General features: G+C 54.6%; 110 protein-coding genes and 1 pseudogene (2 of these 111 running past the window's edge). 42 read left to right on the top strand and 69 right to left on the bottom strand.

What is annotated here, in order from left to right; translation table 11 throughout:
- From G7G_RS24605 to G7G_RS22625, 5 genes are all read right to left on the bottom strand, one after another.
- On the bottom strand, positions 1-1,656 hold the 5' portion of the coding sequence (locus G7G_RS24605; protein WP_010437421.1) for a bifunctional 3-(3-hydroxy-phenyl)propionate/3-hydroxycinnamic acid hydroxylase. Its footprint begins 792 nt before the window's first position; the window shows 1,656 of its 2,448 coding nt (coding positions 1-1,656); it begins with the start codon at positions 1,654-1,656; its stop codon lies off the left edge, out of view.
- A gap of 3 nt (positions 1,657-1,659) precedes the next feature.
- Positions 1,660-2,628 (bottom strand): VOC family protein, encoded by a 969-nt coding sequence (locus G7G_RS0100920; RefSeq protein WP_010437420.1) that lies wholly within the window; start codon positions 2,626-2,628, stop codon positions 1,660-1,662.
- A gap of 696 nt (positions 2,629-3,324) precedes the next feature.
- The gene (locus tag G7G_RS0100915) at positions 3,325-4,350 is read right to left on the bottom strand and encodes an adenylate/guanylate cyclase domain-containing protein (protein ID WP_010437418.1); all 1,026 of its coding nucleotides are present in this window, start codon (positions 4,348-4,350) and stop codon (positions 3,325-3,327) included.
- The gene (locus G7G_RS0100910) at positions 4,343-4,684 is read right to left on the bottom strand and encodes an Hpt domain-containing protein (RefSeq protein WP_010437415.1); all 342 of its coding nucleotides are present in this window, start codon (positions 4,682-4,684) and stop codon (positions 4,343-4,345) included. Before G7G_RS0100910 ends, G7G_RS0100915 begins: the two co-directional genes overlap by 8 nt.
- A gap of 3 nt (positions 4,685-4,687) precedes the next feature.
- The gene (locus G7G_RS22625; RefSeq protein WP_139056582.1) at positions 4,688-11,677 is read right to left on the bottom strand and encodes a GAF domain-containing protein; all 6,990 of its coding nucleotides are present in this window, start codon (positions 11,675-11,677) and stop codon (positions 4,688-4,690) included.
- Between the two features lie 769 nt (positions 11,678-12,446).
- Between G7G_RS22625 and G7G_RS23615 the strand changes: the two genes are divergently transcribed.
- The 10 genes from G7G_RS23615 (at position 12,447) to G7G_RS24945 (ending at position 25,335) form a co-directional block, all read left to right on the top strand.
- Positions 12,447-15,647 (top strand): endonuclease/exonuclease/phosphatase family protein, encoded by a 3,201-nt coding sequence (locus G7G_RS23615; protein WP_010437411.1) that lies wholly within the window; start codon positions 12,447-12,449, stop codon positions 15,645-15,647.
- Between the two features lie 952 nt (positions 15,648-16,599).
- On the top strand, positions 16,600-17,682 hold the full coding sequence (locus G7G_RS0100885; RefSeq protein WP_010437407.1) for an MHYT domain-containing protein: 1,083 nt from the start codon (positions 16,600-16,602) through the stop codon (positions 17,680-17,682).
- A gap of 139 nt (positions 17,683-17,821) precedes the next feature.
- On the top strand, positions 17,822-18,655 hold the full coding sequence (locus tag G7G_RS0100880; RefSeq protein WP_010437405.1) for an FAD binding domain-containing protein: 834 nt from the start codon (positions 17,822-17,824) through the stop codon (positions 18,653-18,655).
- A 12-nt stretch (positions 18,656-18,667) separates the two neighbouring features.
- Complete coding sequence (locus G7G_RS0100875) at positions 18,668-19,162, top strand: (2Fe-2S)-binding protein (protein WP_010437402.1); 495 nt, start codon at positions 18,668-18,670, stop codon at positions 19,160-19,162.
- Positions 19,159-21,576 (top strand): aerobic carbon-monoxide dehydrogenase large subunit, encoded by a 2,418-nt coding sequence (locus tag G7G_RS0100870; RefSeq protein WP_010437398.1) that lies wholly within the window; start codon positions 19,159-19,161, stop codon positions 21,574-21,576. The genes G7G_RS0100875 and G7G_RS0100870 overlap by 4 nt, the downstream gene beginning before the upstream one ends.
- A 53-nt stretch (positions 21,577-21,629) precedes the next feature.
- On the top strand, positions 21,630-22,496 hold the full coding sequence (locus tag G7G_RS0100865) for an AAA family ATPase (RefSeq protein ID WP_010437395.1): 867 nt from the start codon (positions 21,630-21,632) through the stop codon (positions 22,494-22,496).
- 47 nt (positions 22,497-22,543) lie between these two features.
- Positions 22,544-23,683, top strand: coding sequence for a vWA domain-containing protein (locus tag G7G_RS0100860; protein ID WP_238528747.1), 1,140 nt, complete (start codon positions 22,544-22,546; stop codon positions 23,681-23,683).
- A 12-nt stretch (positions 23,684-23,695) separates the two neighbouring features.
- On the top strand, positions 23,696-24,508 hold the full coding sequence (locus G7G_RS0100855; RefSeq protein ID WP_010437390.1) for an XdhC family protein: 813 nt from the start codon (positions 23,696-23,698) through the stop codon (positions 24,506-24,508).
- Between the two features lie 106 nt (positions 24,509-24,614).
- Positions 24,615-25,067 carry an SRPBCC family protein gene (locus tag G7G_RS0100850; protein ID WP_010437389.1) on the top strand — a complete coding sequence of 151 codons (453 nt, stop codon included), beginning with the start codon at positions 24,615-24,617 and terminating at the stop codon, positions 25,065-25,067.
- Positions 25,068-25,182: 115 nt separating this feature from the next.
- Positions 25,183-25,335, top strand: coding sequence for a hypothetical protein (locus tag G7G_RS24945; RefSeq protein WP_010437388.1), 153 nt, complete (start codon positions 25,183-25,185; stop codon positions 25,333-25,335).
- 707 nt (positions 25,336-26,042) lie between these two features.
- Here G7G_RS24945 and G7G_RS0100840 read toward each other — a convergent pair.
- Positions 26,043-26,537, bottom strand: a complete 495-nt coding sequence (locus G7G_RS0100840) for a hypothetical protein (protein ID WP_010437387.1) — start codon at positions 26,535-26,537, stop codon at positions 26,043-26,045.
- Between the two features lie 81 nt (positions 26,538-26,618).
- On the opposite strand from G7G_RS0100840, the gene G7G_RS0100835 reads away from it, so the two are divergent.
- The gene (locus G7G_RS0100835) at positions 26,619-27,569 is read left to right on the top strand and encodes a helix-turn-helix transcriptional regulator (protein WP_010437386.1); all 951 of its coding nucleotides are present in this window, start codon (positions 26,619-26,621) and stop codon (positions 27,567-27,569) included.
- A 762-nt stretch (positions 27,570-28,331) separates the two neighbouring features.
- Here the strand turns inward: G7G_RS0100835 and G7G_RS0100830 are convergent.
- From G7G_RS0100830 to G7G_RS0100785, 10 genes are read right to left on the bottom strand one after another with little or no spacing between them, the layout of a single operon-like run.
- Complete coding sequence (locus tag G7G_RS0100830) at positions 28,332-29,459, bottom strand: cytochrome-c peroxidase (RefSeq protein ID WP_029621588.1); 1,128 nt, start codon at positions 29,457-29,459, stop codon at positions 28,332-28,334.
- The gene (locus tag G7G_RS0100825) at positions 29,456-29,833 is read right to left on the bottom strand and encodes a hypothetical protein (protein WP_010437383.1); all 378 of its coding nucleotides are present in this window, start codon (positions 29,831-29,833) and stop codon (positions 29,456-29,458) included. The genes G7G_RS0100830 and G7G_RS0100825 overlap by 4 nt, the downstream gene beginning before the upstream one ends.
- Entirely contained in the window at positions 29,830-30,636 is an 807-nt protein-coding gene (locus G7G_RS0100820; RefSeq protein ID WP_010437381.1) for an amidohydrolase family protein, read from the bottom strand. The genes G7G_RS0100825 and G7G_RS0100820 overlap by 4 nt, the downstream gene beginning before the upstream one ends.
- 21 nt (positions 30,637-30,657) lie before the next feature.
- Positions 30,658-31,524, bottom strand: a complete 867-nt coding sequence (locus G7G_RS0100815; RefSeq protein WP_010437379.1) for a dioxygenase family protein — start codon at positions 31,522-31,524, stop codon at positions 30,658-30,660.
- 10 nt (positions 31,525-31,534) lie between these two features.
- Positions 31,535-32,839 (bottom strand): TRAP transporter large permease, encoded by a 1,305-nt coding sequence (locus G7G_RS0100810; RefSeq protein WP_010437378.1) that lies wholly within the window; start codon positions 32,837-32,839, stop codon positions 31,535-31,537.
- Complete coding sequence (locus G7G_RS0100805; protein WP_010437376.1) at positions 32,836-33,387, bottom strand: TRAP transporter small permease subunit; 552 nt, start codon at positions 33,385-33,387, stop codon at positions 32,836-32,838. The genes G7G_RS0100810 and G7G_RS0100805 overlap by 4 nt, the downstream gene beginning before the upstream one ends.
- Positions 33,388-33,418: 31 nt before the next feature.
- The gene (locus tag G7G_RS0100800) at positions 33,419-34,492 is read right to left on the bottom strand and encodes a C4-dicarboxylate TRAP transporter substrate-binding protein (RefSeq protein ID WP_010437374.1); all 1,074 of its coding nucleotides are present in this window, start codon (positions 34,490-34,492) and stop codon (positions 33,419-33,421) included.
- A 33-nt stretch (positions 34,493-34,525) separates the two neighbouring features.
- On the bottom strand, positions 34,526-34,981 hold the full coding sequence (locus G7G_RS0100795; protein WP_010437372.1) for an OsmC family protein: 456 nt from the start codon (positions 34,979-34,981) through the stop codon (positions 34,526-34,528).
- An 18-nt stretch (positions 34,982-34,999) separates the two neighbouring features.
- A complete protein-coding gene (locus tag G7G_RS0100790; RefSeq protein ID WP_010437370.1) occupies positions 35,000-35,665 on the bottom strand; it encodes a malonic semialdehyde reductase in 666 nt (221 codons plus the stop codon).
- Positions 35,662-36,546, bottom strand: a complete 885-nt coding sequence (locus G7G_RS0100785; protein WP_010437368.1) for a fumarylacetoacetate hydrolase family protein — start codon at positions 36,544-36,546, stop codon at positions 35,662-35,664. Before G7G_RS0100785 ends, G7G_RS0100790 begins: the two co-directional genes overlap by 4 nt.
- An 84-nt stretch (positions 36,547-36,630) precedes the next feature.
- Here G7G_RS0100785 and G7G_RS0100780 point away from each other — a divergent pair, with 84 nt between their 5' ends.
- From G7G_RS0100780 to yghX, 5 genes are all read left to right on the top strand, one after another.
- Positions 36,631-37,017 carry a YciI family protein gene (locus G7G_RS0100780; RefSeq protein WP_010437367.1) on the top strand — a complete coding sequence of 129 codons (387 nt, stop codon included), beginning with the start codon at positions 36,631-36,633 and terminating at the stop codon, positions 37,015-37,017.
- A 51-nt stretch (positions 37,018-37,068) separates the two neighbouring features.
- Positions 37,069-37,725: a GntR family transcriptional regulator gene (locus tag G7G_RS0100775; protein ID WP_238528745.1), complete on the top strand. Its 657-nt coding sequence runs from the start codon at positions 37,069-37,071 to the stop codon at positions 37,723-37,725.
- Between the two features lies 1 nt (position 37,726).
- Positions 37,727-39,025: a malonyl-CoA decarboxylase gene (locus tag G7G_RS0100770; RefSeq protein WP_010437363.1), complete on the top strand. Its 1,299-nt coding sequence runs from the start codon at positions 37,727-37,729 to the stop codon at positions 39,023-39,025.
- Positions 39,022-40,545 carry a malonate--CoA ligase gene (locus tag G7G_RS0100765; protein ID WP_010437362.1) on the top strand — a complete coding sequence of 508 codons (1,524 nt, stop codon included), beginning with the start codon at positions 39,022-39,024 and terminating at the stop codon, positions 40,543-40,545. The genes G7G_RS0100770 and G7G_RS0100765 overlap by 4 nt, the downstream gene beginning before the upstream one ends.
- 89 nt (positions 40,546-40,634) lie before the next feature.
- Complete coding sequence (gene yghX, locus G7G_RS0100760; RefSeq protein WP_010437361.1) at positions 40,635-41,522, top strand: YghX family hydrolase; 888 nt, start codon at positions 40,635-40,637, stop codon at positions 41,520-41,522.
- A gap of 349 nt (positions 41,523-41,871) precedes the next feature.
- Here the strand turns inward: yghX and G7G_RS0100750 are convergent, their stop codons facing one another.
- Positions 41,872-42,774 (bottom strand): LysR family transcriptional regulator, encoded by a 903-nt coding sequence (locus G7G_RS0100750; RefSeq protein WP_010437358.1) that lies wholly within the window; start codon positions 42,772-42,774, stop codon positions 41,872-41,874.
- Between the two features lie 106 nt (positions 42,775-42,880).
- Between G7G_RS0100750 and G7G_RS0100745 the strand changes: the two genes are divergently transcribed.
- From G7G_RS0100745 to G7G_RS24595, 4 genes are all read left to right on the top strand, one after another.
- Positions 42,881-43,504, top strand: coding sequence for a glutathione S-transferase family protein (locus G7G_RS0100745; protein ID WP_010437356.1), 624 nt, complete (start codon positions 42,881-42,883; stop codon positions 43,502-43,504).
- Between the two features lie 12 nt (positions 43,505-43,516).
- Positions 43,517-43,993, top strand: a complete 477-nt coding sequence (locus tag G7G_RS0100740; protein WP_010437354.1) for a nuclear transport factor 2 family protein — start codon at positions 43,517-43,519, stop codon at positions 43,991-43,993.
- Positions 43,994-44,019: 26 nt separating this feature from the next.
- The gene (locus G7G_RS0100735; RefSeq protein ID WP_120981194.1) at positions 44,020-45,993 is read left to right on the top strand and encodes a pyridoxamine 5'-phosphate oxidase family protein; all 1,974 of its coding nucleotides are present in this window, start codon (positions 44,020-44,022) and stop codon (positions 45,991-45,993) included.
- Between the two features lie 395 nt (positions 45,994-46,388).
- Positions 46,389-46,706 (top strand): hypothetical protein, encoded by a 318-nt coding sequence (locus tag G7G_RS24595; RefSeq protein WP_238528744.1) that lies wholly within the window; start codon positions 46,389-46,391, stop codon positions 46,704-46,706.
- Positions 46,707-46,925: 219 nt separating this feature from the next.
- On the opposite strand, the gene cueR is transcribed toward G7G_RS24595, so the two are convergent.
- A complete protein-coding gene (cueR, locus tag G7G_RS0100725; RefSeq protein WP_010437349.1) occupies positions 46,926-47,312 on the bottom strand; it encodes a Cu(I)-responsive transcriptional regulator in 387 nt (128 codons plus the stop codon).
- 15 nt (positions 47,313-47,327) lie between these two features.
- Positions 47,328-49,838 carry a heavy metal translocating P-type ATPase gene (locus tag G7G_RS0100720; RefSeq protein WP_010437347.1) on the bottom strand — a complete coding sequence of 837 codons (2,511 nt, stop codon included), beginning with the start codon at positions 49,836-49,838 and terminating at the stop codon, positions 47,328-47,330.
- A 173-nt stretch (positions 49,839-50,011) separates the two neighbouring features.
- Here G7G_RS0100720 and G7G_RS0100715 point away from each other — a divergent pair, with 173 nt between their 5' ends.
- Positions 50,012-50,209 (top strand): heavy-metal-associated domain-containing protein, encoded by a 198-nt coding sequence (locus G7G_RS0100715; protein WP_010437345.1) that lies wholly within the window; start codon positions 50,012-50,014, stop codon positions 50,207-50,209.
- Between the two features lie 37 nt (positions 50,210-50,246).
- On the opposite strand, the gene G7G_RS0100710 is transcribed toward G7G_RS0100715, so the two are convergent.
- The 8 genes from G7G_RS0100710 to G7G_RS0100675 form a co-directional block, all read right to left on the bottom strand.
- The gene (locus G7G_RS0100710; protein WP_037320501.1) at positions 50,247-50,975 is read right to left on the bottom strand and encodes a DsbA family protein; all 729 of its coding nucleotides are present in this window, start codon (positions 50,973-50,975) and stop codon (positions 50,247-50,249) included.
- Position 50,976: 1 nt separating this feature from the next.
- A complete protein-coding gene (locus G7G_RS0100705) occupies positions 50,977-51,450 on the bottom strand; it encodes a c-type cytochrome (protein ID WP_010437341.1) in 474 nt (157 codons plus the stop codon).
- Positions 51,450-52,820: a multicopper oxidase family protein gene (locus tag G7G_RS0100700; RefSeq protein WP_010437339.1), complete on the bottom strand. Its 1,371-nt coding sequence runs from the start codon at positions 52,818-52,820 to the stop codon at positions 51,450-51,452. Before G7G_RS0100700 ends, G7G_RS0100705 begins: the two co-directional genes overlap by 1 nt.
- 39 nt (positions 52,821-52,859) lie before the next feature.
- Positions 52,860-53,759: a c-type cytochrome gene (locus tag G7G_RS0100695; protein WP_029621585.1), complete on the bottom strand. Its 900-nt coding sequence runs from the start codon at positions 53,757-53,759 to the stop codon at positions 52,860-52,862.
- Positions 53,760-53,768: 9 nt separating this feature from the next.
- Positions 53,769-54,338 (bottom strand): c-type cytochrome, encoded by a 570-nt coding sequence (locus tag G7G_RS0100690; RefSeq protein ID WP_010437331.1) that lies wholly within the window; start codon positions 54,336-54,338, stop codon positions 53,769-53,771.
- 60 nt (positions 54,339-54,398) lie between these two features.
- Positions 54,399-54,581: a hypothetical protein gene (locus G7G_RS24170; RefSeq protein ID WP_139056581.1), complete on the bottom strand. Its 183-nt coding sequence runs from the start codon at positions 54,579-54,581 to the stop codon at positions 54,399-54,401.
- A 153-nt stretch (positions 54,582-54,734) separates the two neighbouring features.
- On the bottom strand, positions 54,735-55,184 hold the full coding sequence (locus G7G_RS0100680) for a c-type cytochrome (RefSeq protein ID WP_010437327.1): 450 nt from the start codon (positions 55,182-55,184) through the stop codon (positions 54,735-54,737).
- A 69-nt stretch (positions 55,185-55,253) separates the two neighbouring features.
- A complete protein-coding gene (locus tag G7G_RS0100675; protein WP_010437326.1) occupies positions 55,254-55,844 on the bottom strand; it encodes a L,D-transpeptidase in 591 nt (196 codons plus the stop codon).
- Positions 55,845-56,196: 352 nt separating this feature from the next.
- Here G7G_RS0100675 and G7G_RS0100670 point away from each other — a divergent pair, with 352 nt between their 5' ends.
- Positions 56,197-56,469 carry a hypothetical protein gene (locus G7G_RS0100670; protein WP_010437324.1) on the top strand — a complete coding sequence of 91 codons (273 nt, stop codon included), beginning with the start codon at positions 56,197-56,199 and terminating at the stop codon, positions 56,467-56,469.
- 10 nt (positions 56,470-56,479) lie between these two features.
- On the opposite strand, the gene G7G_RS0100665 is transcribed toward G7G_RS0100670, so the two are convergent.
- From G7G_RS0100665 to G7G_RS0100650, 3 genes and pseudogenes are all read right to left on the bottom strand, one after another.
- Positions 56,480-57,139, bottom strand: a complete 660-nt coding sequence (locus G7G_RS0100665; RefSeq protein WP_029621582.1) for a L,D-transpeptidase — start codon at positions 57,137-57,139, stop codon at positions 56,480-56,482.
- A gap of 202 nt (positions 57,140-57,341) precedes the next feature.
- Positions 57,342-57,953: pseudogene (locus G7G_RS22615) on the bottom strand (IS5 family transposase); the annotation flags it as partial.
- A 281-nt stretch (positions 57,954-58,234) separates the two neighbouring features.
- Positions 58,235-58,723, bottom strand: coding sequence for a MarR family winged helix-turn-helix transcriptional regulator (locus G7G_RS0100650; protein WP_010437320.1), 489 nt, complete (start codon positions 58,721-58,723; stop codon positions 58,235-58,237).
- A gap of 103 nt (positions 58,724-58,826) precedes the next feature.
- On the opposite strand from G7G_RS0100650, the gene G7G_RS0100645 reads away from it, so the two are divergent.
- The 3 genes from G7G_RS0100645 to G7G_RS0100635 all read left to right on the top strand — a co-directional run bounded on the left by G7G_RS0100645 (position 58,827) and on the right by G7G_RS0100635 (position 59,953).
- Entirely contained in the window at positions 58,827-59,195 is a 369-nt protein-coding gene (locus G7G_RS0100645; RefSeq protein WP_010437318.1) for an antibiotic biosynthesis monooxygenase family protein, read from the top strand.
- 37 nt (positions 59,196-59,232) lie between these two features.
- Positions 59,233-59,676 (top strand): hypothetical protein, encoded by a 444-nt coding sequence (locus G7G_RS0100640; protein WP_010437316.1) that lies wholly within the window; start codon positions 59,233-59,235, stop codon positions 59,674-59,676.
- A 67-nt stretch (positions 59,677-59,743) separates the two neighbouring features.
- Entirely contained in the window at positions 59,744-59,953 is a 210-nt protein-coding gene (locus G7G_RS0100635; RefSeq protein ID WP_010437313.1) for a DUF1127 domain-containing protein, read from the top strand.
- A gap of 303 nt (positions 59,954-60,256) precedes the next feature.
- Here G7G_RS0100635 and G7G_RS0100630 read toward each other — a convergent pair whose 3' ends face one another.
- The 14 genes from G7G_RS0100630 to G7G_RS0100560 all read right to left on the bottom strand — a co-directional run bounded on the left by G7G_RS0100630 (position 60,257) and on the right by G7G_RS0100560 (position 73,607).
- Positions 60,257-62,053: an IlvD/Edd family dehydratase gene (locus tag G7G_RS0100630; protein ID WP_010437312.1), complete on the bottom strand. Its 1,797-nt coding sequence runs from the start codon at positions 62,051-62,053 to the stop codon at positions 60,257-60,259.
- A gap of 163 nt (positions 62,054-62,216) precedes the next feature.
- A complete protein-coding gene (locus tag G7G_RS0100625; protein WP_010437308.1) occupies positions 62,217-62,984 on the bottom strand; it encodes an HpcH/HpaI aldolase family protein in 768 nt (255 codons plus the stop codon).
- 49 nt (positions 62,985-63,033) lie between these two features.
- Positions 63,034-63,834, bottom strand: a complete 801-nt coding sequence (locus G7G_RS0100620) for an NAD-dependent epimerase/dehydratase family protein (protein ID WP_010437306.1) — start codon at positions 63,832-63,834, stop codon at positions 63,034-63,036.
- Between the two features lie 30 nt (positions 63,835-63,864).
- On the bottom strand, positions 63,865-64,734 hold the full coding sequence (locus tag G7G_RS0100615; RefSeq protein WP_010437304.1) for an amidohydrolase family protein: 870 nt from the start codon (positions 64,732-64,734) through the stop codon (positions 63,865-63,867).
- A complete protein-coding gene (locus G7G_RS0100610) occupies positions 64,731-65,870 on the bottom strand; it encodes a mandelate racemase/muconate lactonizing enzyme family protein (RefSeq protein ID WP_010437300.1) in 1,140 nt (379 codons plus the stop codon). Before G7G_RS0100610 ends, G7G_RS0100615 begins: the two co-directional genes overlap by 4 nt.
- Complete coding sequence (gene eda, locus G7G_RS0100605; protein ID WP_010437297.1) at positions 65,867-66,520, bottom strand: bifunctional 4-hydroxy-2-oxoglutarate aldolase/2-dehydro-3-deoxy-phosphogluconate aldolase; 654 nt, start codon at positions 66,518-66,520, stop codon at positions 65,867-65,869. The genes G7G_RS0100610 and eda overlap by 4 nt, the downstream gene beginning before the upstream one ends.
- A gap of 322 nt (positions 66,521-66,842) precedes the next feature.
- Positions 66,843-67,586, bottom strand: a complete 744-nt coding sequence (locus G7G_RS0100595) for a ribonuclease activity regulator RraA (protein ID WP_010437293.1) — start codon at positions 67,584-67,586, stop codon at positions 66,843-66,845.
- A 16-nt stretch (positions 67,587-67,602) separates the two neighbouring features.
- Positions 67,603-68,526 (bottom strand): sugar kinase, encoded by a 924-nt coding sequence (locus tag G7G_RS22610; RefSeq protein WP_010437292.1) that lies wholly within the window; start codon positions 68,524-68,526, stop codon positions 67,603-67,605.
- Between the two features lie 72 nt (positions 68,527-68,598).
- Positions 68,599-69,342, bottom strand: a complete 744-nt coding sequence (locus tag G7G_RS0100585) for an SDR family NAD(P)-dependent oxidoreductase (RefSeq protein ID WP_010437290.1) — start codon at positions 69,340-69,342, stop codon at positions 68,599-68,601.
- A 54-nt stretch (positions 69,343-69,396) separates the two neighbouring features.
- Positions 69,397-70,269, bottom strand: coding sequence for an NAD(P)-dependent oxidoreductase (locus tag G7G_RS0100580; RefSeq protein WP_010437289.1), 873 nt, complete (start codon positions 70,267-70,269; stop codon positions 69,397-69,399).
- Between the two features lie 10 nt (positions 70,270-70,279).
- A complete protein-coding gene (locus G7G_RS0100575; protein WP_010437288.1) occupies positions 70,280-70,714 on the bottom strand; it encodes a GlcG/HbpS family heme-binding protein in 435 nt (144 codons plus the stop codon).
- A gap of 19 nt (positions 70,715-70,733) precedes the next feature.
- Entirely contained in the window at positions 70,734-72,020 is a 1,287-nt protein-coding gene (locus tag G7G_RS0100570) for a TRAP transporter large permease (protein ID WP_010437285.1), read from the bottom strand.
- Between the two features lie 2 nt (positions 72,021-72,022).
- Positions 72,023-72,556 carry a TRAP transporter small permease gene (locus tag G7G_RS22605; RefSeq protein ID WP_010437284.1) on the bottom strand — a complete coding sequence of 178 codons (534 nt, stop codon included), beginning with the start codon at positions 72,554-72,556 and terminating at the stop codon, positions 72,023-72,025.
- A gap of 76 nt (positions 72,557-72,632) precedes the next feature.
- The gene (locus G7G_RS0100560) at positions 72,633-73,607 is read right to left on the bottom strand and encodes a TRAP transporter substrate-binding protein (RefSeq protein WP_010437283.1); all 975 of its coding nucleotides are present in this window, start codon (positions 73,605-73,607) and stop codon (positions 72,633-72,635) included.
- Positions 73,608-73,929: 322 nt separating this feature from the next.
- Here G7G_RS0100560 and G7G_RS0100555 point away from each other — a divergent pair, with 322 nt between their 5' ends.
- Positions 73,930-74,598 carry a GntR family transcriptional regulator gene (locus G7G_RS0100555; RefSeq protein WP_010437282.1) on the top strand — a complete coding sequence of 223 codons (669 nt, stop codon included), beginning with the start codon at positions 73,930-73,932 and terminating at the stop codon, positions 74,596-74,598.
- A 24-nt stretch (positions 74,599-74,622) separates the two neighbouring features.
- On the opposite strand, the gene G7G_RS0100550 is transcribed toward G7G_RS0100555, so the two are convergent.
- Positions 74,623-75,141, bottom strand: a complete 519-nt coding sequence (locus tag G7G_RS0100550; RefSeq protein WP_010437281.1) for a redoxin domain-containing protein — start codon at positions 75,139-75,141, stop codon at positions 74,623-74,625.
- Between the two features lie 151 nt (positions 75,142-75,292).
- Here G7G_RS0100550 and G7G_RS0100545 point away from each other — a divergent pair, with 151 nt between their 5' ends.
- On the top strand, positions 75,293-76,645 hold the full coding sequence (locus G7G_RS0100545) for a serine hydrolase domain-containing protein (protein ID WP_010437279.1): 1,353 nt from the start codon (positions 75,293-75,295) through the stop codon (positions 76,643-76,645).
- Positions 76,646-76,951: 306 nt separating this feature from the next.
- Here the strand turns inward: G7G_RS0100545 and G7G_RS0100535 are convergent, their stop codons facing one another.
- On the bottom strand, positions 76,952-77,521 hold the full coding sequence (locus G7G_RS0100535) for a TetR/AcrR family transcriptional regulator (RefSeq protein ID WP_010437277.1): 570 nt from the start codon (positions 77,519-77,521) through the stop codon (positions 76,952-76,954).
- 125 nt (positions 77,522-77,646) lie between these two features.
- Between G7G_RS0100535 and gntH the strand changes: the two genes are divergently transcribed.
- The 4 genes from gntH (at position 77,647) to G7G_RS23610 (ending at position 83,070) form a co-directional block, all read left to right on the top strand.
- Positions 77,647-78,840 (top strand): guanitoxin biosynthesis MBL fold metallo-hydrolase GntH, encoded by a 1,194-nt coding sequence (gntH, locus tag G7G_RS0100530; RefSeq protein WP_010437275.1) that lies wholly within the window; start codon positions 77,647-77,649, stop codon positions 78,838-78,840.
- A 227-nt stretch (positions 78,841-79,067) separates the two neighbouring features.
- Entirely contained in the window at positions 79,068-79,901 is an 834-nt protein-coding gene (locus tag G7G_RS0100525; protein ID WP_010437273.1) for a hypothetical protein, read from the top strand.
- Between the two features lie 93 nt (positions 79,902-79,994).
- The gene (locus tag G7G_RS0100520) at positions 79,995-81,794 is read left to right on the top strand and encodes a hypothetical protein (RefSeq protein ID WP_010437271.1); all 1,800 of its coding nucleotides are present in this window, start codon (positions 79,995-79,997) and stop codon (positions 81,792-81,794) included.
- A gap of 160 nt (positions 81,795-81,954) precedes the next feature.
- A complete protein-coding gene (locus G7G_RS23610) occupies positions 81,955-83,070 on the top strand; it encodes a HupE/UreJ family protein (protein ID WP_158005264.1) in 1,116 nt (371 codons plus the stop codon).
- A gap of 651 nt (positions 83,071-83,721) precedes the next feature.
- Here the strand turns inward: G7G_RS23610 and G7G_RS0100510 are convergent.
- Positions 83,722-84,393 carry a GntR family transcriptional regulator gene (locus G7G_RS0100510; RefSeq protein ID WP_010437267.1) on the bottom strand — a complete coding sequence of 224 codons (672 nt, stop codon included), beginning with the start codon at positions 84,391-84,393 and terminating at the stop codon, positions 83,722-83,724.
- A gap of 117 nt (positions 84,394-84,510) precedes the next feature.
- Between G7G_RS0100510 and G7G_RS0100505 the strand changes: the two genes are divergently transcribed.
- From G7G_RS0100505 to G7G_RS0100490, 4 genes are all read left to right on the top strand, one after another.
- Entirely contained in the window at positions 84,511-85,509 is a 999-nt protein-coding gene (locus G7G_RS0100505) for a TRAP transporter substrate-binding protein (protein ID WP_010437266.1), read from the top strand.
- A 78-nt stretch (positions 85,510-85,587) separates the two neighbouring features.
- Positions 85,588-86,073: a TRAP transporter small permease gene (locus G7G_RS0100500; protein WP_010437264.1), complete on the top strand. Its 486-nt coding sequence runs from the start codon at positions 85,588-85,590 to the stop codon at positions 86,071-86,073.
- A gap of 10 nt (positions 86,074-86,083) precedes the next feature.
- Entirely contained in the window at positions 86,084-87,367 is a 1,284-nt protein-coding gene (locus tag G7G_RS0100495; RefSeq protein WP_010437263.1) for a TRAP transporter large permease, read from the top strand.
- A gap of 45 nt (positions 87,368-87,412) precedes the next feature.
- Positions 87,413-88,558 carry an alpha-hydroxy acid oxidase gene (locus tag G7G_RS0100490; protein ID WP_010437262.1) on the top strand — a complete coding sequence of 382 codons (1,146 nt, stop codon included), beginning with the start codon at positions 87,413-87,415 and terminating at the stop codon, positions 88,556-88,558.
- Between the two features lie 24 nt (positions 88,559-88,582).
- Here G7G_RS0100490 and G7G_RS0100485 read toward each other — a convergent pair whose 3' ends face one another.
- The 13 genes from G7G_RS0100485 to G7G_RS0100425 all read right to left on the bottom strand — a co-directional run bounded on the left by G7G_RS0100485 (position 88,583) and on the right by G7G_RS0100425 (position 99,296).
- Positions 88,583-88,996, bottom strand: coding sequence for a methylglyoxal synthase (locus tag G7G_RS0100485; RefSeq protein ID WP_010437261.1), 414 nt, complete (start codon positions 88,994-88,996; stop codon positions 88,583-88,585).
- The gene (locus G7G_RS0100480) at positions 88,977-89,495 is read right to left on the bottom strand and encodes a 2,4'-dihydroxyacetophenone dioxygenase family protein (protein WP_010437260.1); all 519 of its coding nucleotides are present in this window, start codon (positions 89,493-89,495) and stop codon (positions 88,977-88,979) included. The genes G7G_RS0100485 and G7G_RS0100480 overlap by 20 nt, the downstream gene beginning before the upstream one ends.
- Positions 89,496-89,504: 9 nt before the next feature.
- Positions 89,505-90,206 carry an SDR family NAD(P)-dependent oxidoreductase gene (locus G7G_RS0100475; RefSeq protein WP_010437259.1) on the bottom strand — a complete coding sequence of 234 codons (702 nt, stop codon included), beginning with the start codon at positions 90,204-90,206 and terminating at the stop codon, positions 89,505-89,507.
- Positions 90,203-90,829 (bottom strand): 2-dehydro-3-deoxy-6-phosphogalactonate aldolase, encoded by a 627-nt coding sequence (locus tag G7G_RS0100470; RefSeq protein WP_010437258.1) that lies wholly within the window; start codon positions 90,827-90,829, stop codon positions 90,203-90,205. Before G7G_RS0100470 ends, G7G_RS0100475 begins: the two co-directional genes overlap by 4 nt.
- The gene (locus G7G_RS0100465; protein ID WP_010437257.1) at positions 90,826-91,746 is read right to left on the bottom strand and encodes a 2-dehydro-3-deoxygalactonokinase; all 921 of its coding nucleotides are present in this window, start codon (positions 91,744-91,746) and stop codon (positions 90,826-90,828) included. The genes G7G_RS0100470 and G7G_RS0100465 overlap by 4 nt, the downstream gene beginning before the upstream one ends.
- Positions 91,727-92,416, bottom strand: coding sequence for an RraA family protein (locus tag G7G_RS0100460; protein ID WP_010437256.1), 690 nt, complete (start codon positions 92,414-92,416; stop codon positions 91,727-91,729). Before G7G_RS0100460 ends, G7G_RS0100465 begins: the two co-directional genes overlap by 20 nt.
- A gap of 12 nt (positions 92,417-92,428) precedes the next feature.
- A complete protein-coding gene (locus G7G_RS0100455; protein WP_010437255.1) occupies positions 92,429-93,460 on the bottom strand; it encodes a C-terminal binding protein in 1,032 nt (343 codons plus the stop codon).
- Positions 93,453-93,947, bottom strand: coding sequence for a lactoylglutathione lyase family protein (locus tag G7G_RS0100450; protein WP_010437254.1), 495 nt, complete (start codon positions 93,945-93,947; stop codon positions 93,453-93,455). Before G7G_RS0100450 ends, G7G_RS0100455 begins: the two co-directional genes overlap by 8 nt.
- A gap of 22 nt (positions 93,948-93,969) precedes the next feature.
- Positions 93,970-94,758, bottom strand: coding sequence for an SDR family NAD(P)-dependent oxidoreductase (locus G7G_RS0100445; RefSeq protein WP_010437253.1), 789 nt, complete (start codon positions 94,756-94,758; stop codon positions 93,970-93,972).
- Between the two features lies 1 nt (position 94,759).
- On the bottom strand, positions 94,760-95,761 hold the full coding sequence (locus G7G_RS22595) for an ABC transporter permease (protein WP_010437252.1): 1,002 nt from the start codon (positions 95,759-95,761) through the stop codon (positions 94,760-94,762).
- Positions 95,758-97,281: a sugar ABC transporter ATP-binding protein gene (locus G7G_RS0100435; RefSeq protein WP_010437251.1), complete on the bottom strand. Its 1,524-nt coding sequence runs from the start codon at positions 97,279-97,281 to the stop codon at positions 95,758-95,760. The genes G7G_RS22595 and G7G_RS0100435 overlap by 4 nt, the downstream gene beginning before the upstream one ends.
- A gap of 84 nt (positions 97,282-97,365) precedes the next feature.
- Complete coding sequence (locus tag G7G_RS0100430) at positions 97,366-98,400, bottom strand: sugar ABC transporter substrate-binding protein (RefSeq protein WP_010437249.1); 1,035 nt, start codon at positions 98,398-98,400, stop codon at positions 97,366-97,368.
- Positions 98,401-98,426: 26 nt separating this feature from the next.
- A complete protein-coding gene (locus tag G7G_RS0100425) occupies positions 98,427-99,296 on the bottom strand; it encodes an SMP-30/gluconolactonase/LRE family protein (RefSeq protein WP_010437247.1) in 870 nt (289 codons plus the stop codon).
- 106 nt (positions 99,297-99,402) lie between these two features.
- Here G7G_RS0100425 and G7G_RS0100420 point away from each other — a divergent pair, with 106 nt between their 5' ends.
- From G7G_RS0100420 to G7G_RS0100395, 6 genes are all read left to right on the top strand, one after another.
- Positions 99,403-100,074, top strand: coding sequence for a GntR family transcriptional regulator (locus tag G7G_RS0100420; protein WP_010437239.1), 672 nt, complete (start codon positions 99,403-99,405; stop codon positions 100,072-100,074).
- A gap of 135 nt (positions 100,075-100,209) precedes the next feature.
- The gene (locus G7G_RS0100415; RefSeq protein ID WP_010437238.1) at positions 100,210-101,775 is read left to right on the top strand and encodes a sugar ABC transporter ATP-binding protein; all 1,566 of its coding nucleotides are present in this window, start codon (positions 100,210-100,212) and stop codon (positions 101,773-101,775) included.
- Positions 101,776-101,777: 2 nt separating this feature from the next.
- On the top strand, positions 101,778-102,764 hold the full coding sequence (locus G7G_RS0100410; RefSeq protein WP_174818509.1) for an ABC transporter permease: 987 nt from the start codon (positions 101,778-101,780) through the stop codon (positions 102,762-102,764).
- Positions 102,765-102,820: 56 nt separating this feature from the next.
- Complete coding sequence (locus tag G7G_RS0100405; RefSeq protein WP_010437236.1) at positions 102,821-103,816, top strand: substrate-binding domain-containing protein; 996 nt, start codon at positions 102,821-102,823, stop codon at positions 103,814-103,816.
- A gap of 52 nt (positions 103,817-103,868) precedes the next feature.
- The gene (locus G7G_RS0100400; RefSeq protein WP_010437234.1) at positions 103,869-104,771 is read left to right on the top strand and encodes a hypothetical protein; all 903 of its coding nucleotides are present in this window, start codon (positions 103,869-103,871) and stop codon (positions 104,769-104,771) included.
- A complete protein-coding gene (locus G7G_RS0100395) occupies positions 104,759-105,568 on the top strand; it encodes an NAD-dependent epimerase/dehydratase family protein (RefSeq protein WP_010437225.1) in 810 nt (269 codons plus the stop codon). Before G7G_RS0100400 ends, G7G_RS0100395 begins: the two co-directional genes overlap by 13 nt.
- A 255-nt stretch (positions 105,569-105,823) precedes the next feature.
- Here G7G_RS0100395 and G7G_RS0100390 read toward each other — a convergent pair whose 3' ends face one another.
- Genes G7G_RS0100390 through G7G_RS0100370 form a run of 5 tightly spaced genes read right to left on the bottom strand, consistent with a single transcriptional unit; the run spans position 105,824 to position 110,800 of the window.
- A complete protein-coding gene (locus tag G7G_RS0100390) occupies positions 105,824-107,107 on the bottom strand; it encodes a TRAP transporter large permease (protein ID WP_202945027.1) in 1,284 nt (427 codons plus the stop codon).
- Positions 107,107-107,637, bottom strand: coding sequence for a TRAP transporter small permease (locus G7G_RS0100385; RefSeq protein WP_037320495.1), 531 nt, complete (start codon positions 107,635-107,637; stop codon positions 107,107-107,109). Before G7G_RS0100385 ends, G7G_RS0100390 begins: the two co-directional genes overlap by 1 nt.
- Position 107,638: 1 nt before the next feature.
- On the bottom strand, positions 107,639-108,637 hold the full coding sequence (gene dctP, locus G7G_RS0100380) for a TRAP transporter substrate-binding protein DctP (RefSeq protein WP_010437215.1): 999 nt from the start codon (positions 108,635-108,637) through the stop codon (positions 107,639-107,641).
- 28 nt (positions 108,638-108,665) lie between these two features.
- The gene (locus tag G7G_RS0100375; RefSeq protein WP_010437214.1) at positions 108,666-109,610 is read right to left on the bottom strand and encodes a hydroxymethylglutaryl-CoA lyase; all 945 of its coding nucleotides are present in this window, start codon (positions 109,608-109,610) and stop codon (positions 108,666-108,668) included.
- Positions 109,607-110,800 carry a CaiB/BaiF CoA transferase family protein gene (locus tag G7G_RS0100370; RefSeq protein ID WP_010437213.1) on the bottom strand — a complete coding sequence of 398 codons (1,194 nt, stop codon included), beginning with the start codon at positions 110,798-110,800 and terminating at the stop codon, positions 109,607-109,609. The genes G7G_RS0100375 and G7G_RS0100370 overlap by 4 nt, the downstream gene beginning before the upstream one ends.
- Before the next feature lie 98 nt (positions 110,801-110,898).
- On the opposite strand from G7G_RS0100370, the gene G7G_RS0100365 reads away from it, so the two are divergent.
- The gene (locus G7G_RS0100365; RefSeq protein ID WP_010437212.1) at positions 110,899-111,822 is read left to right on the top strand and encodes a LysR family transcriptional regulator; all 924 of its coding nucleotides are present in this window, start codon (positions 110,899-110,901) and stop codon (positions 111,820-111,822) included.
- Between the two features lie 165 nt (positions 111,823-111,987).
- On the opposite strand, the gene G7G_RS0100360 is transcribed toward G7G_RS0100365, so the two are convergent.
- The 4 genes in view from G7G_RS0100360 to G7G_RS0100345 are tightly spaced (at most 15 nt apart) and all read right to left on the bottom strand, a layout consistent with a single transcriptional unit that may run on beyond the window.
- Positions 111,988-112,899, bottom strand: coding sequence for a LysR family transcriptional regulator (locus G7G_RS0100360; RefSeq protein WP_010437211.1), 912 nt, complete (start codon positions 112,897-112,899; stop codon positions 111,988-111,990).
- A gap of 15 nt (positions 112,900-112,914) precedes the next feature.
- Positions 112,915-113,520: a 3-isopropylmalate dehydratase small subunit gene (gene leuD / locus G7G_RS0100355; RefSeq protein WP_010437210.1), complete on the bottom strand. Its 606-nt coding sequence runs from the start codon at positions 113,518-113,520 to the stop codon at positions 112,915-112,917.
- 1 nt (position 113,521) lies between these two features.
- Complete coding sequence (leuC, locus tag G7G_RS0100350) at positions 113,522-114,916, bottom strand: 3-isopropylmalate dehydratase large subunit (protein ID WP_010437196.1); 1,395 nt, start codon at positions 114,914-114,916, stop codon at positions 113,522-113,524.
- Positions 114,913-115,343, bottom strand: partial view of an alpha/beta fold hydrolase gene (locus G7G_RS0100345; protein WP_010437194.1) — the end only. It continues 475 nt past the right edge of the window; 431 of the gene's 906 nt are visible here — the last part of the coding sequence; its start codon lies off the right edge, out of view; the stop codon is at positions 114,913-114,915. Before G7G_RS0100345 ends, leuC begins: the two co-directional genes overlap by 4 nt.

Below are 115,343 nucleotides of genomic sequence, written 5' to 3'. Positions count from 1 at the left end.
AGTCTCGATCTCATTTTGTTCGACCAACTCCGAGATCTTTTTCAGCGCGCTGGCTGAACTTTCCCAGGTTTCGATCGCTTGCTGCAACGTTTGCGCAACTGATGCCGCAGATGCCATTCTGGTCAGGTCTTTTGACACGACGACAAGTGATCCATCACGACCACTGGATTTAAGTGATGCCAGTTTCATATCTATCTTTCTTTTTTTCGGCTTAAATAGGGACAGGGCTTGTTCTGGAAGTTCCAGAAGGGTTTCCGCGACAGCCGCGACGTACCGGTCGGGTCGCACCCAGACGGCATTTGTTCCAATATCGGTCAGCACGGCGTCCAGCTGGGGATGATCGCGCGCATTCAGTGCGACAGCATCATCGCTGCATTCCGGCAATGAGGCGCGGCTGACAAGAAGGTGCTTGTGTCCAACAGCATCGTCCAGCCTCTGTCCGTCGGTATCAAGATGCACTTGGGGAAAGGGACGCCCGACATAAGGGTTGTTTGTCTGCACCTGCATCAGTGCGCTCTGACCAAGCTTGGGCGCAATAGATCGCATGGCACCTGAACGCGAACCGTCCGCAAGTTTCAAGGCACTTTCCCGATCAAGCGAGTTGATCAGGCCGCCCAGACGAACCGCAGTTTCAATATAGCTGTGTGCGTGGGGCTGTCGTTCATCCTGATAGCTGTCAAAGAGCATCTCTTCATCGCCGCCATTGAGTGCTTTGACGAGCTTCCATGCCAAATTCGCGGCGTCTCGAATGCCGGTGCACATTCCTTGGCCCATGAAGGGTGGCGTCAGGTGGGCGGCATCTCCGGCAATCACAACCGGTCCCTTTCGCCAGATTTTCGCGACCTGTGAACGGAACGTATAGACAGCACTGCGCTCAATCTCGGCATCGTCAGGCGTAATCCACCGTGATAGCAGATCCCAGAGACGCGAATGTTCCATTATTTCGGCGTCGGTTTCACCGTCCAAAACCATGATTTCCCAGCGGCGGCGAATACCGGGGGCCCGGCAATAAGTCATCGGTCGGTCCGGGTTGCAGAATTGAATGGAATGATCGCCAAGCTCTGGCATTGGACGTTTGAGACGCAAATCGACGACCAGCCAGCGTTCTTCAAACCCCAGATCTTCCATTTCGCCGCCGATCCAGCGGCGCACGGACGAATTGGCCCCGTCGCAGCCAACAACGTATCGAGCTTCAAAGGTGGACTTGCAGTCGTTTGTCTTATCCAGTGCGGTTAACTCTACGCCATTCCCTGTGGGTTCAAGATTTATTACGTTGTGAAGTTCCAGCGTGGTGGCCCTCGGGGAACGCGCCAGTTCGGCTCTCAACAGCGTTTCGAGATCAGGCTGATGCAACCTGTAGCTTGCGTGCCACCCATGTTTGGTAACGCTCTGTGGTCTTGGCCAGTCCAGCAGCAACTCATTGTTTTCATCGACGAACTTCATGCCCGGGTTGATGTGCACCAGCTTATAAAGCGCGTCAGCTATCCCGACGGTTTGGAAAACGCGCATCACTTCGTCATCGAAGTGCACGGCGCGGGGCAGATGGTACATCTGGGCCTCGCGGTCCAGAACCACAACCGAAACACCGCTTTTGGTCAGGAGGTTGGCAAGTGTCGCTCCGGTAGGACCGAACCCGATAATCGCAACGTCATACATCGTTCAGACCTCGGGGACTTGTCCGTAGAGCCACGGGCAATTCACAACGCTAGGTGCCCGGTGCCCCGCGGCTGCGGTTGCCAATCGCTTATCCCGAAAGGCGGCGCGCTCCTGTTCGTTCAGGTACAGCCGTTCGTGGCCCCAAAAGCTGGGCCCGACATTTGTTTCACATGCTTCCCAGGTGGATGGGTCGATGATCCTCCCGCCCCAACCGCTTTCCACGAAAAAGCCCGACGGCGTATGGGCATAAAAGCTTGTCATGTAATCATTTGTGTGCCGCCCCAATGTATAGGCGATTTCGGCAAGACCATTCTGAGCCAGATCATACCCCTGACCCACGTCGTCTAGATTGTCGTATTCCACCATGAAGTGATGAAACCCCGCCTGCCCCGACCCGACGATTGCAAAACTATGATGCCGGCCGTTGACATGAAAGAAATAGAGAGGAATGGGCCGCAACCCATAATCGCTTAAATGAAAGCCAAGTACGTCGCGGTAAAAAGGTACAAGCGCTTCGGCGTTGGACACGTGCAAAACAGCGTGCCCCATGCCATATGGGCCGGTCTTGAATCCCTCGATAGGTCGACCCGGGATAAAGGGATCGGTTGTTTTCTCCGGCTTCCAGACGAACTCAAGCCGATTCCCGGCAGGATCGACACATGTAATGATTTCAGCCACATAGCGGCGATCGGCCAGTCCGCGATCCCCCGGGGTCACATTGTGTCCCGCCGCCTCCAGTTTAGTGGCAAGCCTTTCCAGGTCAGACTTCTCGCCAACCTCCCATCCGATGTAGGCCAGGGTATCGCCGGGCTCGTCTGATATGATCAACCGCTGGTGCTGATCATCCATCCGAAACGCCGTATTGCGACCCCCGCGATCCAAAACCTGCATGCCCAGCATATTGCCAGCGAACTGCCGCCAATCGTCTGACTTGTTGGAACGAATACCGATGTAGCTTAGCGCGGTGATCATACTAATCTTCTCCCGAAGATATTGCTTCCCCAATTCATGGTAATAAGCATGCCACAAAATACTTTTGTCCATCAGGCGGACAAGAGGGACAGCAACGTTCTACCTAGCTGGCTCCATTAGTTTGGATGCTCGTTTTAGACTACCAATAAATTACAGCTCAGGAGAGGCAAACCGTGCTCTGACGTAGTGGAGTATGGCTCTTCTAACTTGGAGCGAATATCGCTGACGGCCACTGCAATTAGAGATGGATAATTAATTTTCCCGCCGCCCAAAAAAGTTCGAACGCCTTCGGCGATGAAGTTCCCTTCATTTCACCCGAAGCATACGGCAGCTTTGTCCCGTGCCTCTCCCATTCACGGACCTCGAGATTTCGCTATCGCGGCGAATGGCCGCAAAGCGGCCTGCGACCCCAGAAATTTAGGCGAGTGGCGAATGTCTCTTTTGGGCCGCTCCTCATCGGTTCAAGACGGCCCGAACGGCAGGATGCCGCGGTCGCTCCGATGGCGGCATAGAGCCCACTTTGGCCGATGCTGCGCGATGCCCCAATTGCAGCAATACGCAGAAAGCGGACTTTGCAAAGTTTGACAATATCTAGTCTCCAATCAATGAGCCACATATGAAAATCATCGGGCGAAAAGCAAAGCCACAAGCGCAACTACACCCGGTGTAGATGCGCTTGCCAGGTTGCATGAATGGTCATAGCGCATGGATATCGAACGGATCGGAGAAACCCTTGATCATTGTTCTACCAAATGTCTCCAACACATTTGCCCCTTCCAACAGATCGAAGGTTTCTTGATCAATCAATATACGGCTTCCGGTTTTCTGAGTTTCTGCCTCGAGGCGAGCAGCAAGGTTTACGGTCGATCCTATGCAAGTATACGTCGCTCGATTGTCCGTACCGGCATAGCCGGCGACGACTTCGCCAGTCGCTATTCCGACGCCGATTTTCAGGTCACTTTTCGCTTCTGAGCGCCTTTCAAGATTTAACATCTCGATCATGTTGTGCATTTCATGCCCTGCCGCCACTGCACTTTGCGCAGTATTGGGCAGTGGTTGCGGAACTCCAAAAAGAGCCATCAAACCGTCACCCAGCATCAGGCTGACAATTCCGCCATTGCTGGAAACAGCCTCGAACATCAACGTGTAGAACGTGTTGAGCAGGTCAATTGTTTCCTCTGGTGCGAGATTTTCAGACAAGGTCGTGAAACCGCGAATGTCACAGAAGAGGACCGAAGCATTGGCACGCTTGCCACCTATCGCAAAGCCAGACTCTTGCAGGTCTTGTGCAACCTCCGTTGTTGCAAAGCGCTCTAGCAGACGTTTCTGCTCGTCCCTGAGTCTTTTCTTTTCAAGGCCGCTGGAGACGCGCGCACCAAGAAGTGTCTTATTGACCGGTTTTGGCAGGTAGTCTTCCGCACCCAATTCGATACAGCGCACGACATTGTCGAGCCCCTCAACAGATGACGTCACGATCACCGGCAAATCACGCAGGTCGGTGTCTGATTTGATGGCTTCGAGAACCTGAAAGCCGTCCATTTCAGGCATTTCGATATCCAGCAGAAGCAAATCAAACGGCTGGTTAGACAACATCTCCATTGCGACCCGGCCGTTTTCCGCGACCGATGCCTGGTGACCCAAAAGCTCTACGCTGCGCGACAAAAGCAAGCGGTTCACCTTGTTGTCATCAACGATGAGCAAATGACCCGGGGCGTCAGACATCAATCAGGCTCCGTAAAGCAGCTGCAGCAATGGTAAGGTCGGTTTCCAGCGCCGTCGCGTCTGTAAGGTCCCCGGCTTCAGGCAGCTCTCCGAGCTCGATTTTCCTGGCCCGTTCGGCGAGAGCAATCGCCCCAAAGGTATTGGCATTCGACTTAATGGAGTGCGCAGCACGGCGGTATCGGTCGGCATCAGCCGCGACCGCAGCCGCTTTCAACTCGTCAATCATGCCAGGCGCTTCGTCGAGAAAGGTGTTCACAAGCTCGGCTGCAAAATCTTCGCCTGTAGCGTCTTTAAGCTCCATGAAGATTTCATGATCAATCGGGCTGTCTGTCATGGATCACCTTCTTATTCTGGGGGAATTTAACAGGGCTTCAATTAGGACCGATACGCGGATCGGTTTAGTGATGTAGTCGTCCATCCCTGCTTTCAGGCACATCTCACGGTCGCCCTGCATGGCGTTCGCGGTCATCGCGACTATACGAGGACGACTGCCATCCGGATGCGCTTTATTGATACGACGAGATGCTTCAAGCCCGTCCATCTCGGGCATTTGCACATCCATGAAAACGACATCATATGTTTGCCGGTTGACGCTTTCGACCGCTTCAACACCATTGCTGGCCAAATCAGCGCGATAGCCCATCTGTTCCAGCAGTCGCAGCGCAAGTTTCTGGTTCACCAAATTATCCTCAGCCAGCAAAATCCGCAGTGGATGTCGTGTGGCCATATCCGGATCTGTTTGTGGTTTGCCCTGAGGTTTGGACGGCTCTACGCGCACCTTTTCAGTCGCGAACAATGTGACCAGGGTATCGAACAGGTGGGATTGGCGCAGAGGTTTGGCAAGGTTGGCGGTGAAGAGCCCATCCTCAAGGTCTATATCGCGCGGGCCAAGTGAACTGAAAAGGATGAGTGGCAAGCCCGGTTTCTTGGCGCGAACCCTTTTTGCGAGCTCTTCTCCATTCATGTCAGGCATATGCATGTCGAGAATGGCCAAATCGAACTCGACGCCTTCTTCAAGTATGCTCAGCGCCTCTGACGGAGATCCATACGTCGTTGTCTGCGTGCCCCATTTCTCGGTTTGCAGAGAAAGGATTTTACGATTGGTGGCATTGTCATCCACCATCAAAATTCGCTTGCCTTCGAGTTCAGGCTGAACACCAACAAGACTGCGAGAAGACGATTTAACTGGCTTTGCAGGTTTGGCCTGGATCTTGAAAACAAAGGTGGAACCGCTCCCCTCGCCATCGCTTTCAGCCCACATGGTCCCGCCCATGAGTTCTGCTAGGCGTTTCGAGATCGCAAGACCCAGACCAGTGCCGCCATATTTTCTGGTCGTTGAACTATCTGCCTGACTGAAAGACTGAAATAATCGGCTCATGCCCTTTTGGGATAGGCCGATTCCAGTGTCTCGGACTTTGAACGTTAGTTCGAGCGATCCCTTTACCTTGGCGGATTGTTCAACAGACAGAACCACTTCGCCGCTTTCGGTGAACTTCACTGCGTTAGAAAGCAGGTTCAGCAGAATTTGCCGCAATCTGGTCAGATCCGCACTAATCGCCAGTGGTAGCGCGTCATCGAATTCATAGGCTAAATCGAGTTGTTTCTCAGCGGCTTTGCCGCTGACTAAGTCGAGAGCGCTTTCTATGCATTCGCGCAGGTCGAACGGATGATTTTCGATATCCATCTGCCCGGCTTCAATTTTCGAGAAGTCAAGGATCTCGTTGATGATACCCAACAGCGCGTCACCACTATCGCGGATGGTGTTTGCATAGTCGCTTTGCTCTGCATCCAACTCTGTGTCCATCAACAGGCCGCTCATCCCGATCACCGCGTTCATGGGCGTGCGAATCTCATGTGACATGGTGGCCAGGAATGCGCTTTTTGCTTCGTTGGCAGTTTCAGCAGCCTCGCGCGCTTCTTCAGCTTCGCGGAAAAGGCGTACGTTCTCGATCGCAATAACAGATTGATCGGCAAAGGACTCGGCCATTGCAATATCGTCATCCGAGAAGGGTGTTTTTGATTTTCTGATGAAATAGAGGCCGCCCAGACATTTGCCTCCGCGCATCAATGGCACGCCAAGGAAAGCTTCAAACCCGCTTTCTTCGTGAAGCTTCTTTGCCAACCGCGGCAAGTCACCCGACGACAAGTCATGCACATGCATGGTTTTTCCAGACAGCAATACCGACGACAGAAAATTGTCTTGCGTATCCAGCGGGTGCCGAGTTCTTCCGAAATCACGTATCAGCCCGTTGGGCGAGGCCAAAGCCACTTGCCACCAGAAACTCTCATCCGACAACGCCGCACCGGCCATGTCGCACGAAACGAGCCGTGTCGCGGAATCTACGATCACCTCAAAAACAGGCGTTGTATCCGTGGGCGATTGGCTGATCACCCGCAATACATCAGCACTCGCAGTCTGCCGGGCCAAGGAAGACTGAGTTTCATTGAACAGGCGTACATTTTCCAGCGCGATTATGGCCTGAGCGGCAAATGACTCGGCAATGGACACTTCGTCTTTGGTAAAAACCTTGGACGTCTTTCGAATAAAGACCAAGTTGCCGAAACAGTCTTTTCCACGCATCAAGGGCACCATCAAAAACGATTTAAAGCCCTTCTCGCGAAATATCTTCTTGTCGCGCCGCGGTAGTTCATCGTAGCGCCAATTTGGCATGTGTAGCGTCTTGCCGCTTTTGATTGCCCAGGACGGCAGGTTGTCTTCGGGGTCAATCGGAAGCCGATCCGTCCACTCGACTTTTTCCACACCTTCTGGCGTTGCGACAGCAACCTGCCAAATTTCGGTTTTGTTGGCTTGAATAGCAATTGCCAGGTCGCAATCTATCAGCGTCGTCGCCAGTCCAACAATCTTCTCGAACACGGGTTTGGTATCGGTTGGGGATTCAGAAATTACCCGCAGCACATCTGCACTGGCGGTTTGGCGGGCAAGCGCGGTTTGCGTGTCATCAAAAAGCTGCGAGTTCTGAATAGCGATGATTGCCTGTGACGCAAATGTCTCCATCTGCTTGATTTGCTTCTCGTCGAAAGCCGCAGTTATTCGGCTGCCCATGCTGATGACACCGATTGTGACACCATCGCGGATCAGTGGCACGGAAAGGACGGATCGATAGCCCTCGAGATTGGATTTGAGCAGCGGATCGTAATTAGGGTCAGCTTGCGTATCTTCAACATAGTCGGCCCGTTCATGCAGAAGCGCACGTGCCGTGGCCGATGTTTCCCCGGGCTCAAAAGGATGCGCCTTTAAAAAATCCGCGAATTTGCCCGACAAATTGTGCCCGGCAAAATAATGGTACTTCCCATCTTCGGGTGCCTTAAGCGCCACGAAGGCATCCTGCAGGCGACAAATGCGAGACGAAACGGCCAGCAACGCCTCCAGTACAGGCTCCAATGCATCAGGAGATCGGGAAATAACTTCGAGCACCTCGCTTGTGGCTTTCTGGTACTCTAAGGATTCCTCAACTTCCTCAGTTCGGGCTGTCACCTCGTCGAAAAGGTGCGCATTTCCAAGCGCAATCACCGCTTGCGAGGCGAACGTTTCAACTAAAGCTATCTGCTTGTCCGAGAACGCCCCAATTTTCGAATGAGCAAGTGAAATCACGCCGAGCGTGACCCCATCCTTTACCAGTGGGACCCCTAAAGCCGAACGAAATCCGGCACCCAGTGCTTCTTCTTTCCAAGCATAGTCCGGGTCGTGCTCAAAATCTTCAATATACACCGTTTTGCCTGTCAGCGCGGCGCGACCCGTGGTCGTACCCTTGTCTGGAACAAGCACCTGACGGGTTATGACGTCGTAATGAGCTGCGGCGGAATTATGGGTCGCAGCAATGTCGTATACTCCGGTTTCTTCATTCAGTAGTGCGACGTAAGACGCCTCGGGTTTGCAGATGCGAACCGCCACTTGCAAAATAGCTTTGAGTACGGGATCGAGTTCATTTGGTGAGCGCGAGATCACTCCCAGCACTTCAGACGTGGCTGTTTGATAGTCGAGCGCTTCTTCAACTTCTGCTGTACGGGCCTGCACTTCTTTGAACAACCGGGTGTTGTTGATGGCGATCACAGCCTGGGAGGCGAATGTCTCTAACAGGTTGACCTGTTTTTCGCTAAACGCCCCGGGCTTCCGGTGCGCCATGACGATAACACCAACGGTCACGCCTTCGCTGACTAAGGGGACGCCGAGGGTGGTAAGGTAATCACCGATCTCCGCCGCCACCTTCCATGTGTAAGATGGATCCTTACTTGTATCTTTTATGTAAACAGTCTTGCCGTGAAGGGCCGTGCGGCCGATGCACGAGCCTTCCTCTGGGGCAATTGGGTTGTCTGACAAATAGTCAAGAAACGCATCACTCACGTTGTGGGACATGGCCACACGGTACAACCCATCGTCAGCATCCCGCATTGCAAAGAATGCATATTCTGGGTCGCAGATGCGTGAGGAAACTTCCAGGATTGCATCTAGCACCCGTGGAAGATCGTTAGGCGAACGAGAGATGACATCTAAAACCTCTGACGTGGCAGTCTGGTATTCTAGTGACTGCACGACCTCGGCAGTGCGTTCTTCCACTTCCCGGAACAGGTTGGCATTTGTAATGGCGATAATCGCTTGGTCGGCGAAGGTTTCTAACAACTGAATCTGCTTGGTGGAAAATCCCAAAACCTCGGTTGACCCGACCGAAATTACACCCACAACCTCGCCATTTTTGACCAACGGGACCCCGAGCACGGACCGATATTCCCCGACGCCGCTATCCTCCATCCAAGTATAAGACGTCTCGGTTTCGACATCTTCGATATAGATGGTGCGTTTCGACAGTATGGCACGCCCGCTTACACCGCTTTCATCAGGCGAAATAGGATGCGCTTTGACATATTCCGCAAAGGTCGTGTCCTGCGTAAGTATTGCAAGAACATGAAAAAGCTGATCGTCGGGGTTCAACATTGCAACATAGGCATCCTGCAATTCGCAGATGCGCGACGCTTCTTTGAGGATGGCATCGAGAACAGGCGCCAACTCATTTGGTGACGCCGAAATAACCCGCAGCACTTCGGATGTAGAGGTCTGGTATTCCAAAGCCTGCGTAACTTCCGCTGTGCGATCCTGAACTTCGCGAAACTGTCGGACGTTTTCCATTGCGATAACGGCTTGAGCCGCGAAGGTTTGGACCAGTGCCACGTCGTCGTCTGAGAATGGCGCAACTTCACGGCGATAGAGTACGATCACCCCTAGACCGGTGCCATCCTTCATCAACGGAACCGCCAGAACCGAGCGGGCTCCTTCAATCTCAACCATCTGAACCCGTTTCGGGTCACGATCCCTGAGGTAAAGGGGATCGTCCGCGATATCGTCCTGGCGAATGACCTCGCCATCAATCATTGGTTTGATCGCAATCAATTCAGTGCGTGTAAGTGGCTCCATAAAATTTTTGAGCGCTTCGTCAAAATCGATTCTCGCACCAATATTGGCTGGGATCGTTGCGATCTCGCGTTCGTGATCAGCGATACACAAGAAGGCGAGTGGCGCTTTGCACAGACGGCTGGAGTTTTCGAGAATGCTTTGGAAAACCGGCCTTTCGTCGTCGCGGCTACGGCTTATGACTTCGAGGATTTCTCGCGATGCTTTTTCGCGCTCAAGTCGTTCCTGAACCTCTCGAAATTGGCGCGTATTTTCTATCGCTATGACTGCGTGTTTGGCGAACTCTTCAATGAATTGCACGTCGGGATCAGAAAACGGACGGACTTCGCGGCGGCTGACTGCGATCGCACCAATCGCCTGTTCCCCCTGCATCAATGGCACAACAACCCGTGACCTGATGCCTTCGACCTCAACCATTGTAACAGCAGTAGGATCACCCGAGCGGTAGAACTCAGTGTCGGCGATGTCCTCGACGCGTACAACCTTGCAATTTCGTATCGCCGCCGCCGCCGTGACTGAACCATCAAGAGGCCACTCTTCTCCCAATTCGACGTCGGTTCTATCGTGCCCCCATGCACCGGCCAATTGAATATGGGTTCCTGCAGCGTTGACCAAAACCAGTGCCGCCTGATCCGCGTCACAGATTTCCGTGGCCTGCTGCAGCACCGCTTCAAAGACGCGCGCATCGTTGTCCCGGCTTTTGCTGATAACACTCAGAACCTCCTGCGTCGCCGTTTGGCGTTCTAACTGAGTGTGCAGTTCCTTCATTTGACGGGTGTTATCTATTGCGATCACAGCCTGCGCCGCAAAGCCCTCGACCAAAGAGATTTCATCTTCAGTAAATGGCCGCACTTCACGCCGGTAAATCCCAATGACACCGACGGGATCACCATTTGCCGACATCAAAGGAACCGTTAGAAACGAACGGACACCTTCCTCATCAACCAGTTGCCGGCGCCAAGGATCCCCATTGATGTAGTGGTCTGTCTCGCGCAAATCGACGTTGTGAATAACGCGCGATTGCCGCACGGACTCGGCAATTTGTAAATTTGACTCCAAAGACCAGCGATCCACGCCGACCTTGTACGTAGCCAATTGATCACCAAAATGGGCCGCGTATTCCAAATGAGTTCCTGCCTCATTTAGCAGGCTCAACGTGGCTACATCTGTTTCGCAAAGCCGGGCCGTGTTTTCCAGGATCGTCTGAAAGACTGGCGCTTCATCTTCCCGAGATCGACTGATCGTCTCCAGCACATCGCGCGTTGCCCCTTCACGAGCCAGACGGACCTGCAACTTGCTAAACTGGCGAACATTTTCAATTGCAATGACCGCCTGCGCGGCGAAAGTTTCAACCAGCTGGACCTGATCGTCGGAGTACGGTCGCACCTCATCCCGTGCCAGCATCAGGCATCCGATTGCACTGCCACCCACTTTCAAAGGAACAAACAGATTGCTTCTGCACCCATGCGTTTCGACAATGAGTTTAAAGCGCTCATCGCCCGATTTGTGGAAATCGGTGTCGCCCATGTCGACAACACGCCTGGTCTTACCGCTGAGAATAGTGTCCGTCACGATGGAGTTGCCTGGCTCCATCGTGTATTTGCCGTCGAGCCACAGCTGCTGAATATCCGGGTGCAGATTGACGCTGGCAATCAGTTGCTGACGCGCATCCCCTTCTTGCCCGAGAACCAGACCAGCAAAAATGGCATCGCAGAGATCTTTTGCCAGCGTTAAAATCAAGTCGCATACTGGTTGGATGTCATCCTTGGTCTCAGAAATCGCCTGCATAACCCGCGCAGTAGCTTCGAACCGCGCCTGCTGATCATCCGCGCTGAGCCCCGAACTTTGTGCAGACGACGACGCTGAACTTCCCGTCTCTTCCGATGTCCTCTTTCCACCCACCTGCGTTCGCAGCTCCCGCACCAACTAATGAAACACACACAACACCGGAGTTTACTGGGCATAAGATAGAAGTCACAGAGTTTCTTTGCAGACAGTATTCAATGCGCTTCGGGCGATGCTGGTATGGTGTGGCCTTGGGAAGATCCGCAGAGTCATAAAGAAAGCCGCTCTATTTGCGAAAAAAGTGTCCTAAATAGGAGATGTGTTAAACTTCCCAGAATACTCAAACATCGCTGTTGTATATCATCTTTGGGTTGCGAGCGGCCCACCGGGCCAAAAATGCGGATGGCCGCAAGGTCCGCATGTCGAATGTTCAGGCAGCCTTTGATTTTGCGCTCGCAGCGAACGGCAGGTTCGACGGGCCGCGCCGCAGCATGGAGTCAACGGGCTGCGGGTCCGGTTGGGGCCGTTTGGCACATTTGAGTGTCTGGTTTGGGCTACTATTTTCATTTCTATAGCAATCAATGCGCGAAACTTGGTTAAAAGCCGGCACTTAGGTCGCAGCCATGTTGATGGTCTATTCTTGGCAGATAAAAAATGAACTCCAACAAAGTACTGACTGCACTTAGAACTGCTCAAACATTGCGATTTTCACCAGTTGCTTATGTGAGCAACGGCCTGACGAACATCTAGCGGCAAAGCTCCGCCGTATTGTTCGATTGTACACAACTTTTTAACTAATTCCTCTAGCGTACGCTACCTTGGGTTGTGTTACGGCGAGTCTCTCGTAGGCCGCTGCCTTTTTTCTTATCTATAAAGAGGTACTGACATGACGACCGTTTTAGCTGCTGGCGATATTGCGTTTACCGGTTTCAATTCTGACAACCCTGATGAGTTCACTTTCGTTGCCCTGACTGACATCGAAGCCGGGACTGAGATCAGATTTACTGACAATGGCTGGCTCGCAGCGGGCGGTTTTCGCAGTACAGAGGGTGTTTTTATCTGGACGGCACCTGCAAATATCGCGGCGGGAACCGTAATAAATCCAGCTTTCTCGGGGCCATCCTTCTCTGCAAGCGGGGATCAGATACATGCCTATCAGGGGACCGAGACCGCGCCGTCTTTTGTTGCGTCTGTTCATTTCAACGGCACTGGTTATGAAGATGACGCAACTTCTTCAAACACTTCGGCCCTGCCCGCGGGTCTGACTGTGTGCACCAGCGCTGTGGCTATTCCCGAGACCGACAACGGAGCCTATAATGGTCCGCTTACAGGCAACAAGGCAGAGCTACAGGCAGCTATCAACAACGCGGCAAACTGGGTGACCGATAATTCACGGATCGACGATATCGAACCGGCGAGTTTCACTGTCACTGATGCCACATCGTCGCCCTCAGTTATAATCAACGATTTGGACCTTGCCACCGATGAAGGTGGCATGGCGGATACATACGAAGTCACATTGTCTGTCGCACCTACGCAACCGGTCACAATCACCATCGCGGTGGGCGCTGATCTGGATGTCGTACCGGCCGAGCTTGTATTTGATGCGACAAATTTTGATCAGCCGCAGCAAGTTGCAGTGACCGCGGTTGATGACGATTTGCCAGAGGCGGCCGAGATCGCGGAAATACAGCATTCTGTCACATCCGATGACCCGGCATATGAAGGCATCCTCGCCCCAATCGTGGAAGTGTCTGTCTCGGCCAGCGACATCGAAATCGTTGCAATCTACGAGATCCAGGGTGCGGGTCATGTGTCTGATTTTGTTCTGGCCGAAGGGCAGACCGTTGCCGAGTTTTATGAGACCCTCCCCGCCGGCACATCGAACGTTTTTGGCGACTTGGTTTCGACCAGCGGTATTGTTACAGCGGTGGATTCCAACGGGTTTTACTTGCAGGACCCGGATGGTGACGGTGATGATGCCACCTCAGACGCGATATTCGTGTTCACTGGTTCCAGCCCGACTGTCTCTGTCGGAGACGCAGTTTCAGTGGGTGGAACAGTTGCTGAGTTTTTCCCTGGCGGTACAGGCAGCGGAAACCTGTCGAGTACGCAGCTGACGAATGTGTTCGATCTTGAAGTCCAGTCTTCAGGCAATATCCTGCCAGATGCAGTTATGATCGGCAATGATCCGGGTGAACGGGCAGTTCCGAACCAGAGCATCGACGATGATGCTTTTGCCTCATTCGAACCCATTCAGGACGGCATCGACTTCTTCGAAAGCCTCGAAGGCATGCGCGTGACGGCGACCGATCTGCAAGCCGTCAGCGGAACCAGCCGGTTTGGCGAGATTTTTGCCGTTACCGATCAGGGCAGCGGTGCCACGGGTCTTTCCGAGCGCGGCACGCTGAATATCTCGCCGGATGACTTTAACCCCGAAAAAATCCAGATCGACGAAGACAGCGGGATTTTCGACTTTGACTTCCCAACGGTAAACGTTGGTGATCTTCTCGGCGACGTCACAGGCGTGGTTGGGTACAGTTTCGGAAACTTCGAAATCCTGCCGACCGAGGATTTTACCCCGAACATTCAATCCGCCGGATTGGAACCGGAATCGACCGACATTGCCGGTTCGGCCAATGAACTGACAATTGCGACGTACAATGTGCTTAACCTCGATCCAAATGATGACGACGGTGATCAGGATGTGGCCGATGGGCGGTTCGACGCCATTGCCGCGCAGATCACCAACAACCTGGGCAGCCCCGACATCATTGGCCTGCAAGAGGTGCAGGACAATTCCGGCTCGGTCGATGACGGAACCGTTTCGGCAGCGGAGACCCTTGCGGAGCTGGCCGCGGCCATCGTTGCCGCAGGTGGTCCGGCCTATGAGGTGATCGACAATACCTTCATCGGCGACGGAACATCGGGCGGTCAGCCCGGCGGCAATATCCGCACGGCTTTCCTGTACAATCCCGAGCGTGTCACGCTGGTTGAAGGATCGGTGCAAACCATCGGTGGGCAAGGTCCCGGCGAAGCGTTCGAAGGCGCACGCCTGCCGCTGGTCGCTGATTTCGTCTTCAACGGCGAGACGGTGACGGTGGTCAACAACCACTTCTCCTCCAAAGGCGGATCCGCGCCCATTCTGGGGGCCGAACAGGATTTTGCCGCACGTCAAGAGGACGTTACAGTGAATGGCAGTCTGGATGAACGTCAGGCTCAGAGTCAGGCGGTGCAGGACTTCGTCAATGGTCTTGGTGCTGAGGCCAATGCGGTTGTATTGGGTGACTTCAACGAATTCGAATTTGTCTCACCTGTGGCCGATCTTGAAAACAACACCAGCCTTGTAAACCTGACAAACGATATCCCGGAAGACGAGCGCTATACCTTCGAGTTTCAGGGAAACAGCCAATCGTTAGACCATATTCTGGTCTCCGAGGGATTGTATGCCGGCGCATTGGTGGACATTATCCATGTCAATTCGGAATTTGCTGCAACCAGCGCGCGAGCGTCGGATCATGACCCGATGCTGACTAGCCTGTTTCTGCCCGACACACAGACACTGGCGGTCGAGTTCGAGGCAGATGGGTGGTTCAGAACCTTAGCATTCGAGAGCATCGATGGCGAAGTTGTGGATGTCGACCGGCTTGGTCCCGTGCGCAAAAGTCTCAAATTTTCGGATGTTGGTATTAAGGTGGATGCGATTGACCCGACCAATTTCGAGTTTGTCGCCACCAAGCATGGCGCGATAGGTGTCTATTCCTTCGACGATCCGATCTTCGGACGCGAAGCCAGGTCAGTCGACGGTGATGAAAGCTTGATGATCGCGTTGGAGGACGCGGATCTTGAGGCGGTGGAGTTCATGTTTAGCTTCGACGAAAGTCATGGAAACGGCGAAGTGGAGGTTGCGTTCTACGATGACGGAGAGCTTGTGGGTACGCTGATCGCGGACGCCGCCGACGGTGATTTCCAAGGTTCGTTGGGCCGCACGAGTTTTGACGCGGTGGAGTTGGCCGCAAGCGGTGATACTATGTTTACGGTTGATGAATTTTCCTTTGATGTGATTGATCACAACCAGATCGCGTAGTGTAAAGTCGCACAAGCTTCTTGTGACTATGAAAACAGCAGCTTCGACGGCCGCATTGCTGTATCGCGATGCGGCCTAAACGGTGTGTTAATGGCTCCTGTAAAGCAAGAGAATTATGTCACTGCGATGGGCTGTGGGCGAAATCATTTGTTCGACCTGTTAGCGTCCGAGTTTCGAAGCGCAGGAAGGTACGCATTTTGTGAGTTTGCCTGTCTTGCGATTTCTCTCCCGCGGTGAATGGCAGGTTTGACGGGCCGCGCCGCAGCATTACCGATAGCGGTTGAATGTCTCCTTTGGGCCGCGAGCTACCTCTTCCAGCCCAAAGCGGACTTCGCGAACTATCTTCTGCTTGAAAAGGAAAATTGGAAGCCGACGCGCAGCCGATTTGTCAGCACTGTGCTTCAACAAGGAAAATCCCCTATCTGTTGGCAGGCTGAGGCACGGCCTGAGATCTGGACAACAAGTCACGTGGCCGGTCGCAAGGCGATATAGTGATCCGAAGATGGACAGTGTATTCGCGAAGTGTTCAAACGCGTTAGCGCCTATTTGGTCACGTAGCCTTCAGGCCTATTGGATCTTTACTCCGGTCTGGCCCGTACTCTACATCGAGAGCATCTGGATAGGTCGGCGGGTAAAATGTCTGTAGCGGTGAAGCTTGCTTGGACGCAACTTGAATTGAATGTCCAGTAATCGCCACCTTTCATGCCTAGATCCGCGATCACTTTAACTAAGAGCGATCCCTCTCTAGCCAGGACATTTTCGTGCAGACACGTTCCAGCGCTGCTGCCGAATGGCGCGAACTCGGTGACGGACACAAGACAGCTTTGCAAGCCTCACTGAGACCGGTTCGAATTCCTCTGCGCGTGCTGCTGCAGTCCGGCCAGAGTAGATTGTGCCGGGAATTTCAGTTTGCTAACGTCAGACACGCGCTGGGGAGGGCGGGTACACCTATATGCTGGACTATTCGCACAACGCCTGGCTTGTGGCGGCCTCTTTGGCCGTGTCGCTGATGGCGGGATTTACCGGGCTGTATCTGACCCATGGTGCATCCCAGCTTGACAGTCAGCGGCGTAAGCTTGTGGTTGCTCTGGCGGCAGTCATTCTGGGTGGCGGCATCTGGTCGATGCATTTTGTCGCCATGCTGGGTCTGCAACTGCCGATCCTGTTTTACTATGACGCTCTGATCACACTGATTTCTGCTCTGGTCGCGATCCTGATGGTTGGACTGGCGCTTTTACTGCTGCATTTTCGCCCGCGCACGCCCCAGATCATGATCGGGTCTGGGGTGATCGTGGGCCTGGGGATCGTGGTGATGCACTATATCGGAATGGCTGGAATGCAGCTGTGCCGTCCCGTCTATAATGCATTGGATGTGGTGTTGGCGACTTTGGCTTCGGTGATACTGTCGGTTGCGGCCATCTGGGTCGCCTATGGTAATCGCACGCAGCGCAATATTCTTTTGGGCACGGTCTGCTTTGGGCTGGCCGTGTTTACCATGCATTTTGTGGCCACCGGGCTGACCGATTTTGTCGCCAGCGATAGCGCCGGTGGCGCAGGACCTGCGCTAGACAATCAGGTTCTGGCGATGGGTGTCACGGTTTCGGTGTTTCTGATTTGCGGAGCGTTCCTGTTGACGGGAATCTCGTTCATCGAACCTAAGGAGACGCCTGCACCCGAACGTCCTGCAGAACCCGCAGCCCTGCGTGCCGGGGTTCCGTTCGAGCGCGAGGGCCAGACTTTTTTCGCCGAATCCAACCGCATCGCCGCCATCCGGGCCGAGGGGCACTATACCGTTCTTTATTTAGATGCCGAGAAACTGTTTTGCCCTTGGTCGATCACCGAGGCTGAATCGCGCCTGGAACCTGACGGATTTCTGAGGGCCCATCGCAGCTATCTGGTGAACCCAAAGCACGTCTCAAGCTTTGAGCGTCACAAGGATAATGGGACCTGTTATTTCGACGGCGTCGACGCGTTGACAAAGGTACCGGTCAGCCGATCCCGTTTAACAGACATTCGCGAGGCGCTTGGCCTTTGATCGCATCTCGTGCAGCCAATTCGCATTTCGTGAAACAAGCTGCGCGCCCTGTTTCCGTTGGCTGGAACGCCTGAGCCCGCCACTCTTTTCTTACTCAAGGTCCCCCAAGGCATAACGCTCGGACCCAGGGAGGAAGAAAATGATACCAGCCGGTTTTGAGTATCACCGGCCAGGCGATATCGCCTCGGCCATCGGCATTCTGCAAGAACATGGAGACGAGGCGCGCGTCATCGCAGGCGGGCACAGTCTGATTCCTATGATGAAGTTGCGCATGGCCGAGATGGGTCATCTGGTCGATCTTCAAGCTATCGACGAATTGAAGGGTGTTGAGGTTGGTGCTGATACCGTCAAATTGGGCTCGATGGTGACACAGCATGAGCTGATCACCCACGATGGGTTGGCCACCGCCATTCCGTTGATCCGCGAAGCCGCATTGCAGATCGCTGATCCGCAAGTGCGTTATATGGGCACAGTTGGTGGCAACGTCGCCAATGGGGATCCTGGGAATGACATGCCGGGATTGATGCAGTGCCTGAACGCCACGTTTGAGTTGTCCGGTCCCGATGGTAACCGCAGCGTTGCGGCGCGTGACTTCTACGAGGCTGCTTATTTCACCGCCCGTGGAGATGAGGAAATCCTGACACGCATCTCGATTCCGGTTCCCGGATCCGGCGTGAGGCAAGCCTACGAAAAGCAAAAACGAAAGATAGGCGACTACGCTACCGCTGCCGCCGCAGTGATGGTTGGAAATGGTACGGCGTCAGTTGCGATGACCAATCTGGCCGACACTCCCGTCTGGTCCGTAAGCGCGAGCAGTGCTTTGGCGGGTGGTGATGTCGAGGGCTGTGTGTCGGAAATGCTTGATGCGATCGACCCGGTCGCTGACAACCGCGGCCCCGTCGAATTCAAGAAACACGTGGCCGCCGTGATGCTGCGCCGCGCCATCGACCGTGCGCAAAGCCGCGCGGGTTGAGGGGAGGAACCAATGTCAAAAATGCACGTCAAACTCACCGTGAACGGAAAAGAAGTCGAGGGTCTGGCCGAGCCGCGCACGCTGTTGATCCACTTCCTGCGGGAAGATCTGAAAATCACCGGCCCTCATATCGGGTGCGAGACCAGCCATTGCGGTGCCTGCACCGTGGATATCGACGGTAAGTCGGTCAAATCCTGCACCACCTTCGTGGCGCAGGTGAACGGAGCCGATATTACCACTGTCGAAGGACTGACCAATGACGATGGCAGCCTTGGCGTTCTGCAGGAAATGTTCCGCGAACATCACGGGCTGCAATGCGGCTTCTGCACGCCGGGCATGATCACCCGCGCGCATCGCCTGTTGCAGGAAAACCCGAATCCGACCGAGGAAGAAATCCGCTTTGGTATGGCGGGGAACCTCTGTCGCTGTACCGGGTATCAGAACATCGTCAAAGCGATCTCCGCCTCGGCTGAGATGCTGAACGCTCAGAAGGAGGCCGCGGAATGAACGAACAAACCATGACCCCCGGAGAACGCGCCGCCAATCTCAAAGGGATGGGAAGCTCGCGCAAACGCGTCGAGGATGTGCGCTTTACCCAAGGCAAGGGCAACTATGTCGACGACATCAAGCTGGATGGGATGCTGTTTGGCGCTTTCGTCCGCTCGCCTTATGCCCATGCCCGCGTTGTCAATGTGAACAAAGAGGCCGCATTGGCCGTGCCCGGCGTTGTTGCTGTGTTGACAGCCGAGGATCTGGCTCCGCTGGGTTTGCACTGGATGCCGACGCTGGCAGGTGACAAGCAGATGGTTCTGGCCGATGGTAAGGTTCTGTTCCAAGGTCAGGAAGTTGCCTATGTCGTCGCCGAAAATCGGTACATCGCTGCCGATGCGGCAGAGCTGGTTGAGGTCGACTACGAAGAACTGCCGGTCCTGACCGACCCGTTCGAGGCGTTGAAATCGGACGTAGTTTTGCGTGAAGACCTTGCGGGTCAGACCGAGGGCGCGCATGGCCCGCGCAAACACCACAACCACATTTTCACGTGGGAGCAAGGCGACAAGGACGCGACCGAAGCCGTTCTGGGCGAGGCCGATGTTGTGGCCGAAGAGATGGTTTATTACCATCGGACCCATCCCTGCCCGCTGGAGACCTGCGGCTGTGTTGCCTCGATGGATAAGGTGACCGGCAAGTTGACGCTGTATGGCACCTTCCAGGCCCCCCACGCGATCCGGACTGTTGTGTCGCTAATCTCGGGTCTGGCCGAGCACAATATCCGGGTGATAAGCCCTGATATCGGTGGTGGCTTTGGCAACAAGGTTGGCGCCTATGCGGGCTATGTCTGCTCGGTCGTCGCCTCGATTGTCACCGGCCAGCCGGTGAAATGGGTCGAGAACCGGATGGAAAACCTTATGTCCACCGCCTTTGCCCGCGATTACTGGATGCAGGGCAAGATAGCTGCGACCAAGGATGGCAAGATCACTGGTCTCTGGTGCCATACAACAGCGGATCATGGTGGATTTGACGCCTGTGCCGACCCGACCAAATTTCCGGCTGGTTTCATGAACATCTGCACCGGGTCATATGACATCCCAACTGCTTATCTGGCTGTGGATGGGGTTTACACCAACAAGGCACCGGGCGGTGTTGCATATCGTTGTTCGTTCCGGGTGACAGAGGCCGCATATTTCATCGAACGGATGATCGAGGTACTGGCCATCAAGCTGAACATGGACGCGGCCGAGTTGCGCCGGATCAACTTTATCCGCAAAGATCAGTTCCCGTATCAGTCAGCGCTGGGATGGGAGTATGACTCTGGCGATTACCACACCGCTTGGGACAAGGCGCTGAAAGCTGTCGACTATGAAGGTCTGCGGGCGGAACAGGCGCAACGGATCGAGGACTTCAAAGCCGGAAGGACCCGCAAACTGCTGGGCGTCGGCCTGACGCATTTCACCGAAATCGTCGGGGCTGGACCGGTCAAGAACTGCGATATCCTTGGATTGGGAATGTTCGACTCATGCGAAATCCGGATTCACCCGACGGGTTCCGCCATCGCACGGTTGGGGACGATCAGTCAGGGGCAGGGTCATGCAACGACCTTCGCCCAGATTATCGCCAGCGAGATCGGCCTGCCTGCCGATGACATCACGCTGGAAGAAGGCGACACTGATACCGCGCCCTATGGGCTTGGCACCTATGGGTCTCGTTCGACACCTGTGGCCGGTGCGGCAACGGCGATGGCCGCCCGCAAAATCCGTGCCAAGGCGCAGATGATCGCGGCTTACTTGCTTGAAGTCCACGACGACGATGTCGAATGGGACGTGGATCGGTTCTCGGTCAAAGGTGCGCCTGAGCGGTTCAAGACGATGAAAGAAATCGCCTTTGCCGCATATAATCAGGCGATTCCGGGGCTGGAACCCGGTCTGGAGGCCGTAAGCTACTATGACCCGCCGAACATGACCTACCCATTCGGGGCCTATATCTGCGTCATGGAAATCGACGTCGATACCGGCGAATGGGAGGTCCGGCAGTTCTATGCGCTGGACGATTGCGGGACCCGGATCAACCCCATGATCATCGAGGGTCAGGTCCATGGCGGCGTGACCGAGGCTCTGGCAATCGCTATGGGTCAGGAAATCGCGTATGATGAGATGGGTAACGTCAAGACCGGTACGTTGATGGACTTCTTCTTGCCCACCGCCTGGGAGACGCCCAACTACACCACCGATCACACGGTGACGCCGTCTCCGCACCACCCGATCGGTGCAAAAGGCGTTGGCGAAAGCCCGAATGTCGGTGGCGTTCCTGCGTTCTCGAACGCGGTGCATGATGCCTTCCGTCCGTTTGGCCTTGTTCAGAGCCACATGCCGCATGACCACTGGCGTATCTGGAAGATCGCCAACGGTCTGGGAATGCACGGCTAACAGGAAAAGCTGCCGCGCTGGAATACGGCGCGGCGGCAATCCGGGAGAATTGCATGAGCTTGCAGCACATTCAGCAAGGCTTGGCCGAGGTGGGCTACGTTGCCGATGACCGATTGGCGATGGCGCTTCATCTGGCGCAGTTGCTTGGGCGTCCGCTACTGTTGGAAGGGCCAGCAGGGGTCGGAAAAACAGAGGTTGCAAAGGCGTTGGCGGCACAACGCGCGGCGCGGTTGATCCGGTTGCAATGCTACGAAGGGTTGGATGCCAGCCACGCGATATATGAATGGAATTACCAGCGCCAGTTGCTGGCTATTCGTGCAAGCGAGGCACAGGGTGGCACCAGGGAGGCCCAGCTATTCACTGATGACTATTTGCTGAAGCGACCTTTACTAGAAGCGATCAGCGAAGAAGAACCACCTGTTCTTCTGATCGATGAAATCGACCGGGCGGATGAGGAGTTTGAGGCCTATCTGCTTGAGATTTTGTCGGACTTTCAGATCACCATCCCCGAGCTTGGCACCATCAAGGCGCGTTCGCGGCCCATCGTGATCCTGACGGCGAATGGGACGCGGGATCTTTCGGACGCACTGCGGCGTCGTTGCCTGTATAGTTTCCTTGACTACCCATCGCGTGAAACGGAAATGGCGATCCTGAAAGCCCGCATGCCCGAAGTTGAAGGGCTGTTGGCGCGCCAGATTGTTGGCGTTGTGCAGGCGCTGCGCAAAGAAGACTTGGAGAAGACCCCTGGCATTGCCGAAATGTTGGACTGGGCGGCGGCCCTTTCGGGGCTGGGTGTAAACGACATGGCGCAGTCCCGCGAAGAGGTTCAGGCGACCCTTGTTTGCCTTCTGAAAACCGCTGCCGACTACGACGCTGCTCCGCCCGAGGTGACGGATCGCCTGATCGGAAAGGTGGCGTGATGCAGGTCACCCGGTTCCCCGCACGCGCATCTGGTTTGTCGGAAAGAATGTCCGCTTTCATCGCGCATTTGCGTATGAACGGACTGCGCGTCGGGCCGGCTGAAACGGGGGATGCATTGGCCGCGCTGGCGGCGGTTGAGGCGACGGATGTCAGACAGGCCCAGCAGGCACTTTGCGTGTTGCTGGCCGGCGACGCCGACGATTGGCGGCGGTTCGATGACCTGTTCGAAGCCTATTGGTTCAACACCGGCAAGCAACGCACGGGAACTGCCCAAACCGCGCATGTGCGGGTTCAATCCGCCAAGCCGATGATCTGGCAGCAAGAGAGCCAGGATGCTCAGAAAACCGAGACCGGCACGGATCAGGCCGCCGCACCTGATACCGGCGATGGGGAGGCTTTGGGGAGAGACGGGAAGCTGATTGCGACCCGTACGGCCAACCTGTCGCGCCGGGATTTGCGCGAGTTGATGGATGAAGATGCGCTGCGCCAGGCCGAACAAGCCGCAACGGCCATCGCGCGCGCTATCCGCGACCGGCGCTCGCGTCGGCGCAAACAGGCGCTGCGAGGACCTGCTTTGGACATGCGTCGCATACAGCGGGCCAGCCTTGCGCGGGGCGGAGAACCAATGGACCTGTACCGTCGCGCCCGTCCGCCGCGCCCATTGCGGATTGTGGCGTTGTGCGATGTTAGTGGATCGATGACGGTCTATTCGCGGGTTTTTCTAGCCTTCCTCAAAGGTCTGATCGGCAGTGGAACAGAGGCGGACGCCTATCTCTTTCACACCCGTTTGATGCGGGTGACTGATGCGCTGCGCGATCATGACACGCTGCGCGCAGCCGGTCGGTTATCACTCATGGCCGAAGGGTTCGGCGGTGGGACAGACATCTCGGGAAGCCTTGAGAGGTTTCTGAACGGATACGGTGCCCGTGCATTGAACGGGCGGACGATCGTATTGATCCTCTCAGACGGTTATTGCAGCGAGTCGCCTGAGGCCCTGGCAGATGCTCTGGCTCGGATTCGGCGCAAGGCGCGGCGGATTGTTTGGCTGAATCCTCTTAAAGGATGGAAAAACTATCAGCCCATTGCCGCCGCTATGCAGGCAGCAGAACCTTATCTGGATGCGCACCTACCGGCCAACACGCTCGACGCGCTGGCGGCGTTGGAACCCAAATTCCGAAAACTGTGAAAGGACACGTCGATGGCAGGTTTCGACATTTTCGACAAGATTGAGGAGTTGCGCAAAAAGGGCGATGCCTTTTGCGTGGCAACGGTCCTTCGCACTGCCGACGCAACTTCGGCCAAGGCAGGTGGCAAGGCCGTGATCATGCGGGACGGCTGTATTTTGGGGCATCTGGGCGGAGCGTGCGTGCAGCGCGTTGTACGCACATCGGCGCAGGAGGCACTTGCGGGTGGAACTCCGAAAATGATCCGCGTGAAACCTTCAGACAAGGTAGTGGCGATGACAGACCCGGATGGTGTTGAGACCTTCAAAAGCGGTTGTCCTTCGGGCGGAACGGTCGATTTGCTGATCGAACCCTATCAGCACGCCCCGCGCTTGATCATTTTCGGAGAATCTCCGATTGCAAACGCGCTTGCCGCGCACGCGGCGCTGATCGGGTTGCGTGTTTGTTTGCCTGAAGGTTCCGAAAGCTCGGTGGAATTCATCGGTTTTGATCCAAATGACCTAAACGCATTGGGGGTTGAACCACGCGATTTCGCGGTGGTCGCCTCACAAGGGAAGGGCGATGGCGCAGCGCTGAAATCTGCGCTTGAATCACCAGCACGACGCGTTTCGATGGTCGCGAGCCACCGCAAGGCCAAGGTGTTGTGCGAGAGGTTGGAAGCGCAGGGATTGACCGCTGAGCAAACCAGTCGGCTCAAGTCACCGGCCGGTCTGGATATCCATGGAATCGACCCGCACGAAATCGCCCTGTCGATCCTCGCAGAGATCATCCTCTGGCGGAATTCAGACAATTCCGAGGAGACGTCGCATGATGAAAAAATGGCGTAGATGGTTGCAATCCCTTCGGACTGTGAAGCAGGAACAGACCCCGGAAGAGGCGACCGAGACCGCACTTCGCGTTTTCCCAAGATGCTGTTGAGTAAAGGACTCTCAAATGGAACTAAATGACGAAATCCGTATCTCTGCTCCGCGTGACGTCGTGTATCGAGCGCTAAATGATCCGGATGTGTTGCGTGAGTGCATTCCCGGTTGTGAGGAATTGATCCAGCATTCTCCCGAGCACTTGGAGGCCAAAGTTGTGCTCAAAATCGGCCCGGTCAAGGCTCGGTTCAGCGGCGAAGTGACGTTGGACAACTCCAAAGCTCCGGATGAGTTTTCCCTGACTGGTGAAGGAAAAGGTGGCGCTGCAGGCTTTGCCAAAGGGGGAGCGGATGTCCGTCTTAGCACTGAGGGCGAGGAAACGGTTTTATCCTATAGTGCCAAGGTCACAATCGGCGGGAAAATAGCGCAATTGGGCAGCCGGTTGATTGCAGGGACTGCAAAAAAACTTTCAGCCAAGTTTTTCGACAGATTTGGGGAAATCGTCGCCGAGCAACACGTCGGCTAGGGTTAGGATTTCGGTAACGGGGCCTTCCCAGTCAAGCGGTTTTGCGCAAAATTGTTGATCCGCCGAAACGGTGTTGTCAGGTCTGTACTTGTGAGCCCTGCTATGGGAGTCGAACATGGATACTTTGAACCAAAGCGAAGCCGTTCCTCACAACCTGCATATGATCGACAGCACCGTGATCCGCGCCCATCATCCACTGCCCGGCAGGGGGTTGCGGCAGCAATTTCCCAAGTGGGAGGCAGCGGGCGCCAAACCATGGCCGCGATGAGAAGTTACACCTTGGCACACACTTTTTGCTGATCAAGCGCTGACTGAATTGTTTGAAGTACGTGAACGTGCACAATTACGAAAAATGCAGTTGCAGCGAATGTCGGCAATACGGGTTACAGACGCAGCATCGCCACTATCGATTCAAGGGTCGCTTTGAGCCGCAAGTGACGGCAACGAAACCTTTCAAGCGACACTCAGTTTGCGTCATTCGCAAGAAAGCTTACGCCCTATAAGACGGCATCGATTCCGGGTTTTCCCCTCTGCATCTATTGCGTCCATCGACCAGCTACCATCTGTTTTCAGGGTCAACATCAAGAAGCCGAAATCGCTGTTGCTGACTACTATACTTGCCAGGCTGCCAGCAACTTCAACGTTGGTAGCAGTATCGGAGGGCAAAGCATCAAGCTGCGTTCCTCCGTTGCCGCTTAGCCGACATTGATCAAATGAAGTTCAAATGCAGCTTCGTCCGCGGTCCAGACCTCGTTTGGCCTTCCGGCTTTGCGCTTGCAGCGAATGTCTCCTCCGACGGGCCGCACTGCAGCATCGATAATCCTCGGACAATGGCAGCAATGGGCCGTCCTCGAAAGCTTCGGCACGACCCAATATCGCCAATGCTGCAATTGTCCCCGCGGAAATAGAGAGCCCAGATTGACCGATGCTGCGCTCGGTTTCAAAGTCCGTTATCCCACAGAACTCGGTCTTTCGTCAGGCAATCGGTGTGAAGTCCATCGTCCAGTTGGTTTCCCAAGTGGCTCCATCATCAGTCGAGAAAGCTTGTTCCCATCGCGGAACCGCCCCTTTTTTCCAAAGAAACCTGACGATGAGGGGCTGCCCATTCAACACGTCATGCGCGCGAAATTCTCCGATATCTCCTGTGAATGCACCCTTTACCGGTGTATCAAGCCTGTGGGGCGATCTACCGTCGAGCCACCAGATCGCCCATTCCCCTGAACCTGGATCGAAGCTGCGCAAGGCAATGGCGCGATAAGGCTGTCCGGGAAGCTCGACAAGGTTGTCTTCAACATTTCCATTGCCTGCGAGGATTGGCTGCGTTTGCGAAAGGCCTGCGAAAACCTCCCAGTCATCGCAGCCAGTTAACCGCTCCTTCAAGCGTCTGTGCTGTACGGTCCAAGACCCGAACATGAAGTCAAAATCATTCTGGATAGCGGTTGTCGCCTCGGGGTCGCGATCGGTGTGCATGGCTTCTCCTTTTTTCCGTGACATGACAGCTTATGAGAGAAATAACCCGACATAACGTGTCATGTTTTTTTCGGAGAGCCGATGAAATCCTCTCGCTTACTGTCAATTTTGTTACGCCTTCAATCCCGCGGCCTGATGACTGCGCAGCAATTGGCCGATGAATTTGAGGTCAGCTTGCGCACGATTCACAGGGACATCGATCAGCTAAGCTACGCAGGTGTCCCCGTTTATGCCGAGCGGGGGCGCAACGGTGGCTATCGGTTGATGGATGGATACCAAACCCGATTGACAGGCCTTGATGCGGATGAAGCGCGCAGCCTGCTGCTGGCGGGGCTTGGCTCCGCATTGGATGATCTTGGTTTGCTGGAAGCCGCGAGCCAGACAGAGCTGAAAATCATGGCGTCGCTCTCGGGCTCGACGCGCGATCAGGCCATTCTTGTTTCCGAGAGGTTTTTGTTGGATCCGCTGGGTTGGTATCAAAAGAAGACCACGGCTCCATTTGTGCCTGAGGTTGCCTCAGCCGTGTGGAATGAAAGGCGACTGTCGATAGAATACGAGAGCTGGAACGGTGTCGTGGACCGTGTCGTGTCACCCTTGGCGATTGTCCTGAAAGCCGGAAACTGGTATCTTGTCGCGCTCTTCGAAACCCCACGTGTCTACAAGATTGCAAATGTCCGGAGCATCAAGGTTCTTGATGAAACATTTTTACGCCCGAAGACTTTTGATGTCAGCGCTTTTTGGCACAGCTGGATCGCAGATTTCGAGCGTCGGCTGAAGTCTCAACAAGTCGCGCTTCGGGTCAGTTCAACAGGCTTGCGCATGTTAAACGAATTGGGCTTTGTATTGCAGTCGCCTGTTCAGATTCCGAAACGAAAAGGATGGTTCTCTGTGAACGTACACATGGAGGTTGGAGTGAAGGCCGTTCGTGATGTTTTATCGCTGGGTTCTGAGGCCGAGGTCCATGAGCCAGCCGCATTTCGAGAAGACGTGATCGCTGAGGCCCGCAGAGTTATCGATCTATACGTATCTTGATTTCGCCGAGGTCTGATTAGTGAAGATAAGCGGGCATCCTTTGCGATGGCAACGAACTGGCGCTTTGCCCGCGAAATGTGAGTTTGAGTAATCCCAAAAATGACGAATGCAGCGAATGTCCGCAAAGCAGGCTGCTGGCGCAGCATTGAGAATGCAGGACGAAGGTCGGCTAGGCGCAGGCCAGGGTTTCCAGCTCTGTGGTGCTGATCTGAGGCATGTTCAGGCTCCGCCCTGTGCCTTGGCATATGCACGGTGTGCATCGGCCGCCCTGGCCACGGCATCAAAGTCGAGTTCAAAACCAAGGCCGGGACGCCCCTCAAGCGACAGAATACCTTTTTGCGGCTCAAGGCAAGGGGAGGCGATGATATTACCGTAGTCGGAAGACCGCTTCGGGCCGAGTTGTCACGACTGAGTTCTAGCTAAAAAAGCGGCACCAAATTCCTCTTTCAGCAACTGATTTGCAGCTCTGGGTCTACTTCGTGCTCAACGAGTTATTGATTTGGGGGTGCCATCCGATGTCGATCGTTCACCTCGTTTCTGGTCCAACTGCGACGGTTGGGTCAGGTTCTTGTGACGTTCAACAAGTACTGTGGAACGTCACTGATACTTGACTCAATCGACATCCAAAACCTCAACAAATCGGCCGATCACGTCATCCATTTCTGACCCAGAGCGAGCAGAACCCCCTCATCGGCACTGCTAACGATAGCCGCCGAATCAGCATGCCAAATTGCCCATTCCCGGACACTAAATACAAACGCTTTAGTAAGGTGCCTTGGACAGCGTCATCAAAAACGCAACTAAGTCTTCAATCTCTTGCTCAGACAAATTCAATTGCGAGAGAATGGCTTCACCGTCGGCGTGCAGCCTTTCCGTATTGATTTTGCTGTAATGCCGGATCACAGCGTTCAGATCCCCTAGGCTGCCGTCATGCATGTACGGTGCGGTTTCAGCCACCCCACGCAGGCTGGGCGTGCGGAAGGTTCCAAAATCAGCGTGGCTCCGGCGTACATTTCGAACGGCCCAAGCACCTTGCTTGTCCGGATCGTCATTCCAGACGCCGTCCAGTGTATAGGGGCTTGAGAGCAAAAAGTTCAATCCACCAAACCGACCTTCGTCAACCTCGGTTTCATTCAGAAAATATGGTACACCGGCATCGTGGAACTCATTGTTGGAAAACCTCGGGCCGTTGTGGCAAAACACGCAATTCCCGCGCCCTAAAAACAGCTGAAGACCTCGCTGGGCTGCTTCGGGGTAGTACGCGGCCGCTGCAAAATCTTGATCCTCCAAGGCATCGCGAAAATCGTCGAACTGAGTCCGGTCGGTAGCTAAAGTTTCCAAGTAAGCCGAAAGGACTTTTGCAGTGTTTACCAGAGCATGTTCTGGACCTTGATCCTGGATATCGCCAAATATTGCTTCAAAGTCATCAATGTAAGCACTTTCTGAGATTGCTGTTTTCAGACTTTCGGGACTATGCGCCATCTCATGCTCTTCGATGATCGGATGCAGGCTTGCCGCCCAAAAATTGTCGCTCTTTCCACCCCACCCATACCAACGGAGTCCGGCAAGGTTCCGTAGTGATGGTGTGTTTCGATCTAACAGAACACGGCCGAGCGCTCGGGCTTCCGGCGTTGTAAAGGCCTGTTCAGGATCATGACAACTGGCGCACGAAAATGCACCGTCGACCGACAACACCGGATCGTTGAAAAAAGCCTGTCCGAGCTGGATCGATCGGGTGTCTTTGGAAACCCTATTGCTTGGGTCCGACTGGAAGGATGGTGGCCACGGTCCAAAAGTCAGCGTTTGTTCAATTTCGTCAGCAGACAGCAAGACTTCGGCACGCACTGCGCCGGTCAGGACCATTAGCGCCGCAGTCATCCACAGCTTCATTTCAACGCAATTTTTGACGTGTAGAAAATTGATTGATCATTGATGTCGACATCAACCTGCAGCTCCCACAAACCCGGCATGTGAAACAGCATATCATCAACGCGGAACGTTCTACCGTCCAACGCGGTAACCTTGGGGGTATAGTTCATACCGTGTTGATGAGCGGGCATGATTGCATCCACGCGCATTTGGCCCACGGCAGTTTCACTACAAACTGAAACCAGCAAGGAAAACGGTTGAGCCAACGGAATTTCATCAACAGACAGATAAACCTCGGGTGCGTTTTGAACTTCCGAATTCACACGTTGCCCAGTTACGTCACAAGCAAAAGCCGCGCTGGACCAAATCAGAAACCAGACAGCGCAGCGGATCATTCTGATGCCAGCAAACGTTCGGCATTGGCATAGGCGATGTTGTCCGCAATCTGGTCCGGCAGCAAATCCAACCATTCACGCGAAAAATCGGCATGAGGTCCTACGTAATACCAACGTTCCGGCGCAAATGTATCCGTACCGACCATGAAACGATCCGGATGGGCTTCGAAAGCCGCCTTCCAATCCGGGTCGATACGGCCTCGTGAGGTCATGTCGGAACGAAACGCCAAATCGGCCCAAAGCCTGGGATAGGTGTCCAGCGCGTCAACAACACTCGCCGGATCATCAAAGCCAGAGTGCGCCCACAAGACCCGAGCCTCCGGCCAGGTTTCGAAGATCAGGTCAACTGCCTCTCGATCACCATGGTGATGCAGGATGAGGTTCCGCTCTTTGGCTAGTGCAATCATACGTTGGATGACCGGCGTTTTGATATCGTCGCCGTAAGCGTGAAACTCACCGATGGCTTCGTACTTGTTCATTGCCAGATTTGCTTCCAGATACTCGATTACGGTTTCATCGTGCATCCAGGTGTTGATTTCACCGCGACGCCGGTAAGGGCGCAGTGCCGGAACAACAATGTCCGGTGCCGCGGCCAACAACAGCTGAGTACCATTGTCATCAGAGCTGGAGACCAGGGCTTTACGAACGCCCGCATCTCGAAGGATTTTGGCCACCTGTTCGGGAGGAACCAGTTTGACGGCATCGTGGCTGTAATGAATATGCGCGTCAAAGATCGGGCGCTCTTCTGCGATAGCACTACTGCAAATCAGCGCGGCACCAAATATGAAGATATGTTTCAGCACCTCAAGCCTCCTCAATATCGTTCAGACTTTGGCAAGCTTCACATCGAACTTCACGTGCAAGAAAGGTTCAGTGATCTTACCAGAAAGCTCCATGCCATCAGGAAATTCTGAAACTGGCCTTTCAATATAGGTCATCACCAGATCATCCCGAACACCAAACACTGTATCCTGATCCAAATAAGGATCGTCGTCGGGGAAAATCTCAGTGACCAAAGAACGGAAGCCAGGAGCTTTGACGATATAGTGCAGGTGCGAAGGTCGCCAGGGATGGCGGCCGCAGGCGCGCAGGATATCCCCGACCGGCCCATCTGACGGTACCGTGTATTCAACTGGCTTGACGGTCGTGAATGCATACTTACCGTCGTCACCGGTAGTCATCAGGCCGTGAAAAGAATAGGTGTCCTGTTCTTCGTCCTGGCTTGCATACATTCCATTCGGTGCGGTTTGCCAGATATCCAGCTCAGCACCGGAAATCGGATTACCATCGATGTCCCGGATCACGCCTTCAGCAAGCAGCACAGGCCCACCGTAGTGGCGCTTCATATCCCCGCCGAATGGCAGAGGCGGCGCGCCAGAGACATGGAAAGGGCCAAGTACGGACGAACTTGTTGCATCAGAACTTGAATGCAACATGTCCACCAATGACGACAGGCCCAGCACATCCGAGGCGAGCACGAACTCATGCCTGTCCTCTGATTCCACGGCAGCGCATCCCTCCAGAAACGCAATCCCGGCGCGCCATTCGTCATGTGTCAAGTTGGTTTCTCGCGCGAAGTCGTGGAGGTGTTTGACCAGAGACCCCATGATTTCTCTCATCCGCGGATCGGTGTCCTTGGACAGGTATCCCATGAACACGTCGGTGATATTGTCTTTGGTGACAGAGCGCATCTGGGCCTCCTTAAATCAGGGCAAGGCTGAGGATCGGGAACTCGATCAGAATAAACAGAACGATCAGCATCACGAACGCAAAGGGAAGTGCGCCCATAAACACATCCTTGAGCGATATTCGGTCATCGTTGATCGTCGATTTGATGACGAAGCAAGATATGCCCAAAGGCGGGGTCAAAAGCCCGATTTCGGCGCCGACCACAGTGATTATGCCAAACCAGATCAACGACATGTCCAGGGCTTCGGCCATGGGCAGGAACAGCGGGACGACGATCAGAATGATGGACGCCGTATCGAGCAAAGTTCCCAGAAAAAGCATCAAGAGAACGTAGAGCAGCATGATCGACCAAAAGGACGCGGAATTTCCCGCGAGCAAATCCTGCAACTGATTGGGCAGCCCGGCCAGCCCCAGCATGCGACTATAGATCGAAGCCGCCGTAATCAGGAACAAGATCGCCGCTGTAATGTGACCGGTTTCCAGCAAAGCGTCCCAGAACGCTCTTGGTGTCATGGACTTGCGTACGACTGCGATCACGAGCGCAACCAGTGCCCCGGCGGCACCCGCCTCGACAGCGGTTAGCCATCCTGTGTAAATGCCACCGAGCACTACCGTGATAATGAACAATGTGGGCAGGGTCTTGGATGCAATCTCGCGCCCGGACATCCATTCGGTGTCTTCGACGACCCGGCCGCCCACAAATGCAGGTGTAAAACGGCCCATCAACCAGATCGCGCCCACATAGGCTATCGCCAGCATGATACCGGGTATTACTCCCGCCAGAAACATGTCCCCTACGGACTGTTCGGCGACAAAGGAATAGATGATCAGCATCGCCGAGGGCGGAATAATCATCCCCAAAACCGACGACCCGGCCACAACCCCAACCGCAAAACGTGGATTATATGCCTGCGCCATCATCTGCGGGACCGAGACCTTGGTGAACACTGATGCGGACGCAATGGACGACCCGGTAACGGCCGCAAACACGGCATTTGCCCCGACGGTCGCCATTCCGATACCACCTTTGACCTTGCGAAACCGCATGGTCATAACTTCGTAGATATCCCTGCCTAACCCGGCCTTTGAGACGATAAGTCCCATAAAGGTAAACAACGGTATGGTCGCGAAACTGTATTCCATCGCGCTGTCGCCAACCGCCACTTTCAGCAGGTTGAGCGCCAGTGTGAAATTGTCCCGCATCAGCCAGATCGACACGAAGGAGACCACACCCAGAGCAATCGGAATGTAGACGCCTGCGTAGATCAAAAAGACGATGGCAACGACCGAGATCAGGCCAATCTCAATCGGCGTCATTCTGCGGCCTCGTCATGTTCAGGGGTGCGGACAAGCTGCGGGCGGTCCTGCCCCGTGACGACCTTAAGCAGGAAGATCACGCAGGCAAGCGCAGTACCGCACGCGATGACCAGTTTGACCGGCCACCATGGCAATGTGAAAAGACCGGGTACTCCGAAGTAGTCCTGTGTCTCCCACATATGAAGAAATTCTGGGAAGGTTACATACGCAATCAAAGCCATAAAGATTGCGGATATGGCGTTGATGATGCGCCTCAGGCTGGCTGTCAGACCCGGGCGGCGATGGTGCAGCAGGTTCAGGAACCCGTCTGAGCGCGTCAGCCGATCCACTCTGACGACGTCGGCCAACTGCAAGAAAACGATCATCACGACCGAAAACTGGACCATCTCGTAGGTCCCGCGCAGAGGGGCTGAAAACAGGCCACGCGCGATGACGTCAATATTCAGAATGACCACCAACGCAAGGACAACGATAGTACCCAAAGCGTTGGCAGCGATTGCAAGCGAATTGGCGACCCGAGACAAGCCAGCAACTGCGGTCTTCAGCATGAAAGGCCCCTTTTCGTGGATCGCCAACCGGTTATTTAGCCGTCCAGTCACGCACACCGGTGAATCCGGCATCCTGAAGCTTGCCGAGATAAGCGGCCAGCATCTCTGTGCCCTGCTCGCCTTTATCGTTCAGCGTCGCGGCCCATTCCTGCGCGACATTCGGCATGGCGTTTGCCCAAGCGGCACGGTCTTCGTCCGAAACCTCAACGATTGTTCCACCCGCTTCAACATACGCATCCCGCGAAGCAGCGGCGCGGTCCATCGCGATGCCGGCGACATGGTCACGGTAGTCGATGGCGACGGCCTTTAACACGTCTTTGACTTCGTCCGGGAGGCTAGCCCAGTAGTCGGCATTGACGGTGATGGTCTTGGAATTCACTGCTCCCAGATCAGCCTTGAGCATGTACGGCGCTACTTCCGCGATCTTAAACGTCTTTGCGGCTTCGGGCCAAAGCATGCCGCAATCGACGAGGCCGGTTTGAAGCATGTTGTAGAAATCGGTTAGTCCCCCGCGTACACCGGCGGCATCCTTGATCCCTTCAAGATAACGCAGGTTCAGGCCTGCTCCCGCGATTTTGCGGCCTTCAAGATCGGCAACCGAAGAAACAGGTTCCGTGCAAAAGATTTGATAGGTGTCGAGTACAACGCCGGTAGCAAGATAAACTTGGTTCTGCGCGGCAAACTCGTTCTGCATCGCAGGGTATTCGCGCGCGATTTCATCCACTGCCTTAGCCACGGCACGGGAGTCCGACGCCACGAAGGGTGTCGATCCCGAAATACCCTGGCTGGGCAGCTTAGAAGAATGAAAGATGGTTGTGACGATACCTATGTCGCCAAGGCCAAGCTGAATCCCTTCCAGAACGCCTTTCGGCTTAACGATTGAACCGCCGTAGTTCTCTTGCCAGTTCATTTTATAGTTGCCGGAATCGCCCAGCCGTTTATCCACCTCTGGAATGAAGAAGTTGGTGAATTCTTTCACCCACAACGCGCGGTCGGGATAGCCATCAATTACGACGGCAGAGATGGTCTCTTCTGCAGCGACGGGCATTGCCATGACGCCTGCCAGAGCAGCGCCCATTAGGCTGCGTTTGGTCCAGTTTTTCATTTCTCTCCTCCCAGAAAGTTGGGTCTTTTGTCTTTATTCTTTTGTTTTGACCCAGTTGACGGTCAGGTCCGTGCCTGCCGCTTCAAACAGTTTTGCAATAGCGCAATACTTGGCTGTCTCCTCGCCCACGAGTGTCAGCTCCTCCTGACTGGCGGGTGTCTCACAATTCACGGTGAGTTCGATTTCCGGAAACGGAACATCGATCTCCTCTTCCATCAGGACACCGCGCCGATCCAGCCTGCATTTCGCGTCGATTGTCACGCTGCCGAGGTCAACTCCCAACCGATGTGCGTTCTTGTGTCCGATGACATTCGTACAGGCGATTAGGGCTGCCATCGCGGTTTCGGTCGGAGACGGACCAAGATTTGTCCCGCCGCGTTCGACGGGTTCATCGACAACAACATCAAGATCGCGAATTGGTATCTCAGTCCGCGCATGAGTCGGGCATTGAGCTGTCGTGCGGTAAGTCACAACGGGTTTCACTTTCATAGCCACAGCGTCACCTCCTCATGCATAAGAGCAAACCTTTTCGAATGGAAAACGTGGAAGCTTCTGGAACAATCCGGTCTCATCCGCGTAGCCCAGATTGCAAAGAAAATTGGACTTGAGCGTCGTACCCGCGAAGAACTCCTCATTGACGATCTTGTTCGAAAAACCTGACATGGCGCCGACGTCCAACCCGACCGCCCGGGCCGCAATCATGAAGTAAGCGCCCTGAAGCGTGCCATTTCGAAAGGCCGTGTCTGCCACGTATTCGGGCTTGTTTTCGAACAATGGCCGACGGTCTTCGTGCGGGAAAAGAAAGGGCAGTTCCTTCCAGAAGTCCATGTCATAGGCAATGATCGCCGTGACCGGAGCATCCATCATCTTTGGCACATTCTTCGGCTTTAAAGACTTTGCAAGCCGCTCTTTCCCTTCGGGACTTTTCACGAAAACGAAGCGCGCGGGCAACGTATTCATGCTGGTCGCGCCGTTGATCGTGATGTCGTAGATCTCTTCAAGTATGTCGTCAGAAACAGGCTTGTTGGTCCACGCGTAGTGCGATCTGGATTCGCGCAGGATCAAGGCGATCGCATCATCCGACAAGCGTGGAATGCGCGCGCGCAGATCGCGGTGATCTTGCTGCGCCTTGGCGCGAAGTGCCTCCAGCTCTGCTCCGGTTGGTGCGCTCATGCTGCAGCCACCTTGGACTTGGCGTCCTTTTCATCAATGATTGGGCTGGCGCAGATTCCGATGCCTTCAATCTCGACCTCAACGGTTTCGCCGGGCTTCAACCAACGGGGATTGGGCTTTTTGGCGTGTCCGACACCAGGCGGCGTACCCAGCGCAATCAGATCCCCCGGCTCCAGAGTAGTATATTCCGAAATCGTCGCGATGACCTGACGGACACCCCAGATCATATTGGCCGTGTTCGAGCTTTGCAGGATTTCGTCACCCACACGGCTTTCGATCTTCAGACCTGATGCCCCTTCGGGCAACTCATCCGGCGTTACGGTAAATGGACCAATCGCGCCCGTATCATCAAAGTTTTTGCCGGGCGTCCACTGAACGGTTTTGCGCTGATAGTCCCGCAGCGAACCATCGTTGAATACAGTGTAGCCAAAGACATAGCCCAGTGCGTCCTGCTCCGAGATATGGCGGCCGCGTTTTCCAACGATCAGCATAAGTTCTGCTTCGTAGTCGAGCTTCTGGGAACAGGCAGGCCGTACCATAGGTTGCCCTGCCGCCATGATCGAATTCTTCCCGCGCATGAACAGCGTCGGATATTCCGGGATGTCATACCCGCCTTCCTTGATGTGGTCCGTGTAGTTCAACCCCATGCAAATGATCGTTCCGGGAGCAGCAACGGGCAATGCCGGAGTGATGGAAGACACGGGCACACTGTCTGCCGCGTCAATTTTGCTGGCAAGTGAGTCGGCCAGTTCAGGCTTGGCTATCAAACCCATCAAATCCGAACCGACGGCAGGGTCCAAAGCCGTTAGATTCACTGCGTTTTCACCGTCTACAGCAAAAACCGCTGTGCCTTCCGAAGTCTCTCCCACCAGGTATTTCATTTTCACCATCCATGTCAGTTCGCTTGATTTTTGCCGACTATTTTGCCATATGTCAAATAATATCGATATTTTTGGAGACAGCAAATGGTTGCTTGGGCAGGCTACAAATCAGAAGCAAAAAGCCGCGGTGCGCTTGCTTTGGAGCTTTACGTCGCGCTGAGCACGCCAGCCAAAGCGCCGGATGATGTAAAGGCGTCACTGCCTGATCACTTGGCGTATCAGACGCAGCTGGAACGTTTGGGGCAGCTGGCTTTTGCAGGCCCCATGTCGGATGAAACTGGCGAGCACATGCAGGGGATGGGACTGATCATCTATCGCGCCGACAGCCTTGAATCCGCCCGGAAGCTGGCCGAAGACGATCCTATGCACAAAAGTGGGGCACGTAGTTTTGTACTTCGGCGCTGGTTGATCAACGAAGGCTCGCTGAACCTTTCAGTTGGTCTATCGACTGGAACGAGTGCCTTCAGTTAAGTGCACTCAAGAGTATTTGCCGCGAAATAGGAACAGTCGGATATGGACGCCATGCTTGATACTGAGGGCAAAGAGACATCAGCCACTCATGGAGCGTATCGAAAGCTGCGCGAATTAATCCTGACCGGCGAATTACCTCCGGGTCAAAAACTCAAGATCGAACAGCTTCGCGGGCTTTTGGACACTGGCGCTAGTCCAGTTCGGGAAGCGCTTAGCCTTTTGACTTCGGACATGTTGGTCGAGCGGATTGATCAGCGCGGATTTCGGGCAGCGCCAGTCAGCAAGTGTAACTTTGAGGAAATCCTTCTGCTTCGATGCAACCTTGAAGAAACCGCATTGCGCGCTTCCATCACCAATGCGGATGCGGCCTGGGAAGACCGGCTTGTCTTGCGTCACCATCATATGAAAAAGGCCAGCCAGAACGGGGCACAAGACTTTGAGGACGCTCACAAGGCGTTTCATATGGCCTTGTTGGACAATTCGAAACTGCCGTTGCTGCTGCGGTATTGCTCGCAGCTTTACGACCTGAACATTCGCTACCGCTATCTGGCGGCCGGCGGGTCGAGTTACAAAAAACGAGACATCGCCGCCGAACATCAGCAAATCTTGGACGCCGCATTAAATCACGACGCAGACGGCGCAACTCGGCACCTTATCGATCACTACCGCCGAACAGGTGAGTACCTTAGCAGCCAGATGGAGCCCTGAAATGCAGCAGAATTGGTTTCTGGGTGATCTACTAAACCAATTGCTGGACCGTTCCGACAAAAGGCGTGGCAAGGATGACAAACGGTCCATTTCCGAACTATGTGAGGCGCTTTTATCTGCGGAAGGTGAAGTTTCAGGATTCACGCTCGCGTCTACGATCCTTGAGCGCTACCACACTCTGAATGATGCGGAGAAACTAGACTTTTTTGTCTATTTGAATGACCAACTTGAGTTGGACGCAAATCAGCTTTCTGAAGCAGCCCGCCTCTACGCCAGAGACCAAAGTGTCAAACTTTATCAAAGGCTTAGTGAAGTTTCAGAGCCACGGCGGCAAGAGTTATTGCGACGGCTGAACCAGCCGTCTGGTGCGACACAGGAACTTGTAGCCATGCGCGTTGATCTGCTGCGCTTTCTCAAATCCAAACCGGAACTCAAGCGAACGGATATCGATTTCGTCCATTTATTGCGCAGCTGGTTCAACCGAGGCTTTCTTGTCCTCAAGCAAATTAGCTGGGACACCCCTGCCCGTGTTCTGGACAAGATCGTCGCCTACGAGGCGGTACACCAGATCAACGATCTGGACGATTTGCGGCGAAGGCTCTACCCGTCAGATCGTCGTTGTTTTGCGTTCTTCCACCCTTCTATGCCAGATGAGCCGCTGATATTTGTCGAGGTCGCTCTGACCGTTGAAATCCCGGGTGCAATTGACACGCTTCTGTCCGAGGCGCGAGAACCGATCGAAGCTGAGCAGGCCAAAGTCGCAGCGTTCTATTCAATTTCAAACTGCCAAAAGGGATTAGCGGGCATCAGCTTTGGGAATCTGTTGATAAAACAGGTTGTGACCGAGCTTTCGCGAGAGCTTCAACAACTTGGTACCTTTGTGACCCTGTCACCGATACCAGGACTGAATCGTTGGCTGGCCGGGGAAACTGAACATCCAGAACACGGCCATGCCGCGCAGGCCGTGATGGCAGAAACAGCCACGCCGCAGGACACGCGCGCGATGGCTGCCCGATACTTGATGTTCGCCAAGCGCAAAGATGGGATGCCACTGGACCCCGTGGCCCGCTTTCATCTGGGCAATGGTGCCGAGCTTCATGAAGTGCATGCCGACGCCGACCCGTCGCCAAACGGACTAGCCCAGTCCGGAGGTGCGATGGTCAACTACCTATACGATTTGAACCAAACAGAACGTTACCACGAAGAATTCGCGACAAGTGCCACGATCCAAGCCTCGCGTTCAATTCGCGCGGCTTCAACTGCGACGCTTGCGGTAACGCCTAGGGAAAATACAGCGTGACTAATACACTTTACGACAGTTTGTTTGCCCACCACGAGGGCAACACGGCTCCATTTCTACAGCTAGATAATGGCCAAGTGGTATCTTATGACGCGTTTCTGCAGCGTACCGCGCAGATCGCGCATGTCTTGCAGAACTGCGGAGTTTCCCCTGGTGATCGCATCGTTGTGCAGGCCCCCAAGTTGGCCGACACGATTGCGCTTTATGCCGCTTCGGTTCAGGCAGGTGCTGTCTACCTGCCCCTAAACACTGCCTATACCATGGCAGAGTTGGACTATTTCATCTCTGACGCACAACCTGCGTTAATCGTTTGCGACAGCAACGACAAAGTTGAATTCGAGCAATTGGCAACCCGGTCCGGCGCAAAGCTGCTGACCTTGGGTGGCGAAAATTCAAGCCTGAGCCGCGAAGCGGATGCACAGCCTTGTGCATTCGAAACCGTGGATCGCGCGCCAGAAGACCTCGCGGCGCTTCTTTACACATCAGGTACCACGGGCCGGTCCAAGGGCGCGATGCTCAGCCACCGAAACCTGCTGTCCAATGCCCAAGCCCTTGTGGATATGTGGGGTATCACCGACGGTGATCGCTTGATTCACGCGTTGCCCATCTTTCACACGCACGGGCTTTTCGTGGCGATGAACACATCACTACTCGCCGGTTCCAAAGTGCGGCTGATGAAAAAATTTGACACTGAGATGATCTTGGAAGAACTGCCGAATTCAACTCTTCTGATGGGTGTCCCCACTTTCTATACCCGATTGCTGGCGCATGACGGTTTCACCGATGAGATCACAGAGAACATGCGTCTGTTCATTTCCGGCTCAGCCCCGTTGCTGGCGGAGACCCATGTGGCGTTCGAAACGCGCACCGGCCACCGTATCCTTGAGCGCTACGGTATGACCGAAACGAACATGAACACCTCTAACCCTTATAGCGGTGAGCGTCGCGCGGGAACTGTTGGTATGGCTCTACCCGGCACCGAGGTGATCGTAACCAACCCTGAAACTGGAGAACCGCTGCCCCAGGGCGAGATCGGAATGATTGAAGTGCGTGGCCCCAATGTTTTTCAGGGCTATTGGCAAATGCCCGAAAAAACCGCTGAAGAGCTTCGCGAGAATGGGTTCTTCATTACCGGAGATCTGGGCCAATACAGCGCGGATGGCTACCTGTCGATAGTAGGTCGATCAAAAGACTTGATCATTACCGGTGGTTACAACGTCTACCCCAAAGAAATTGAAGACGTTTTGAACGATGTCGATGGTGTTCAGGAATCGGCGGTCTTCGGGGTTCCCGACGACGAATTTGGAGAAGCAATTATTGCTGCTTTGGTTGCCGAGCCCAGAGCACAGCTTCAGGTGGAACAGATCGAGTCGATCATAAGAAACAAGCTCTCGCGATTCAAACATCCTCGTCGCTACGAACTTGTCCAGGAGTTGCCGCGAAACACTATGGGAAAAGTTCAAAAGAACGTGCTGCGCGAACGGTACGCGAACAAGGAACTGTCACCGGCGGCATCTTAGAAAGCCTATCCAGACGCTCAATCAAATCAAGACCTTCAGATCGGATACTACCCACCCTTCAGACTACCAAACTCATCAGGAGATCCACAATGACTCGCATGACCGCAAAAGACTTCGACCAGGAACTTCTGGACCTGTATGACTTTTACGCACACGGCAAGATCACCAAGCGCCAATTCCTGGACCGCGCAGGCAAGTTCGCGGTCGGCGGCGTGACAGCGGTCGCGCTGCTGAACATGCTCAGCCCGAACTACGCGATGGCTCAGCAAGTGTCGTTCAACGATCCTGATATCCACGCGGACTACATCACCTACCCTTCACCGAATGGAACCGGTGATGTTCGCGGCTACCTTGTCCGACCCGCCGGCGTTGAAGAGCCCCTGCCCGCAGTATTGGTAATCCACGAAAACCGCGGCCTTAACCCCTACATCGAAGATGTGGCGCGCCGATTGGCGAAGGCCGGGTTTATGGCACTGGCCCCCGATGGTCTGACGTCAGTGGGAGGATACCCAGGCAACGACGCGGATGGGCGCGAGCTGCAAAAGACAGTGGACCGGGTCGAATTGATGAACGATTTCTTCAATGGATTTGAATACCTATTGAACCGAGATGATTGCACTGGAAAGGTCGGCGCTGTTGGATTCTGCTACGGCGGCGGTGTGGTCAGCGCAATTGCTGTGGCCTATCCCGAACTGGCCGCTGGTGTCCCGTTCTACGGACGCCAGCCAGCGGCCGAGGATGTGGCCAAAATTCAAGCGCCGTTGCTTGTTCAGATGGGTGAGCTCGACGAACGCATCAACGCGGGCTGGCCAGACTTTGAGGCCGCCCTGCAGGCCAACGACAAGGTATACGAGGCCTATATTTACGAAAACGCCAACCACGGTTTTCATAATGACAGCACGCCACGCTATGACGAGGAGATGGCAAACCTGGCCTGGGACCGCACAATTGAATGGTTCAAAACCTATCTGGAGTAATAGGGGCGTGCCGCGAAGCCATTCTTGCTTTGATATCGCTTTGCCGACGCACACAATGCTCCGAGAGTATTTCCCGGGAAGCCCAAGCATTCTAACTTACTTAGTAAGATAGAACGCTATGAGCCCTTGGCCCTTACAGTCCGATGGATGCCTTTGAGACAGGGGCTATCAACCGCCAAATGACTGTCGACGATGACGACCATCCGCCGCTCATTGGATACTATCGTGGCCACTAGTGCTTCTCTTCGCGGCATTGACGAGGGCACCGCCGCGCAGGTGGCCAGAAAGTTCCGAAAGGTAATGTAAGCGGACATACGGCGTCGTATGAACGAATGTCGGAAATGGGCCGTCAGCGCTTGCCATCAGGGCATAAAGCTGGGTCGCCTGCTAGGTGATCCAGAAGCGCGCGTACCCGAGTTGTAATGCGCCTGTTCTGCGGAAACAGCGCAGCGACGACATATGGCGATACTCGGTTTTCGGGAAAAAGCTCGACCAGATCGCCGGAGTTCAATGCGTCGGCGACGGTGTAGGCGGGGCACCGTGCGATGGCTGCGCCTTGTGCAGCAAGGCGCGCTGATGCCGCGGGGGCGTTCATTCGGAAGCGCCCATTGACATTGACGGCCTCTTCATGACCGCTGATACTGAACCTCCACACCGTGGGCTCAGTCATGTTGCCATCGAGGATGCATTCATGCGATGCAAGAGCTCGCGGATGACTCGGGCACCCTGCGCGCTCCAGATAGGCCGGTGAGGCACAGACAACCAGAGGCATGCGGCCCAATTGCCGAACCTTGAGCGAGCTGTCCCGCATGGGGCCAATCCTGACAGCGAGGTCGAGGCCCTCCTCAACAATTGACGCTCTGCGATCAGAGAACTTTAGATCAAGCTCCACATTGGGATGTTTCTCGGCAAACTTGGCGAGCGAAGGGATCAAACGCAATGCGCCAAACCCCGTTGGCGCCGAAATATGGATTACGCCGCGCAGCGAGGTCTGCTCATTTCTGACCCGGTCTTCGAGCTCGTCAAACCCGTCCAGAAGTGGCTCGCACAGCGTCAGGTATGTTGCCCCGACATCTGTCAAAGAGACGCTACGCGTCGTGCGATTGAGCAGCTGCACACCAAGCGCGTTTTCCAGATCAGCGACGTATTTGCTGACCAAACGCGCAGACCGCCCCATGCGCTGCGCTGCAACGGTAAAAGACGCATTCTTTGCGACCAGCGCAAAGGCCCGCATGCGATCGATTTTGTCCACTTATTGCGCCCTTTCAGGGCTTAAACTTGGGCAACAATAGGTGATTATCATCATTGGGTGCAACCTATATTGGTCATTCAGCAGCTCAAATTTACTGGAGATACACATGTCCAACGCCGTTCGCATTCATCATTTTGCAAAATCAGGCCACGCACATCGCGCCTTGGTCTTTGCAAAACTCGCTGGGATTGCACATGATGCCGTTCCTGTTGATCTGGCCGCTGGCGCGCATAAATCACCTGAATTTCTTGCCATGAACCCGAATGGGCAAGTCCCGGTTCTCGAGGATGGCGAGGTTGTTGTGTCCGACTCGAACGCGATCCTTTTCTATCTTGCGCGGACCTATGCACCTGACTGGATGCCAACTGATCCGGTCGGAGAAGCCAATGTGCAGCGCTGGCTCACGTTGGCGGCTGGAGAGATTGCATTTGGGACCTGTGCTGCACGGTTGATTACCGTTTTTGGCGCGCCGCTGGATCCAGAATTCGCCGCCGCGACTGCCGAAAAAGCAATGCAAAAACTGGAACACGGGCTCACTGGCAGCGATTGGCTTGTGGGCGCACGGCCCACGATCGCTGATGTGGCGAGCTATTCTTATACGGCACACGCACCGGAAGGGAATGTCTCTCTCGAGCCCTACCCGAACATCCGCGCTTGGCTCGCTCGGTTCGAGGCATTGCCTGGTTTTGAACCCATGCCGGCAACCGCTGTTGGTCTTGTTGCAGAGTGAAAGGGCAAACCCATGACGACCGAAGCCCAACGGCATCCTTTGCCACCGTTCTCATTAGAAACCGCCATTCAAAAGGTGCGCCTCGCTGAGGACGGCTGGAACGGCCGGGATCCGGCCAAGGTCGCGCTGGCCTACACGCCGGACAGCAAGTGGCGCAACCGGATCGAGTTTCCCCAAGGGCGCGATCAGATTGAGGAGTTCTTGACCCGGAAGTGGGCCAAGGAACTGGACTACCGTCTGATCAAAGAGCTTTGGGCACATGACGGCAATCGCATCGCGGTCCGCTACGCCTATGAGTACCACGATGACAGCGGAAACTGGTTCCGGGCCTATGGCAATGAAAATTGGGAGTTCGACAAGGATGGCTACATGGAACGCCGGTTTGCCAGCATCAATGAGCACCCCATCCAAGAGGCGGATCGAAAGTTCCGCTGGCCGCTGGGGCGCCGTCCGGATGACCACCCCGGTCTGAGCGATTTAGGGCTCTGACGCGGCGAACGTGAATGGATCAAGCGATGGCACAGATACATAAATCGCACAGAGGTGAGTTGATGCTGCAAGAGCGGCGTCACACTCCCAAAGAGCTGAGCGATGCGATTCCGCACTACATCGAAAGCGACATGCCGAAACAGCACGCGGATTTCTTTACGGGTCTGTCCTATTTGCCGCTCGCAACGCTTGACCGTCAGGGGCGCCCATGGGTCAGCCTTCTGGTCACACAGTCAGACAACGACCCATCCATTGGCATTCAGGTAGCAGGCCGCAACACCACACATGTAGTGGCAAAAACCAATCCGAATGACCCGTTTTTGCGCGCTGTGGATCAAGATCCCGCATCGGGCCTTGAGGCGCGGCTTTTTGCCGGGGTTGGGATCGACTTCGCCAATCGCCGACGAAACAAAATCGCGGGTTCCATACGTGCCGCAAGTGTCGAGGATGGGGGGAAGATCAGGTTACAGCTCTTGTCTGATCAGCACCTGGGGAACTGCCCCAAGTACATCACTGTCCGTAACCTTGTGCACGACAAGCGCAGTCCTGAAATTGTCCATGACAGATTTGATGCGCCCATATCTGCGTTGCCTGATGAGGCCAAATCCGTTGTGGCGCGTGCAAGTACTGTGTTTCTGGCGACAAAACATACAAGTGATGACACCGCTGCAGGTGTTCAGACCGATATGGGCGTCAACCATCGCGGTGGCGCGCCCGGCTTTACCCGCCTCTATGAAGAGGACGATGGGGCACAGGTCACGACCTATTTGGTGCTGCCCGATCATTCTGGCAATCGCTTCTACCAGTCGCTGGGCAATATCGAAACGGACCCGCAGGTTGGGCTGGTCTTTCCAGACTTTGCATTGGGCGGGATCCTCTACATCACGGGGGATGCCGAAAATCTGCTTGGGGATGATGCAGACGCTTTGATGCCGCGTTTGAGCCTGCTGACACGTATCAAGGTGACGGGCGCGGTTTTCGTGCGCGGAGGCCTGAACCTCAAGCTGGCATCACCAGAGCAGCTCTCCCCCTACAATCCGCCGGTCAAATACTTGCGCGCAGAGTTGGAGCAAATGGGGCACACAATCGAGGCGCACGACGCCACAATCCCATTGACCGCCAAGCTTGTCGCAACAAAACCCCTGTCCAGCACAATCAGTACCTTCGAATTCGCGCTGTCTAAGCCAATCAAAGCCCCGTTGCCGGGCGGATTTGGCGTCTTTGGCTTCTCAGACCTCGTGGACGCCGGATATAGCCACATGAATGAGGCAAACCCTCAGCTTGTGAACGAGGACTACGTCCGCACATGGACGCTTTCCAGCGCGCCTAAGTTTGACAAAGAGAGCAACGCCTTTCGCACGACCAATCGGGTAAGTGTTACGGTCAAACGCAAACCAGACGGTCTGATGTCCAATGTTCTGCACTCCAACGCGGATAAGCTGATCACGCACAAACTTCCAGTTCAGTTCAAGGGCACCGGCGCGGGCTTTTCCTGTTTTTCCGAAGCGGCTGAGGGCAGCCGCCCAAACCTCCCAGCAAAGATGCTTTGGATCGCGGGCGGTGTTGGCATCACTCCATTTATGGCGATGTGGGACGGGATCAAACGAGTGGCAACGGCTTACCCGCAGCACCGGTCAATCGATATCGTGCTTCTGTTTTCCGGCCGGGACGATGACATCGCAGTTCTGCAGCACTTTGCGGAGCAAAACGGCTCTGTTTCGGATCAGGTGACACTACGTATTGTCGCGTTTCAAAGCGCGGGCGAAAACCCATTGGCTGCGAAATCCGCACGCGATGGTTTGGACGCAACATTCACCGATCAGCCGCTCAAGCTTGAGGAGCGACGCATGCATAACGCAGACATTCAATCGGTCACGCATCTCGGAATGCGAGATGTGTATATGTGCGGTCCTGAAGCTATGATGACCAGCACGGACGCGGCACTCAACGAGTTGGGCATTGAGGAAGCAAAACGTCATCGCGAGACATTTGTGTTTTGATAGGGGGACAAAAAACCTGATGATGACTTTTCAGGACAGGATCATCAACTCTGTGGTTGGGTTTAGGAAAGGCGTTCACCGACTCGAAACCGGACTCCTTAGTGCTGTCCCGGACCAATGACCGCTAAGTAGGTTGCACTCGCAGAAACTGAACGCTTCGCTCAAGGTCCGGTTTGGGCCGCGAGAAACAGCAAACCGACACCCAAAAAAGTTGGAACTAAGTTCTATCTCCAGCAACTGATCTGCAGCTCAGGATCTATTCTCATTTTCTAATAGGAGAATTTTTTGGGATACCTTCCAGTGTCGAACGTCCACCTTGTTTCTGGTCCAACTGTGACGGTTGGGTCGCCCCTAAGCCTTAGCTAAAAGCCATTGGACATTGCAGAACGGGTGTTATGCGCGGTGGTCTCTCGTTGAATGCTTCATCTGCCCTCATGGTTGCTAGCTCATATACCTTCGACAGTGGCATTTCAGGCCGTGGCATTTTCCTTAACGATGTACCGCAGCAAATTATTACCCTCGGCCATGAGGTCGAGGCGATCTTTGTTCTTTTTCACCACGGCCGCCCACGCCATTTGATCGTGTATGAAATCGTCAATGATCGCTATGCGTTGTCCATGGCCCATTTTCTTGGTTTTGCTTTTCAGCGCCAACAACTCGTCAATATGCCCAATGAGGTTATTCGATCGGACCAATTGCAATCGCGTTGCTGACATTTGCCGCCGGTGCCGTCTGCATAACAGCTTTGGCGAGCGCCTTCATGCGTTTGAGCAGCTAGCCATACAACTAAAGGCTTGTAGAACAAATATGACCATCCAGCAGGTGGCACAACCAGCGGCTACGATTGTCCAATTTGTATTGAACTTTGAGGTTATATCTTTTCCTCAGTAGAGGCGTGCTATGAGAACGAAGTGGGTATGCGACTTGTGTTACTAAATTTCGCCAAGGTTCTTTAGTATGGGACAGTCGGGACGATGATCACCGGCACATTCCTCAATCAAATGAGTAAGTGTTGTATGCATGGCCCTCAAGTCGGCGATTTTGGCGTCAATTTCTTTAAGGTTCTGTTTGGCTATTTCTTTAACGTCTGCGCTTGCGCGTTCTTTGTCCTCGTACAACGCCAGTAATGAACGGCAATCCTCAATAGTGAAGCCCAAGGAACGGGCCCGCCCGATGAAGGCCAGTTTATGCAGTTCCTTTTCGTCGAAATGGCGATACCCATTCAGGCCGCGCCTGGGTTTGATGAATCCGATATCCTCGTAATAGCGGATGGTTTTGGCAGGCAGACCCGAACGTTCTGCTACATCTCCGATATTCACAGCGGCTCTCCTATACTATTCAGCAGGCGCTGATTGCAGCGCCCGCTCTTCATTCTGCGAAATCTGCTCTCGACCAACTTTGATCGCCTTCACCCAGCGCAACCGCAACGCGTTGGTCAGAACAAAGACACTGGACAGAGTCATGGCACCTGCAGCCAGAACCGGCGACAGCAACGGGCCGCCAAACGGATAGAGCGCCCCCGCTGCAATCGGTATGAGCAGCGTGTTGTAGCTGAATGCCCAGAACAAGTTTTGGCGGATGTTACGCATAGTTCGCTGACTGATATCGAAGGCGTTGACCACGCCTGTCAGGTCACCTGACATCAGAACGACGTCAGCCGCTTCGATGGCTATGTCAGTTCCTGTCCCGATCGCGATTCCTACGTCAGCCGCCGCAAGCGCGGGTGCATCGTTGATGCCATCACCCACAAAGGCCAGTTTTCCGCCATTTGAACGCAAATCCTGCAACGCGGATACTTTACCCTCGGGCAGAACCTCGGCCACGACATGATCGATGCCAAGCTGCGCCGCAATGGATTTGGCAGTAGCGGCATTGTCGCCTGTGATCATCGCTACTTTCAGGCCCAGCCCGTGCAAAGCTTCAATTGCGTCTGGCGTGGTGGTTTTGATTGGGTCTGTCACAGCGATTACGGCCGCGATAACCCCGTCTACGGCAGCATAAAGCGGAGTCTTTCCGTTGATTGCCAGTTCAGCGCCCCGATCAGACAGCGCGCCCATTTCAACCCCTTCGCGACTCATCAGGCGGTCGGCCCCGATCAGGATTGTATGGCCTTCGACTGAGGCTCTGACCCCGTAGCCGGTGATCGACGCGAAGTCTTCTGGCTCGGGAAGCTCCAGACCACGGGTTTCAGCCGCGCGCACGATGGCCGTGGCGATTGGATGTTCGGATGTAACCTCGACGGCGGCAACAAGGCGGAGAACCTCATCCTCGGTCATTCCTTCTGCTACAATCAGGTCGGTCAGCTCTGGACGCCCTTCGGTCAAGGTCCCCGTCTTGTCTACCGCAACAACAGTGGTTTCCTGCAGCATTTGCAAGGCGTCGCCCTTTCGGAACAGGACACCCATCTCGGCCGCGCGTCCGGTGCCGACCATGATTGAGGTGGGTGTGGCCAATCCCATGGCGCACGGGCAAGCAATGATCAGTACTGCAACCCCGGCCACCAATGCCAGACTGAGCGCGGGATCGGGTCCGAACAACATCCAAACCAGCACAGTCACGATGGCCACAGCGATCACTACAGGCACGAACCACAGTGTGATGCGGTCGACCAAGCCCTGAATCGGAAGTTTGGCACCCTGCGCTTGTTCGACCATCTGAATGATCTGGGCCAACATGGTGTCTGCGCCGATCTTTTCGGCCCGGTACGTCAATGCGCCCGCGCCATTGACTGTTCCGCCGACAACAGTTGCGCCCTCGGTCTTTTCGACAGGAACCGGTTCGCCGGTGATCATGCTTTCATCGACATATGACGCACCGGTCATTACGGCACCATCCACCGCGATCTTTTCGCCCGGTCGAACATGAATAAGATCCCCTACAACGATCTGCTCAATCGGAAGCTCAACAACCGTTCCTTCACGCTCAACTCGCGCTGTTTTTGCCTGCAGACCGACCAATTTGCGGATCGCTTCACCAGTTCGACCCTTGGCGCGTGCCTCGAGGAACCGTCCCAGCAAAATCAGAACCACGATAACTGCAGCAGCCTCGTAGTAGACGTTTGCGGTTCCCGCCGGAAGAATACCAGGCGCAAAAGTCGAGATCAGTGAGAACCCATAGGCCGCTGAAGTGCCAAGAGCCACCAGAGAATTCATGTCCGGCGCACCTTTGAACAAGGAAGGGAGTCCCTTGGTGTAGAACTGCAAACCTGGCCCAATAAGAACGATCGTGGTCAGGAGAAACTGCAGGTAATAGCTGTTCTGGATACCGATCGTGCTCGCTATCAGGTGGTGCATGCCCGGAATAACATGCGAGCCCATTTCAAGGACGAATACCGGCAAAGCGAGCAAAGCGGCAAAGCTTGTTCGCCGCGCCAAATGGTGGATCTCTGCCGCTTTGCGGTCGTGTGGTTCGGTCTGCGTCGCGGATCGCAAGCTCGCCGGATAGCCAGCAGATGCTGCAAGCGCCGCGATAGCTTCAGGCGTGGTGACACCCTCAGCATAGCGCACTGTTGCACTTTCAGTGGCCAGATTGACCGACGCGGACAATACGCCGTCATCTGCTTGCAAGGCCCGTTCAACGCGCCCCACACATGATGCGCAGGACATATTCTGAATATCCAGCGTGACCTCTGCGGTCCGTACCGGGTATCCCGCGCTGTTTAGCGCATCAGCAATGGCTGCTTTGTTGGCTGGATCGCGGAAATCGACCTGAACGCTTTCGCTGGCGAGATTAACCGAAGCGGCGTCTACCCCTGGCACAGATTTCAGCGCGCGCTCGACGCGCCCTACGCAGGAAGCACAGCTCATACCCTGAACTTGAAATCGTGCATGTGAATTTTCAGTCATATTGTCACCACAAATGTTCTGCTGACGTGCAACATAAGGGTTCCAGCAAGTGGAAGGTCAAGGGATGGGGCTGACTTTCTTTCCCACTAATTTTGGCGATCCAATTATCACGACTTGACCTTCCTGTGCTGGAATACTTTAGCCGGGACAACAGAACACAGGAGCAAACATCCATGACGACCCTAAATATCCCGGAAATGAGCTGTGGGCACTGCAAGTCAGCTATCGAAAAAGCCGTTGCCACGGTGGATTCCTCCGCACATTTGGACTTTGACATGGAAAACCGCAGGGTACGTGTCTTAAGCACCAATCCACTTGATCATATCCTTGCAGCTCTGAAGTCCGAGGGATACGAAGCCACGGTCGCATAAGAAACTTAGGGGCGCACATGCTGTCACCGCTTTGGTTCTATCTTGCGTCTCTGACAGCCTCGATTAGCCGGGTCATATCATCTTCGGCGATCAGCCCAGGGGCAAGCGCATCTCCAATCACAAACGAAGGGGTGCCACTGAAGCCAAGCTGTCGGGCCAATTCCATGGACACCTGAATATGTGCGTCGACTTCCGGCGCCTCCATATCTGCGCGCAATTGATCCTCGTCCAGGCCAAGTTCCCGAACAACTTTCATAACACTGGCCTCAGTGGCGCGACCGTTCAGAGCCATAAGCGCCCAATGAAATTCTTCATATTTTCCCTGATTTCGTGAGGCAAGCGCGGCGCGTGCCGCGAAGTCGGAACCTTCTCCGAGTATGGGCCATTCTCGATAAACAACTCGTACATCGGAATCGCCTGCGATCACGTTTTTCACGACCGGGGCAGCGCGTTTACAATATGGGCAGTTATAGTCAAAAAACTCGACCACGGTTACATCGCCTTCCGGGTTTCCTATGACAGGCGCATTCGGATCCTGTTCGAGCAATTCACGCTGATTTTCCAAGACGCTTCCAATTGCGTCGGCTTTTGCCTGATCCTCGCGCTGTTGAAGCAGTTGAATCGCCTGCATGATGATCTCAGGGTTTTCCAAAATGGCTTCGAGAGCCAGCCGTTTTACATCGGAGTCAGACAGCTCGTCGGCGCGTGCCATAGGAATGCCAATCGACATGGCGATAGCGACTAAGCCTGCAAGTATTCGTTTCACATCAGTTTCCTTCCGTTTGTTCTGCTTCGGTGCGTTGCTCTTGCAGCTTGCGTTCCCAATCCGGCCAACTCTCCTTGATGAAGGCGAGGATGTCCCCGATATCCTGATCCGACAGAGTGTCCCCGAAGCCTGGCATGCCGCTTTTGACGTCAGCGACACCCATCTGTTTCAAAGTTTGGTCCCCGCCAAACTTTGTATAGTCGAACAACAGCTTGTCGCCGTGATGCCAGGTGTGCCCGGTTCGGTCATGCGGGGGTGCCCGCAAGACGCCCTCCGGATCAGGTGTTTGCCAATCCGGCTGACCCTCCAAATTGGCTCCGTGGCATGACGCGCAGTTTTCGGCGTACAAAACTGCACCACGTGCCGAATCCGCCGATGCACTGTTCTGCGCACGCCCACTCAGGCCCCAGCCAATGACCGCGACAATTATCACGACGGCAGCCAGTGACAGCCATTTCGCTGCGCTCCTGTTCATCACGCTACGCTCAGCCAGGTCTTCATACCAGCGGCCTGATGCGACAGCATGTGGCAATGAAACAGCCAGTCCCCCGGGTTATCCGCAACGAACGCAATCTCCCGGGTTTCTATCCGGTCAACCAGGATTGTGTCCCGCAGCGGCCCCAGGCTGCCGTTCGGCAGAACTTCCTGGAAGTGCGTCCCGTGCAAGTGCATAGCGTGCGGGAAGACGGTGTCGTTCTGCATCTGAATCCGGACTATGTCGCCACGCGAAACGGCAGCAAGCGGGTTTTCGGGCAACCCGGCGACACCGTTGAATGTCCAGATCTGCCCTTCCTGAACCAGTTCATTGGTGCTCATGACTTGGCCGTTGTAAGTGCCTTGACGCAGTCCGCCCATCGCCCCGCCTTCCATCACCAATGGAACTGTCAAAGCGTCAGAAACATCTTCGAGAAAGGGAACAGGGTTGGGTGGCAGGGCTTCGATCACACCGCGGTTAGCAGATGTACCGCTTCCCGAAACCGGGATCTCAGCGATGACAAACGATTCATCGCGTTCGTGAAGAGTTATTTGAACGGCTTCGTTCGATTCCGCTGTGACATCAACAATTAAGTCTGCTCGCTGTGCAGGCCCGAAAACAAGGGTTTCAAAATCCTCTGGCTGCCTTACGGGCATGCCATCATAAGCGACCAGCTTCCCGTTTGCGCCACCTACTGAGACATACATGATCCGATCAGTTGCCACGTTGACCATTCGAATACGCAAACGTTGGTTCGTCAAAACTTCTGTCATGGGCGATATGTGCGCGTGAACGTAATTTCCCATTCGGCCTGCATGCGTCCAGTCATGCATCGCGCCAAAATCATTGACGATTTGGGCGTCCTGACCCAACCTCCAGTCATCCAGCAGGATCGTAATGTCATGATCCGTGTCCGGCGGGTCCGTTTCTTCGACGATGAACGCGCCGTAAAGGCCTCTGGCCACTTGTTCCGTCGACTGGTTATGAGAATGGTACCAGAAGGTTCCCGCATCCTTCAGAGGCAAGTCATACTGAAACTCGCCGCCTGTTTGTACGGCCTCCTGTGTAAGACCCGGCACCCCATCCATGTTGTTCGGAACCCGCAGTCCATGCCAATGGATTGCCGTAGGCTGAGGCAGTGAGTTCAGAAGCGTCCGGCGAACCGTTTCACCCTGCCGGGCACGAATTTCGGGGCCCGGAACACCGCCATCATATCCCCATATCTCGGTTTCAGGATAGCTGTCGGGCGCAACACGCGCCAATCCTGAACGCGCCTCGATTATTCGGGGGGCGGTAGCCGCCCTCCCGATAGTCGGCACTGCGATTAGTGCCGATGTGCCTGCAACGAATTGCCTGCGATTGAGCTTCATGAGGACTTCCCTCCAAAGAAAATTTGATCTCTCACTCGATTACCCCCCGTCGTGCACATCCAGCAGATAGGTCGCCATCGCCTTCCGGTCATCGTCTGTCAGAAAGCTGGTGCCATAGTTTACGACCTCTCCCATGGCGCCGCCGAATACATCGCCATCAGGCATGACACCGGTGCGCAACGCGTAGGCCAAATCATCTACCGTCCAACCACGCTTTTGCAGGGTCTCAAAGTCGATGGCCGGTGCCTTGTCACCGCCCGGCAGGGAGTCACTTCCTTTGAAGTGTTCCGTGTCCGAATTTCTTGCGCCAGCCAGGTTCCTCCCGGTGTGGCAGGCCGCACAATGCGTGGCACCTTCGACCAGTAGCCGGCCCCGATTCCACACTTCGTCATTGCCCGGCACGGGATCAGTGCGGGGTGGTTCCAGAAAAGCCGCGCGCCACAGCTTCAGGCCCCATCTCTGATTGAAGGGGAACGCCATTTCCTGCTCTTTTGACGGTTCCGCTACCGGTGCAACCGTTTGCCAGGCGGCCCAGAGATCGGCGATATCCTGATCTGTGAAGTTGGCATAGAACGGATAAGGAAAGGCTGGGTAATAGGGTTCTCCTCCAGGCGACACACCCTGACGCACCGCGCGGGCAAATTCCCCGATCGTCCAATCACCGATCCCGTGGTCAGAATCTGTGGTCAGGTTCGGCGAAAAGAGCGTGCCGAACGGGGTATCCAACTCCACCCCACCGGCCAAGGGCGCACCCCCTTTGGCAAAATCTGTGTGGCAAGCGATACAGCCACTTGCCCTTGCCAGATACGCCCCGCGGTTAACGTCGCCTTGTATGTCGAGAGCTTGTAAGGGCTGGCCAATCGGCCAAGCCATCACGGCAACAAGTCCCGCTGACGCCGTTACGGCGGCAGCAAGACCCAATCGGAATATCGGTCTCATGACGCATTCCTATTCCGACCGAAATTGCGCGTGACACGCCGAGCATGTCTGGCTCAGCATCATGAACACACCATCTGCCGGCATTTCGGAAAGTTGTGCCTGGTTGGGACTTCCGCCCATCATTCCGGCACCCATCATAGAACCGCCACCCATCATGGATGCGCCGCCCATCATGCCCGAACCATGGCCCGATCCGGACGCCATCAACCCGTTGTCCGCCGCAAGCGCAAGGCCTTCAGAGTAGGTTGCCAATTGTCTGGCCAATTCTGCAAAGGATCCCCAATCCTGCCAGATCTCCGATTTAGCCTCCGAGGGTTTGCCATCAGATCCCTCTGGAAACAGTTTTGTCATGCTCTCACCCGCGTGACGCCCGATCTTCTCGGCTTCGCTTCGCACGGTTTCCGCATTGTAAGGAGTTTTCCCCTGCATCATCGGCGTAAGGATCTTCATGCTACCCTTCATCGCGGACATACCATCCATGCGTTCTTTGACGATGCCGGTTGCGCCACCATGCGCCAGGGCGGCTGCCGCAATCAGAGAAACCAGGACAACGCCTGTGGTCATTTTTAGAATGTTCATTGTTTTGTCCTTGTCGTCTGCTTCGACGCGCCCATGTTGAGCGCAATTCGACTGGTCAGATCAGGACACGCGGCGGTGGTGGGTCAAACGCCGCGATACCGAGAACACGGTATTGGGCTCGAGGGATCGAGTATCTTTGTTCAGTATCTTGAGGGCCAGGCGGTGTTGGACCCATCGAAAATAGACCAACAGCGTTGCAAATCGTTCCGCCATGACAATGTCCAGGATGACCCTGCTTGACATGCTCAACGTCCGCAGAGTCCGTTTGTTCAATCACGTGCTGTGAACCACTGCCATGTGCATGAGCAGAATCGGCCGTCCCAAGCAGCCCGCCAAAGGCCAGCACCATTGACAGGATGATGTAACGAATTGCACTACCCATTCGGCTCGTCACCTTCAGAAAATCCCGTTTTCCTGCTGCAACTCTCTTATATATGCCACGATGCCTTTCACATCCGCACGGGTCAAGCCATCGACCGGCGGCATATTGCCGAACTTCCAATGGTGTGCCCGAACTCCTTTCTGGACTGCCACATAAAATGACTCGTCCGAATGGTGGCTTGGTTCATAGATTTTATGCACCAATGGTGGCGCGAGCCCTTCCAGGCCAGTTGCATTCGCGCCATGGCACGCCGCACATTTGGCGTCGAATGCCACTTTGCCGACGGCAGCAGATTCGCTCAGCTGCTCTGGCAAATTGACGTTTTGGATTGGGTCTCCTGGCTCCAGCACCGACGTATCAGGTGGCGTCATCGAATGGCCAGTTGGTTGCTGATCGAGATTGTAGACGATAGCGGCGGCACCTGCGATCGCTACTCCGCCTATCAAGAGTGTAAGTTTATCCATCTCAGTTTTTCACGTCGTTGTCAGTTACCGAACTTAAGCACCTGTCCTGAAAAGTCATCTTGACCAAGGTCAGATCAATTTTACCTGCGTGCCCACGGTGGCCAATTCGAATAAATCCGCGATCTGCTCATTGTACAAACCTATACAGCCGTTGGAGGATCTTCTCCCGATCTTGCGCGTATCGTTGGTGCCGTGGATGCGGTAGTATTGCCAGCTCAAATAGAGCGCATGTGTCCCCAGAGGGTTCTCAGGACCCGGGCCTACATGGTCGGGCCATGCTGGATTGCGCTCTTTCATTGCCGGCGTTGGTCGCCAAGATGGCCCTTCGACCTTGCGAATAACTTTGGTGTAACCTAGCCTTGTAAGGTCTTCCGTCAGCGGTACGCTGGTCGGATACATCCGATAGACGCTTTCATCTTCTGACCAAAATTGCAGGACCTTGGACTGTGTATCGGACAGGATAGCCCCGTTCTTCAAGGTATCAAAGTGGTCGTGCCAACTGGCAACGCGGAATGATGAAACATTGCGGCGCGTCCCCTCAGTTGCCGTTGATTGAGCCAAAACGGCCGGTGCTGGAAAAAGCGTCGTCGCAGCAAACGCGGCGACCATTTCGCGCCGCGTAACAGCCTTTCTATCCTTGCTCCGTTTCATGCCTGCCATCCCAAAGTTTAATCTTTTTTTTCCGACTCAAATAACTCGTGTGCCCGGTTCCTGCGCTGGAAGGTCAACACGCAAATGACATTTCATATGGGATGTCTCGTCGGAATTGTCGTAGCCGTTGGCGCAGGGATACTTCCTTAAAAGGCGGACCTAAATCATCAAGTCATTGTGGAAAAGCAGTTTTTCTTGGGCATAATTCCAGGCTGCTTTAAGCGATACCTGGCTTTCTTGAATCGACCGAGCACAAAAAAGCAACGCTAACAATTGCTTAGTTCTTGGTGAATTGATGTGATCACCCGTCGATGCGAGGGTATCAGGTACTACAAATGACAAACACAGTGGACTAAACACCATGTGCTTCAAGAAAGCTTTCCTAGCACTGGCCGCACTTATGCTCGTCGGCGCCTGCACCGAAACAACGTCGATATCTGCAGAAAGCGAGCCCGGAATACTTTCCCGAGTTCCTGACGCCGTTGCCCAGATCGCTGCTCCGGGCCAGGACCTGAACGCCGTTAAAATCATGCCTGAGGACGGTTGCTATTGGTATCGCTACGTGGGGCCGGTTGAAACAACCTACCTGCCACTCAGGACTATTGAAGGGCGCCCAATCTGTACGCGCGCCTGACAAGCGCCTATCAGCTGGTCGCGGTCAGAAGGCGCTCGGGAGGGTAGAGATGAGCCGTGAACCCTGGCCTGACACGATCATAAAGCCCGATGATATGTGGCATCGCCATCCTTACGCAGCCAGAACTTGCGCGACCTCCGATAGATCTTGGAAAAGGCGTTCCGTGAATTCGCAGGTATGTGTCGCGGCCACCTTCGAACAGATAAAACGCCCTTGATCCCAATGGGTTTGTCGGCCCACCGGGCACACCATCTGCGAATTGCGCATATTCATCAGGGTCGCGCTCAATCATTTCGGCAGTAGGAGTCCAACGCGGCCACTTGGCCTTTCGCTTGATTGTGTAGACACCGGGCTCGTAAAGATTGCCTCGGGCAATGGCTACGCCGTAGCGCATTGCCGTGCCACCGTCTTCGATGAAATATAGATATCGGGCTACTGCATCGACATGAATGTCACCCGGAACAAGCGCTCGGTTGGTTTGCACACGCTGAGGCAGGAAACGTGGGTGCAACCCCCAGGGATTGGATGTCGCGGGATCAAAATTTGGCGGCGTTACCCTGGCGTCCCATGCCGCCCATTGAGAAGAAGTAGATGCTGTTGTGCGTGTCGAAAACAACGGCTGAGACAGCATCGCCAAAGAAGTTGCCAGAAAGTGTCTTCTGTTCATCATAAATCCCATCAAACCTGGTTGCTTATGACCCATTGCCAAATATCGCAGGCCGCAAGATGTTAAGGTATCAAAAAAATTGTCTAATCATATATCTCTCGTGAACATTTCACCGACCGACTGGTGCTATATTTCAATGGTAAGTTTGAACGACTTTGTTGCACAAATTGGGGTTTGGTCGGACTTCCCCTTTCCCCGGACAGAATTATTCTACGGCCTCTGTGATGGTTATGCCGAGCGTGGTGTAGCGATTGAGAACGGCAACTCGGACTTGGATCTCTGCAACCTGACGGTCGAAGTCCCTCACCATGAGGCTCTGGCCCAATAGCTTCACACAATGCATCTTGGTCTCGACACGACTTCGGCGGTGGTATCCACTCCACCTTCGCCAAATGGCGCGGCCGAAGTATCTGGAGGCTTTGACGGCCTCATTCCGGGCGATAGCGCCTGAGCTTGTAGGCTTCCACGGTTTGGCGCTCTTGCGCGGAGGAATGACAGCATGAGCGCCGCGCGCTATCGCATCATGGCATTTTCGTGTGTCGTAGGCCCCATCTGCGGTCACTGACCCGATGTCCTAGTCGAGTGGGATTTGGTCGAGAAGCCCAGGCAGCATAGGCGCATCACCAACATTGCTGGTGGTGAACTCAACCGCCCGGACTTCCAGCGTCTCCTCGTCGATCCCTATGTGTATCTTGCTCCAGATGCGGTGTTTGGGGCCACCGTGCTTACGAGCGTTCCACTCACCTTCACCCTCAGCCTTGATGCCCGTACTGTCAATGAGGAGGTTCAATGGTCCTCCGCCGCCACGATATCCCAAGTCCAACGTGCTGTCCCCCAAAGTGCGGGCGTTCATGGACTTTCTGGTTGCAGAGATTGGCGCAAAGCCTGCTTGGGAAACATGAGCGCAATAGGATAATGCGCGCGCTCAGAAATCGTGACGCCAAGGTCGGGGAAATGGGCCGGGTCATGCAAATCTGACCCAAACGTCAAGCACTTCTGACCCAAAAGAAGCGAACCGACGAAAACTGTCGTTTATGCAAAGCGCGGCGAATGCTGACAGGGAGCCCAGAATGTCCGATGCTGCACTCTGTACGAGTGTCAGCTTTGGGTCGAACTCTGATCTTGCCGCGTTGAGGCTTCTTCAAGGCGTGTTTTGAGATGGTCAACAACATTTTGCGCTGACGCAATATCATCTGGCGACAGGCCTTCCGAGAGTTCGTTCACCCATGGGATTTGCTTCGTAATCGCTGCTTCGTATAGTTCCTGCCCCTTTCGTGTCATGACAACCAAGTGCGCCCGCTTGTGGTGTGGGTTCGGCTGAAACTCCACTATTCCTTCTTTGTTCAATTCATTGATGATCCGTTGTACGCCCTGCCGGTGAACGCCCATCGTCCGTGCATGCCAGGCAACGGATTCCGGCCGATCAGAATAGGCGATGGCACCAAGAATCTGCCATCGGGCACTTGTTAGACCGAGTTCTGATACGAGGCGATCACCGGCAAGCTGCAATCGACCGTTCAGCCGAAACACATCCAGTATCAAGGCTGTCACGGCTTCTCCTGCTTCGGTCCTTTGCTCGTTAGGCATATCGACTCCTCATTTCATTTGACAACGTGTTGTCATTGTGTTTGATGCTTCCTAAATATGACAACATGACACCAAAATGAAGCTACTTTCAAGGAGCACCGAAATGGTCAATTTTAAACCCCTCGACCCCGAGTTTCCCATTGAACGGCAATTGGGCATGGACGCTGGACCCGTCGTTCTCGTCAATCTCTTCACTGTCGATCCCGTTGACCAAGACGCCTTGATTGAAGCCTGGAAGAGCGATGCCCAATGGATGAAAAAGCAGCCGGGTTACATCAGCACTCAGCTGCATAAGGCAATTGGTGACGGCAGCATGTATCTGAACTACGCGGTCTGGGAGTCTGTTGCGGACTTCCGCGCCGCGTTTTCAAACCCCGAGTTTCAGCAGCAGCTCAGCCACTATCCCTCAAGCGCTGTGACAGCACCCCACCTGTTCGAAAAGATTGCGGTGCCGAATTGCTGCACGGCCTGACGTAATCCTTTCCAAAAGCCAATTTGAGTGAACCGCTATGAAAACAAAGATTCACGCCATCGCGGGCGGCATCGGCTTTGTGATGATCCTCCTCTTCTGGACATCAACGATCACCAGCGAACTCTTTGCGAGCCATGAAACAGTCGCAACCGTCAAGGCATTGATCCTGAAAGGCATGTTCATCCTCATCCCGGCAATGGCGATTGCTGGTGGATCGGGCATGGCAATGGGCCGGAAACGCAAAGATGCGCTTACGAAAGCCAAGAAAACCCGAATGCCTATCATTGCGTTGAATGGTTTGCTGATCCTGGTTCCCGCAGCCTGGTTTCTGGCTGGCAAAGCTGCTGCTGGCGATTTCGACGGCACCTTTTACAAGGTTCAGGTAATTGAGCTGATCGCTGGGGCGGCCAACCTCACGATGATGGGGCTGAACATTCGTGATGGCTTGCGAATGACCGGCAAAATTCGAAGGCCTCGCTGAAAGCTCGATTCTAGTCCAACCACTGACGAAATTGCCGACATTCGAGCAAACGCAGCGAACTAGTGCTATGTCCGCTGTGCGGACCTACAGCGCCCCCGGGGGCAACGACGGCTTCCTGGCGAGGATCGGAGCCACGGCAAATGCTGCCTTGAAGGCGCTTCAAACGGCCCGGATGCTCTCCACACTTTCGAATATGAACGACCATCAGCTCGCTCAGATCGGAATCTCGCGATCCGATATCCCGGAATATGCCGCAAAATTGATGGCTAACGAATAGAGAAGCAGACCCTCAGAACAAAAGATTGAACGGAATTTGCTGGTCCTCGCTCCTCCCAGAGTAAGCCAGCAAGAGCGGCGGCGAAAAAGCCAACAGGGAGCGCCAACGCAAAGGGCCAGCATTTTCACCTCCTCCCGAAAATGCTGGCCCAATCCACCCTGCCAAGAAGGAGCCGCAAAAAATGCGAGGTAGGAGAGACATCATATAGTCCTGACTACCGTCACCACCGAGATGAAGATGTGAAGCTGGATTGCGTATGTGACGCCGCAAACGATCTGGCTGCGTGCCCACAATATGTTGAATTCAGTGGTTGTCTCGAGGCTGTGACTTGCGCGCGATGTCGCGATAGGCGTCAGCATTGCGTAGGTTCATGCCCTTGTCAAAGGGTTGCACCAGATCACGGAAATACTGTTGCCAAGGAGATTGGCTCTCGGGCACGGGATAACCACCGTTGTGGATTAACTGTTCCTTGCGCCGCTCAAGTTCCGCATCGGAAATCAGAATGTTGACTGTGCAGGTGTTAAGATCAACGCGGATCCGATCCCCTGTTTGCAGAACTGCTAGGCCACCATTGTCGGCGGCCTCTGGTGCAGCGTTAAGGATTGATGGCGAGCCAGAGGTGCCAGATTGGCGCCCATCACCTATGCAGGGTAATTCCTGAACGCCTTGCTTCAAGAGATAAGATGGCGCACGCATATTCACGACTTCTGCTCCACCGGGATACCCTTTGGGGCCGGTTCCGCGCATAACGAGAATGCAACGGGTATCGATATCCTGAGAAGGGTCGTCAATGCGCTTGTGAAAATCTTCGGGTCCATCAAAAACAACTGCACGACCCTCAAACGCGTTGGGATCATCGGGATTGGAAAGATAAGCTTTTGCAAATTCTGGCCCGATGACACTGGTTTTCATCAACGCGCTGTCAAATAGATTGCCCTTTAGATTGATAAACCCTGCCTTGTCTTTCACCGGGGCATCAACAGATTTGATGACGTTGGAATTTGTGCTGCGCCGGCGCGTGCAGTTGTTGGCTATGCTGTGCCCGTTGACAGTTTTGGCCTCTGCATGAGGTAGGCGACCAGCTGCAATCAGCTCTGCGATCACGGCAGGAACACCGCCAGCGCGGTGGTAATCTTCACCGAGATATTCGCCTGCGGGCTGTAGATTGACCAAAAGTGGCACATTGTGCCCCAAAGCCTGCCAGTCATCATTGTCAAGCGACACACCTAGATGGCGCGCAATTGCATTTAGGTGAATAGGCGCATTGGTGGATCCGCCAATGGCGGAGTTAACCACGATAGCATTCTCAAAGGCCGCGCGCGTCATAATGTCAGACGGGCGCAGATCCTCCCACACCATTTCAATGATGCGTTGTCCGGTCTCATAGCTGATCTGACCGCGTTCGCGGTATGGGGCCGGAATGGCCGCCGCGCCTGGTAGCTGCATGCCGAGTGCTTCGGCCAAGCTGTTCATTGTGGTGGCGGTTCCCATGGTGTTGCAGTACCCCACCGAGGGAGCAGATGCTGCGGCGGCATCCATGAATTCATCAGCAGAGATTTCTCCGGCAGCAAGGCGTTCGCGAGCTTTCCAAATAACAGTGCCAGACCCTGCACGCTTCCCCTCGTGCCAACCATTGAGCATCGGCCCCACAGACAGAGCGATGGCTGGAATGTTGACCGTTGAAGCTGCCATCAGAAGAGCCGGTGTCGTCTTGTCACAGCCAATCATCAACACCACGCCATCAATCGGGTAGCCGTACAGCGTTTCAACCAAACTCAGGTATGCCAGATTACGGTCGAGCATGGCGGTGGGTCGTTTGCCAGTTTCCTGAATGGGATGGACCGGCACTTCGATGGCTGTGCCTCCTGCTGCGATGATTCCGTCGCGCACCCGTTTGGCGAGCTCCAGATGGTGGCGATTGCAAGGGCTTAGGTCGCTGCCCGTCTGTGCAATTGCGATGATAGGTTTACCGGATTGCAGTTCTTCGCGCGTGAGCCCGTAGTTGAGATAACGTTCCAAATAGAGCGCGGTCATTTCCGGATCGCTCGGATTGGCGAACCATTGACGTGATCTGAGGTTCTCGGGCTTAATACGCGACATGCGTGCCTCCTAAGTCTTGGTCGTGTGTCGGTTAGATCTTTCGACTTTTGAACATACCAAACAGCGCAAAGGCGGATCCTGATATTGGAGCCGCGCACAGTAGCGGAAACTTGTCTGGCTCCACGTTTTTGAAACGCGCTTCCCAAAGTTCACCGCCAACAGACTATGACAGTCCACCACGCACCTGGGCCAAAGCGTCTTTCGAAGCAGCAGCCATCAAACGGGCATCCGACGCGATTGTGACGAACTGGAACCCCATTTCGATGCGCTTCAAAGCGTATTCCGGTGTTCCGTTATGGCAGCCAGCGAACTTCCCATACTCTTTTGCCTTGGCGGCTATCAGTTCAATGGCCTCGGCCACGGGGGGCTCGACCTCATCGAATGCCGGGCGGCAACCTAAAGCCAGGGAAAGATCGGAAGGTCCGATGTACACGGCGTCGAGCCCTGGAACCGACAGTATGTCTTCAAGGTTGTCGAGACCTTGCAGAGTCTCGATCATCGCAAAGACGACGATCGTGTCATTGGCATGCTGCGGGTAGTCTGAACCTCCGTACAAGAGGCCTCGGGTCGGCCCAAGACTCCTTGTTCCGTTGGGCGGGTAGTGTGTCCACGCCACAAGATTCTCGGCATCTTCGCGGTTATTGATCATTGGGCAAATAACGCCGTAAGCCCCGGCATCGAGCACCTTCATCAAAATACCGGGCTCGAGCCACGGCACGCGCGTAACTGGGACGGTATCGGTTGTCGAAATTGCAGTGAACATCTCGACCGCCTTTTGGTAGTCGATTACGCCATGTTGGATATCAACAGTAAGCGTGTCCCATCCCTGATGCGCCATGGTTTCGGCCGAGAAACCGCTTGGGATCGCCAGCCATCCATTAACTACAGGCCGTCCGGCGGCCCAATGCTCTCTAATTTTGTTTGGTCGCATCAGTTTACCTTTTCAGAATGCCCACCCTTATGGGCTGATCGGATTGGAGCTATTCTTCAAGAATGCCCTGACCACAGAACTCTCCGCCCTGATAAACTGCGGAAACTTCGTCTTTCGCAGGTGGGGTGCATTCGGCATCGATACGGGCGCGAAACGTCTCGGAGTTGTCTTTTGGCTTCCAGCCCAGAAAGCTTGTTTCACGATTGTCCCACCAGGATGCGTCGTTGTTCGAAGCACCGTAGACAATCGGACATCCCAAGCGCGGAATAGTGAAAACACTCTCTATAAGAGATATCAGATCATCGTAACTCAACCAGGTTGCAAGCATGCGATGGTTCTTTGGTTCCGGAAAGGATGAACCGATGCGGACCAATGCCGTCTCGATCCCAAACTTCTCAAAATAGAGCCTTGCGAGAGCTTCTCCGAAGACTTTTGACACGCCATAAAGACCATCGGGCCTTACCTGTGCATTTGCATCAAGCCGCGTTGTCTGTTCGTGAAAGCCAATCGCGTGATTTGAACTGGCAAAGAAAATCCTCGGCGTAACCGACGATTTTCGGGCCGCTTCATAGAGATTGAATACACCGTCGATATTGGATTGTTTTATAGTTTCCCAAGGTGCTTCGATCGATTGCCCCCCCATGTGAACAATCCCATCGCACCCTTCAACCATGGCCTCAACCGCATCTTTGTCGCCCAAGTCGCAATACATAATTTCTTCATTTGCACCGGCGGGGCCCACATCCTCCCGCGCGCCAAGGCGAATCGTGGTAGCGAGGCCGTGTAAGCGAGACCGGCAAACCGACCCTAGTTTGCCGTCCGCGCCCGTAATCAAAAGTTTGTTTAGCATATTGTATATCTCACTTTTTGCAGGCGGCGATCACGTCGCTACAGATTGGAAACCGTATAGTTCTTCGGCGTTTTCTACGAGAGCGAGGTGACGCGCGCGGTCGTCTGGAAACCATTTCAGAACCGTGTCGAGCAACGCGGCGTCGTTAGGGTAGTCCGAGGTTTTTGTCGCCGAATTGTGAGGAAAATTCGTTCCCCACACAATGCGCTCGGGGGCATGGGCTGCCATGATCCTCGAAACTTTAGCTACGTCTGAATAATGCGGTTCGCCTTCGATGGAGGACTCATAGCAACCAGCAAACTTGAACCAGCATCTACCGCCGTCGACAAGGCGTTTGAGCATTCCGACTTGATCGCCATTAGGCGCGAGACCCCTTAAGAATTTGCCATGGTGGTCCAACACCCATCTGGACCGTAGTTTTGAGAGCCTCTCAACATGGTCCGAAATATCTGAGCCATCGAACTGAATCGCAATCATCCAGCCCGCGGCAAAAGCACGGGCATCGACCTCTTCGAGCTGGTTGAGACCAACCGCGCCCCCTGGCAGATCCACGATACGCGTCCCAACGGCCCCTCCATCCTTGAGCACTTCAAGTTCTGCGTCAGATGTCTCACCGTCTATTGCGGCGACCCCGCGTGCCTCCCCCCTGGTTTCATTGAGCGCTGCCAGCAAATTTGCATTGTTTGTCTGATGTGCATTTCCTTGCGTGATGACAAACCTGTCGATGCCAAGCCAGCCCATGACTTGGCGGTACTCTGATAACCCAGGCTGGCCCTCTGGTAGGCCGGGACCATTTGGCAGTGCTGGAAACCCGGAGAGATAGACGTGAAGGTGTGTATCAATGGCGCCTGCAGGCAGCATGATCTCAGGGGTACGGCCAGAGAAGCTGCGTTCGATCATTCGAGGTCTCCTATGGCGAACTCTGCCAATGCATTACGGTTTATCTCAATACCCAGACCCGGTTTGTTCGGAATTGCGATTACACCGTTTTCATGTTCGATCGGGTGGGTGACTATCGCCTGCCTGAATGGGTTGTGCGTTCGATCAAACTCAAAAATCGGTTCGATTGGATTGCGTCGTGGCGGGTCTGGTAGTAGGGCCGAAACAAACTGAAGGCTCGCAGCGATTTGCACCGCTGTTCCCCAAACATGCGGAACAACACGTACGCCGTGAAGAGCCGCCATATCAACGACCCGGCGCATCTCCGAAAAACCGCCAGTGCCACACAAGTCTGGCTGGGCGATATCGATACATCCTGTTTCCAAGGGCTCACGGAACGCAAATCTGCCATGCCAAGTTTCGCCGCCAGCAACCGGAATAGGTTGACCGGCGCGAACACGACGGTACGCGTCAAGTTGTTCTGGAATGACCGGTTCCTCGAACCAATCGATATCGAACTCTGCCGCACGGTTGCCCAGAATGATCGCTTCTTGGATCGAGTACCCGTGATTTGCGTCGATCATCAGACGAGTATGCGTTCCGATCGCTTCACGCACCGCCTTGATGACTGCAAGATCTTCTTCCACCCCAAAGCCAATCTTGATTTTAACTGCGTGGAACCCTGCAGCGACATGGGCTGCGCATTCCTCGGCATTGTCCGAAATACGATCGACCCCGTCGCGCCGAAATGACCCGGTCGCATATGCCTTTACTGTGTCCCGAACACGTCCCCCGAGAAGCACCGAAACCGGAACGCCAAAGTGGTGACCCTTGATATCCCACAAAGCGACATCAATTCCTGAAAGTGCGGTCATTGTGAGACCGCGCTGCCCTTGGTCTCGTAGGAGATTATACAGGCCTTGCCAGAGAACTTCCGTATCCAGCGGATTGCGGCCAATTAAATTGGGCGCATAGGCCTTTACGATCGCAGCGTTTGGCTGCGCTGGCCCCAAGCACTCGCCCCAACCCGTTGTTCCGTCGTCACAGATAATCTCGACCAAAACATGTTGGCGTCGCGTGAAACGAGTTGCTGCGCTCTCGAAGGCGGTCTCAAGCTTGTAGTCAAGAAGATGTGTATGAACCTCGGAAATCTTCATTTACACACCTCCAACTGGGCCGCGTCCCGAGCCAGAGTTTCGATACCCGCCCAATCACCCACGGCGATAAGATCTTTGGGCGCCACCCAACTGCCTCCAGCACAAACCACGTTCTTCTGCGACAGATATGAGCCTGCATTCGCCGCGCTGACCCCACCCGTAGGGCAGAAGGAAACCTGCGGCAAAGGCCCGCCAATAGCCTTGAGTGCCGATACCCCGCCCGAGGCCTCGGCTGGAAAGAACTTGAGCATATCATAGCCTCGCGCCAAAAGACGCATCGCCTCAGACGCAGTCGCGGCCCCGGGCAGGAGCGTCAATCCTTCGGCTTCACAAGCCGCAAGAATTTCATCGGTTGCACCCGGAGAGACACCGAAGGTAGCGCCGGCCTCTTTGGCGGCCCTAACATCTTCGGGGGTTATCAGTGTGCCAGCCCCCACATGTCCACCCGGGACGCCGCTCATGACCCGAACGACCTCGAGAGCGGCAGGGGTGCGCAACGTGACCTCCAGCGCGGGCAAACCGCCTGCGATTAGTGCCTTGGCCAATGGTCGGGCTGTTGCGACATCATCAACCACCAAAACCGGTACAATTGGCGCGAGCGAACAGATTTCTCGGGCCCGTAAACTCGCTGCCTTTGGAGAAACAGTCATCTGGACAAATTATCCTTTAGGTGGGTGCATCGTGTAACCGATCCGACTGTGAAGCGGTACGAGTTGCACAGCGCGTTTTCTAAGCCAGACGAGACAGTTAAAATTTTGGCGGCGGTCGCCGAGTTGTCAAGCAAGCCGGATTCCGTAAATTCAAACGCTGCAACAGCTGTCTCTCTCGGCGACCCGAATTCTTTGTTAATCCGTTTCTGCCCCAGTTCATTGCAGTAATTTAAGCCCAACGCGACGATCCTCTTAGCGGGTGAAACCTGAGGGGAATAGAATTTGTCCCTGTTTTGGACAATGCGTGGCTGCGATTCAGACATCAGTCAGAGAGCCGTGCGCGCCAGACCTCAAATCGTTCAAGAACGTCTGGGTCGGTTGCAGGATAAAGCCCGATTACGGGGGTGTTTTTTCGCACCTCTTCCAGAACGAAGCGTTCGAACAGCTCCATTGGGCCTGCCTCGATCGCAATGTCATCGGCAAGGTGACGAGGGATAATCATGACACCATCGCTGTCACCCAGAACGATGTCACCGGGATAGACCGCCACGCCGCCACACCCAATTGGCAAACCGATATCAACTGCATGATGTTTCGTAAGGTTGGTCGGGGCAGACGGTTTTGCAGCAAAGACTGGCATCTCAAGTGCTGCGGCACCGTCGGCGTCGCGAATGCCACCATCCGTGACAACGCCCGCTGCTCCGCGCATTTCCAGTCGCGTTAAAAGGATCGAACCTGCCGAGGCCGCCGTGGCGTCCTGCCGACAATCCATTACCAATACAGCGCGTTCAGGACATGTTTCCACGGCCACGCGCTGCGGGTGATCTGGCTCACGAAACGCCTCGATCGGATCGGTGTCTGGCCGTGCAGGAATGTAGCGCAGTGTAAAAGCCGGGCCCACAAGGGTGGGCTTGCCCTTGCCCAATGGGGCAACGCCTTGAACATAGGCGTTTTGATAACCGCGTTTGTAAAGCAGCGTTGCCACGGTTGCCGTGCTGACCTTTGACAAGCGATCAAGCGTATCCAGATGCAGTTTGATCGTTTCGGCAGGCTGAGGGTTCGGCATGGGCTGGATCCTTCTGCTAGGGCTGTAGGCAACTGTCGAGCAGGCTTTGGTTGATGGGAACAAGTGCACCTTTGCCTTGCACGACATGCCCTGCCAGTTTGCAGGCCAGCGCTATGCTGTCAGGCAAGGGTGTGTCCGTTGCCAGCCCCGCCAGAATGCCAGCGTTGAAACTGTCGCCTGCAGCAGTCGTATCCACAACCGAGGCCAGAGGCGGAACATGGACTGAGCCCTCTGCGCCGCCGGTACGATAAAGAACCGTTTCTGCGCCATTCTTGACAACGATCGTTTCCGCGCCCGCCCTTGCATAGCGCTGCAAAGTGGCCGCGGGGTCCTTGTCGCTGAACCAACGTGCCTCGTCCTCGAACGATGGCAAAGCGATATCGCTAACGGCGGCCGCTTGCATGATGTTCTCGGTCATCTCAGAGGGGCTGTCCCAAAGATGCGGGCGCAGATTGGGGTCGAAGGCAATCCGTTTTCCGGCGCGCCGCGCTGACTGAGCAACGTCGAGCAAGGCGGCGCGCCCATCAGGGTTCAAGATTGCCAGAGTGATGCCCGAGAAATAGATGAGATCTGATTGCGTCATGGCGCGGGCAAGTGCTTGCTTGTCTTGGGCCAACAGGCGTGCGGCCGACTGGCCGCGCCAATAGGTAAAACTGCGTTCCCCGTTGTTTAGCGTGATAAGATACAACCCCACTGAACGGTTTGGCACGATCCGCACCTGCTGGGTGTTGACCCCGCTTTCGCGCATCGCATCCAGCATACGGGACGAGATGGCATCATCTCCGACGGCGGTAAAATAGGACAAGGGCGTTTCGGGTGTGAGTTGGGCCAGATACCAAGCTGTATTGAACGTGTCTCCGGCGAACCCCATTTGATACGTGCTTGGCGCGTCAGTTGGGGCCATTTCGGCCATGCATTCACCTATCGCGAGAATTCGCATAATCCGGTTTCCAGTACTTCGAAGTTTGACAAACGGTAGCGTTCGACAATTAGGTAACCTGTTCTGCAGTGGTCACGAGAACAGCATCCCACCATTGATATCGACATTGGTCCCGGTCAGATAAGCCGAGTCCTCGCATGCCAGAAACACCACGAGGTTCGCAACGTCCTGAGACTGGCCTTGCCGCTTGAGCGGCGCAGCGGCTTCTAGCCCCCGACGGCCTGCATCGGGAGTATGGATGTTATGGAAATCCGTGTCGATCATGCCTGGGCAGATTGCGTTGACACGGATATCAGGACCCAGTTCTTTTGCAAGACTACGGGTGAGCGTCATGACCCCGCCTTTTGACGTTGCATAAGCCGACGCACCCGGGCCACCACCGTCGCGACCCGCCTGACTGGCGATGTTTACAATGGCCCCGGATTTCATATGCAGCAGTGCCGCTTTGACCATAAGAAACGTGCTGGTCAGGTTGAGATCCATGACAGCCTGCCAATGCTCAAGCGACATCTCGGCGATTTTCTTGCGCGCGATCAAACCTCCGGCATTGTTCACCAGAATGTCCAGGCTGCCATAGGTATCGACCGTCTTGGCGATCAACGCATCGACCTCTTCGGGTTTGTTCAGGTCGCCTTGCATTGCAAACGCCTGTCCACCGATCTTTTTGATCTCGGCTACGGTTTCCTCGGCGCCGGCACTACTGGCGAAGTAGTTCACCGCGACATTCACCCCTTCGGCGGCGAGTTTGACAGCGCAGGCGCGCCCGATATCGCGGCCACCACCTGTGACAATTGCGGTCTTTCCCTGAAGTCTCATGGTTGTTCTTTCCCGTTCAATTGGTGCTGCTATGCGTGGCTGATGGATCTGACGCTAAAGCTTGGCAAAATAGTCGAAGATTTCCGGCACGTTGCCGTCGCCCATACCTGCGTCCGCGGCTGCCTGAAGGTTGTTCGCGGTTCCTTCAGCGATCTCGGCACGAGTGCCCACGTCCTCGGCCAGCTTCAGGAAGTAACCAAGATCCTTGTTGGCGTTGTTAATCGAAAACCCCAAATCGCTGACACCATCCACCGCGTAGTTCTTACAAAACTGCATAAAGGGGGAATTGGACGGTCCAGCTGACATGATGTCAAAAAGCTGCTGCTTGTTTACCCCTGAGCGTTCAGCCACAGCAAAGGCTTGGCTCATGGTGCAAGCTGTCGTCATACCCATAAAGTTGTTGATGAGCTTGGTCACATGGCCCGCACCCAGTTCGCCGAGGTGAAAGACATTTTCCCCCAGTACATCCAGGACAGGTTTCACCTTCTCAAAGGTGGCTATATCGCCCGCTGCCATGATGTTCAGCAAACCATCCTTGGCGTGCGCGGGTGTGCGTCCCAGCGGCGCATCAATCATACCAGCACCTTTTGCGGCCAAGTCTGCGCCGATTTTGCGTGTGGACGCTGGGATCGAAGTGCCAAAGTCAATGACCACAGCACTATCTTTGATGCCTGCCAGGATGCCGTCATCTCCGTAGATCAGGCTTTCGACGACATCCGATGTTGTTACACAAAGCATCACGATATCGCTGTTTTCAGCAAGCTCTCGTGGCGTTTTAACCTCTACAGCACCGCGGTTGACCGTGGCTGCGACGGCTTCCTTGTTCCGACCCATAACAACCAGATCAAAACTGTTGTTTTGCAGGCACTCTGCCATGTTACCGCCCATAAGACCGAGGCCGATGAAACCGATGACGGGTTTTGTCATATCTGACTCCTTAAACTCTTTCCAATTGGGCTTCGCAGAGCGCCGTGACCCCTGCCTGCGCAACTTCGAGATCCTGAGCTGGCGAGCCCGAGCTGACACCGATCCCGCCAACCACCTGTCCGTCGACGGTCACGGGAAGGCCACCTGCAACGGTCACCATTCGTCCGCCGAGCGTTGAGGAAATTCCGTGTGCGGCCATGCCAGGCTGATTTGCTTCACCAAGAGCATCGGTTCCTTTTTGGATACCGGTTGCAGTGAAACTCTTGTCGATGGCCAAAATGATGCTGGTAATCTTGCCACCATCCATCCGCTCAAACGCGATGAGGTTGCCGCTTTCGTCTGTAACGGCAATACACATCGGTACACCGATTTCCTGCGCCTTGACTCGCGCTCCTGCGATCAACTTGCCCGCGTCATCGATGTCCAGGCGTCTTATTGTCAGCATCGCCTCATTCTCCTTTGATTTAGGGACCAATGATCAAGTTCGGCAGTGTCAGCGATATTGCCGGTACAAAAGTGATCAGCATGAGCGCGGCGAAGATGGCGAGGTAGAAAGGCCAAATCGTTTTGACCGCTTTCTCCATCGGTAGTTTTCCAACAGCACACCCCACAAAGAGACAGGTCCCGACAGGTGGTGTGCAAAGACCAAGACCGAGGTTCACCAAAAGGATCATGCCGAACTGTAGCGGGTCGATGCCCAGCATGTTCATCACCGGCAGGAAAATCGGTGTGCAGATCAGGATCAACGCGGCCATGTCCATGATCATCCCCAAGAGCAACAGCACAGCGTTGATCATCAACAAGATTAGGATCGGGTTTTCTGTGATACCCAACAGGAATTCGACTGTTTTTGTCGGCACCCGGTTGAACGTCAGCATATAGGCAAAGGCACCGGCGCAGGCGATCAGGATCATCACCATAGACGTTGTGCGCACCGAAGAGATAACGGCGGTTTTGAAGTTTTCCCAGGACAGGCTGCGATAGACAATAAGCGTCACCACAAAGGCATACATTGCCCCGAACGCGCCGGATTCCGTGACCGTAAAGACGCCTGACAAGACCCCTCCAACAATGATCACGGCCGTCAACAAGCCAGGGATCGATCCAACAAAGGCGATGGCCAGTGCGGTCCAACCCGGAAACTGTTCGGCCTGATAGCCGCGCTTGACCGCCACGACATAGGCGGCAATCGCAAGGCAGCAACACATAAGGACACCGGGCACAACACCGGCCAGGAACAGTTTTGAGATTGAAACTGCACCGCCTGTTGCAAGGGCAAAGATGATCATGTTGTGGCTGGGTGGGATGATGATGCCGGCAATTGATGATGTCACTGTGACGTTCACCGCATAGTCGGCATCATAACCTTTGTCTTTCATCACCGGGATCAGGATTGACCCAAGCGCCGAGATATCTGCAATTGCCGATCCGGAAATGCCACCAAACAACATGGACGAGAAGACATTGACGATACCAAGCCCACCGCGCACAGCGCCTACGGCGGCCTGCGCAAACCGAACCAACCGGATCGCGATTCCACCGTGAAACATCAGCTCGCCCGCAAAGATAAAAAACGGGATCGCCATTAGGGAAAAGACGTTGATCCCGGACACGATACGCTGGAACCCAACAAACATCGGCAATCCTTCAAACCAAAAGGAAGCCAATGCAGCGATACCAAGGGCGTATGCCACTGGAGCGCCGATGATGACACATAGGGCAAAAACCCCCAACAGAATCATGAGTCCCATGACTATCCCTGATCTATGTTGTCTTGGCGTTCGTCTCGGCCCAGAAACAGGCGGATCAGATGGCCAGTGGAAAAAAGGAACACCAACGCGCCGCTGATTGTCAGTGGCAAGGAGCGCAAGCCCTCTGACCATTGGATGAGCGGGATCAGGGTGTTCCATTTGAATATTGTCAGCTCGATCCCGTACCAAAACATCATGCCACCGAAACCTGCCATCAGGACATCAGTGAGCACGACGAAAACCGTTCGCACAGAGGGTGGGACTAAATTGCGGAACACGACAACAGAGAGGTGCGTGTGATTGTGCACACCCGCAGCCGCTCCGAGAAACGCGATGACCATAACCAAAAGCAGTGAAACCTGCTCAACCCAAGTGGGCGTGTTGTTCAGAACGTAGCGACCGAACACCAGCCAAGCAAAGATCGCAGTCATAACGACAATGGCGATGCCAGACAGCAACATGCAAACTCGTGCGAGCAGATCAAGAATCCTGTCCATGTTGCGCATGGCGGCAGGGGCGGTATCGGGCTCTTGCATTGGATTTCCTCTGAGACAAAACGCCCGGCATCCAATTGGCGGAGCCGGGCGCTCAAAGTTGAACTGTTAAGACAACTTATTCAGTGGCTTGCGCCATTTCCACCAACGCTTTCATATCAGGATTTGCAGCCAAGTAGTCTGCATAAACCGAATCCATTGCGGACTGGAATGGGCCTTTGTCGGCGATTTCATTGACGGTGATGCCGGCCGCTTCAACATCTTTACGCGCTTGTTCAGAGCCAATTGCCCAAAGCTCACGCTGGACCAATGCGGCTTCTTCTGCGGCACCGCGCACAGCGGCTTGCAATTCAGGAGACAGCGCATTGAATTTGGCCGTGTTCACGCAGATGCACTCGGGGATAATCAGGTGCTCGGACAAAGAATAATTTGTGGTCACTTCATAGTGACCGACATTCTTGAACGACGGGAAGTTGTTCTCCGCACCATCAACAACGCCGGTTTTCAGCGCTTGCTGAACTTCGGAGAATGCCATTGGAGACGGGTTACCGCCCATAGCTGAAATCATAGATGTATAAAGATCGTTGTTCATCACACGGATTTTCAGACCTTCGACATCTGCGGGCGTGTTGATCGGCTTTTGGCTGTAGAAAGAACGCGCACCGGCATCAAACCATGCCAGTGGCAGAACGCCTGCTTCACCCATCGCAGCTGAAACAACCTCACCGGCGTCGCCGTCCAGCACGCGGAACATGTGCGGCACATCTTTGAAGATGAAAGGAAGCGATACAAGGTTAGCTTCTTTCACCATTGGGCCAATAGGACCGAGGTTGAAGTTACCGACCTCGATTGCGCCGATACGAACCTGTTCTAGGGCATCCGGTTGGGAACCAAGAACACCACCGTGGAACACATCGACGGTAACTTCGCCGTCTGTAGCGGCGTCAACCAGTTCGGCAAACTTGTCCATTGCAGCCGTGTTGGGATGGCCGTCGTTGTGGATATTCCAGGCTCGCCAGTTTTCGGCTGAAGCTGACGTTGCAATGAATGCCACAGCGGTCGCAGTTGCAAAGAACGATTTCGTGAAAGTCATGGGTTCTCCTCCCCGGTTATTTTTGGACAGGATTTGGCTTTCATGGAATTTCAGAGACCGTAAGCCACGTAGCTTTCGATTTCCCCCAAGAACCAGAATCGCTGCTGCCCTTAAAGGGACACTAGTATCCCAGTTATGTCAACTGTAGGCTTTTAGTATGTCAGATTGCTTGACAGTCGAAAGCGCAGGGCATTTGATAGGTGACAGGCCTACATTGGTTCACTCAAGCAAAACAAAATAGAATATTCTATTTGTTTCAATGCCATAACAGTGGATCTGTAATTTGAAACGTGACTAAGACAGAGGGCGCAAGCAACATACCGTGGAAGAAATTGTCAGACGAACCACAACCGATGCGGTCTATGAAGCGCTACACGACGAGATCGTTTCGCTTGAAATTCTTCCCGGTACAAAGCTATCCGAAACAGAGGTAGCCAGCCGATTCGGCGTATCACGCCAACCTGTTCGCAACGCATTCACAAGGCTCGGCAACGAAGATCTGCTCTTAATACGACCACAAAAGGCGACCGTAGTTCGAGGGTTTTCTATGGAGCGTGTGGCTCTCGCGCGATTGGTTCGAATGGCGGTGGAGCTAGAGATCGTCCATCGAGCAATGGAAGTTTGGGACGCAGCAAGTGAAGCAAGACTTGAAGAAAATCTCGCCTTACAAGAGCAGGCGATCAGTGACGGTGATCTATCGGCGTTTCACTCGCTGGACTATGATTTTCACAAACTGATCTACGTGCTCAGCGGCAATCCGATGGCATTTGATGTAATGCTAGAATCCAAGCAAAAGGTTGACCGGCTTTGTATGCTCAGTCTTGAAAAGGGCAGTGCCGCAGACGCCATCCTCGCCGATCACCGAGAGATTGCAGAGACCATGGCGGCAGGAGACCATGACCAAGCGCAAGCCGCTGTCAGAAAACACCTGTCCCGCCTCGACGAAACAATCGACTTCATTCACAAGACGCACCCAGGCTACTTTGAGTAACCGAGGCCATGCGATCTGGTCGTCTCAGGCCGTTCCTCGTTCCGGACGATCATTATCAATATTGAATTTCATGCCGTCCAAAAGCTCTTCCAAATCGGGACGTGCCGCAGGGCCGTTAGAGATATCGGCCAGCATCAGCGTCCCATTCGGACGGATGGCAAACGCGCCAGGTTCGGCGAACAGACCCGTCGTTTCTGCATCAGATAGAGGCGATGACACGTAAAGACCAAGCGCGCGCATTTGCGCTTCAGTCATTCCATAGCAAAGATCAAAATCCCAGCCGAATTCTGCTTTGTCTGCCGCAGCTTTTTCTTTGTTGTCGGCAGAGACAACGATAACGTCCATAACGTCAGCCCATGCTGACAGCGCCACATTCAACTTGTTCAAGAAGCGCTTGCAGCGAGGACAATGCTTGCCTCGATAAACAAACAACATGGTCCAGCGGTCTTTTTGTTGACCGATCGTAACCTTGTCATCAGACCCCAGCCTTAAAAAACTCATTTGCTCGATTTGCGCGCCGACATTTGGTTTGGCTGAGGTCATGAGTCGTTCCTTTCTTCTACAAACCCAAGGTCCGCTGAGCGGACACTGCTGCCGTTGAATGGTGATCTGAAAATGGCCGCTCTGGTTTACTTTGCGATCTGGTCGGTAAAAGCTTTCTTGACGAACGGTTTACGAGGGAGATACTTCATTTATGAGAAACCAAAATGATCATCGTCGCTCTCCTGCAACGTCCCTTCTCGCCTTGCTCATCGGGCTAACTATCTTTGTCAGCCCTACAGCCGGGCAAGAAGCCGAGCCACAGCGTTCCGACTTCACAATTCCGGCGGACTTGAAGTCTGTCACAGAAGGCCGAGACGGCTTTTCTGCTGAGCAGAGCCAGTCCTATCGACAAGCCTATGACGGGGAAACTCTGACCACGTCCGGTGATGCCGGCAGCTATGCAGCGTCTCGCCTTAGCGAGAACCTGCCAACAGCAATTGTGCATCGCTATGGGCCAGTTTCAGAACTCAGCTACCAGCCTATGCCTGAAGTTGGTGATGTCAGGGCGACAACCATTCTCGGCACGATGACATTGAACGAGATGATCCAAGACGAAAGGTCTCGACTCAAAGCAATCGCCGTTATCCACAAGGGACAGATCGTATTCGAAGAGTATGTAGGCATACGCGACTGGGACAATCACCTCTGGGCCTCTGCAACCAAGATATTGGTCGGAACTCTTGCACACATCGCCAACGAGCAAGGTCTGATCAACCTTGATGAAACGGTATCCCACTATGTACCTGAACTCGGAGACACACCTTGGGCAGATATCAAGGTGGCTGATGTTCTCCACCAGCGATCCGGTCTTGATATCAGCGAAAGTCGGTTGGGTAGCTCACCGGACCACCCAGTGAGTCTGTTTTACGCCATTGGTTTTGGTGACCCCAATATCCCAGAGGGTCTGTCACTCCTGGAAGCGCTGAAGCGCGTCGAGGTTGATGTAGAACCCGGTAGTCGTTTTGAGTACGCGTCTCTCAACACTTACGTTACAACGTTGATCTTGCAGAAAGTTACAGGGAAGCCTTTCGAAGACCTCGTAACCGAACACATCTGGAGCCAAGCAGGCATGGAGGGTGACGGGGTCCTCGGCCTTACTGTCAGTGGAGAACCTTCTTCTCCGGGGGCGTTCGCCGCCAGACTTCGTGATCTGGCCCGCTTCGGAATGCTTTTCACCCCGAGCTGGGACGTTGTCGCAGAAAAACAAGTGGTTTCAGAGGACTATTTTGCAAAGGTCCAAGCCGCCGCCGATCCCGCCATCTATGGCGAAGACTACATGAGCAAGCGCCTCCTCAACGACTTTGGCGAAGACGGCTTTGGCGCTTCCTACCAGTGGGATGCTGTTTTCCCAGATGGAGACATGTACAAATCAGGGAGAACTGGTCAGTGCCTCTATGTGTCCCCTGAGACTGACACAGTAGTGGTCTATTACTCGTCCTCTTACCAAGCAGAGGTTTGGGTTCACGCCTACGCCCGCGAAATCGTTCAACAACTGTTCAGATGAGTTGGTTCAAAGGTGAGTTGGGACGTTGTGAAGCCTAAGTTCACCGCCGAGCAGAAAACTGGCATGTTGGGCTCATGTCGCAAGTTCGCCGCGCCAGGCATGAACGGCTGTTTTCCGAGATCAGGGCCGTTCACCTGGTCAGGCTTGGACTGGCAGTGAGGCGGGACAAAGCAAACCTTGACGACTTCAGGCCGAACGTCGGCTTCTAGGTTTTCTTGCGCGCGACCTTTCTGCGGCGCATTTAGGAAAATCGTTGGTCCGTTTCCAGCAAACATCCAATTCCGGGCAATAGCCTGACTTCTTCTTCTATTTTCCAATAAGAATTGCGTGTTCCCGTTCTATAACCTTTTCCCAGTCGCCTTGCGCTTTCAGACCGGTCGAAGAGTCTCCCATGAGCGAAGTGACCATTAGTCTTCCACGCGCTTTCGCTTCCTCTTTCGAGAAACCGGCCTGTTCAAACATCCAGGCGGCAAACTGGAAGCGTTTTCCGATGGTTCTTTGATACGCTTCTTGCACTTTTTCATCAGTTTTTGCCCAGACTGACACGGCGTGATCCGGCAAGGCGGCGTCCTCTTCAATGACCTTTTTCATAAGAAGAAGAATGCGTTCTTCCGGGGGGCCGCCAAATGTCTTTGCCTTTGTGATCACGTTGTCAGTCAGTTCCTGTTCCCAATATCTGAGAACCTCATCCAAAAGCTCACTGACGTTCTTGAAATGCCAGTAAAAGCTGCCGCTAGTCAGGTTCAGTCGCTTTGCCATTGGCACGACCTTTATCGCGGCTACGCCGCCCTCGTTGAGTACTTTGTAGGCCAGCAATATCCAGTCTTCCTTGGTCGCGGCGTTTTTTGGTGAGTTTCGAGTGTTAGATTCTGACATTCAGATTGCAGCATTCTTCATTTGACATAGAGCAGTCTATGGTTCTACCGTAGAGATGTCTATGGTGAATGAGGGGTTCACGAATTCGTGTTCTCTTAAGAGGCTTCGCTTTGAAGGGGGGATCAATGAATAACTTAATGAAAACCGCAGCCGGCACATTGATGGCCTTAGGTATGACACTGGCTGGCACAGCCACGGCGCAAAACGCCTTGCCGACAGGTCGGAGTGCCAGTGCAATCGAAAACGGTGTTTATCCCGCGTCTTACTTCCCTAACACTGAAATCCTCGGCGCGGATGAAATGCGTATCACGGCATTGGGTACAGGGATGCCAAACCAAACCAAGGCCGCAGTTTCTATTTCGTTTTATGTGGAACTTGGGAATGGGGACGTCTTTCTGTTTGATGTAGGAACTGGCGCAACGGGAAACCTGTTTTCGCTGCGACCGGACTTTGCAAAGGTCGACAAGGTCTTCTTCAGCCATTTGCATGTTGATCACGTTGGAGACTTCATGGGCCTCCACGTTGGGGGTTGGCTTTCGGGCAGATATACCCCGCTCCGCATCTTCGGCCCGTCCGGATCAGAGGATGAACTGGGCACCAAAGCCTATGTCGAGGGTATGTCCAAAGCCTATGCCTGGGATTTGGCCACGCGAACGGGCGCACTGCCGGACGATGGAGCAAAGCTTGATGTCACCGAATTCGACTACATGCAGGAAAACGAGATCGTCTATCAGGAAAACGATGTCACGATCCGGTCCTGGCCAGCGATCCACAGCCTTGATGGTTCCGTGAGCTACTCTCTGGAATGGAATGGGCTGAAATACGTCTTTGGTGGCGATACGTATCCGAACAAATGGTATGTCGAATATGCCAAAGGCGCGGACCTCGCTTCTCACGAGGCGTTTCTACCACCGGATGCGCTAGCCCCTTATTTTGGCTGGGACATGAAACAAGCGACTTATGTAGCTACGCGCGTTCATACGGAACCTGCGGCTTTCGGCAAAGTTATGTCCGCTGTCAAGCCACGCATGGCCCTAGGGTATCACTCTGTTCTTTCGCCCGAAAACTATCAGGCAATCCTGGAAGGTGTCCGTTCGACATACGATGGACCGCTCACGCTGGCGCGAGATCTACAGGTGATCAACGTAACTAAGGATCAGATCGTTGTTCGAGAAGCGAGTGTTGATGACTATGCGTTGCCACCAGCTGTAAGCGACGAGTACATCAATGCCCCGCGTTCAAAAGAAAAAGAACCGTCGGACAAAGTCAAAGCGGGAAAATGGGAGGGTTACACGCCACCGCCAATGCCGGATCAATAACAACCCGGCAATCTGCAATCGTTTGACTGTAAAACTGGCTGTGCGAGACCCACAAGCATTAGGTTGTCGCCCGGACAAAGTTATCTGGTTGCCGAAGCGGCGGAGACTTGTGTGCTCAGAAACCGAATTGAGCATGTCACTAAGGACGAATTCAAATACCACCTCACGCATGGCGTATCCCCTCACTGCGATGCGCCATGCAGTCATCTAGGGAAGGGGAGGTTCCAATGGTATCCACAAAGTACGTGCTTGTATTGATCGCCTTCGCTTTCACTGTCATTGCCGGTAAGTTGTCTGCCCAATCCATAACGTTGAGCGAAGACGACGGCGATGAATGGCAGTACTCTTTAACGGCTTATGCCTTTGTTCCGCTTGAAACGTCGGGAACTTCGGAAATTGCTGATACCGAAGTCGAGCTGGACTTGGGAATAAGTGAAGTGTTCGAGGTATTGGATTTCACTTTGGCTGGGCGCGGTGAAGCCTGGCGGGGTGATTGGGGAGTGATCGCGGACTTCTATACTGTCAAACTTGGTCCGGGCGGTACACTTCAATCTCCTGGCGGTGGGTCTTTGGACGTTGGCATTGATATCGATCAACATTGGGTCAGTGTGCTGGGAGCCTATCGGTTCTCCCGTGGCACCTATGGACCCAAAAACAGACGCTTTTCCTGGGACGCCAGCGCTGGCATTCGATGGAACAGCATAACACAAAAGGTCAGCGCAGTTGCCAATATCGACATCGGACCCAGCGTCGGTGTGCAAAACTCGTTAGGAGGCACTGAAACATGGTTTGAGCCAATCGTTGGGATACGAGGCGCGTATGAGGTTGCCGACAAATGGTCGGTCTTTGGACGAGCGGAAATTGGCGGTTTCGGAGTCGAAGGGGATAACCTCCAATACACATTGGTACTTGCCGCGGATTGGCAGGTGTCCAGCGCAATTTCGCTTTCGTTTGGATATCAGTATTACAGCATCGATTTCGAAACGGAACGATCTGATGGAGCCTTTGTATACGACATCTCACAACACGGCCCATATCTGGGACTGACTTACAATTTTTGATGATCATAGAACCGGATTCGATTGGACTGTGACATTAGCCCAACTCACATCGCCGTCGCGAGCAGAATCCAAGAGAGTAGCTGACGTTCAAGGGTGAATGACATTCAGGTCTGGAACTTTCTTTATCGACTATTCCTGATGCTTGGCCTTTTGGCTTCGAGCACACCGATTGTTTCGGCGGATGTGGTTCTGACAAACGGATCGGAAGTCGCATCCAATATTGCCATCTTTCACGTTAAGGATAACGGCGTTTTTCTCGATCTAGAAATCGATCTTGATGATGTGTCGAAATTTGCAGACTTGGTACCCAAGGCTTGGTTGCTCCGCCACATGAGGGATGATTTGGGATCACCGCAAGCTTCTGAACACACTGATCGTAGAGGACTATCAATCGCCAGTGGGAGTGAAGGGAAGCTTTCGGCAGAAATCAGAAAGATAGAATACCGAAAGCGCATAGACCGGGCCTCGCCGCTCGCAGGTCAGCGCGATCCATTCTCGGGTCAAATTGTTCCCAGCCCGCCAACAGATCCGCGTGTTTTGTTCGTCGAAGTGTTCTTTCCGTTTCAAAACTCAGTTCCCAAGGAGCTGACTATTATGCCTCCATCGCGGGATGGTGAATCCTTGGTGACAATCGGGATGCAGGTTATTGACCGAGAGGTTCCGGTCACGGATTTCAGTTTCTTGGCAAAGCCGGCAGAGTTAAAAATTCACTGGCCTGACCCATGGGAAACCCGATTTTCCGCTGAAAGCCTGAATCGAAAAGCCCAGGACGGAACATCAACATTTCTTTATATCGAACCTCGTGAAGTTCGGCATGAGACGCTGATCCGCTTGCGTGAACTGGCGCCTTGGATTGGTGAAACTTTCGACGTAGGGCAGACACTTTCGCCACAGCGTAGCGCCTTGATAGTAAACCAGGCAGCGCCCTTCCTAGCTTCTCGTAACCCGGTGACAATTGATGGCAAAGCAGTGCAACCGTCAAACGCAACAGCAAAACTCCTGGAGCTGACATCGCAGGGTTTTCAGGTTGTCGAGCCTGGAAAGGAAGTGTCTGTGAACAATGCGTTTATCGGCGCTATCCTGTCTTTCTCATCGGCAGACCTTCCCGATCAGGTGACCGTCACATGGGATATGTTTGACGAGGAAATTTCCCGCGTTGCGACCATTTCAAACGATATCGCCGGGCCATTCTTTGGAGCTGTGACGCCAGCAGACCCTCAGTTTCATTGGCAGAACCACTTGCTCCAATACGAAAGAGGATCTGTCACTCAGATTCCAGTTGAGCAGCAGACACGGCAGAACCCGGCAATGGCTTTGATCACCGGGATTATCAGCGCTGTCTCACTTGGTTTCTTCCTGCTGTGCAGGGGCAAAGTTGCAAAGCGCATCAGTTGCGTAACCATGATTGCCGCAACATCGGCAACTGTCGCATTTTCGGGATATTTGCCGGATTTACTTTGGAAGAAGCCCGAGCCCCCTGAGCCGCAGGTTGCGGAAGATATACTGCGCTCGATGGTCGAAAACTTGAACACGGTGACGCTGGAAACTTCACCGGCAGCAAGAAAGGCAGAGCTGGCCCACATTGTAACGGCAGCGTCTCTGAGTGACATCGCAACAGAGGTGGAACGTGGTCTCGTGATCCGAACGCCAGGAGGCAGTCTTGCGACAGTTACCGATATTAGAGACCTGAATTTAGAGCGCGTTGACCCGACCCTCAAACCGGGTGGATTTAGCACTCTGGCCAAATGGACAGTGAAAGCCCAAGGCGGTCATTGGGGGCACGCCCACATACGCGCCGTTACGTTTCGGGTGCTGGCCGAAGTTGTACCTGAATCCGGGCAATGGAAGCTGGATGGATTAACTGTAATCGAGGCTCGCGATCCAAATGCATAAGTGTCATAGAACAAAGATCTTCGCTTTCGGCGCTCTGTTTGTCGGTGTGTTTTTGTCACTGACGCTATCTGCCTCGGCGCATTTTTTGCTGAATCTCAACGTTCGAATTTCGCATGTCGAGCATAGTGGGGACGGTTTGCGTGTCTATTTGCGTACGCCCATGCCCTATCTGGTTGCAGATAAAGTCGGTGAGCTGGAGGGTAACGCTCTGCCAGTTGCTGCGCCTTTCACGACCAACGCAATGAGTGAAAGTCAGTTGGTCCATTTTGTCGACTTGCAGGCTGTCATGAGCGATCCCAACGGTCTGGGGCAATTCGCCGAAGATGGGTTGCACCTGTTGGTCGACAACCACCGCTTAAGAGGAACAGTTGAGGCCGTTCGCTTGCATCGCGTTGGAAATGAGCCCGGATTTGCAACTTTGGCCGAAGCTCAACAGGCCGTGGACACCGAAACGGCCTTAACGCCACCGCTTTTTGTTGGTGACACTATTGTCGATCTTGTCCTGCATTATGACACTGACGGCCCGGTCCAATCGTACAGCATTGCCAACGTGCTGGACCCCGGCTTGCCCGATCAGGACCAAACGGCCAACCTCATTCTCGACTACGCATCGGGCACACCGCAGATATTCCGATCTCGGGGCCTGATGACTGAACCATTGGTGGTTCAGCAAGAGGGGTATGGAGGATTCCTGAGTTTTGTCTGGGAAGGTATACGACATATCCTCGAAGGATTGGATCATGTTCTTTTTGTTGTGTGTTTGGTCGTTGGAGCGCAGACACTCAGGGCGCTATTGCTGCGTGCAACCGGTTTTACCGTTGGGCATAGCGTAACGCTGTCGCTGGGGTTTTTCGGGTTTGTACCATCGGGCGCGTGGTTTGTTCCTGCCGTCGAAACCGGGATCGCGCTTTCAATCATATTTGCGGCCGTCGCAGCGTTTATGAGTTTCAAGGACAGCGCGCGCTCTGAGGTCACGATGGTGCTTCTGACGACACTGATTGGACTCTTGCATGGGCTTGGGTTTAGTTTTGTATTGCACAAAATTCTACAGGTTACATCCCCAAACATCTGGCAGAGCTTGCTTGCTTTCAATCTTGGCGTCGAGCTTGGCCAAGTCGCCATTATTCTTGCGCTCTGGCCTGCCTTGATAATGTGTCGGCGCGTGAACTCCAGTTTGTGGATGTCTATACGAGTGGGCTTAGCCGGTGGATGTGCGGCTATCGCCTGCTTTTGGACCTTTCAGCGAGTTGCCGAGGTTTATTCCACGCTGGCTTAAGTTCATTGCGATGGAGCGTGCCGTGATGGTCGCCTGAGAGAAAAGCAGACATTCGGCTGTTCCGCAGCATAAGACAGAATGGGCTCGAACCTGACTTTGCGCTGGTTTCGCGCGGTCACATTGGGCTCTTTGCTGTCCTATCATGTGCACGTCATAATACGTCTCTCAAAACTTCGCCCTCGTCTAATCTGACCCAACAGTCAAAAAGTCCAGATACCCCGCGCTTGGTAAGCGTGGGGTATAAACAAAACTGCGCTGCGTCCGGGTGAGGCCGGGGGGTGGGGTGCGACATTCCGACTCAATCGGGTTTCGGGCGGAAGAACCGGCAAGCGATTTGATTTTAGTGGCAGATCAGGGGCAGGAAAACGTTGACGGGAATTTATTCAATGTTTTCAGTACTGTGGAACGTCACTGATATTTGACTCAATCGACAGACAAAACCTCAATAAATCGGCCAATCACGTCATTCATTTCTGACCCAATCGTCAAGCATTTCTGACCCAACACAAAAACCGCCCTCTAATCGTGGCCACGGCCCTTGTCTAAGAATAGCCCAACTCCGCCACTTTGAACTTATGTTGCCCACGCACGCGGCATTAGATTTGCTGCCAGATGCGCTTTTGGTGAACATCGTGACCAAGTGGTGGGCACCTATGCTTGCCTTAGACCAACCAAATCGGAGTAAGAACGCTCACCGCGAGTGATTTGACGTTTGAGGGTGTTCGTTGCTGCTTTTACTTTACCCTCGTCCAATAGCGATGTGATCGCTTGATGTTCCTTGAAAGATTTCTTCGTCCGATTGGAACGTTTGGACAGGTGTGTCCGCATAGTTTGGACGATATCACTGACTTTTTGATATCCATCCCGCAGGTAACTGTTTCCGCAGGACTTGAAAAACGCGTCGTGAAACTCGGCGTCAAGTTCCAAGTACTGTTCGAATTCATCCGTTTCCTGCGCTTCCGACATCTTCGAAACAATTGTAGACAGCTCATTGATCAGAACCGAAGGGTTCTTTTCAAGCGCCTGCTCCAAAGCTGCAGATTCTAGGATTAACCGATACTGGCAAAGCTGCACCACGTCCTCATGAGAAAGAGAGAATACAAAGGCTCCTCGATGAGGAAAGATCTGAACGAGGCCCTGAAGATTCAAAGCTGATAGAGCTTCGCGAATCGGAGTTTTGCTGATGCCCATGGCATTTGACAACTTCACTTCCGGCAACGATTCACCCAATTGAAACGTGCCATTGATTATGCCTTTTCGGATATGCTCTTCAGCAGTTTTACTCAACGAATCCGGGCGCTTAATCGGCAAAATCTCGGTCATTTTCACTTCGTCCTATTTCGTCTCTCTAACACAATAGCACATGTAAGCTTGATTTCTATATTATATCTGATATCTCAGATAATAGATCGAAAATAACTAAATCCGTGGGAGGATACCTTGTTCAAGAAATCAACATTGGCGCTTGGCGTCGTCATGTCAGCCGGGCTTGCTTTTGCAGCATCCGCTGAAACAGTCATTAAGGTTGGGCATGGCGCAGCAGAAGCGTTTCATATGCATCGCGCGCTACTGAAATTTGAAGAACTGGTCGAAGCTGGCTCGAATGGTGAGATCGACGTACAGATATTCCCTTCGTCGCAGATGGGCCCTGATCGCGAAATGATCGAAGGTGTTCAAACCGGCGTTCTGGAAATGGCCATTCCTCCTTCCTCTTTCTTCGCGGGCTGGGATCCGGCTTTTGCAGTAATTGAACTGCCCTACATGTATTCCTCCAAGGACATCGCCTTTGATGTTCTTGATGGTGATGCTGGTGATGGCATGCTTGCACGGGTCGAAAACCAGGGATTGGTAGGTCTTGGCTGGCTTGAATTGGGTGTACGCAATGTGACCAACAATGTCCGCCCGGTTGCAACCCCCGCAGATCTCGAGGGTGTCAAGCTACGTACCATGAAGGTTCCGGCTCATGTGGCGACATTCGAAACGCTCGGGGCCAACCCGACGCCAATGAACTTTGGTGAGGTCTATTCTGCTCTCCAGCAAGGCGTGATCGACGGCCAGGAAAACCCACTGGCGATCATTACCTCACAGCGTTTCTACGAGGTTCAGAAATACCTTTCGACCACGGGCCATGTCTTTGCGGTCTATATGCCCGTCATCTCCAAACCGTTCTTTGACTCGCTGTCCGCAGAGCATCAGCAACTGGTCCGGGACTCGATGGCCGCCGCACGTGAATATCAGGCTGAACTGGTCGCGAGCGAAGATGCGGAACAACTGGAACAGATTCGTGCTGCTGGTGTCGAGGTTCTGGAACTGACTGCAGAGCAGCGACAGGCCTTTGCCGACAAAACTGAAAGCGTCCGTCTGCAGTATCGCGACGAGGTTGGCGCTGAAGCCTATGACGACTGGGTAGCAGCGGTTTCCGCAGCGAGCGGAAGCTGACCCTCGGACTACTCAGCCAATACGGGCACCCGCGCCATGAAAGTTCGGGTGCCCCTTTCGTTCAAGGGGAGGTGAACGGTGTCGGTTATCAAATGGATCGATATGAATGCCGAAAAGGTCTTAGCCAGTGCACTTTTGGCCGCGATTGTCTTGTTGATCTTTGGAAATGTGTTCATGCGCTACATTCTGAATGCCTCTCTTTCATGGGGCGAAGAGCTAACGCTTTGGCTGTTTGTATGGTTTGTCTGGCTAGGCGTCAGCTATGCGTTCCACACAGGCGATCATGTGCGTATCACGGTCCTGCGTGATGTCCTAAGCGAGCGCGCAAGGCTTTACGCGGATTTTGTGATCGCGCTTCTTGTCCTTGGATTTCTGATCGTTCTGACAATTGAATGCATCAAGCTTATCCGACAGCCTTTTGTCGCCAGCCAGACTTCGGTCGTTTTGGGGCTACCGATTCCGATCCTTTATGCTTCGGCTCCGATTGGCGCTGGCCTGTCCGCGATCCGCGTCACTCAACATCTGTTCCGAACCCTGCGTCTGATCGCAGGAACCAAAGCGTGAGGAACCCGGCATGCTTGCAACAACGCTTTTCTTGACGCTCTTTGCCCTGTTGCTCTTCAGCGTGCCTATTGGCATCTGTCTGGGCTTGGCCACTATGATCGTGATGGTCTTTGTAGATGGCACACCACCCATGGTTCTTCTGGCACGGTCGGTGGTAACAGGCGCGGACTCCTTTCCTCTAATTGCCGTCCCTCTGTTCATATTGGCAGGCGACCTGATGCAACACGGCGGAATGTCTCGCCGACTGGTTGGATTTGCCAATGCGCTGATCGGTCATATCCGGGGTGGGCTGGCGTATGTGAACGTGCTCGCCTGTGTGTTTTTTGCCGCCATATCCGGCTCATCTCCTGCGACCGTAGCCGCCATCGGGTCGAACATGATTCCAGAGATGGAAAAGGTCGGCTATACGCGCAAATTCAGCGGCGCATTGACAGCATCCTCAGGAATGATCGGTGTAATGATCCCGCCAAGTATTCCCTTCATCATCTATGGTGTTACTGCCGAGGTTTCGATCGGCAAACTGTTTCTTGCAGGCGTTGTTCCTGGCATCCTTTTTGCCCTCATGTTCATGTTGGTCGCTCGTGTTCTGCTGCGAAAGGACGAGGTTGTTCAGCAATCGACGACTACGTTCTCAGGCCCGGGCGTCTGGCAGAGCTTCCGGTCTTCCATCTGGGCGCTATTGGTGCCGGTAATTATCCTTGGGGGCATCTACAGCGGTATCTTCACCCCAACCGAAGCCGGTGCCGTGGCCGTAGTCTATGCCGCTTTCATCGGCATATTCGTCTATGGCGACATCACCCTCAAGGACCTGCCAGAGGTTTTGGCGGGCAGTGCAAAGACCAGCGGGACCATTCTGATATTGGTGATCATGGCGACCGCCTTTGGCAGGTTGATCACGCTCGCAAGAATCCCGACAGAGCTCGCAACAACGATCACCAGCCTGTCCGACAACCCAATCATCATCCTGTTGCTGATCAATCTGCTGTTGTTGGTGATCGGAATGTTCATGGAGACGATTTCGTCGATCATCATCATGACGCCGATCCTGCTGCCGGTTGCAACCGCGCTGGGTGTCGATCCGATCGTTTTTGGTGTCATCTTGACGGTCAACCTGGCCATTGGGTTCTGCACACCGCCATTGGGTGTGAACCTGTTCGTGGCCAGCAGCATTTCGAAGGTTTCCATCGAAAGCCTCAGCCGGGCAATCCTGCCATTCTTTGTCGGAATGCTGATCTTGTTGATGTTCATCACCTATGTGCCCGCAATTTCCTTGGCCCTGCCATCCCTTTGGTAACCGACTGAGGAGCTTCAAACGTTAGACAACGAACAGAGGACCCGGATGGATCTGGACCTTTCCCACCCGTCGATAGAAGACCTTCGGAAAACCGCACAAAAGCGCATTCCGAAGTTTGCCTTCGAATACCTCGACAGCGCGACCGGCCGGGAGCTGGGGTTGAAGGTCAACCGGGACGCACTTGATGCCATCGGATTCATGCCGCGTGTACTATGCGGCCGAACAAAGGCCGACCTGCAAACTACATTGATGGGTCAAACTTACGATCTGCCATTCGGGATAGCACCGGTAGGCATGTCCGGCCTAATGTGGGCTGGAGCAGAGCGGATGCTTGCAAAGGCAGCGGTTGCTCACAACATTCCGTTTTCGCTGTCGAGCGTGGCGGTTGCTTCACCGGAAGATGTGGCACCTTACATTGGCAAAAATGGATGGTTTCAGCATTACCCGGTGAACTCCGGCGAGTTGCGCCGCGCGATGCTCCCGAGGATTAAGGCAGCGGGGTTTCATACGCTGATAATCACGGTGGACGTTCCAGAAGAGAGTCGGCGCGAACGACAACGCCGCGCCAATCTGACGGTGCCTCCTAAAGCTGACCTGCGCACGCTGACAGAAATGGCGTCACGACCCGCCTGGTGCCTTGCACATCTGCGCGAGGGCATCATGCCACGTATGCGGTTCTTTGACGATTACGTCCCGACCCGCGGACGAGAAAGCTTTACCCATGCAGGCGCTCTGATCCGTGGGATTCCAGATTGGGACTACCTGCGCGAACTACGGCAGGAATGGGAGGGTCACCTGATCGTCAAGGGTGTTCTGCGGCCGGAGGACGCGCAAAAAATGGTGGCCGAGGGCGTGGATTGCATCTGGGTCTCAAACCACTCCGGGCGTCAATTCGAAGCCGGACCCGCTGTGATTGACCAACTCCCGAACATCCGCGAGGCAGTCGGAACAAATGTGCCACTGATCTACGACTCTGGCGTTGCCTGGGGATTGGACATCATGCGCGCACTGGCGAAAGGTGCAGATTTCGTCATGGTCGGACGCGCCTTTCAATATGCTGTTGCAGCGTTCGGAGCACGAGGGGTCGACCATCTCGTTCACATCCTGAAGGCTGACATTGAGGCCAACATGAGCCAGCTCGGCAGCGAAAACCTCGGCAGTCTGGCAGAGCACCTTTTGAAAACCAGCTGATCGGCGCTTGCGGCGCGTGGCGTATCAGACAGGCGCGTTGTCATCCTCGTCAATCAGCCCCTTGACGATCAGATCCGCGGTTGAGCGCGAACATGCCATTGGCAGATCATATACCGTCGCGAGGCGGGTCAGAGCCTTAACGTCGACGTCGTGTGGCATGGGCGACAGAGGGTCGACGAAGAAAATCAGTGCATCCAGTTTCTCTTCACAGATCATAGCGCCGATCTGTTGGTCGCCTCCGAGTGGTCCACTTTTCAGGCAGGTCACATCCAGTTCTGGATAGGTTTGCTTGATGCGACTGCCGGTGGTCCCAGTCGAAAAGATTTGTACTCTGGACAGGCGGGCCAATTGCAGACCCACCCAATCAACGATTTCGTCCTTTCGCGCATCATGGGCCACGAGCGCGAAACGCGGCGCATCACCTGATGAATTGTTCAACGTAATCTTCTCCAAGACCGACTTCCCCGAAGTGTTTTCGGCACAGATCAATCTTGGTAAAGACATCTTCGTAGCCAGTGACCTTGCCCCACGGATCAACATAGCACATCACGCCATTGACCTGGAAATAGGTGACCATCTCTTCAACATCGTCGGGAACGACCAAAGTATGAGTCTCACCCGGCGGCTCAAAGACATATCCCCCCTCTTCCGCAACCCAATCATGTTCCAGATAATGCCAGCGCCCTTTCAGGACAAAACCGTGGACTGGCTGTGGATGGCGGTGCCGCGAAAGAACACCAGCTTTGCGCACTTTGAGAAGGTTCATCCAATAACCTTGCGAGCGGTTCAAGCAGAGCGGTCGGAACCAGACGTTCTCTGCCTGCGGAACCCATAGCCTGTCGTCTTCGCTCATGGCATTCGGGATCACGATCTCGTCTTGCGCATCCTTGGGAAACGGCAACTGATATGGCATTCGGGCGGTGTCATCGTCATTCATTGATTTTCCTCACATAGCGAGATAGCCGCCATCGACCGGATAGATTGATCCGGTCACAAAACTGGCGTTTTCACTCAAAAGCCATTGCACAAGCGCACCGACTTCTTCGGGTTTCCCCCAGCGTTTCATAGGCGTACGCGCCAAGATCCCCGCTGTTCTTTCAGGGTCTTCCCGAAGGCCCTGGGTCATCTCTGTCTCAATCCAACCCGGCGCGATGGCATTGACCCGGATACCGTCTTCGGCCCAGCGACCTGCGAGCGCCTTGGTCAACTGTGCCACGCCGCCCTTAGAAGCGGAATACGCCGGAACCAAAGGCCCACCAAAGGTACTGAGCATAGAGGCGGTGTTGACGATGGCCCCACTCGCTTCAGCCAACAATGGATGCGCGGCAAGACAGCAGCGCATGGTGCCTGTCAGATTCACATCGAGCACCTTGGCGAAGACGTCGATGTCATATTCTTCGCCACGCAAAAGAATACCTGCGCAGTTCACCAAGGCCTTCAGACCCGTGAGTTCGCCGAATACATCATTGATGGACGTCTGGTCGGTGACATCCAAGAGCTGCACCTTTAACCCGTCCTGAGGCTCGAATGCATCCAATTCGGATTGGGAGGCGGATGCGGCAATGACGGACCAACCTGCGTCTGCCAACGACCGTGCAACACCCGCACCAATCCCTCGCGTTCCGCCCGTTACAAGGGCCTGTTTCATCCAAGTTCCTCCAATACACTGGTGAACGCGCGCGCGCGCCTGCCGATATCATCCAATGTATAGCTCGGTTTGAACAGTGCGGATCCCAGCCCATATCCATCTACACCCGCGGCATGATACGGCGCCATCGTATCCGGCGTTATGCCCCCTACCGCAGCGACGACTGCGTCTGCAGGCAATACGGCGCGCATAGCAGAAATGGCAGCTGGCGGCACCATTTCCGCCGGAAAGAATTTGAGGACCGATGCTCCGATATCCAACGCCGTAAAGGCCTCGGAGGGGGTCATGACTCCTGGACACCAATAAAGATCCCGAGCGACAGCCGCGCGCCCGACGTCCGGGTTCATATTGGGCGACACGATGATACGCCCGCCTGCATCAGCAACCGCCGCGACCTGATCCACAGTCAACACTGTGCCAGCGCCGACGATGGTCTGAGCGCCATGTTTCACGGCGATCTGCCCTATCGATTCCAGCGGGTCCGGTGAGTTGAGCGGCACTTCGATTATCCGAAACCCGGCATCGAAGAGTACATCAGACACCGGGCGCGCATTTTCTGGTGCTAGCCCCCGCAAAATCGCAATCAGCGGGTTCTCGGCAAGAGCCGCGGTGAGGTCAATCATCCAACCAACCCCGCAGCGCGAGCAATCAGAAAATGCCCTTTCGCAACGATATCATCTGGCGCGCGACGGCTGTCGAAACCAGCAGTTCGAAGCGCTATTTCGTATCGGTCGGACAAGTCGCTGCGTCCAACAACAGTGATCGTGCCGACGTCTTTTACTTCGCCAGTCGCGGCAGCAACCTCGGTCCCGATCAACAAGCCCGACAAGTAGTCGGCCGTGGCAACCTTTGGGATTTTGCCCATGAGAGGAAGCGTTCGAACATGAAACAGGCTGTGCAGCAGGTTCGACTCACCACTGAGGCCTGCCTTGACGCCCATCACGAATGCGTCTTCGCTGAAGGCGTCCTCCTTCATCAATGTGCCAAGGATCGTGTGTTCTTTCAGCGCCGAAAAGATCTCACCTGTCATGTAAGTCGAGAAATCCACGATCTTCCCGTCCGCAACCTGAACCCATTTGCTGTGCGTTCCCGGCATCACGAACATACCTTCGCTCAAGCCTAGCGAAGATGCCCCGATGATCTGTGTCTCCTCGCCGCGCATTACGTCCGGTCCTCCGGCATGTTCTGTCGACGCACCAGTCACAAAGTGAATACGCGCTCCGTTGGCCGCTTCGTGCGGGACCAACGCTCGCGCAAGACCGCCAGCACCCAGCGGCATCTCAGCATATTGCGTTTCTACCCAGCCATTGCGGCTGGTGATCATGCCAGATGCCAGGATCGGCAGGTTAGCCTTGGCGACCCAAGGGCCGATGAGACGATCAAGGACCGCCTCAAAGGTTTGTCCCGCAACCTGCATGATACCTTCAGGCGACGAGACCCCATCGATCACGTCGCCCTCCGCACCAATGAGAAATGCACGGAACGATGAAGTGCCCCAATCTACGCCGATCAGCGCTGGCTCAGATGCGACCGAATTCATTCAGCAGATCCTCAACGGTTTTGCCTTGGGCCACCCATTTACGGGTTTCCTCCTCACGGTCAGCTTGCTCTTGAGCAAGGCGCACGGTTTCTTCGGCAATATCCTGTGGAACCACAACGACGCCCATAAGATCAGCTACAATGAAATCTCCGGGGTTTACCACGACGCCCCCACAGGCGATTGGCACATTGATCGAAAGTTCTTCTTTACGTTCCGAGAACATCGTGTGCGTTCCGCGCGGCGTGATCGCGCGCGTCCAAATCGGCCAGTTGATGTCTTCCAACTCATCTGTGTCACGCCCAGTGCCATCGACGATCATACCGCGAATGCCACGGTTCTTGGCCAGACCACCCATCAAACCGCCGCAGACCGACGTTTGACGATCTCCACCCGCGTCCACAACGATCACGTCCCCGGGTTGTCCCATTTCAAGCGCTCGCAATGGGTCGACCAGGTCGCCTTTTGAAAGCTGAACCGTCACGGCCTGGCCTGTCACCTTGGCGCGGAAGGCGGGTTTGATGGCGCTGTCCATCACGCCTGTTCGGTACTGCACATCCGCAAAAATGGCAGCAGCAGAGTACGCCTCCAACACCTTGTCGAATTTTTTGAGAAGTTCCGGGTTTCTTTCAAAATCATTGAAAACCCTGAGGTCCGTGCTGACGTCTGGCATTCTAGTCTCCTGTTATGCGGTAGATACGGCCAATGCGTCGGCATTGACGGTATAGTCGGGGTTTTGCCCTGTCAGGACCTTGGCCACCTGAGTGGCCGCGGTGACCCGCGCTGCGTGTATGGATTCCTCGGAATAGTAGGCCGCATGTGGCGTTACGAGCACGTTGGGCAGTGTGAACAACGGGTTGTCATCAGGCGTCCAGTTGGCGCGCTTGGCCGGCTCTTCTTCGGGGTCGTCGAGCCCTGCAGCGGCCAGATGGCCTTCGGTCAGCGCCCGGAATAGGGCTTTGTTGTCGACCGTTGGTCCGCGTCCGGTGTTCACGAGTATCGCACCGGGTTTCATGACCGAGAATTCGGCATCCGACAAAAAGTGATGCGTGTTCGGCGTCATCGGTGCCTGCATCAGGATATAGTCGGACCTTGCCAGCAATTCGGGCTTGCTCACCAGCTCGACCCCAATCTTTGCCGCGACTTCTCTTGGCAAATACGGGTCGTAGGCGATGACCGTAACCCCGAAAGATTGCGCCCGCGCCACGATGGCTTGCCCGATTTTACCCAGCGAGACGACACCCATCGTCCGCCCGCGCAAACGGTAGACCGGCTGCCCGCTTTGCCATTTCCAGATCCCTGCATGAGTGGCCCGATCATAGTCAGGCAACTTGCGCGCCAGGGTCAGCCAAAGGGCAATCGCATGATCGGCGACCTCCTCGGTGCAATAGTTTTGCACATTGGTGACGAGGATACCTTTTTCCGTCGCCGTGCCGACATCCACGATATCCACGCCTACGCCATAGCGCGCGATGACCTCGCAGTTTCGCATCCGCGTGATCGTTTCTTTCCCGATCCGGGCATATTGGTTCATCATCGCTGCGCAATGCGGCGCGACATCGAACAGGTCTTCCTGACGCTTGGCCTGAAGCGCAATCACCTCGGCTCCTGCGGCTTCCAGGATTTCCGTCTCAACGGCAACATCACCAAAGTCGTAATCGGTGATCACGACCTTGGGTTTGTCCGTTCTGGGGGGAAAGGCGGCGCGATCAGTCATAAGCACCCGCCGAATAGGTCAATTCGTACGAGTGGCTGTAGAGCTCGAAAATGTTGCCAAAAGGGTCTTCCATATAGACCATGCGATAGGGCTTTTCACCTGGGTAATACTTGCGCACTTGGCTCATGCGCTGGCGCCCGCCCAGGTCTTCGATAACCTTGACGCGGCCTTCCAGATCCTCGTCCTGTACGCAGAAATGAAACAAGCCACGCCGCCAATATTCAAACGGGCGTTCTTCTTCGACGGTCTTCGGGAACTCAAACAATTCGATGCCAACACCGTCGCCCATCGACAAATGCGCGATGCGGAAGCTTCCCCAACCTTCCCCAAATACATCGTCGCACATCTGACCGATGGCGCTTTCGTCATGCAGGATTTCAGTTGGTTCCATCAGCACGTAGAGGCCGAATGCCTTGGAATAAAACTCCACGGCTTTTTCCAGGTCGGGAACTGTGATGCCGATGTGAGAGAAAGTGAGAGCGGCCATGTAGGGCTCCTCCAGTTAGAAGTTAAAGAATGTTGCGAACGATGCCGCCTTCGATCCGGTGCGCAGAACCATTGGAGGCCGTGCTTGCTGAGATCGTGACGATCATGCGGGCGACTTCGTCTGGTTGGACAAAGCGTTGTATGAGCGATGTGGGCTCATCTGATTTGAAGTAATTGTCGACGATCGTATCGAGCGGCTCACCCTTTTGATCCGCGAGACCGTCAAAATAGGCTTCGACACCTTCGGTCCAGGTCGGACCAGGCAGGATCGAGTTAACCCGGACTTTCGTGCCCTTTGTCAGTTCTGCCATGCCGCGTGTCAGACCTAACATGGCAGTTTTAGTGACAGAATAATGCACCATCTGAGGGAGCGGTTTCACTGCCGCTTCGCTGGCCATGTTGATGATAGATCCCTTATCCCGGCCAAGCATGTCAGGCAGGAAAATTCGGCTCATCCGAACGGCGGACAGGACATTGATGTTGAAGTAGTGCATCCAGTCGTCATCCGTGAGATCCTCGAACGGTTTGACCGAGAAGATGCCGACATTATTCACAAGAACATCCACCGCCCCGCGCGCGCGGGCAAAATCCGCCAGTGTTTCTGCATCTGAGGTCTTGGTCAGGTCGGCCGCAATGCCTTCGACCTTGCCCAGAGATGACAGGTCGTCGACGCAGTCGGACACTTCCGTCTGGGTCAGGCCATGCACGATGACCCGAGCGCCTTCTTCAAGATAGACCCGGGCAGTGGCTTTGCCGATGCCGGAACCTGAACCAGTCACCAGGACCAGCTTATCCTTAAGCCCCAGATCCATCTCAGGCCTCCTTCTTTACGTTAGACGACTGCTGCGATGAAGTGCGGCCGAACATTCGACCCATCAAGCCCGAAATCTCTGCACGCCACATGTCTATGCCGACGGCCAACAGAATGATCAGGCCCAACACGATGTTCTGAACCGAAGATGGCGCAGCGTTCAGGTTCAAACCATTCTGGACGATAACGATTGTCATCGCCCCCATCAGCGTGGCGAGGATGTTGCCACGACCGCCTGCAAGGCTGGCTCCGCCGACAACAGCAGCGGCAATGGCCTGCAGTTCCAGCGTCTGGCCATAGTTGGGCGAACCAGAGTTGAGGCGCGCTGACATCAGGATCGCACCAACAGCCGTCATGAAACCTGCGATGACAAATGTCGTCGTCTGAACTTTACGTACGTTGATACCCGTAAGAACGGCAGCGGCTGGGTTGCCACCCACGGCATAGATCTCACGGCCGAGTTTCGTGAAGTTCATGCTGAACGCAGCAAGGACGTAGAAGAACACGAGGTAGAAGAAAGGCATCGGAACGCCGAACAGCTTGCCGTAAAATATTGGCTCCAGCGCCGGATCCAGCGAAAAGATCGGCGATCCATTGTTGAAGGTTAGGGCAAGGCCCCTGAAGGCAATCAACGCTGCCAATGTTGTGATGAAAGACGGGATACGCCCGTAGGCTGTTATCAGCCCAATGAACAGACCAAGCAATCCGCCCATGAGAAGAATGAGTGGCAATGCCAGTACCAGTGGAATGCCAACAAATTTCAACATCTGCGCAAGGATCATGGTCAGCAAAGCTACCATAGACCCGGAACTCAGATCGATGCCCGCAGCGAAGATCACGATAGTAGACCCGATTGCGATCAAGGCCACGATGCTTACCTGTAGGGACAGGTTTGAAAGGTTACCCGGGTTCAGGAAGCGTTCCGTCGTAAGTGCCACGATCAGTGCGACGATCACCATTGCTGCGAATGGCCCGATCAACTGGGTGTCAAAGATCCGCTTCATGCGAAAGCCTCCTTAGGCTTGGATTGGGGGGTGTCGGCGGACGCGCGCACAAGGTCGTCATGAGTAAGGTCGGATGCATCGACTGTGCGCACTATCGTTCCGTGCTGCACGACGGCAATCCGATCGCTCATCGCAAGCAACTCATCATGGTCTGAACTGATCAGAATGATCGATTTTCCCGCCCGCGTGAGCCTGTTAATCAGCTTGTAAACAGCGATTTTCGCGCCGATATCGATCCCCTGCGTCGGCTCATCAAGGATCAGAATGTCCGAGGCTGAAAACAGCCAACGCGCAATAACAATCTTCTGCTGATTGCCACCAGACAAAAAGTTGACCGTCTTTTCCTCAGCCTGGGTTGAGATTTCCAGATCGCGGATCAGGTCATGGGTAGCTTGCTCTTCCGCCTTAAGATTCAACACGCCGAACCGGCTTAGCCCGCCAAGGGACGCTGCGGTGACGTTCCCGCTTGCGCGGAAATTGAAGAACAACCCGTCAAACTTTCGATTCTCTGGGACAAGAGCCAAGCCCGCACGGATCGCATCAATTTCCCGACGAAAGCGAACCGGTTTGCCATTTAGTCTTATCTGTCCGCCTGTTAGCTCATCTGTCCCGAATAGGGCGCGGGCAATCTCTGTGCGGCCACTGCCCAATACGCCACCCAAGCCCAGAACTTCACCCTGGTGCAACGAAAACGATACATCTTTCACGCCCGAATTGGTGCTCAGACCTGCCGCTTCCAGCACAACATCCTTGGTCGCGTTCTGCTCCTTGGGATAGTGCTCACCAATGTCCTCACCGACCATTGCGCTGACAATCTCAGAGACGTTGATCTTGGTCTCGCCACTCGCTCGCACAACACAGCCGTTGCGCAAGATCGTCACTTCATCAACGATCCGTTCAACCTCATCCAGCCTGTGCGACACATAGAGAATAGCGGTTCCGCGTTCACGCATATTGCGCAGTAACTGGTGCAGGCGTTCAATTTCATCTTCACCCAATGCCGCCGTCGGCTCATCCAGGATGATCATGCGAGCGTCCATCGCGACGGCTTTCGCGATCTCGACCAGTTGTTGCTCGCCTACCGATAGCGAGCCGGTGATTGTTTCGGGAGAAACATCGACATCCATTTCCGCCAAAACGCGCGCGGCTTCGTTGTGGACCTTGGCCCAGTCGATCACGCCAAAGCGGGACCGAGGCATATTGCCAAGGAAGATGTTTTCGCCAACCGACAAGGTGGGCACGATAGAGAATTCCTGAAAAACTGTTGCGACGCCCAGTTCACGTGCCACCTGCGGGTCGCTGATCGTGACCGGCTTGCCATTGTGCAGGATTTGACCGCTATCGGGTTGCTGCACGCCGGACAGTGTCTTGATCATAGTCGACTTGCCACAGCCGTTTTCACCCAGCAGCCCATGAATGGAACCGGGCATAAGCCGGATGCAGACCTTGTCATTCGCCAAAACCCCAGGATAGGCCTTGGTAATATCGACAAACTCCCAAAGGGGCGTTGCGGGTGTCATCGCGATTGCCTCGACAAAAGTGAAACTCGGTTGGTTTGCGACCCGGCAGCACGCGCACGCGCCACCGGGAAGCGGGGAGAAAACTCAGTACTCTTTGGACGGCTGCGGGAAGAGCTTTTCTGGCTCTTGCAGCACGCTGATCGCACCATCTTTGTCTTCAATTGATGTGGGCGTTTCGATCCAGCCGCCAGGATAGGACCCGTTGAGCGCATCAATGGTTGCGTGCATAGCCGCCTTACCCATCAGGAATGGTGAGGTGTTGACGGTTGCCGTGATGTTGCCAGCCGCAATTTCTTCAAGGCCGGACGTGTCGCCATCATTGCCCAAAAGGACGATGTCACTGCGGCCAAGCGCTTTCGCCGCAAAAGATGCCCCGATGATCATGTAGTCGTTCGCCGCAAAGATCATGTCGAGATCGGGGTTCGACTGCAGGATATCCATGCCAGCTGTGTTGCCGCCTTCAACGTTCCATTTACCGTCAATAGACACCACAACGTCGAAGTTTTCGTTGCCCTCGATACCGTCGAGGAAGCCGCCCACCCGCTCGGTCGAGTGATAGCCAGGCTGCCCTTCGATGATGCCTACTTTCAACGGTTGATCACCATAAGTCTCAATGGCCCAATCAGCGATAGCATGCGTACCGTTCCGCTGAGAGTACCCGACAACGCCATGAATGGGTGTCGGGAAGTTCGGGATGTCCGAGTTGATCATCAAAACTGCCATGCCCTTGTCGACGGCCTGCTTAAGCAGTGGTGCGGCAGCAAATTCATCGTGTGTACCAAAGATGATCGCATCCACATCCTGCGTCAGCACATCCTGGATCATACCCATCTGGCCGTTGATGTCCGCACCGGACTGGGGCGCAAGCATGAAGACTTCGACCCCGGCCTCAGCAGCAACCGCTTTGATGCCTTCACCGATGGCGATGTAGTAGTTGAACTCGGTCGCCGGCGGCATATACGCGATCCGGAACGTATCGTTCTTGGGTTCTATTGCATCGATTGGCGCTTGTGCGCCGTCCTCAAGTGGAACCGGTGTTGGATAATTTTCCGCCAGAGCGACCGTTGCCAGCGTGGCGAACCCCGCGGCAAGCGTAGTGGTCATAAGCGTTTTCAACATAGTTTTCTCCTCCAGAATTTCGTTAGTTATCCTTTGAATGGCGCGTCGATCACGCCACGAACGCCGGGTTTCACAGCAAAGAGGCCGCCGGATTCCGGTTCTTTTGTTAAAGCTGCTTCGTCACTCATCAGCCTTGAGGTCGTGATGAACAGCGTGTCGAGATCAGGGCCACCGAAAGCGCAACAGGTTGGCTTCCAGACCGGCACCTCGATCACGCGATCTATCGTGCCATCAGGTGCGACGCGAACAACGCGATGGCCTTCCCATTCGGCGTTCCAGACGCCCCCTTCGGCATCGACACAGGACCCATCAGGCAAGCCGGGCTCATCATTGAAAGAAGCGTGCCGCCGACGGTTCGAAACGGTTCCATTGCGGGTGTCGTAATCAAATGCGACGATTTCCCGATCCGGAGTATCCGCGAAGAACATCGTCTCACCGTCGGATGTAAAGCAAGTCGAATTGGCGCAAGACACTCCTTCGATAATCGTCCGCACACTCAAGTCTTTATCGACGAGGATGACTGACGAATCGGCCTTACCAGAAACTTCGTTCATGCCTCCAACAATCAATCGCCCCTGGCGATCGGTTCGCCCGTCGTTCAGCCGTGTCTCCGGATTGTTCGGCTCGAATCGTGCCACGAGGGTTTCCTCGCTATTGAGCGAATCGAACAAGACAACTCGATCAGCATAAGCAACAATCAGACCGCCAGACGCGCGCGGCGCGAAGCAACACACACGCTCCGGCATCTCATGAGAGGCAGTTTCTGACGTTGCAGCATCAAATGACCAAAGCGCACAACCTTCAATGTCGGTCCACCAGACAAGACCATCGGCGGGATTCCAGAAAATCCCTTCCCCGTGCTGGTTCTTACAATCGACGACCAACTCTGCGCGCACTTTTTGATCTCCTAAGTACATTCTGATATCTGATATACCAGCTTGCCTAATCTGGTGTATCAGATATCTTGCATCTGGCAACACCTTTTTTTGGAGATATCCTCAGATGGCGCTTGAGAGACCCAAGTCTTTGCGTGAACTCGCACTGGAACATTTGCGGAATAGTATTATCGATGGCTCCCTGAAAATGGGTCAGGTTTTGTCGGAGCGAAAAATCTCCGAAGAGCTGGGCGTATCGAAATCGCCAGTCCGCGAAGCACTCGCTCAATTACGTGACGAAGGGTTGGTCAGTATCGAGCCTCAAAAAGGCGCACGCGTTTTTTCGCTGTCTGAGCCGGAAGTGACTCAGATCTGCGATTTCAGACAGGCTATCGAAACTGCCGCCTTTGAACTTGCGTTGTTGCGGAACCCGGAAGGTCTTGCCGACGACATGCAGCGGGTCGTGAAGGACATGGAGAAGGAACGCAGGCGAGGTAATGAAAAGGGTTACCTTTCACTGGATACCACATTTCATCAGTTAATTTTTGAACATGCCGGTAACGATTACCTGACGGCCAGCTATACACGCTACATTGGTAAGATTGCCGCATTGCGGACCCATTTGGCGAAGCTGCCACAGCATACTGAGCTCTCCTTCGATGAGCATTCGAAAATCGCTATTGCCGTTCGCGAAGGCGACATGGCCAAAATCAAATCTCTTCTCACTGCGCATATTGACCGTACCAGACAAGCCTACAAAAGCGCCGCCATCGTCCTCGAAGGAGCGACCGCATCCTAGCAAAAACGTAGCTTCGTTGTGACGGGGGCGGGCCAAATCGGCGCCGCCCCTTTCTCTTGGGCACCTCCCGGTCTTTTCTTTTTCAGTTGACATCTGAGATATCAGATGCCAATCAAAAGGCGGGAGGAAGCTTGTATGACGCCAGCAGTGAAACCTGAATCACCAGGGCCACAACCACTGATCCAGCTGGATCGGGTTGGCAAAAGCTTCGGCACGAACATTGTTTTGGATGGCGTCGACTTTGAATTGAGACCCGGCGAAGTTCACGCGCTTTGTGGGGAAAACGGCGCCGGAAAATCCACCTGTCTCGGCCTGTTTTATGGGCTTCACCAACCCTCTGCTGGGCGTATCCTGTGCGACGGCAAGGAACAGCGAGTCGAAAGCCCATCGCACGCGCAATCCCTGGGCATCGGCTGTGTTTTCCAAGAGCTCAGCCTCGCTGGCGCGCTCTCTGTCGCGGAAAACATCTACGCGGGGCGCGTACCCACCCGGTTTGGCGTAGTTGACTGGCCTGAACTACGCCGCCGTGCGCAGGCGTTGCTGGCGGAATTCGGTCTGGATATCGACGTCTCAACACCCGTGGAAAATTTGCCGATCAGCTCCCGCCAGATTGTTGAAATCGCCAAGGCGCTGTCGTTGAATTCCCGCGTCCTTTTGCTGGATGAACCGACATCGGCATTGGCACCCGACGAAGTAGACGCACTATTCGAAGTCCTAAAGTCCCTGACAAAGAAAGGGATTGGCATCGTCTATGTCAGCCACCATATGGCCGAGATTTTCCAGATCTCGGATCGCATTACCGTTTTGCGAGATGGGCGACACATCAGCACTTTACCGGTTTCGGAAACTTCTCAGGAACAAGTCGTTGCCGAGATGATCGGCGGCGCTCACCCCGGTGATGTCACGCGGTCAGGCAAAATTAACGGCGAAGAGGTTTTGCATGTCCAACACCTAACCCATCCAGGTGAATTCGAAGACATTTCCTTCTCCATTAAAGCCGGAGAGATTGTAGGCATGGCGGGGTTGATGGGCGCTCGCCGCAGCGAGATTGTTCGATCGATTGTCGGGCTGATGCATGGCGCGACCGGGGAGATCAGACTTCACGGCAAGCCTGTTAACTTTGCGTCCTTGCGGCAGGCGATGCGTGCTGGGGTCGGGTTTGTTCCCGAAGAACGCAAGACTGAAGGCCTCTTTCTGGAACAATCACTCAGCGACAACCTGATCGCGGCCAGTCTTTCCGATCATGCGTCTGCTGGGTTCATGCGTTCGGGCTCGATCAAAGCAGCCAGCCAAACAGCCATTGACGCCTTCAGTGTCAAAACCAGCGGGATTAACGAACTTGTTGGTGATCTCTCAGGGGGCAATCAGCAAAAGATTATGTTGGCCAAGTGGCTCAAACGCGCGCCAGCTCTTCTGATCATTGAGGAGCCCACAAAAGGGGTCGATGTCGGAGCCAAATTCCAAATCCACACGGAACTTTTGCGTCGAGCAGCCGAGGGAATGGCCATCCTCGTCGTGTCATCCGATTTTCCCGAACTTGTCTCTCTCTCGACCCGCATCCTTGTCGTCCACGACGGTCACCTCATGGGAGACATCGCAGCCGCTGAGGCAACCGAAACCACGCTTCTTCAAATGGCCGCCGGAAATTCCGCCCCAATTGTTGATGCGCCCCAATCCAATCAATCAGGAGTCGCGACGTGACCATGACCGCTCAAGCCAACTTGCCCATGAAGCGTCCGCTGCTGCGCCGTGTTTTGCAAGCTTTTGTCGATATTCGTGAACTGACGCTGATCGTTCTGATCGCCGCCATCATCATCGTGATGTCCAACGTTAATCCCTACTTCCTTAGCTTCTCGAACTTTCGAGCCGTGGCCGTGGGCATGGCCCCCACCGCGATCATCGTGATCGGTATGGCGATCCTACTTGCATCCGGCGGGTTCGATCTTTCCGTTGGATCGGTTATGGCTTTGTCTTCTACCGTCGTAGCCATGCTGCTTTTGACTGGCATGCCAATTCCGCTCGCTGTGGTATGCGGATTAGTGTTGGGTGGAATTGTCGGGGTAGTGAACGGTTTGCTCGTGACCGGCCTCGGGATCAATCCGCTTATCGCGACCCTCGGCACGATGTCGATCGCGCGAGGCATCGCTCTTGTCCTGACCGAAGGTTTTTCTGTCTCAAGCCTGCCGGCATCATTTGCCTGGATCGGCAAAGCTGACATAGGCGGCTTTCCGGTAATCGTCTTGTTCACCATTCTGCTCGTCGTTCTGTTTGACCTGGCCGTCCGCCATACGCGCTTTTTCCGTCAGGTCTATTTCATCGGCGCCAATGAAAAGGCCGCGATGTTGTCAGGCATCCATGTCACACGCGTACGTATCATTCTGTACGCACTGACCGGTATTCTGGCTGCTTTGGCGGGTGTATTGCTGGCCTCCCGCCTGATGAGCGGTACGCCCACGGCAGGCAACGGTATCGAACTTCAGGTTCTGGCGGCTGCGGTCATCGGTGGCGCATCCCTACGCGGCGGCGAAGGTACTATTCTCGGTGCTTTCCTCGGCGTCGTTTTTGTCGCGTTGATCAACAACACTATGACGATGCTGGCCGTATCGATCTACTGGCAGATGATCGTCATCGGCGGTGTGCTCGTTACAGCGGTGGCCTTGGACATGCTGATCCGAAGCAAACGGGGCTAATCCATAAGCTTTCCAAAACCCAACAACAACCAAAGATCCAAAACAGGGAGACTACGATGACTGAATTGAATGTGAATCGGCGCAGGCTGCTGACAGCGGGTACCACCGCTGGATTGGCCGCAGCGTTCGGACTGCCCATGCTGTCCAAAGAAGCCATGGCGCAAGCGGCCGGCAAAGAGTATGTGTTCCTGTCCATCGTAACGCAGGTGCCGTTCTGGGTGGACTATCGCAATGCGATGGAAGACCTTGAGGAGTTAATGGGCATCAAGGCAACATTCACCGGCCCGTTGGATTTCGACACGGCCGCACAAGCACGCCAATTGGATGAACTGATCGCAAGACGTCCCGCAGGCATCCTTATCTTCCCCGGTGATCCAGCCACTCTGGCCCCCGGCGTCGAACGTGCGGTCGAGGCGGGCATTCCGGTCACATGTTGTATTGGCGATATTCCCGACAGTCCCCGGTCCACATTCCTTGGTATCAACGGCGTTCAGGCAGGACGTGTCGGCGGTGAAATGCTCGCGCAAGCGATTGGCGGGAAAGGCAAAGTTATCCTCGGCACTTTCCCTGCCCCTTCCACATTGGAGCGTGTCGAAGGGTACAAACAAATCTTTGCCGAGAAATACCCGGATATCGAGGTCGTCGACGTCGTCAACGATAAGGCCGACCCGTCCTATGCGCCGACAGCCTACCTTCAGGCAATTCAGGCGAACCCGGATATTGTTGGCATTGGCGGCACGGACGGCGACAGCGGCAAAGGCGCGGCAATTGCAGTCAATGAGGCGGGACGCAAGGACATCAAGATCGTCGCGATGGACCGAAATGATGATATGCTTCCCTATATCGAAGACGGCACAATTCACGGCGCTGTGGCTCAGAAATCCTATCTGGAGATCTTTCTCGCCTTCCACATGATGCATTGGCAGAACACTGACGCGCTGAAGGTCTTGCCCGATTGGAAGGCGGCTGGCATCAATCCTTTGCCAGAGCGTGTTGAAACCGGGGTTATGCCGATCACTGCCGAAAACGTCGTCCAGTTCAAGCACACCTAAGGGATTGTCCCGGTGCATTCTATCGCTCCGGGAAACCGATAGGAGGGGGTACATGTCGGACAGATGGAGCGTTCTTCACCTGCAGCAAAACGATCTGCAGCTGACACTCCTGCCCGGCATCGGGGGCCGCTTATGGGATGTGAATTTCCAGGGGCGCTCCCTCCTATTTCAAAACAAAGATCTCGACGGGTTGGAGGTCGATGACACGCGGCTTACTTATCTGCCCACACGCTCTCCACAATTTGGTTTTCCGCTCTGGGGCGGCGAGAAGACGTGGATCGCCCCAGATGCATCCTGGGTAAACGGCGCTCCGTTTCCCGTGTTGGACAGCGGCGCTTACCAGATCACTTCAAGAAGCAGCACTCGTATCGACATGACCAGCGCAGTATGCCCGACCTCGCACTTGTCAGTGTCGCGCCGCATCACGCTGACCTCGGCGGAAAGCTGGGAAATAGAACACATCGTGGTCAACCATGGGACCTCCTCGCGCCTGACCGGCATTTGGTCAGTCATGATGCTTAACACCCCCACCAAGGTCGGTGTCGAATTGGAAGACCCTGCATTTTATCCTGTTTTTGGCTCTGCCGAAGGGATGATAGCTACGCACGGCAACGGCATTGTCGTGGATTGCAACAGACAGCAGGAATTCAAGGTCGGGCTACCGAACCCCAACGGTCGTACATTGATACGGTGCGGCTCTGATACCCCTTTGCTGATGTGCTCAGTACCAGAACCTCAAAAGAGCGATCAATTTGCACACGACTATCCGTTTGAGGTCTTTAATTCAGCCGATTACGCCTATTGCGAAGCGGAGTGGCACTCCCCGGCACGCAAGCTCGCACCGAATGAAACGCTGAGTTTTCGGCAGACGTTCCGCGTCTTGACGGATGAAGATGCAACCCAAATGCGATTGGGGCTCACAAACAACAAGGAGTTCCTGTCATGCATGTCTTGATTACAGGCGCAGGCGGGCATCTCGGCCGCAAACTCTTCAACGCGCTAGAAAGCGACTCCGATTACACCGTCTCTGGCATCGACATCCGTCCCGTTGATCATCCCGACATTCACACAGCAGACCTGTCCGACGACAGCAGTTGGATCAGTTTGCTAAAGGGAGTGGACGTTATCGTGCATCTTGCCGGAGACCGAGAGCCCTCCGCCACTTGGGCCTCCGCGATCAAACACAATATGGATGCAACGCTTTCTCTCTATCACCATGCGGTAGCCATGGGCGTCAGCCGCGTGGTTCTTGCCAGCTCCAACTGGGTTCACGGCGACAAAAGGTTCACGCATGAGGTGCTCAACAGCGCGGCACCACCAGGGCCAGTAAACGCCTACGGCATGTCAAAGCTGTTCTGTGAACGGACAGGGGCCTATTTCGCCGAGCATCACGGACTGTCGGTCATCTGCTTGCGCATCGGCTGGACACAATGGACTCACGACAACCAACCCGGCACACATATGGCGATGGGCCGATGGGGTCAGGAGATGTGGTTGAGTGATCGGGACTTTCTAGGCGGAATGCGCGCCGCAATAGATGCCAAGGACATTTCCTTCGCAGCCCTGAACCTAATGTCAGATAACCCAGGTATGCGCTGGGACATCACCGAAACACGACAAGCGATTGGCTACTCTCCAGAGGATGGAAGCCCCGCAAAAATAACAGTGGGCATTTCCTTGAGATCCATGCTGCAGCGGCTGTTTACAGTCCGGCTCCCGAGCTATTTCACGACACGTTTTCCAGATTGGTAGAGTATAAGGCCCGGACATTGTTGCGTCTCGCATTCAATTTCCGAAACCTAGCTTTGAAGCAAGCACTGAAATGGTCAGCGTTGTCCGATTTGCGGTTGACGGAGAGCGACATAACGAACGTCAGATTCCGCAACCATTGGATGTTTGATAATACGATGACAAACTGCGAACATCGCTGAACGGGTGTCAACCACGGGGTCCTATCCTGTTGAGACGTGGGAGGGTAGTGCCCAAGGGCTTTCCAAAACGCGTTTCTTAGCCGCCGAACCCCGCCGCCTCGGGAAGCCACGTGGACAAAGGTGGGATTGCAAAGACCAGGAGCAGGCCCAGTAGCATTAGCGCGGCATAGGGCAAGGCTCCGCGAATGACCTCCGACAAAGGGGCTTTCGCAATACCTTTGATAACGAAGAGGTTCATCCCGACAGGAGGTGTGATCAGCGCCAGTTCGAGATTGATCATTAGCAGGATGCCGTACCATATCGGGTCGATCCCCAATGCCAGCATGACAGGAAAAACGATTGGCGTCGTAATCAGGATGATCGATATGGTCTCCAAAAACATGCCCAGCACCAGAATGAGCAGCATAACGGCTACGACGAACATGGCGGGGCTGAGGCCGATTGCCGTCACTTGTTCGACGATCTCGATGGGCAGGCGAATGATGGTTACGGCGTGACCAAACAGCGCCGCAGAAGCGAGGATCATGAACAGCATCGCCGTTGTGCGCACTGTCTCAAACGCGGTCACCCAAAGGTCGTGCAGACCGAAATTGCGGTAAACCACTACGCTGATGAACAGAGCATATAGGCAGCCAATAGAAGCGGCTTCAGTGGCCGTAAAAATTCCGAGGTAGATCCCGCCCAATACCACCGGTGGCATCAACAAGGCCCAGATCGATTGCCTCATACGTGCCCAGATCACGCCCATGCCTGCAAATGGTTGGGAAACTACTGCGCCCCCAAACCCTGCGCTGACCATCGCCCAGATCGCGAAAATGACAGCCATCATGATACCCGGCACCAACCCGGCCAGGAAAAGAGCTCCGATCGAAGCCTCGGTTACGATGGCATAGAGAATAAGAGGTCCAGAGGGAGGGATTAAAATCCCGAGCGTACCGCCCGCTGCAATCACACCGTATGAATAGCTCGGGCTGTAGTTGAAGCGCTTCATCTGCGGGATGGCCGTCGAACCAATAGTAAGCGCCGTGGCAACAGACGAACCGGAAATGGCTGCGAAAATGGTGCAGGAGAGGATCGTGGCGACCCCAAGACCACCACGCAAATGGCCGACAATCGCATTTGCTGCATCGTAAAGATCCTTAACCACGCCAGCACGGATCATCACGTGCGCCATGAAGGCAAACATCGGTATGGCCGTCAAAAGGCCGTTGTTCAGTTTGGCAAAAACCGTATCGGCCGCGCTGTTCACGTTGCCTTCTGTCAGCATCATTATGATCAGCGAGGTCAGCCCAAGCCCGGCAAAGATTGGCATCCCGGTGAGCAAGAGGACAATCAGCCCGGCCAAAATCAAAAACGTCATCATAGTCGGCGAACCGTCAGAAGCGTGAAAATGCGAGCCAGCGCCGCAAGAATCAGAATGATCATGCCGATAAGTAGAAAGCCTTGCGGAATCCACATCTGGACGCTCAGATATCCATCTGAATAAATACCGAAATCGTATGAGAACTGCACCATAATCACCGCGCTGTAGAGAATAGCCGCAGCGACCAGGATCACACCTATCATCCCCCAAATCTCGACCAACCATTGAGTTCGAGGACCAGCACGCTCAGTCAGCAGGTCGACCCCGAAATGTTCGCCGCGCAAAAGGACCTCTCCCGCTCCGAGGGCAACCATTGCCACGACGATAAAGCCGTTGAGCTCATCGGAAAAAGTAATTGGTGTGCCAAGGATATAGCGCATGAAGACGCTGTAGCTCACGACCCCGAATACGACGAGCACCAGCAATGCGGCGATACCTGCCCCAGATAGCGTAACCAGACGCACCGCGCGCTCCACCCCTGAGACCGGCAAGGCCTCAGAGGTGTCAATTTCATGATCCTGCTTCATGTCAGTTCGAAATTTGACCGACCAGCTCAAGCAGTTTGACGCCGTCCTCACCGGTTGCGTCGCCAAACGATTTGTCGAAAGCCGGTACCATTAACTCTTTCCAGGCAGCTTCTTCCTCAGGCGTCTGGAAATGCACCTTCATGCCATTGTCAGCCAGCTGCTCGGGTGCAGCGGCAGATGCTTCTTCGGACGCGGCAACTGCCCATTCTGCCGCTTTGGCTCCCGCCTCGGCTATTGCGGCCTTCTGTGCATCCGTCAGACCATCAAACCAAGCCGGGTTAAGGTAGCCGTGGAAGAACACACTAAACAGCGGGACCACCGTCACGTGGTCCTGGACTTCAAAATATTTGCGCGAATAGGCGGCGGCGATATCGGTCATGCCCGCATCGATCACTCCAGTTGAGAGCGCTTCGTACACTTTCGAGCCAGACATCGCTGAAGGCGCGGCCCCCATTGCGACAAGCCCCTCATCCGCCACCGGGTTCAGGCCCCTTATCTTCACACCTTCGAAATCTTCCGGATTGACCAGCGGCGATCCCTTCGACGTCAAAGCTGTCATCCGTGTTGTGAACAGCCAGACCGCGTTCTGCACACCTTTTTCAAGCAGCTTCTGATCCAGAAACGCAGCCGCTTCGCTATCCGGCCAAGCGGCAAGCGTCTCCGGATCAGTGACGGCATAAGGCTTCAGTGTCACGTTCATGATCGGCAGGGTTTTACCCCATTGCGGGTTGATCGAGAACGCGCATTCAATGTTGCCTTTGGCCACCGATGCAATGTTCTCACGCGCGCCTACAAGGCTGTTGGCACCAAAGATTTGAACGTCGATTTCTCCGTTCGACAGGGTCTCAATCTCTTCGGCCCATTGGTCGATGACCTTTGCGATATGGTGCGCAGGTGGCAACTGGTGGCTGCAGCGCATCTCGGTTGCTTCGGCATAGGCCGCGCTGCTTAGGGTCGTTGCGGCCAGTAGCGCTGCCGTGGCAGTTCTGAAAATGTTCATGTTCTCCTCCACTCTGTCATCTTGTTGTTTATCGGGCGCGCCAGTTGATGTGACGCGGTGCTCCGGCTCGTGACAACGCACCGAAGAGCTGTTCGTCAGGCATTTCAGACGCGGCGACCTCTCGCACAGACATCAGCTTTTCCAAGTCGATGCCGGTTGCAAAACCTTTGCGTTCACAGAGATATACAAGGTCCTCGAATACCACGTTCCCTGTTGCGCCTGGGGCAAAGGGGCAGCCCCCGAGCCCCGCCAGCGAGCCATCGATCACCCGGATGCCAGCGTCGAGGGCGGCAGACGCATTGGCGATCCCCATTCCCCTTGTGTCGTGCAGGTGAATGCTCAGCGCAACGTCGCCCAGTTCGTTTTTCACACGTTCAACAAGGTCTTGCACCTGATCTGGACCCGCAAATCCGACTGTGTCTGCAAGACCGATCATGTCCACACCCGCCTCCGAGCATGCGGCCGCGATGCGCACCACATCGTCCGGGTCGACTTTGCCAGCAATCGAGCAACCGAACGCCATGGCGATGCCGACCTGTACCAAAGGTGATGTTTCTGAGCCTCTTGCCAGTTCAACGGTTTTACCAACCAGAGCAATTGCTTCCTCACGTGTACGACGTGCGTTTGCCTGGCTATGTTCCTCGGTCGACGAGACCACTGTGACGATTTCGCCGACCGGAGTTTGAACCGCGTCCGTCGCGCCGCGATCATTCAAGGCAAGCGCTGCCGAATGGACGTTAAGGCTGCGGCAAATGTCGCTGATGTCCCGAACATCAGCGAATTGCGGCATAGCTTTTGCCGGAAGGAAAGAGCCAATCTCAAAGTGCCGAACACCCGCGGCTCTTTCACGGCGCAACCATTCGGCCTTCGCTGCCGTTGAGGGATATCGTTGGACCATCTGCAGACCGTCGCGCAATCCGACTTCCCGCAATACGACCCTGTCGGGTGGGTATATTTCTGACAGGCGAGTCACGTTGAATTCCTATCCGCCGCGCCACTTGCAGCCGATATTTCCGAAGGTGACAGGCCAAGCTCTGAAAGCACGGTGTCAGTGTCATCGCCGACATCTGCGACATTGAGTGAAACCGGATGTGGAATCCCGCCATCAACTTCGATGGGCAAACCCGGAGCCCGGAACACCTGCCCACCAGCGTCGTGTGAGAGTTGCAGACCGCCGGGGCGCAGGACATGTGGATCCTGATACATATCGGCGGGACGATTGATAGGCGAAAAGGGAATGCCCGAAGCTTCAAAAATCTCGATCAGTTCAGGAAAATCGCGTTTGCCGATTGCTTCTGCAAAAAGGGGAAGTGTCCAGTTCCGCGCTTCGATCTGGCCCATCTTTGTCTGAAGCCGGTTATCCTCCAGCAAATGCTCTAAGCTGATTGCTTTGCACAATATTTGCCAATGGCCCTCAGTGACAGCACCCACAAAGATCTGACGATTGTCCCGCGTGTCGAAGATGTCGTAGACCGGCCAGGAAAATTCCCGCTCGGGCATAGGGGCCGGTTCGTGTCCGTCCAGATCGAATTGCACCATGTGTTGCATGACAAGCATCAGGCAATTCTCGAACAGGCCAATGCGTATCGTCCGACCCTCTCCGGATTCTTGCCGCTCCAACAACGCGCCGAGAACTGCAAGAGCGCCGAAGACCCCACCCATGATGTCATTTGCAGAAGAGCCAATGCGCAAGGGACGACCCGTTGGGCCAGTCATATAGGCCATTCCGGTCATCATCTGAACGACCTCGTCCATTGCCGTTCGGTCCTGATAGGGGCCATGCAGGAAGCCCTTGCAGGATGCGATGATCAAATTGGGGTACTTACCTCGCAACGCGGAGGGCGCAAATCCCATCTTGGCAAGTGACTGGTCGCGGAAGTTCTCAACGAAAATATCGGCGGTTGCCAGAAGCTGATCCAGCGCCGACGTTCCGGCCTCGGACTTTAAATCTAAGGTAATTGAACGCTTGCCGCGATTGAAACTTGGGAAGAACCCCCGCCCCATTCCGGTCAGGTGCCGGGTTTTGTCCCCCGCAGGGGGCTCAACCTTGATCACGTCAGCACCAAGATAGGCAAGGATCTGGCCGCAACTTGGCCCCATAATCATGTGGGTCATTTCAACGACGCGGATGCCCCGCAAAGGCCTGAAATCGTCTGACACCATGTATGCTCCGGTTGGACTTGCGTTAACCAAAGCTACCCGATCGGAATGCTTTGCAATATTTCAATGTTAATAAGGCTGCTTTCTGATATTGAGAAAGCATGGACAGCAGGCAACTCCGATACTTTGCTGCGATCTTTGAGGAAGGCGCGTTGGCTCGTGCTGCTGATCGGGAAAGGGTCGCTGTGTCTGCATTAAGCAGGCATCTGTCCAATCTCGAAGCCGAACTTGGTACGCAGCTATTTGAGAGATTGCCAAGGGGCGTGCGGCCGACAGCATCTGGTGCTCGATTATATGAACACGCGCGTGCGATCCTGCGATCCATGCAAGCCGCCAGCACCGATATCCGAGAAACTGAGAATGAGGTCGCGGGTGAGATTTCGGTTGGCTTTGCGCATTCGGCTGTCAAAGCTATTGGCGTGCCTCTGGTACAGCGTGTTTCACAAGACTATCCGAACCTACGCCTGCATCTTTCTGAGATCTTTTCCGGGTCTACCGCCCAACAGCTTGCGTCTTCGGAGGTCGATTTGACCCTAACCTACAACCAACTTCCTGACGCGCGTTTCAGGTTCCAACCGGTCTTGGAAGAGGAGTTGGTTCTGGTGGGTCGGCCAGATGTTATCGGTGGAACCGATGCAATCAGTTTTGAGGCACTGCTGGACTTACCGTTGATAATTCTTCGCCAAGGCCTGTACACCCGAGCTGTGATGGACGACCCTTCCCTACTCAGGCGGATCGAAGAGAACGCGCAGTTCCAAATAAACTCGATCTCCGCAATCAGCGGATCCCTTCTGTCTGGCATCGGTTGCATCGTGGGTACCGAGTTTATCCTGAAAGAACACATTGACGCGGGCACATTGACGACGCGTCCGATTATCAAGCCAAAACTCAATCGCACGCTCTTTATTGGAGAATTAAGTGATCGTCCGGCGACTTTTGCCTTTGAAGCCGTGCGTCAGCTTTGTATTGAGCTGACGATTGAAGCGGTGGAAGCGCCGCAATGGAAAGCGACGCTAACGAGTTAGTCGCATGAAATCGTGATGGGTTCCAAACAGCCCTTCGCGACGTCCTATCCCGATGATCGCTAAAGGTCATGTACCTGGTTTCGAACAATTGGCCAGATAACAGCTGGTCCGCATCACGGTTTCGCACAACTTCTCTGCATGGGCCCAGACAACGTTGGGCTCTTGTCACTGACACGTCCCGGCGGTGTACAGTCGCGAAGATACGTCTTTGACTACATCCACGAACTCGTCCACCATTTTCGAGTTTCCCGCCGCCCGTCGCGCGACGTAGAGTTCGATGCTCTGGCCGTCCGTTTGATACGGAATGCAACTCAATTGCGGGGGAGCAAGAGCGCGGATCCATGCAGGTGCCAGCCCGATGCCAACCCCGTGCGCCACCAGCTGCAGCATGGTGGACTTGTCTATGACTTCGCAGGCGATGTCCGGTTGCCACCCATGGGCTCGATAGCTGCTCCAGAGCAGGTCGTGAAGGATCGGGCGGGCATGTTTGGGAAACCCAATAATCGGGTGATCCCTAATATCCGCCGCTGACAGCGATTCCCGACCTGCAAGTTCCGACGCGGAAGGCAAGACCACGACGGCACCCTGCTGGTACAAAAGATCTGCCTTCAGAAACTCGTCTTCAGGAGGCTGGCGGACAAACGCGATGTCGGTGCGGTGATTTGCAAGCTCTTGCGTATGGTGGTCCGAAGACGAAATTTCCAGAATGTCCACATGCACTGAAGGTTGCCGTTTTCGGAATTCCATCAGCGCAGGAGGCAACAGCATCGAGATCGCCTCGTCAACGCCGCTAACCCGCAAAGTCTTCAGCCCACTGTCGGCTGTGTGTCGGGCTTTGGAAACAGATTTGTCGATATCCGCCAGTATCCGTTTGGTGTCGCGCAGGAATTCGGACCCCGCTTGCGTTAGGCTAACCTGCCGGGTTGTCCGAAAGAACAGAGCAAAGCCCAACTCGTGCTCCAAGGCGGAAATTCGGTCGGACAAGGCTGGCTGACTAAGGCCGAGGCGTTCGCCTGCCTTTCGAAAATGCAGTTCTTCGGCGACTGCCACAAAGCACTGAAGTTGGCGAAGTTCCAAGTCAACTTGTCCTAACTACTGTATGACACGCACCCGTTGCCGTTCACCTAACCTGCTCTCAAATTTCCGGATCGCGTCCGCGAATTCCAGCGAGTTCAAGGTGTCGTCGCGGCCCTCAAGATGGGCGGTCTGTGTCGCGTCATCCATTTCAAATGGCAGCTCTGCCTCTCCGTGTTTGATGACCCGGTTTTCGACATCAATCGTATAGTTAGCACCATCCTCATGGGACGCCGCTAGCATCAACTGATCTCGCACCTCGGGACTGACAATGGGCAAGGCAAGGCCATTCTTGCGCGCATTGTCGTAGAAAATGCCCGCAAAGCTTGTGCCGATGATGCCCCGAATACCCAGTTGAACCAGTCCCCAAACCGCGTGTTCCCGGCTGGAGCCGCAGCCGAAATTATCGCCGACAACCAGTATTCTGGCCTCGTGCCAGGGATGGGTGTTCAGCACAAAATCCGCTCGCGGCGTTTCATCGTCGTGAAAGCGCAGATCGGCGAATGTGCCATCCGCCAGCCCTTCGCGTGTGATCGTTATCAGAAAGCGTTTAGGCATGATCACATCGGTATCGACATTGGCAAGCGGCAGGGCGGCGGCCAGCCCGTGAACAGTTTTTGGCATCTTATTCCGCTCCTTCGCTCAGAAACTCACGGACATCCGCGATACGGCCATGAATGGCGGCGGCGGCCACCATCTCCGGGCTCATCAAGTGGGTGCGAGCCCCGCGGCCCTGCCGACCTTCGAAATTGCGGTTGGTCGAGGACGCAATCCGTTCGCCATCCATGGCAATATCGTCATTCATCGCAAGGCACATCGAACAGCCGCTTTCAGGGCGCCAGTCAAAGCCTGCTTCCTTAAACACCCGGTCGATCCCCTCAGACTCGGCCTGCAGGCGAGTATAGGTCGAACCGGGCACAACGATGGCATTGACCGATCCTGCGACCTTTTTTCCTTTCAGGATTGAGGCTGCAGCGCGCAGATCCTCGATGCGGCTGTTGGTGCAAGATCCGATAAAGGCGCTGTCGATTTCGATATCGGTCATCGCCTGACCCGCTTTCAAGCCCATATAGCCCAGAGCCCGGTTTAGCGCTTCGCGAGCCTTGGGCGTCATCCCCTCGGTCTCAGCTGGGACTGAGCCGTCGACAGGAACCGACTGATCCGGGCTGGTGCCCCAACTGACAATCGGGGCAATATCGGCGGCGTTGATCTCGAACACCGTATCATACTCTGCGCCGGGGTCCGAGTTCCACTCCAGACCACCAAAATCCAGCGTGCCGCTATGCGCGCGTGCCTTTATTTTCTCAAGCGCCTTTTCGTCGGCTCCAATCAAGGCGGCCCGTCCTCCCAACTCGACCGCCATATTGCAAATCGTCATCCGCCCGGACATTTCCTGTGAGCGGATGGCCGACCCGGAGAACTCGACGGCATAGCCATTGGCGCCGCCCGCGCCGACCACCTGAACCACCTTCATGATGATATCCTTGGCGGTCGCACCGGGGGCGAGATCGCCATCGATATTGACCAGCATGGTCTTCAGCCGCTTATAGCGCAGGGTTTGCGTTGCCAGCACATGTTCAACCTCGGACGTACCGATGCCAAAACCGAGCGCTCCGAAGGCCCCGTACGTGGTGGTATGACTGTCGCCGCAGGCGATCAACATCCCCGGTGCGACAAGCCCTTGTTCAGGGACAACAACATGTTCGATCCCCTGGCGGCGGTCGCCCAGGCCGTAGAAGGCGATGTTGTGCTTTTTGCAATTGGCCTCCAGATTGTCGATCAGCAGCTTAGACGCTGCATCATGCGGATCGCGCTGCCGTGTGGCATTCACGTGATCGACTACCGACAGATGAGCCTCGGGCCGCCAAACGGAAAGCCCTTTCTGATCCAGCCCGGAAAAGGCCTGCGGGCTGGTGTATTCATTCATGATGTGGAAATCGACATAGATCAGCATGTCGCCGTCCGGCAGATCGCAGACCTTATGTGCGTCCACCAGTTTGTCGTAAAGCGTCCTGCTCATTCGGCAGCATCCTTCTGTTCGATCTGGCGCAGGAAAAATGCGCGCATTCGGCTGGCTATTTCGTCCGGGATCTCTTCGGCCATGTAGTGCGTGGCGTCGACGGCCTCGCCCTCGACCCGGAGCGCTCGCTCCTGCCAGAGCGCCTTCGCATCAAAGCAGGTCTCGATCACCCCACGCTTGGCCCATAGGACCATCAGCGGTTGTTCGACCTTCCCCCCGTCGTCCTGATCGTCATGTTCGATGTCGATGGTCGCCGCAGCGCGGTAGTCCTCGCACGAGGCGTGCACGCCCTCGGGTGTGCTGAAGGCGGCGATGTATTCGTCGAGGGCTGAAGCGATAAAAGGGTTTTCGCCCTTGGCTTGATTGAAGCACTTCAGTTTCCAGAACTGCGCGGGATCATTGCCGATGATCTGTTCCGGGATAGGGT

Origin of the sequence: Ruegeria conchae, from assembly GCF_000192475.1 — a bacterium.
GTDB classification, from domain to species: domain Bacteria; phylum Pseudomonadota; class Alphaproteobacteria; order Rhodobacterales; family Rhodobacteraceae; genus Ruegeria; species Ruegeria conchae.
Note: the sequence above shows the minus strand (reverse complement) of the source record. Positions and strands in the feature narration are given on the sequence as shown.

What these genes read in the sequence shown, in the direction of transcription:
- G7G_RS0100850 (WP_010437389.1), top strand. Translation starts at nt 24,615, where the DNA reads ATGGAACTAAATGACGAAATCCGTATCTCTGCTCCGCGTGACGTCGTG.
- G7G_RS0100630 (WP_010437312.1), bottom strand. Translation starts at nt 62,053, where the DNA reads ATGTCGCGTATTAAGCCCGAGAACCTCAGATCACGTCAATGGTTCGCC.
- G7G_RS0100560 (WP_010437283.1), bottom strand. Translation starts at nt 73,607, where the DNA reads ATGACTTTCACGAAATCGTTCTTTGCAACTGCGACCGCTGTGGCATTC.
- G7G_RS0100570 (WP_010437285.1), bottom strand. Translation starts at nt 72,020, where the DNA reads ATGGGACTCATGATTCTGTTGGGGGTTTTTGCCCTATGTGTCATCATC.
- dctP (WP_010437215.1), bottom strand. Translation starts at nt 108,637, where the DNA reads ATGAACATTTTCAGAACTGCCACGGCAGCGCTACTGGCCGCAACGACC.
- G7G_RS0100840 (WP_010437387.1), bottom strand. Translation starts at nt 26,537, where the DNA reads ATGCACACCGATCGCGACCCCGAGGCGACAACCGCTATCCAGAATGAT.
- G7G_RS0100390 (WP_202945027.1), bottom strand. Translation starts at nt 107,107, where the DNA reads ATGACGTTTTTGATTTTGGCCGGGCTGATTGTCCTCTTGCTCACCGGG.
- G7G_RS0100915 (WP_010437418.1), bottom strand. Translation starts at nt 4,350, where the DNA reads ATGTCTGACGCCCCGGGTCATTTGCTCATCGTTGATGACAACAAGGTG.
- G7G_RS0100490 (WP_010437262.1), top strand. Translation starts at nt 87,413, where the DNA reads ATGGATCTGGACCTTTCCCACCCGTCGATAGAAGACCTTCGGAAAACC.
- G7G_RS0100680 (WP_010437327.1), bottom strand. Translation starts at nt 55,184, where the DNA reads ATGGATAAACTTACACTCTTGATAGGCGGAGTAGCGATCGCAGGTGCC.
- G7G_RS0100395 (WP_010437225.1), top strand. Translation starts at nt 104,759, where the DNA reads ATGCATGTCTTGATTACAGGCGCAGGCGGGCATCTCGGCCGCAAACTC.
- G7G_RS0100665 (WP_029621582.1), bottom strand. Translation starts at nt 57,139, where the DNA reads ATGATGAACAGAAGACACTTTCTGGCAACTTCTTTGGCGATGCTGTCT.
- G7G_RS24595 (WP_238528744.1), top strand. Translation starts at nt 46,389, where the DNA reads ATGCGCGGTGGTCTCTCGTTGAATGCTTCATCTGCCCTCATGGTTGCT.
- G7G_RS0100610 (WP_010437300.1), bottom strand. Translation starts at nt 65,870, where the DNA reads ATGAAGATTTCCGAGGTTCATACACATCTTCTTGACTACAAGCTTGAG.
- G7G_RS0100740 (WP_010437354.1), top strand. Translation starts at nt 43,517, where the DNA reads ATGACGACCGAAGCCCAACGGCATCCTTTGCCACCGTTCTCATTAGAA.
- G7G_RS0100510 (WP_010437267.1), bottom strand. Translation starts at nt 84,393, where the DNA reads ATGACCGAGATTTTGCCGATTAAGCGCCCGGATTCGTTGAGTAAAACT.
- G7G_RS0100875 (WP_010437402.1), top strand. Translation starts at nt 18,668, where the DNA reads ATGTCAAAAATGCACGTCAAACTCACCGTGAACGGAAAAGAAGTCGAG.
- G7G_RS0100775 (WP_238528745.1), top strand. Translation starts at nt 37,069, where the DNA reads ATGCTTGATACTGAGGGCAAAGAGACATCAGCCACTCATGGAGCGTAT.
- G7G_RS0100415 (WP_010437238.1), top strand. Translation starts at nt 100,210, where the DNA reads ATGACGCCAGCAGTGAAACCTGAATCACCAGGGCCACAACCACTGATC.
- G7G_RS0100830 (WP_029621588.1), bottom strand. Translation starts at nt 29,459, where the DNA reads ATGAAGCTGTGGATGACTGCGGCGCTAATGGTCCTGACCGGCGCAGTG.
- G7G_RS0100585 (WP_010437290.1), bottom strand. Translation starts at nt 69,342, where the DNA reads ATGAGACTTCAGGGAAAGACCGCAATTGTCACAGGTGGTGGCCGCGAT.
- G7G_RS0100420 (WP_010437239.1), top strand. Translation starts at nt 99,403, where the DNA reads ATGGCGCTTGAGAGACCCAAGTCTTTGCGTGAACTCGCACTGGAACAT.
- G7G_RS0100430 (WP_010437249.1), bottom strand. Translation starts at nt 98,400, where the DNA reads ATGTTGAAAACGCTTATGACCACTACGCTTGCCGCGGGGTTCGCCACG.
- G7G_RS0100370 (WP_010437213.1), bottom strand. Translation starts at nt 110,800, where the DNA reads ATGGTGTCAGACGATTTCAGGCCTTTGCGGGGCATCCGCGTCGTTGAA.
- G7G_RS0100700 (WP_010437339.1), bottom strand. Translation starts at nt 52,820, where the DNA reads ATGAAGCTCAATCGCAGGCAATTCGTTGCAGGCACATCGGCACTAATC.
- G7G_RS0100675 (WP_010437326.1), bottom strand. Translation starts at nt 55,844, where the DNA reads ATGGCAGGCATGAAACGGAGCAAGGATAGAAAGGCTGTTACGCGGCGC.
- G7G_RS0100385 (WP_037320495.1), bottom strand. Translation starts at nt 107,637, where the DNA reads ATGAAGCAGGATCATGAAATTGACACCTCTGAGGCCTTGCCGGTCTCA.
- eda (WP_010437297.1), bottom strand. Translation starts at nt 66,520, where the DNA reads ATGACTGTTTCTCCAAAGGCAGCGAGTTTACGGGCCCGAGAAATCTGT.
- G7G_RS23610 (WP_158005264.1), top strand. Translation starts at nt 81,955, where the DNA reads ATGCCCTATCTGGTTGCAGATAAAGTCGGTGAGCTGGAGGGTAACGCT.
- G7G_RS0100865 (WP_010437395.1), top strand. Translation starts at nt 21,630, where the DNA reads ATGAGCTTGCAGCACATTCAGCAAGGCTTGGCCGAGGTGGGCTACGTT.
- G7G_RS0100460 (WP_010437256.1), bottom strand. Translation starts at nt 92,416, where the DNA reads ATGCCAGACGTCAGCACGGACCTCAGGGTTTTCAATGATTTTGAAAGA.
- G7G_RS0100790 (WP_010437370.1), bottom strand. Translation starts at nt 35,665, where the DNA reads ATGAGCGCACCAACCGGAGCAGAGCTGGAGGCACTTCGCGCCAAGGCG.
- G7G_RS0100880 (WP_010437405.1), top strand. Translation starts at nt 17,822, where the DNA reads ATGATACCAGCCGGTTTTGAGTATCACCGGCCAGGCGATATCGCCTCG.
- G7G_RS0100670 (WP_010437324.1), top strand. Translation starts at nt 56,197, where the DNA reads ATGTGCTTCAAGAAAGCTTTCCTAGCACTGGCCGCACTTATGCTCGTC.
- G7G_RS0100455 (WP_010437255.1), bottom strand. Translation starts at nt 93,460, where the DNA reads ATGACTGATCGCGCCGCCTTTCCCCCCAGAACGGACAAACCCAAGGTC.
- G7G_RS0100910 (WP_010437415.1), bottom strand. Translation starts at nt 4,684, where the DNA reads ATGACAGACAGCCCGATTGATCATGAAATCTTCATGGAGCTTAAAGAC.
- G7G_RS24170 (WP_139056581.1), bottom strand. Translation starts at nt 54,581, where the DNA reads ATGTCAAGCAGGGTCATCCTGGACATTGTCATGGCGGAACGATTTGCA.
- G7G_RS0100475 (WP_010437259.1), bottom strand. Translation starts at nt 90,206, where the DNA reads ATGAAACAGGCCCTTGTAACGGGCGGAACGCGAGGGATTGGTGCGGGT.
- G7G_RS0100690 (WP_010437331.1), bottom strand. Translation starts at nt 54,338, where the DNA reads ATGAACATTCTAAAAATGACCACAGGCGTTGTCCTGGTTTCTCTGATT.
- G7G_RS0100535 (WP_010437277.1), bottom strand. Translation starts at nt 77,521, where the DNA reads ATGTCAGAATCTAACACTCGAAACTCACCAAAAAACGCCGCGACCAAG.
- G7G_RS0100885 (WP_010437407.1), top strand. Translation starts at nt 16,600, where the DNA reads ATGCTGGACTATTCGCACAACGCCTGGCTTGTGGCGGCCTCTTTGGCC.
- G7G_RS0100805 (WP_010437376.1), bottom strand. Translation starts at nt 33,387, where the DNA reads ATGCTGAAGACCGCAGTTGCTGGCTTGTCTCGGGTCGCCAATTCGCTT.
- G7G_RS0100640 (WP_010437316.1), top strand. Translation starts at nt 59,233, where the DNA reads ATGAAAACAAAGATTCACGCCATCGCGGGCGGCATCGGCTTTGTGATG.
- G7G_RS0100860 (WP_238528747.1), top strand. Translation starts at nt 22,544, where the DNA reads ATGTCCGCTTTCATCGCGCATTTGCGTATGAACGGACTGCGCGTCGGG.
- G7G_RS0100445 (WP_010437253.1), bottom strand. Translation starts at nt 94,758, where the DNA reads ATGGATCTGGGGCTTAAGGATAAGCTGGTCCTGGTGACTGGTTCAGGT.
- G7G_RS22610 (WP_010437292.1), bottom strand. Translation starts at nt 68,526, where the DNA reads ATGCGAATTCTCGCGATAGGTGAATGCATGGCCGAAATGGCCCCAACT.
- yghX (WP_010437361.1), top strand. Translation starts at nt 40,635, where the DNA reads ATGACTCGCATGACCGCAAAAGACTTCGACCAGGAACTTCTGGACCTG.
- G7G_RS0100720 (WP_010437347.1), bottom strand. Translation starts at nt 49,838, where the DNA reads ATGACTGAAAATTCACATGCACGATTTCAAGTTCAGGGTATGAGCTGT.
- G7G_RS0100920 (WP_010437420.1), bottom strand. Translation starts at nt 2,628, where the DNA reads ATGATCACCGCGCTAAGCTACATCGGTATTCGTTCCAACAAGTCAGAC.
- G7G_RS0100815 (WP_010437379.1), bottom strand. Translation starts at nt 31,524, where the DNA reads ATGCGCTCTGTCACCAAAGACAATATCACCGACGTGTTCATGGGATAC.
- G7G_RS0100625 (WP_010437308.1), bottom strand. Translation starts at nt 62,984, where the DNA reads ATGCGACCAAACAAAATTAGAGAGCATTGGGCCGCCGGACGGCCTGTA.
- G7G_RS0100575 (WP_010437288.1), bottom strand. Translation starts at nt 70,714, where the DNA reads ATGCTGACAATAAGACGCCTGGACATCGATGACGCGGGCAAGTTGATC.
- G7G_RS0100635 (WP_010437313.1), top strand. Translation starts at nt 59,744, where the DNA reads ATGTCCGCTGTGCGGACCTACAGCGCCCCCGGGGGCAACGACGGCTTC.
- G7G_RS0100405 (WP_010437236.1), top strand. Translation starts at nt 102,821, where the DNA reads ATGACTGAATTGAATGTGAATCGGCGCAGGCTGCTGACAGCGGGTACC.
- G7G_RS0100870 (WP_010437398.1), top strand. Translation starts at nt 19,159, where the DNA reads ATGAACGAACAAACCATGACCCCCGGAGAACGCGCCGCCAATCTCAAA.
- G7G_RS0100595 (WP_010437293.1), bottom strand. Translation starts at nt 67,586, where the DNA reads ATGCCGAACCCTCAGCCTGCCGAAACGATCAAACTGCATCTGGATACG.
- G7G_RS0100470 (WP_010437258.1), bottom strand. Translation starts at nt 90,829, where the DNA reads ATGATTGACCTCACCGCGGCTCTTGCCGAGAACCCGCTGATTGCGATT.
- G7G_RS0100450 (WP_010437254.1), bottom strand. Translation starts at nt 93,947, where the DNA reads ATGGCCGCTCTCACTTTCTCTCACATCGGCATCACAGTTCCCGACCTG.
- leuD (WP_010437210.1), bottom strand. Translation starts at nt 113,520, where the DNA reads ATGCCAAAAACTGTTCACGGGCTGGCCGCCGCCCTGCCGCTTGCCAAT.
- G7G_RS0100855 (WP_010437390.1), top strand. Translation starts at nt 23,696, where the DNA reads ATGGCAGGTTTCGACATTTTCGACAAGATTGAGGAGTTGCGCAAAAAG.
- G7G_RS0100800 (WP_010437374.1), bottom strand. Translation starts at nt 34,492, where the DNA reads ATGAAAAACTGGACCAAACGCAGCCTAATGGGCGCTGCTCTGGCAGGC.
- G7G_RS0100780 (WP_010437367.1), top strand. Translation starts at nt 36,631, where the DNA reads ATGGTTGCTTGGGCAGGCTACAAATCAGAAGCAAAAAGCCGCGGTGCG.
- G7G_RS0100705 (WP_010437341.1), bottom strand. Translation starts at nt 51,450, where the DNA reads ATGAACAGGAGCGCAGCGAAATGGCTGTCACTGGCTGCCGTCGTGATA.
- G7G_RS0100400 (WP_010437234.1), top strand. Translation starts at nt 103,869, where the DNA reads ATGTCGGACAGATGGAGCGTTCTTCACCTGCAGCAAAACGATCTGCAG.
- G7G_RS0100835 (WP_010437386.1), top strand. Translation starts at nt 26,619, where the DNA reads ATGAAATCCTCTCGCTTACTGTCAATTTTGTTACGCCTTCAATCCCGC.
- G7G_RS0100645 (WP_010437318.1), top strand. Translation starts at nt 58,827, where the DNA reads ATGGTCAATTTTAAACCCCTCGACCCCGAGTTTCCCATTGAACGGCAA.
- G7G_RS0100550 (WP_010437281.1), bottom strand. Translation starts at nt 75,141, where the DNA reads ATGACCTCAGCCAAACCAAATGTCGGCGCGCAAATCGAGCAAATGAGT.
- G7G_RS0100620 (WP_010437306.1), bottom strand. Translation starts at nt 63,834, where the DNA reads ATGCTAAACAAACTTTTGATTACGGGCGCGGACGGCAAACTAGGGTCG.
- G7G_RS22605 (WP_010437284.1), bottom strand. Translation starts at nt 72,556, where the DNA reads ATGCAAGAGCCCGATACCGCCCCTGCCGCCATGCGCAACATGGACAGG.
- G7G_RS0100410 (WP_174818509.1), top strand. Translation starts at nt 101,778, where the DNA reads ATGACCGCTCAAGCCAACTTGCCCATGAAGCGTCCGCTGCTGCGCCGT.
- G7G_RS0100650 (WP_010437320.1), bottom strand. Translation starts at nt 58,723, where the DNA reads ATGCCTAACGAGCAAAGGACCGAAGCAGGAGAAGCCGTGACAGCCTTG.
- leuC (WP_010437196.1), bottom strand. Translation starts at nt 114,916, where the DNA reads ATGAGCAGGACGCTTTACGACAAACTGGTGGACGCACATAAGGTCTGC.
- G7G_RS0100695 (WP_029621585.1), bottom strand. Translation starts at nt 53,759, where the DNA reads ATGAGACCGATATTCCGATTGGGTCTTGCTGCCGCCGTAACGGCGTCA.
- G7G_RS0100745 (WP_010437356.1), top strand. Translation starts at nt 42,881, where the DNA reads ATGTCCAACGCCGTTCGCATTCATCATTTTGCAAAATCAGGCCACGCA.
- G7G_RS0100435 (WP_010437251.1), bottom strand. Translation starts at nt 97,281, where the DNA reads ATGACACCCGCAACGCCCCTTTGGGAGTTTGTCGATATTACCAAGGCC.
- G7G_RS23615 (WP_010437411.1), top strand. Translation starts at nt 12,447, where the DNA reads ATGACGACCGTTTTAGCTGCTGGCGATATTGCGTTTACCGGTTTCAAT.
- G7G_RS0100735 (WP_120981194.1), top strand. Translation starts at nt 44,020, where the DNA reads ATGGCACAGATACATAAATCGCACAGAGGTGAGTTGATGCTGCAAGAG.
- G7G_RS0100715 (WP_010437345.1), top strand. Translation starts at nt 50,012, where the DNA reads ATGACGACCCTAAATATCCCGGAAATGAGCTGTGGGCACTGCAAGTCA.
- G7G_RS0100615 (WP_010437304.1), bottom strand. Translation starts at nt 64,734, where the DNA reads ATGATCGAACGCAGCTTCTCTGGCCGTACCCCTGAGATCATGCTGCCT.
- G7G_RS0100810 (WP_010437378.1), bottom strand. Translation starts at nt 32,839, where the DNA reads ATGACGCCGATTGAGATTGGCCTGATCTCGGTCGTTGCCATCGTCTTT.
- G7G_RS0100825 (WP_010437383.1), bottom strand. Translation starts at nt 29,833, where the DNA reads ATGATCCGCTGCGCTGTCTGGTTTCTGATTTGGTCCAGCGCGGCTTTT.
- G7G_RS0100465 (WP_010437257.1), bottom strand. Translation starts at nt 91,746, where the DNA reads ATGAATTCGGTCGCATCTGAGCCAGCGCTGATCGGCGTAGATTGGGGC.
- G7G_RS0100580 (WP_010437289.1), bottom strand. Translation starts at nt 70,269, where the DNA reads ATGACAAAACCCGTCATCGGTTTCATCGGCCTCGGTCTTATGGGCGGT.
- G7G_RS0100785 (WP_010437368.1), bottom strand. Translation starts at nt 36,546, where the DNA reads ATGAAATACCTGGTGGGAGAGACTTCGGAAGGCACAGCGGTTTTTGCT.
- G7G_RS0100365 (WP_010437212.1), top strand. Translation starts at nt 110,899, where the DNA reads ATGGACAGCAGGCAACTCCGATACTTTGCTGCGATCTTTGAGGAAGGC.
- G7G_RS0100495 (WP_010437263.1), top strand. Translation starts at nt 86,084, where the DNA reads ATGCTTGCAACAACGCTTTTCTTGACGCTCTTTGCCCTGTTGCTCTTC.
- G7G_RS0100795 (WP_010437372.1), bottom strand. Translation starts at nt 34,981, where the DNA reads ATGAAAGTGAAACCCGTTGTGACTTACCGCACGACAGCTCAATGCCCG.
- G7G_RS0100480 (WP_010437260.1), bottom strand. Translation starts at nt 89,495, where the DNA reads ATGAATGACGATGACACCGCCCGAATGCCATATCAGTTGCCGTTTCCC.
- G7G_RS0100525 (WP_010437273.1), top strand. Translation starts at nt 79,068, where the DNA reads ATGGTATCCACAAAGTACGTGCTTGTATTGATCGCCTTCGCTTTCACT.
- G7G_RS24945 (WP_010437388.1), top strand. Translation starts at nt 25,183, where the DNA reads ATGGATACTTTGAACCAAAGCGAAGCCGTTCCTCACAACCTGCATATG.
- G7G_RS22595 (WP_010437252.1), bottom strand. Translation starts at nt 95,761, where the DNA reads ATGAAGCGGATCTTTGACACCCAGTTGATCGGGCCATTCGCAGCAATG.
- gntH (WP_010437275.1), top strand. Translation starts at nt 77,647, where the DNA reads ATGAATAACTTAATGAAAACCGCAGCCGGCACATTGATGGCCTTAGGT.
- G7G_RS0100770 (WP_010437363.1), top strand. Translation starts at nt 37,727, where the DNA reads ATGCAGCAGAATTGGTTTCTGGGTGATCTACTAAACCAATTGCTGGAC.
- G7G_RS0100545 (WP_010437279.1), top strand. Translation starts at nt 75,293, where the DNA reads ATGAGAAACCAAAATGATCATCGTCGCTCTCCTGCAACGTCCCTTCTC.